This is a genomic window from Herbaspirillum sp. 1130, from assembly GCF_017833835.1.
Classification (GTDB): Bacteria; Pseudomonadota; Gammaproteobacteria; order Burkholderiales; family Burkholderiaceae_D; genus Herbaspirillum; species Herbaspirillum huttiense.
Window position 1 is genome coordinate 171584 of sequence record NZ_JAFICQ010000001.1, and the last position, 115343, is coordinate 286926.

Here is a 115343-nt window from a genome sequence, read left to right on the forward strand (position 1 = left end):
CGCTCAATGCCATCGGTGCCACGCCGCAGGACTTGCTGGCCATCCTGCAGGCCATGAAGGCGGCCGGTTCGCTGCGCGCAGAACTCGAAGTGATCTGACGCTCCGGACTGATCCGACACCCAACGCTTTCCTCCAAGGTAATCCATGCTCAACAAGATCAACCCATCCAATCCGACCGAGGGACTTGCCGTCGATGCGAATGGGCTGAACGGCCTGCGTGAGGCTGCCAAGCAGAACACGCCGGAGTCCGTCAAGGGCGCAGCCAAGCAATTTGAGGCGCTGTTCCTGAACATGGTGATGAAGAGCATGCGGGATGCCACCCCGCAGAACGGCCCGTTCGACAACGAACAGACCAAGATGTTTACCTCCATGCTGGACCAGCAGCTGAGCCAGAGCCTGGCCCAGCGCGGCGTGGGCCTGGCTGACGTGCTGACGCGCCAGCTCTCGGCCTCGCTGCCCAAGAAACTGCCGGACGCGCAGGACCTGGAAGGCAATCCCTTGCCGGGCGAAGAGGGCTTGCCGATGGGTATTCCGCTGGTCAAGGACATGAGCGATGCCGACCGCGCCAAGTTCATCCAGAGCTTCGCCAGCCAGCAGGCGGCGGAGAGTACGGACCAGGATGGCCGCAACAAGCAGCGCCGCAATTCCAACAAGCCGGCCCACGTCGAAGCCTTCCAGAACCGCCTGCAGGCCGACGCCGAAATGGCCAGCAAGATGACCGGCATTCCGGCCAAGTTCATGCTGGCGCAGGCCGCGCTGGAAACCGGCTGGGGCAAGAAGGAAATCGTCACGCGCGATGGCCGCTCGGCGCACAACCTGTTCGGCATCAAGGCCACCGGCAACTGGACCGGCAAGGTGGTCGAGGCCACCACCATCGAATACATCAACGGCAAACCGCAGAAGCGCGTGGAGAAATTCCGCGCCTATGATTCCTATGCGGATGCCTTCAAGGATTACGCCAACTTGCTGCGCAGCAATCCGCGCTACGAGAAGGTACTGGCCAGCGCCCAGGATGCCCACGGCTTCGCCTATGGGCTGCAGCGCGCCGGCTATGCGACCGATCCGCATTATGCGGAGAAGCTTTCGCGCATCATCCGCCAGTCGCTCTCGGCCTGATTTTTCAGCGCCGCAGGGCGTGTCCGGGCGGCAAGCTCATCGGTTCCGGCCGGAAACAAATTTGGACCGGACCCTCTAAAGTTTTGGTCAATCCTGCCGTTGACTTGGTTATTCCGCTAAAAGCTTTCAGGGACGACAACCTAGCATGGCAACTAACATCTTCAGTATCGGGCAAAGCGCGTTGCAGGCGGCCATGGCGGCGCAGGCCACCACCAGCCACAACATCTCCAACGCCACCACTCCCGGCTACAACCGCCAGGAAGTCGTGCAAAGCTCGGCCGGCGGCATCAACTACGGTTACGGTTTCGTCGGCCAGGGCACCCAGGTCACCGAGATCAAGCGCATCTACAACGACTTCCTGACCAAGCAGGCGCTGGCCTCGCAGAGTTCGGCCAGTTCGCTGGATTCGTACTACTCCCAGATCTCGCAGATCAACAACATGGTGGCCGATACCAAGGCCGGCCTGTCGCCCGCGCTGCAGGATTTCTTTGCGGCAGTCCAGAACCTGGCCTCCAACCCGAATACCCAGGCTTCGCGCCAGTCGGTGCTGTCGCAGGCGTCGACCCTGGTAGCGCGCGTCTCCAGCATCAATGACCAGCTGGCCCAGAGCAGCGCCAGCGTCAACAGCCAGATCACCTCCACGGTGACCAGCATCAATTCCTATGCCCAGCAGATCGCCAAGCTGAACCAGGCCATCGTCAATGCCAACGGTACCGGTGGCGGCCAGCCGCCCAACGATCTGCTGGACCAGCGCGACCAGCTGGTGTCCGAGCTGAACAAGTACGTCAAGATCACCACCGTGCCGCAGGATACCGGCGCGGTGAGCGTGTTCATCGGCACCGGCCAGGCGCTGGTGACGGGCGACCAGGTCACCCAGATGGTGGTGACCAATTCGCCTACCGATGTCTCGCGTCTGCAGATCGGCCAGGTCACTGCGGGCGGCGGCACGGTCACGATTCCCGACAGCTTCTTCTATGACGGCGGCAGCCTGGGCGGTCTGCTCAAGTACCGCACGGAAACGCTGGATCCGACCCAGAACGCTTTGGGGCGCATCGCCATCGCCATGGGCACGGCCTTCAACCAGCAACAGAAGCTGGGCCTGGACCAGAACGGCAATGCCGGCACGGCCATGTTCAACGTCAGCTCGCCCAACCTGATCGGTTTCCCCGGCAATACCGGGACGACCAACCTGACGTCGACCATCAGCGATCCCTCGGCGCTGAGCACCAGCGACTACACGCTGAGCTATGACGGCACCAACTACACCTTCACCCGGCTGTCGGACAACACCAAGACCGTCAAGGTCGCGGGTGATTTCCCGGTCACGCTCGATGGCGTGACCTACTCCAACGGTGCGACCCCGGGCGGCGCGCCGACCATGGCCAGCGGCAACACCTACAAGATCCAGCCGACCGCCAATGGCGCAGCTGCCTTCTCGCTGGCGCTCAACAATACCCAGTTGCTGGCCACGGCCGCGCCGATCACCACCGCGATCAACGCCACCAACAACGTCAATGCCAGCACGCCGGGCACCAATACCGGCAATGCGATCATCTCCAACACCTCGCTGGATCCGACCACCTTCAAGCAGGGCTCCTCGGTCGCCTTCACGGCTTCGCTGAGCGGCACCCAGGTGCAACTGACGGCGGCCTGGACCGGAGCAACGCCGGCACCTGCGGTGACCTATACCAATCCGGACGGCACCACCGGTTCGGTGGCAGCCGGCACGGCGTTCAACTACACGCCGGGCATGACCATCAGCAGCGGAGGCGTGACTTACTCCCTGACCGGCACACCGTCGGCCGGCGACAAGTTCAACTTCGCGCCGGTGGCGGCCAACAAGGGCACGGCGACGATCAACACCGGTTCGGTCACGGCGGCGTACCTGACCACCACCACGCCGCTGACCAAGCCGACCACGCTGACCTACAACACCGCGGCCACGCCGCCGGCGTTCACCATTTCGCCGGCCGTGCCTGCTGGTGGCGGCACCATCACCCACCAGGATGGCACCACCACCGCCATCGCAGGCGGTGCCACCAGCCTGGCCTATACCGCTGGCGACACCTACGAGATCAGCGGCGTCAAGTTCAAGATTTCGGGCCAGCCGTCCAATGGCGACCAGTTCACCATTGCCGCCAACACCAGCGCCGCGTCGGACAACCGCAACGCGCTGGCCATGGCCAACCTGCAGACGGCCAACACCATCAATGGCACCAGCTTCCAGGGTTCCTACTCGCAGCTGGTGGCCACCATCGGCAACAAGACCAACGAGATCAACGTCACCAACACGGCCGAGAAGACGCGCCTGACGGCGATCCAGGCCCAGCAGCAGTCCGAGTCCGGGGTCAACCAGGACGAGGAACTGGCGCAGATGATCAAGAACCAGCAGCAGTACCAGGCCGCGGCCAAGATCATCCAGGCCGCCAGCGACATGATCAATGTCCTGCTCACCCTGGGCGGTTAATCAGTTAAAGGAAGACGACCATGCGTATTAGCACCCAGATGCTCTATCAGTCGAGCAACAATGACCTGACCAGCATGCAGAGCCAGATCCTGAAGCTGACGCAGCAGGTGACGGCGCAGCAGAAGGTGTTGCTGCCCTCGGATGATCCGGTGGCTGCCGCCCGCGCCCTGGACATGACCCAGACCTCGGCCCTCAACGACCAGTACAAGACCAATCGCCAGAACGCCAACAGCGCGCTGTCGACCGTGCAGGGAACCCTGGACAGCCTGACCAACATGCTGACCAAGCTGAAATCCAACGTCATCACGGCCGGCAATGCCTCCTACTCGAACGCCGAGCGTATCAACATGGCGTCCGAGATCAAGGGCAACCTCAACGAAGTGCTGGGCTATGCCAATGCCCAGGACGGGCAGGGCAACTACATCTTCTCCGGCTTCAAGAGCACGACGCAACCCTTCACGCTGGATGGTACCGGCGGCGTGGTCTACAACGGCGACCAGGGGGCCATGACGCTGCAGGTGGACTCGACCCGCCAGATGGATGTCAGCGCCTCGGGCCAGACGGTGTTCCAGGGCAATGGTCAGGACATCTTCAAGACCATGACCAACCTGATCAACGTCTTGTCGGTGCCGGTGACCGAAGCCGCCAACAAGGCCGATGACACGGCCGCCAACAACTACGTCTATCCCGCTGGCAGCGGCCAGACCCCGATCGCCGCCTACAAGGCGGCCCAGGCTACCCTGGATGCCATGAAGCCGGACGATCCGGGCTACCAGGCGCAGTTCACCTCGACCGCCGCACTCAAGCTGCAGTCGGATGCGGCCAATGCGGCACGTACCCCGGTGGTCGGCAGCCAGGCGGCACTGGCACGCAACCTGGCGCAGTTCAACACCCAGATCGACTCGATCTCCAGCAGCGTGTCCACCGTCAAGGCATCCATCGGCGCGCGCCAGAACGAGCTGGACAACCTCGACGCCGCCGGTGAAGTCAACAAGGAAAACTACACGCAGACCATCAACAACCTGCTGGGCCGCAACCTGTCCGATACCAGCGAGCTGATCAGCGACCTGACGCTCAAGCAGACCTATCTGTCGGCGGCGCAGAAGGTGTTCGTCACCACCAGTGGCCTGACTTTGCTGAATTACCTGAAATAATGAATTTACTTTCACAGCGACGGCGTTCCAGGCCGATCGCCGTGAAGGAAAATGCAAAAAAGGCGAACCCGCGGGTTCGCCTTTTCATTTGCTGCGGACACAAACTGCCGCCGCTCATTGCGGCGGAGTCGCACGGGCATCGCCGCCCAGGGCCTGGTACAGCGTCATCTGGTTTTTCAGCTGGTTCAGGCGGACCTGTGCCAGCGTGTTCTCGGCGCTGCGGCGTTTGTCCTGCTGATCCAGCCAGGATTGCAAGGTCACCGAGCCGGCCCGGTAACGCAGTTCGTAGAGCTGTTCGGCTGCCCGTGCCACCTCGACGTTGCGCGCCAGCAGCGCCTGCTGCCGAGCGTATTGCGTGCGCGCCGAAAGGGCGTTCTCGACGTCGCTGAAGGCGGCGTACAGAGTCTGGCGGAACTGGGTGACGGCGCTCTCATAGTCGGCCTGCGAGACCTTGATCTGCAGCTTCATCTGGGTCTGCTGCAAAAACGGCAGGCTCAACTGCGCCGCCAGCGAGGCCACCGGATTCTGCACCAGGCGCAGCAAGGCGTCGCTGCTGGTCCCCAGCGATCCGGTCAGGCTCAGCTTCGGATAGAAACTGGCGCGCGTCAGGTCGACGTTGGCCAGCGACTCGCGCAACCGCAATTCAGCCGCCCGCAGATCCGGACGCCGCGCCAGCAGTTCGGCCGGCAGTCCCGCCTCCAGCACCGGCAGGGGCTGCTCCGGCAGCGCCGGTGGCAGGCTGCGGCGCTGGCCGGGCGGACTGTCGAACAGGATGGCCAGGGCATTGTCATTTTCCACCTGCTGCTGCACCAGTTCGGTATAGCTGGCTTGCTGGCTCAGCAGGTTCTGCTGTGCGGTCAGCACATCCACTGACGACACCGCCCCTGCGCGGTACTGGGTATTGATCAGGTCCAGGGTCTTCTGCGCGTAGGCGATGCTTTGTTCGGCAGTGCGCAGCCGCTGGTTCAGGTAGGCACCGGTCCAGTACAGGTTGGCGGTGGTGCCGACCAGCGAGAGCGCCGTGGCCACGCGGTCTTGCTCGGTGGCCAGGACTTCCCAGCGGGCCACGTCGTAGTTGGTACCCAGCCGGCCCCACAGGTCGACTTCATAGGACAGGCTCAGCGAGTTCTGGCTGCTGCGGGCAGTCTGGCGATTGCCATCGAGCGCCTTGCTGGCGGTGCTGCCCACTTGTCCGCTGAGCGCCGGGACGAAGGCATCATTGGCGATCCCGGCCTGCAACTGGGCGCGTCGGACCTTGATGGTCGCCAGCGCCAGGTTGTTGTTCTTGCGCAGGACCTCATCGATCAGGGCGCTGAGGGTCTCATCGCCGAAGCCTTGCCACCAGCGGCTGGCGTTGACGGCAGCGGCCGGGTCGCGTTGTTGCCAGGCGGCCGGGGTCTGGGTCACTGGCGCGGTGTAGGGCGTGCGCACCAGCGAACTGCAGCCGCCCAGCAGGGCCAGCGCCAGCAACAGCGCGAAGCGGGAAGGAGGAGGGAAGGACAGGAACTTGGACATGACGGGCAATTTCATTCGCGGGCGAGGGCATCCACCGGATTGAGGCGCGCAGCATTGCGCGCCGGCAGGAAGCCGAACACCACGCCGATCAGGGTAGAGCAGGCGAAGGCACTGACGATGGAGGCAGTGGAATAGATCAGGTGGAAGCTGCTGACGAAGTGCGCAAACACCGCCCCGAAGGACAGCGCCAGCAGCACGCCCAGCAAGCCGCCGGCCAGGCAGACCAGTACCGCTTCGATCAGGAACTGCTGCATGATGTCGCCCTGGCGCGCACCTACCGCCATGCGCACCCCGATCTCGCGGGTGCGCTCGGTGACCGAGACCAGCATGATGTTCATCACGCCGATGCCCCCGACCACCAGCGAGATCAGCGCAATCATCGACACCAGCAGGGTCAGCGTGGCCGTGGCCTTTTCGATGGTCTGGCGGATGCTGTCGGTGTTGAAGATGTAGAAGTCCTTGGTACGATGGCGCAGCGTCATCAGCTGGGTGATGCCTTGCTCCGCTGCCGCGCCGGGGACCTTGTCGCTGACCCGCACCGTGATGCCGCTCAGGTAGCGCTGGCCGATCACGCGCGTCATGGCGGTGGTATAGGGCACCCAGACATTGAGCGAGCTGTTGTTGCCGAAACCGTTCTCGCGCTTCTGCGTGACGCCGATCACCCGGCACGGCACGCTGCCGAGGAAGATCACTTCACCCAGCGCATTGCCGCCGTTGGGAAAGAGCTTCTTGTAGGTATTGGCATCGATCACCACTTCCTGCGCCTGGCGGCGGATGCTGTCGTTGTCGAAGCTCATGCCCTGTGCCATCTTCAGTCCGCGCACGCGGAAATACTGTTCACCTACGCCATTGATGGTGGCCGTGACCGAGATGTTGCCGTAGCGCGCCGAGGATGCTGTGGACACGCTGGGCGTGACGCTGTCCACGTAATTCTGTTCAGCCAGGGCGGCGGCATCGGCTGGCGTGAGGGTGCGGATGGCGGCGGACTTCATGTCGCCGAAATCAGTGCCGGGGAAGATGTCGATGGTATTGGTGCCCATGGAGCTGATGTCGGACAGGATCTGTTCGCGCGAGCCACTGCCCAGGGCGACCACCGAGACCACCGAGGCAATGCCGATGATGATCCCCAGCATGGTCAGGAAGCTGCGCAGGCGATGTGCGTTCATCGCCAGCAGCGACATGCGCAGCGCTTCCTTGAAGCGGTCCAGCGCGGCGCGCCAGGCGCTGGCTTGCCGGTGCTGCTGGCGCTCCTGCTTGATGATGCCGCGCACCGCTGCCGCTTCGGGGGCGTTGTTGCGGCGATCCGCGATGATCAGGCCATCCTTGATCTCGATGATGCGCTGGGCATTGCTGGCCACCTGCATGTCGTGGGTGACGATGATGATGGTGTGGCCTTCGGCGTGCAATTCCTTGAGGATGTTCATCACCTCGTGGCCGCTGTGGCTGTCCAGCGCGCCGGTGGGTTCGTCGGCCAGAATCACGTCGCCGCCGTTCATCAGCGCGCGCGCAATCGAGACACGCTGCTGCTGCCCGCCCGAGAGCTGGCCGGGCTTGTGGTGGCCACGGTCGGCCAGACCGAGCCGCGCCAGCAACTGGGCGGCGCGCTGGCGGCGCTGTGCCGGTTCCTGGCCGGCATAGACGGCGGGCACTTCCACGTTGGCGGTGGCATCCAGGTCCGACAGCAGGTGATAGCGCTGGAAGATGAAACCGAAATGCTCGCGCCGCAGCTGTGCCAGTTCGTCCGGGGCCAGCTTGCCGGTCTCGCGGCCGGCGACCAGGTAGCTGCCGGCGCTGGGCTTGTCGAGGCAGCCGAGGATGTTCATCAGGGTCGACTTGCCCGAACCGGAGGCCCCGACGATGGCGACCATTTCGCCGGCGGCGATGTCGAGGTTGACGTCGTTAAGCACGGTGATGGTGTCATCCCCGGCCGGGAAATCGCGGCGCAGTGCGCGCAGTTGCAGCAATGGCGTCGTCATGGCCACCTTACATGCGCGGCGGCGGACCGCGATGTTCGCTGCTGCTGTCCGCCGTGCCCGGTACGGCGGTGCCGGTGACGACGCGCTCGCCGGCCTTCAGTCCTTCGATGATCTGCACCTGCGCATTGGTATTGATGCCGGTGCGCACCTGGCGCTCCTGGGCCAGGCCTTGCGCATCCAGTACGCGCACGGTGTAGCGGCCCTGGGCATCCTTTGCACCCAGCGCCGTGGAGGGCACCACCAGCGCGTCCTTGGCCTCGGAGAGCACGATGTTGACCTGGGTGGTCATCGAGATGCGCAGCTTGCCATCGGGATTGGGAAGGTCCAGCAGGCCGTTGTAGTAGATCGCCGTCGAGCTGGAACTGCTGGTGGTAGTGCTGGTGGTGCTGGTGGTGGTGTCGTCCTGCAGGATCGAGTCAGGTGCCGGTTCGATGGCGCGCAGGGTGGTGCGGTAGCGATGCTCGGGATCGCCGAGGATGGTGAAGTACACCGGCAGGCCGGGCTTGACGCGTACCACGTCGGCTTCCGAGATCTGCGCCTTGATGGTGACCGTATCCATGCGTGCCACCTTGATGATGGTCGGGGTGGACTGGTTGGCGTTCACGGTCTGGCCTTCCTGGGCCACGATGGCGACCACTTCGCCATCGATGGGAGCGGTGATGCGGGTGTAGCCCAGGTTCAGGCGGGCGGTGTCAACCTTGATGGCCCCGTCCTTGATCTGCGCCTGCAGGGCGGCGATGTCGGCACGGGTGGAGTTGAGGGTGGCTTCGGCCGTCTCGAAGTTCTCGCGCGAGCTGGCGTCGCCGGCCAGCATCATCTGCTGGCGCGCATAGGCCAGTTGCGCCTGTTTCAGCGTGGCTTCCTTGGCGCGCAGCTGGGCCTGCAGGTTCTGCAGCGAATATTCGGCGCTGGCCAGGGCATTGGCCTGGGTCAGGGAATCGATCTCGGCCACCAGTTGGCCCTTCTTGACGCGCTCGCCCAGCGCCACCTTGAGCGATTTGATCTGGCCCGACACCTGCGCGCCCACGCTGACCTGCTTGTAGGCCTTGACGGTGCCGCTGGCCAGGACCACGTCCTGGATATCGGCCACGGACGCGGTGGCGGTCAGGTAGCTGGGCGGCGCTGGCGGCGTGAGTGCGCGATGCACGAGGTAGCCCCCGGCCAGCAGGACGGCGAGACTCAGGAGCAGGATCTTGGGGCGGCGGAAGTAGGCGATATTCATGCGAGAAAATGAGGGGCGGCCACAGGGTCGGCCGGACGCACAGCGGTGCCGCAGGCAAAGGCGTCATTGTGAGGCCGTCGCTGCCGTGCGTGTGTCAGCAGACGTAAATGTTGTGCAAGCAAAGCTTGCCGCTTACGGTTTGGGCAGCGCATTGACCGGCGGCACGCTGCCCAGCAGGCGGACCATCTCCACGCCATCGGACAGGAAGCGCTGCAGCGGGGTGAGCATATAGGGCAGGGCGAAGGCGATCAGGATGAATCCCGCCAGCATGGTAATCGAAAAACCGATCCCGAAGAGATTGAGCTGCGGCGCGGCGCGGGTGAGGATGCCCAGGGCGAAGTTGGTGATGAGCAGTGCGATCAGCAGCGGCAGCGACAATTGCAGTCCCATGCTGAAGACCTTGGCCCCCCACAGGCCGAGCTGATGGAAGCCCTCGGTGGTGATCGGCACGCCCGTGATGGGCAGGGTGTGGAAGCTCTCTGCCATCACCTGCAACAGCAGCAGGTGGCCGTTCAGGTTGATGAACACCATGGTGGCCAGCAGCGAGAACACCTGGCTGATGACGGCCGTACGGCCCTGTGTCTGGGGATCGAAGAAGGCCGCGAAGGACAGGCCCATGGTCGAGCTGGTCAGTTCACCCGCCGCTTCCACGGCGGCAAATACCACGCGCATGGCAAAGCCCATGGACAGGCCGATCAGCAATTGCTGCAGCAGGATCAGCAGTCCGGTCATCGACATCGGATCGATGGCCGGGGGAATCGGCACATCCGGCGCCAGCACCGCGCCGATGGCGATGCCCAGCAGGATCTTGACCAGCATCGGCACGCTGGCGCTGCCGAAGGGCGGGGCGATGGACAGCAGCCCGAGGATGCGCGTGGTCGGCCAGATGAACATGGCGACCCAGGCGTAGAGTTGCTGGCTGGTGAAGGTGAGCATGGATCAGGAGCCGCCGGGCCTGCCCGGCGGACCGGCCTACTGGACCATGGCGGGAATCCCGCTGAACATGGTGTGCATGTAGTCGAGGATGATGGTCAGCATCCACGGGCCGGCGATGATCAGTGCCAGGAACACGCCCACCAGCTTGGGAATGAAGGCCAGGGTCTGTTCGTTGATCTGGGTCGCGGCCTGGAAGATGCTCACCAGCAGCCCGATGAGCAGGGCCGTGATCAGCATCGGGGCGGCGATCAGGAGAGTGACTTCCATGGCCTGGCGGCCCATGGTCATGACGCTTTCGGGTGTCATACGTATCCTTGCCTTGGGCTAGTAGAAACTCTGGGCCAGGGAGCCGATCAGCAGCTGCCAGCCATCCACCAGCACGAACAGCATCAGCTTGAAGGGCAGCGAGACGATGGCCGGAGACATCATCATCATGCCCATCGACATCAGGATACTGGCCACCACCATGTCGATGATCAGGAAGGGGATGAAGATGGCGAAGCCGATCTGGAAAGAAGTCTTCAGTTCACTGGTGACGAAGGCCGGGACCAGCAGGCGCAGCGGCACATCCTCCGGACCTTGCAGGGCCGGACCGCGCGACAGCTTCACATACAGCGCCAGGTCGGACTGGCGGGTCTGCTTGAGCATGAATTCCTTGAGCGGCGCGGCTCCCTTGTCCAGGGCTTCCATCATCTGGATCTTGTTTTCCGCGAAGGGCTGATAGGCCTCGGTATAGATGCGGTCGAACACCGGACTCATGACGAAGAAGGTCAAAAACAGCGACAGGCCGACCAGCACCTGAGTGGGCGGCGTGGACTGCGTGCCCAGCGCCTGGCGCAGCAGCGACAGCACGATCACGATGCGGGTGAAACAGGTCATCATCAGCAACGCCGCCGGTATGAACGACAGCGAGGTGAGGAACAGCATGGTCTGGATCGGCAGCGAATAATTCGTACCGCCGCCCGGGGCGGGCATGCTGTTGAGCGCGGGCAGGCCTTGCTGGGCCGAAGCGGCCAGCGGCAGGCACAGCAGCGCCATCCACCAGTAGCGGCTGCGCAGCAGCGCGCCGCTCCGGCGGAGCAGGAAAGAGAGAATGCCTTGCGGCTTAGGATGTGCTGCCATCATTACCCGGACGGTCGCCGTTGCCGGCACCGCCATTTCGTTTGTCCATGGTGTGCTTGAGCCAGCTGGCGAAGGCCGGTCCGGCGCTGGCGGGTTGGGCGGCGACGCCTTCCTGGCGCGGCAGGGTGGCCAGGGCATTGACCCGGCCGGGAGCGACGCCGACCACGATCCACTGGTCGCCCACTTCGACCACCATCACCCGTTCGCGCGTGCCGACCGACACGCCCCCGACCACCTTGGCCACGGCATTGCCGCCCAGGCTGTTGGCCAGGCCCATGCGCTTGAACAGCCAGGCGACGGCGGCCATGACGGCCAGCACCGCCACCAGTCCGAAGAGCATGGTGAACACACTGCCGGAGGAAGAGGGAAGGGAAGCGCCGGCGGCCACTGGCGCGGCTGCAGCCGGAGCTGCGGCGGGGGCATTGTCGGCCCAGGCGTGGGCGGCAGCCACCAGGCTGCCCCCCAGGAAGACCAGGGCCGACATCGGCGCCGGACGGATCCGGCGCAGGCCCTGCCACATCGATGCTGCGTAAAAACGTCTCATCAAACTCAAGCCATCCCGCTCAGCGGTTGAGCTTGCGGATGCGTTCTGCCGGCGTGATGATGTCGGTCAGGCGGATACCGAACTTGTCATTGACCACCACCACTTCGCCTTGTGCGATCAGGCAGCCGTTGACCAGCACGTCCATCGGTTCACCGGCCATGCCGTCCAGTTCCACCACCGAGCCCTGTGCCAGTTGCAGCAGGTTCTTGATGGCGATCTTGGTGCGGCCCAGTTCCACGGTCAGCTGCACCGGGATGTCGAGGATGAAGTCGATATCGTTGGGAGTGTTGGTCTTGATATCGGCGGCGCTCAGGTCCTTGAAGACGGTGGCCATCGCAGGGGCTGCGGTGATGCCTTTCTCGTCTTCCATCTCGCCTTTTTTCTGCGCCTCTTCAGCCTCGGTTTGCTCGGCCATGGCCGCGCCCCACGGATCGTCTTCCGCTGCGCCTGCGCCTGCTACGTTCTCATCAGCCATTACTAATCTCCTTGAAAGCTTTCCGGTGTTTCTTGATGGGTGATGGACAGCAGTTTTTCAACGCGCAAGGCGTATTGGCCATTGGACTGGCCGTAGCTGCATTCCATCACCGGTACGCCGTCAACCTGTGCCTCGACGGTCGTATTGGTCTGCAGCGGAATGACGTCGCCGACCTGCATGTGCAGCAGATCGGTGAAATTGACTCGGGCGGTGCCGAAATTGACGATCAGTTCGACCTCGGCCGTCTGGATCTGCTGCTTCATCAGGCGGATCCAGCGCTTGTCCACTTCCAGCGCCTCGCCCTGCATGCTGCTGGTGAGGCGGTCACGCACCGGTTCGATCATCGAATAGGGCGTGCAGATGTGAATCTCGCCCGACACCGGTCCCAGCTCGACGGTGAAGGTGGTCGAAACCACCACTTCGTTGGGCGTGGCGATGTTGGCGAACTGCGTATTCATTTCCGAGCGAATGAACTCGAATTCGATCGGATAGATCGGTTCCCACGACTTGGCGTAGGTCTCGAAGGTGATCTCCAGCACGCGCATGATGATGCGCTGCTCGGTGGGCGTGAATTCGCGGCCTTCGATGCGGGTGTGGAAGCGGCCATCGCCGCCGAACATGTTGTCCACCAGCATGAACACGAACTGCGGGTCGAACACCACCAGCCCGATGCCACGGAAGGGCTTGATGTGCACCAGGTTCAGGTTGGTTGGCACCACCAGGTTGCGGATGAATTCACTGTACTTGGACACCTTCACCGGACCGACCGAGATTTCGGCGGTACGGTGAATGAAGTTGAACAAGCCGATGCGGAACAGACGCGCGAAACGCTCGTTGATGATTTCCAGCGTGGGCATGCGCCCGCGCACGATGCGTTCCTGCGTGGCCAGGTTGTAGGTACGTACCGTACCAGGAGCTTCTTCGACGATTTTTTCTTCGTCTTCATCTCCCGTCACGCCCTTCAAAAGGGCATCGACTTCTTCCTGTGATAGAAAATGCTCGGCCATGGTCGACGATCTCTGACTTCGATACGGTGTTACTGCTGTTGGATCACGAACGAGGTGTAGAACACGTCGGTGATCTGCGGTCCCTTGCCCTTGCCCGAGAACGGTTCGCCCAGTTGGTCGATGATCTCGTCGGTCAGGCGGCGCTTGCCTTCGCTGGTCAGCAGCTCCGAGGCCTTCTTGCTGGACAGCACCATCAGCAGGCGGCTGCGCACTTGCGGCATGTACAGTTTGAGGGCTTCAGCGGTCTGGCCGTCCGGCACTTGCAGGGTCATTGCCACTTGCAGGTACTGGTCGCCGGTTTCCTGCTGCAGGTTCACCACGAAGGGTTCGATCACCACGAAGGTCGGTGCCTTGGCTTCAACCTTCTCTTCAGCGTGATCATCACCCTTCTTGCCCTTGCCACCCATCATGAAGAACGCTGCAGCACCGCCGATGACCAGCACCAGCACTGCGCCCACGATGATGAACAGCATCTTCTTGCTGGATTTTGCCGGTGCTGCATCTGCTTCAGCTCCCTTGGCCGGGGCTTTTCCTTTTGTTGCCATCTACTGTTCCTTTCAGTTCGTCAGCGCGGTATGCGAGGTTATCTGCTTATCGGCAGGCAAATCACATTGTTGAGTCTTGCGCAGACGAAAATTGCTTGTTTTTTAAGGTTTCCGGGGCCGGCCGCTTATGCGAAGGTGTCGACCAGGCCGAGTCCGCTGGTGGTCGCCGTCGCGGTGGCCGTGCCGTTGACGGCCACATCGGCCTCCTGCTCCTTGCCGAAGCTGCCGGAAGAGCCACTGCGCGCCTGCTGCTGACCGTTGCCGGCACCTTGCTGCTGATTGGGCATGCCGGTCTGGACATTGGCCTGGCCGAGCTGGATGCCGGCCTGGTCCATCATTTCACGCAGCTTGGGCATGGCCGCTTCCAGCGCCTGCTTCACTTCGGGCTGGGCGGTGATGAAGGTGGCGTCGGCTTGCTGGTTGTGCACGTTCAGCACCACCTGCATCGGGCCGAGGTCGGGCGGATTCAGGCTCAGCGAGGCGCTTTGCATGCCCGCCGTGGCCATCCAGGTAATCTTGGTGCCCAGGGCCTGATTCCAGCCGGCACTGCCGACGTTGGACTGGATCTTGTCGCTGTAGGCCGGGGTGAACACGGCCTGCGGCTGGCTGGCGACAGCGGCTTGCTGCATGGCTGGCAGCACCACCGGGGTCGGCGCGGCCGGGGCGGCATCCTGCCTGGCGGCCGGAGCGGCGAGCTCGGGCGTGGCCTTGTTCAGTTGGGCGCGGGCGGTGAGGGCGCTGGCATCGTCCTTGGGTTCGGCCTTGGCGGCAGCGCACAGGTCGATGGCGGGCTTGGCGTCCTTCGTATTGCTCGCCTGCGGAGCCGGGTTGGCCTCGGCATTGCTCTTGCGGGCCAGTTCGCTGGCGGCGGCATCCTGCTTGCCCTTGGCGGCGGCCAGGGCATCCTGCAGGGCGGCCGGGTCGACCTTGCCTTGCTTGTCGTCCGCCAGGGCTTGCTGCTGGTCGCTCAGGGACAGCTTGCCGCTGCCGCGCTTGCCCTGGGCCAGCAGGTCGGCTGCGCTGCCGTCACCCTTGGCCTTGCCATCGGCGGCCGGCTTGACGGCGTTCTGGGCGATGTTGGCGACCAGAGCCAGCAATTCAGCCGAGGCCTGGGTGGCGGTGTCGCTGCTGTCCTCGTCTTCATCCTTGTCGCTGACCTGGCTGCTCTGGTCGCTGCCATCGTTGGCGGCGCTCTTGCTGGCATTGTTGGCGGCAGTCTGGGATTGCTGATTGGCAGCGGCCTGCTTGGCGGCAGCCTGGGCATTGGCCGCCTGGGTGTCGGCATTCTGCTGGGCCTGGCGCGCCTGCGCCTGGTTGTCCTGTACGCGCGTGCTGACCTGGCTGTTGAGGACCTGGTTGAAAGGCACATCGGCCGAGAAGCTGTCGGCAGGATTGCCCGAGCGCGAACCCGTGGCGGCCTGGGAGCCGGTGATCACGTTCAACAGCGGCAGGGAAGTGTTCATGATGGTGGCCTGTCGGTAAATGCGGTCTGCTGCTCTGGATGCTGGTTGCGATTCTGTACTTGCGCGCGTTCGGTTCGGTCTTGCCTGGCTGGCCGCTTCAGCGGTCAGCGCTTGTAGAAGCTGATGCGGGCGGCATGCTCGTCCATGGACTTCTGGTCGCGCTTGTTTTCCTTGCGCATTTCCTGGTCGCGCGCCCGCGTGGCCAGTGTGTCGTAGGACATGCGCTTGCGCTCGCAGGCCTGCCATGCGGTACGGGCTTCGGCCACGCGCTGCTGGCTGCTTTGCACCACGTTGACCTGGCCATCGATGGCATTGTCGATCTTTTCCAGGAACAGCTGGAAGTTGCGATACGCCAGCGCGGTCAGGCCATTGGTCAGGGTTTCCTGGAAGCGCGCGGCGTAATCGTCGCGGTATTGCTGCAGGATACCCAGCTTCTGTTGTGCTTCTTCACTCACGCGAATAGCCCGGCCGAGGCGTTTGGTCGCTTCGTCGGTTTCTTTGGTCGCCAATTCAATCAGCGTATCAAGTGCGGAGGGAGTAGCCATGATCACTCTGATTATATTTTTGAGGATGCGCGCTCAATCACCCGAATAGAGCGGTAAGTTGCCTCAAGCTCTCTGATACATCGGCCTGCTCATGGATGCCCTGCTGCAAAAAGGACTCCATTCTTGGCAACAAGGCAATAGCTTCATCCAGCACGGGGTCGCTGCCGGCGGCGTACGCGCCGACGCTGATGAGGTCGCGGTTGCGCTGGAAACGTGAATACAATTGCTTCAGATGCCGCGAACGCCGCTGATGGTCGGCATCCGTGATGCTGTGCATGGCACGGCTGATGGATTGTTCGATATCGATGGCAGGATAGTGGCCAGCCTCGGCCAACTGGCGGTTCAGCACGATGTGGCCGTCCAGGATGGCGCGGGCGGCGTCGGCGATCGGGTCCTGCTGGTCGTCGCCTTCGGTCAGCACGGTGTAGAAGGCGGTGATGGAGCCGCCGCCTTCATCGCCATTGCCGGCGCGTTCCACCAGGGCCGGCAGCTTGGCGAACACGGAAGGCGGGTAGCCCTTGGTGGCAGGCGGTTCGCCGATGGCCAGGGCGATTTCGCGCTGGGCCATGGCGTAACGGGTCAGCGAATCCATGATCAGCAGCACATCCTTGCCCTGATCGCGGAAATACTCGGCAATGGAGGTGCAGTACGCAGCGCCCTGCAGGCGCATCAGCGGCGGCGTGTCGGCGGGCGCCGCCACCACGACCGAGCGCGCCAGCCCTTCGGCACCCAGAATCTGTTCGATGAATTCCTTCACTTCGCGGCCGCGTTCGCCGATCAGTCCGACCACGATCACATCGGCGCTGGTATAGCGCGCCATCATGCCCAGCAGCACGCTCTTGCCCACGCCGGAACCGGCGAACAGGCCCATGCGCTGGCCACGGCCGACGGTGAGCATGGTGTTGATCGCACGAATGCCGGTATCCAGAATGTCGCGAATGGGCGCGCGTCCCAGCGGGTTGGCCGCACGCACGGCCAGCGGGGCCGAGCGTTCGGTATGCAGGGGGCCGAGATTGTCGAGCGGGCGGCCGGCTCCGTCGAGCACGCGGCCCAGCAGCTCGTCGCCGACCGGCAGGCGACGGCTGTGCTCGTCGACGCGGCGCGGAGTGAAGCTGATGGGGCCGGTGCGCGGAGGAGGGCGCACCGGTTCGACCGGATAGACGCGGGTGCCAGGGACGATGCCTTCGACATCGCTCTGCGGCATCAGGAACAAACGTTCATCCTGGAAGCCGACGACTTCCGCTTCGATCATCGTGCCGTTGGGCAGCGGGACGTTGCAGGGGCTGCCCACAGGAAGCTTCAGTCCGACCGCTTCCATCACCAGGCCGGCTACGCGCGTGATGCGTCCGGCCGTGCGGGTAGGCTCGGCCATGGCGACCAGGCTGCGACAGTTGTGCAGGTAGGCTTGCCACAGGCTGCTATGGGAAGGCATCGGGGAGTTCATGCGGGTCTCCCGTTCAGGTAACTATCACTTCGGATGAATCATTCCAGCCAGTCGAGCTGCTTGGACAGCGACTCGCCCAGGCGCTGCCAGCGCGTCGGGGTGGTGGCATCGATCTGGTTGGTGCGGGTTTCGACACGGCAGCCGCCGCGGTCGAGATGGGCGTCTTCCTCGATCTTCCAGCCTTGCTGGGCCAGTTCCTCGCCCAGGTGTTTGCGCACCAGGGCGGCATCTTCGGGATGCAGCGTCAGGCTGGCCGGCAGCTGCAGCACCGGCAAGGCGTGGATGGCCGCGCTGACGGTCGGCAGAATCAGTTCGGGACGCACGTTCAGGGCCGTCTTGAGCATGGATTTGGCCAGGTCCAGCGCCAGGTCCAGCAGTTCGGGGGCCATCTTTTCACTGCACTGTGAGACTTCAGTGCTGAAATTGACTGCGATCTGGCGGAAGTGCTGGATGATTTCGTTGACTTCCTGCTGGCCTTGCTGGAGCCCGGCGACGTAGCCTTCGGAGCGGCCAGCCTGCAGGCCGTGTTCGCGGCCCTCGGCAAAACCTTCCTGGCGGGCGGCCTCGCGGATGGCATCAAGCTGTTCGGCTGTCAGTTGCGGGACCGGTGGCGGCTCTTCGAGGAATTCTTCTTCCTCGGGCAGCATTTCGGGCTGCGGCTCCGGTTCGGGTTCTTCGTTGAAGGACGCCAGCTCCCATCGCTGGTAGGGCGTCATCTCTTCCTTGGGAATGATCTTTGCACGCATGGCTTCTTTGACTCCTCAGGCCGGCATGCCGACGGCACCCTGCATCTGCCTCAAACGCATCAGACGAACGCGTCCTCGCCCTTGGCACCCAGCACGATCTGGCCTTCGTCGGCCAGGCGGCGCACGATCTGCAGGATGGCCTTCTGTTGCGCATCGACTTCGGACAGGCGCACCGGTCCCTTGGATTCCAGGTCTTCCTTCATCATCTCGGCCGCACGCTGCGACATGTTGGCGAAGATCTTGTCGCGCAGGCCTTGCGAGGCACCCTTCAGCGCCACGATCAGCGATTCGGACTGGACTTCGCGCAGCAGCAGCTGGATGCCGCGGCCGTCGATGTCGATGATGTTCTCGAAGACGAACATTTCGTCCATGATCTTCTGCGCCATGTCCTCGTCGTAGGAGCGCAGGTTGTTCATCACTGCGGTCTCGTTCTCGCCCGACATGAAGTTGAGGATCTCGGCCGCGGTGCGGATACCGCCCATCTGTTGTTTCTTGAGGCTTTCGTTGCCGGTCAGCAGCTTGGTCAACACGTCGTTGAGTTCGCGCAACGCGGCCGGCTGCACGCCGTCCAGGGTTGCAATACGAAGGATGACGTCGTTGCGCAAACGTTCCGTGAAATTGTTGATGATGCCGCAGGCATGGTCGCGCTCCAGGTGGACCAGGATGGTGGCGATGATCTGCGGGTGTTCGTTGCGGATGAGCTCGGCCACCGACTGCGCGTCCATCCACTTGAGGCTTTCGATACCGGAGGCATCGCGCCCGCCCAGGATGCGGTTGAGCAGGGAAGTGGCCTTGTCGTCGCCCAGCGCCTTGGTCAGCACGCTGCGGATGTATTCATCCGAATCCAGGCCCAGCGAGGAGGCCTGGCCGGTTTCGGCGACGAAGGCTTCCAGCACTTCGTTGATTTCCTCGAAGCTGACGTTGCGCAGGGCCGACATGGCCGCGCCCAACTTCTGGACCTCTTTCGGGCCCAGGTATTTCATGACTTCGGCGGCCTCATCCTCGCCCAAGGCGAGCATGAGGATGGCACCTTTCTGAACGCCGTCGTTACTCATTGTTCACCCATGACTTGATGATGCTTGCCACCAGCTTCGGATCATTCTTGGCCCACTGCTTGGCGGTTTCCAGGTTGGCCTTGTACTGTGCACGTTCGTCGACTGCCGGCTCGCCGGAGAGGTTGACGATGGCGTCCGGATCGTCCGGATCGAAGCCGGCGGCAACCGCTGCTGCAGCGGCGGCGGCCTCGGCCTCGGCCTTTTCCTTGGCCAGGCGCTCGCGCTCTTCGCGGCCCGACAGCTTCCAGACGATCGGGCGCAGCACGCGGAAGTAGAGGAACAGCAGGACCGCGGCCACCAGCACGTATTTGCCGATTTCCTTGGCCAGTTCGATCATGCCTGGCTGCTTCCACAGCGGCACTTCCGGTTCCATGTCGGTGCTGAACTGGGTATTGACCACGTTGAGCGAGTCGCCGCGATCCTTGTTGTAACCCATCGCTTCCTTGACCAGGTCGGTGATCTGGTTGCGCTCGGCCTCGGTCAGCGGGCGCATCACGATCTTGCCGGTATTGTCCAGGGTACGCTTGTAGTTCACCACCACGGCCACCGTCAGGCGGCGCACGCCACCCATGGGTTGCTGGGTGTAGCGCACGGTCTTGTCGACCTCGTAGTTGATGGTCTCGTCCTTGCGCGAATTGCCGCTGGCCGCCGGGGTCGGTGCTGCGCCGTTGGGCGTGGCCGCCGTACCGTTCTGGTTGGCAGCACCATTGGCCACTGCCGGGTTGACGATCGGCGCGGTGGCAGGGGCAGGGGGCTGGTTGGTCAATGCACCCGGAATGCCCGAGGTACCCGAGGTCGCGCTGTTGGCCTCGCTGCTCTGCTTGCTGCGCACGGCAGCGGTGTCGCGCGTCTGGTTGGGCTTGTAGGCCTCCGAGGCCTGCTCGCTGCGGGAGAAATCGACATCAGCCGTGGCTTCGGCGCGGACGTTGCCGTTGCCGACGATGGGGGCGATGATGGACTCGACGCGCTTGACGATGTCCTGCTGCATGTCCTGGACATACTTCAGCTGGGTCGGGTCGAGCGTGTTGGTCTGGGCTTGCTTGGTGGTGTCGGAGAGCAGATTGCCGTTCTGGTCGACGATGGTCACGGCCTTGGGCGAGAGCTCAGGCACGCTGCTGGCCACCAGATGGACGATGGCGCTGACTTGCTGCTGGTCCAAGAAGCGGCCTGGGTAGAGGCTGAGGATCACCGAGGCGGTCGGCTTCTGCTGGTCGCGGACGAACACCGAGGCCTTGGGCAGGGCCAGGTGAACACGGGCGGTCTGCACCGAAGCCAGCGATTGTACCGAGCGTGCCAGTTCGCCTTCCAGCGCGCGCTGGAAGTTGACCTGCTCCAGGAACTGGGAAATGCCCAGCTTCTGGTTTTCCATCAGTTCGAAACCGACGTTGCCGCCCTTGGGCAGGCCTTGCGAGGCCAGCTTCAGGCGAGCGTCATGCACCATGTTCTCCGGGACCAGGATGGCCGTGCCGCCGTCCGAATACTTGTAGGGCACGTTCATCTGCTGCAGCGAGGCCACGATGGCTCCGCCATCGCGGTCGTTGAAATTGGCGAACAGGACGCGGTACTCGACCTTCTGGCTCCACAGCCAGATGCCCGCCATCAGCGCCAGCGTGGCGGCGGCGGCAATGATGAGCAGAATGCGCTTGCCCTGCGGCGAACGGGCGTAGCCCATCACGCCGCCTTGGGCGGCCTGCCCTTGGGGCATACCCTCAATATTGCCGAGTTCGCCCGGATTGTTGGGTTCGCCGGTCATCGTGCCGTCGGCTGCTACCGCCATGATTTCCCCTCTGGCGTTCCCTCGATTGCCAGCTTGATAAAGACTTTGATCACTGCCTACCTTTGTGAGGTTTTTTGCTCAGTGTGGATTGTCCGTTGGCAGGAAGAATTTGATCGCCCGAACAGAATGGCAAATTCCCCGCTTATTGGTGCGATTTGTCAATGCAGCAGTGTTAAGGTGCTGCTGTAGATGGCGAAGGTGCGTATTGTGCTTTTGCCAAGCGGCAAAATGAACTCAAGAGGTGGCAGATGGCAATCGACAGTGTGATTGATACCAGCAAGATCGAGGCAATGGTGGCCCAGCTGAAGGCTGCGGCAGCCCGCGCCCAGGGTGGCGTGGACCCGGTCCAGAGCGGCGTCGCGGCGGAGAAGCCGGCGCAGCGCGTGGACTTCGCCGACGTGCTCAAGGGCGCGATTGACCAGGTCAATGATTCCCAGGCAAAAGCCGCCAAGATGTCGCAGGCCTTTGCCATGGGGGATGACAGCGTGAATCTGTCGGATGTGATGATCGCTTCCCAGAAGGCCAGCATCTCCTTCCAGACCAGCATCCAGGTGCGCAACAAGCTGGTTTCGGCCTACCGTGACATCATGACCATGCAGGTGTGAAGTTTTCTGCTGTGGGGCGGGCTGGATTGTTGCTCGTCCTTCCATGAAAAAAACACCCCAGAACCGGTTTCCGGTTGCTGGGGTGTTTTTTCATGGGCGCCGCCGGGAAGCGGCGCTGAATTACATCATGCCCGAGGCCTTGGCGTTCTGTTCGCGTTCCAGCTTGGTGATGAAGCGTTGGATGGCGGCCAGGACGGTGCGCGGGATGTCGATGAACTGGCAGCCGAAGCGATTGACGACCTTGCCGTTGGTCATCTTGAACTCCTTGCAGTCGCGCACCTGCAGCTTGACCGAGACCAGGGTGTTATCTCCCAGTTCGAGCTGGCAGTCTTCATACATGGCGCCCGGGGTAGTGGGCAGCAGCTTCTTCTCGTCGGTGATGCCCACGCCGCCGGCGCTGATGTTGTTGAGCAGCGTGACCACCGTGACGAAGGAGCCGTCTGCTTGCGTGATGCGGAAGGTGCAGCGCAGAGGCTTGGCGATCGGAGTCGGGATGCGGAAATACTCACGGCGCTGCAGGCGCACCAGGCTTTCCGGAATGCCGACCTTCAGCGCCGGGCGGCTCTGATACTCCACCTGCCGTGCGCCGTCCACGTTGAAGGTGATGCGGATGCTGTTGTACAAGGCTTCGAAGCCGATGCGCTTGCTGGCCACGATGCTCTCGTTGAGCATGGCGCTGGGAGCCGCGTCGATGATGAGCGAGTCGTCATCGGCATCGACTTCCAGAATGGACGTGATCACGGACTCGGATCCGCCCTTGATCAGCAGGCTCAGGAGCTGGTTTTTCTCCATCATGCTGGTCAGCAGGGCAATGATCTCCCGCCGTGAATGAACCCGGTATGGGCTGTCGTCGTCGATCTCGTCGTTGTTAGCCATCTGTGCGTCGTGTACGTCGGAATTCAGCGAGTAGGATCGCTTTCCCCAGAGGAATTATTGGAATAGTTTGACCCTGTATCATACATCACTGACCCGCTTAATTGCATATTTTCAATACGATATAGCCAGGCCAGCAATTCGGCGACGGTGCGGTACAGGGCGGGGGGGATTTGCTGGTCCAGTTCGACCTGCATCAGCAGCGAGACCAGTTCCTTCGATTCATGAACGTAGACGCCGGCATCACGCGCCCGCGCGATGATGGCTTCGGCCACCAGGCCGCGGCCCTTGGCCACTACCTGGGGGGCTGCCTGGCTGGCGTTGTAGGCCAGGGCCACGGCATTTTGCAGCGGAATATTAGGTTTCTCCATCGGCTTGCTTGACGATCAGGGAGTCGAGAGAGGTGCCGGCTGCCGCCATGGCATTGGCAAACAGGCCAGTGTTGCCGCGCAGGGCTGCGGTGGCAGCGTCATTGTCCGCCTTGACCTGCACGTGGATCTGCTGGCCGATCAGGCGGATCGAAGCCGAGACGCTGCCCAGGTGGGCGAAGTTGAAGCGCACCACGCTGTGCCAGGTGGGGGCGTTTTCGTCGTCGGTGGCACCCTGTTTCGGGGAGTCCTGGCCATGTTCCTGGTTGATTTCCCATTCCATCTTCTGGCCCGGCCAGACTTCGCCGTGCCAGACCACACGCTGCTGTTCCAGCGCATTGAGCTGGAGATTGATGATCTGCCCCAACTGGTTCTGGGCGGGATCGCTGTCGCTGAGCAGGTTGATGTTGCCGCCCTGGCGCGCCGCGACCTGGGCTTGCGGTTCCTTCATCAGTTCGTCGGCAGGGCGCTGGCCGGCGGCCCAGGCAGCGACGTGCGATTCATAGAAGACTCCGCTGTGGGCAATGGCATCCTTCAGGGCCGAGGCCATCTGGTCGACAGGGACGCCGGCCTTGGGCAGCAAGGGTGTGGCCGCATTGATGTGATCGGTGACGTCGCCTTGTTGCGACGCGTGCAGCAGCGTGTCGATGAGACGGCCGGCGTTGCTGAGGGTGGTAGTGCTGCTGGCGGGCGGGCCGGACTGCCCCTGGCGCGCACCCTTGGCCTGGGCATCGGCGATGTCCTCGTTCTGGGCGATCTGTCCGGCACCGCTTTCGTCACGGGTGACGAACTGCAGCGACTTGAGGTCCTTCTGCATCGCGCGGCCGGCGGTGCTCAAGGCGACCGATGCACTTTCCTCGTCGGGACGGATGCTGCCTTCATTGACCGAGAAGGTCGGACGCGGATCCTTGGAGACCAGCGTCAGGGTCAGGGTGTCGCCGACCTGGGCGCTGTTGGGCAGCACCATGCGCGCCGCCGTATTGGCGATGCGCACCAGGAAGGTACCGTCGTTGAAGTTGGAGAGGATGCGGCCCGACATCTGCTGGCCGATCGCAATCTGGGCCAGGCGGCTGAAGGCTTCCTGCCGGGCATCAGCAACCGAAACGACGGCCGTGGCCGCTTCGACAGGATTGACGGGCTGGACGGCGCTGGCGATATCGGCCCGCGGCAACATGGTCAACTACCCATGCCGTAGGTATTGAGGAGCTTCTGTTCGGTCTGGTTGCTCTGGATCAGCGCCGACAGCTTGCGCAGTCCCGGTTCGGTGAGATTGCGGATGTCGCGGTCGTCTTCCAGGATTTTCTTGATGATGTCGACCTTGCGATGGCGCAGCGGCTCAGGCAGGGTGATGTTTTCCTCGCTGTCGCGCAGGCTGGCGATGTGCTTGCCGCACTGGGCTTCCAATGCTGCCAGCAGATCCCAGTCGCCGGCACGGGCGGCCGACAGCATCTCGTTGGTCAATTGCGAGATCGACTCATAGAGGGCGATGACGTCGTCACCGTTCATGTCAGTCATGCCTTTGCAAAGCTGGAAAGAGAAACATCCTGGGTCATGGCCATCGGCGGGGCAGCAGACTGCACTGCATTCGGTCCGATCTGTTCCCAGGCGGAGCGGATGTCGTCGAGCAAACCGTGGATTTCGTCGAGGATGGCCGGATTGTTCGTGGCATTGGCCTCGAACAGGCGGCGGCTCATGTATTCATACAGCGAATCCAGATTCAGCGCCAGTTCGCCGCCGACTTGCTTGTTCAGGCTGGCGCGCAGGCCATTGTCGATGATCAGGATGGCCTTGGTGATGGATTCGCCCTTGTCCTTGATATTGCCTTCGCCCATGGACTTCTTGCCCAGGGCGATGGCCACCAGTGCACCGTCGAAGAGCATGGTGATCAGCTTGTGCGGGCTGGCGGCGATCACGCCGGTTTCCACCCCGATGTTGGCGTAGGCATTGGCCCCGCGCTTCATGCTTCCGAACATGACGTTCTCCTATGTTCGCGGTGTCGCTTCAACTGCTCTTGGCCAAGCTGGCCAATTGCTGGGTCAGGTAGCTTTGCGTGGACTGCATGCTGGCCAGCGTGACGTTGAGGCGGTTGAACTGATTGGTGTAGTCGTCCTTCAGATTCGACAGGCGGGTCTGCACCGTGGTCTGGCGATCCTGATTGATCTTCAGGCTGGCCTGCAGGCCATTCGTCTTGGAGGCGATGATGCCGCTGTCACTCAACAGACTGGTCATCAAGGTCTGCAACTTGGTGACGATACCATTTTTGGACGACGTAGTGTTGGTCGTATCAGGATCGGTGCCAGTGAAGAGATTGGCAATGCCGGCGAAATTGTTGGTAGCCGCCGTGGCCAGCTTGGTGGAGTCCAGCGCCAGGGTGCCATCCTTCTGGAAGCTGATGCCGATGTCGGACAGGCTGCTGATTCCATTGCCGCCGTCCACTGTGGCGAACAGGGTATTGCGCAGCTGGTTCATGATGGTCTGCACCGACGACTCGCTGGCCAGCGGAGCCGAGTTGTTGGCCTGGCCCAGGGTGGTGGAGGGCGTCTGCGCAGTCATCCCGGCCACTGCCTTGGCCAGCGTGTTGTAGGCCGTCACGAAGCTGTTGGCGGCGGTGGTGATGCCGGAGGTGTCGTTGCTGATGTTCAGGGTGAAGTTGTCAGAAGAGGTGGTGACCTTGGCCAGATTGAGCGTCACGCCGGAGATCGCGTTCTCGACCTTGTTGCTGGTGCTGGTCACCGCCACGCCATCGATGGACAGCTTGGCGTCCTGCGCCTTGAGCAACTGGCCCATGCCGCTCATGGTCAGGCCCGAATAATCGCCGCTGCCGGTCAGCGAGACTGCCGCCGTCGCACTGCTGCCGGTCGGAGTCAGTACCAGGTGGTTGTTGGTGCCGTCGTTGCTGATGGAGGCGGTCACGCCTGCGCTGGCGCTGTTGATGGCACTCATGACCTGGTTCAGGTCAATGTTGCCGCTGCCATTGGCGGTCGGGTTGATGGCCACCGTGGTGTCGCCTACCTTCAGGCTCAGCGTGCCGGAGCTGTAAGTCTGGCTGGTGCTGACGTTGGGCGAGATCACGGTCCCGCTGGGATCGGCGCTGAAGACGGAATAATTGCCGGTGCCGGTGATCTTGATGGTATTGGCCGCGCCGCTGTCCTTGGCAGTAATCACCAGGTGGTCGTTGGTGCCGTCGCTGACGATGGTGGCGTTCACGCCGGCATCGCTGCTGTTGATGGCATCGCGCACGCCAGCCAGGGTGTTGGTGGCAGGCTTGATGATGGTGGTGGAGCCGGTGCCGGTCTTGATGGCCAGAATGCCGTTGTCAAAGGTCGTGCCCGGCGTGATGCTGGCCGAACTCAGCTTGGCCGTTTGCGCCAGTTGCGACACGGCCACCGAATAGGTGCCGGAAGCGGCTTTGGTGGCGTCGCGCGGGGCCTGGATCTGCGTCATGGTGCTCGGTGTCGAGCTCGACGGATCATAGGCAAATGCGGACAGGCTGTTGTTGGCCGTGACCTTGATGGTGTTGGCAGTGCCGCCGGTGGCCGATTCCAGGACCAGGTGGTCGCCACTGCCATCGGTGGTGATGGAGGCGGTGACGCCTGCCTTGGAGGCATTGATCGCATCACGTACGCCAGCCAGGGTCGAGTTGGCTTGCAGGGTGATGAAGGTGGGCGAATTGGTGCCGATCTTGATGGCGATCGAATCGCCGGCGTTGTAGGTCGTGCCGCTGCTTACGCCGGCCGACTGCAGTTTCTGCGCCAGGATCTTGGTCGAATCGTCGCTGTTGACATCGGCGGTGAACGGGTCGGTGGTCAGCGTGGTGCCGGTGCCGGCGTTGCTTACCGAACTCTTCTGCGAGCTGAAGCTGGCCGAGGTCAGCGACTTGATGGCCGACTGATAGCTCGACAAGGCGCTCTTGAGGCTGCCATAGGCGGAAATGAGGGTGTTGTAGCTGCTCGCCTGGGTGGTCAGCGGCGTCAGCTGTGTCTGGCTTTCGGCCGAGATCAGTTGACTGACCAGTGTGGAAACATCGAGCGGGCCTGCCGATGTGGAAATGGTGCCGGTGGAAGTCGCCACGGTTCAACTCCTGAAACTTTGCGTGAGGCACAGCGCTGTGCGGTTGTCCAGCGCGGTCAAGAGGAGATGGGCTCTCAAGTACGGCGTCGGGTAGGGCAGAGAGGGACGCTGTGCGGAATAACTATCTGAATCCGTTATGAACTGGGGTAGCCGATTCCGTCATGCGCAATGAACGGGCATTGACGCATGCGGTTGTTCAGCCACTGCAGTTCGTACCAGACTCGAGGGGATACTCAAGCCTTTTCCTTGATCAGCAGGCCTTGCATCTTGTCGATCGATTTGGCGATGGCAATCGCTTCTTCGCTGGGAATCTGGCGAATCACGGTGTCAGTAGCCGTATCGACAACCTTGATGATGGTCTTGCCGGTGTCCTGGTCTTTCGAGAAATTCAGTGCGGCAGCATTGGCGGCTGCAAAGTCGTTCAACTTGCCAACGGCATCGTTGACTTCACTTTCGGTTGCGCGGCGTGCTTCCGGAGTGGCCGCCGGTGCGACCGTCGATACCACGGGATCGGGCTTTTCGGTCGTCTTCGGTGCTGCATAGGCAGTACCGGAGTCACCAGCAGCAGTGATATTAAGTGGGGCAATCGACATGGTACTACTCCCTTCCTTAAAGGAACGTGCGGAGAATAAGGTCTATCCCCCGCACGTCATCCTACCTAGCTATCTGGCTTATTTCAACAGCGAGAGAACCTGCTGCGGTGCCGAGTTGGCCTGCGACAGCATCGCGGTACCAGCTTGCTGCAGGATCTGCGCACGGGTCAGGTTCGCGGTTTCCTGCGCGTAGTCGGTATCCATGATACGGCTGCGCGACGCGGTGATGTTTTCGCTCGACACTTGCAGGTTGCTGATGACCGCGCTGAAGCGGTTCTGCACTGCACCGAATTCTGCACGCTTGGAGGAGATCAGGCTGATGGCCTTGTCCAGGTTCTGGATGGCCTTCTGAGCGTCGCTCTGAGCGGACGGGGCGGCAACTGCCTGATCCAGCGACAGCTTGGCGCTGTCAACGGCAGCTTGCAGGGTCACGGCCGACGAAGCCAGTGCCGAGGAGGACAGGGACGAACCGGTAGCGAACAGGTTGTCCAGGGCAGCCTTGGCCGAGGTGTAGGTCGCTTGCGCGGTGCTCACGCCGGAGGTGTCGCCCAGACCGATCAGGCCCTTGGCGCTGGTGCCGATGACGGTAGCGATGGTGGAGTTGTTCGACAGGTCATCCAGGGTGATGGTGATCTGGTCGTTCAGCTTGTTGTCTTGCACGTTGGCGCCGACCTGGAACGACAGGGTCAGGGAAGCCGACACGTTCGAAGCGTTCGAGCCGGTACCGGCCGATGCGCCTTGACCAACACCGGTGAACAGGTTCTGGCCGTTGAAGCTGGTGCCGTTCAGAACACGGAACACTTCCTGCGACAGCTGGGTGTATTCGTCGTTCAGGGTCTTGCGGTCTTGTGCGCTGTTGGTGCCGTTGGCTGCTTGCACAGCCAGTTCACGCATACGCTGCAGGTTGTCGCCGACGGTCGACAGAGCGCCTTCAGCGGTTTGCGCCATCGAGATACCGTCGTTGGCGTTACGTTGTGCAACTGCCAGGCCCTTGACCTGGGAGTTCATGCGGTCGGCGATGGCCAGGCCGGCGGCGTCGTCCTTGGCGCTGTTGACGCGCAGGCCGGACGACAGACGTTGGATCGAGGTATTGAGCGACGACTGCGAGGAATTCAGGTTCCGTTGCGTATTGAGCGACGGAATATTGGTATTAATGACTGCTGCCATGTTAATTCTCCTAAGATTTGAGACCGATGATCCGAGTTTCAGTGCCTAACGTTGGTCTTCTACCCATGAGCCCCAGGCGTTTCAACCTCTGTTGATTGCTTTATCGGGCAGTCTTGGAAAAAGTTTAGGGCTTTTGCAAAAAATCTTTTTCAAGGCTTTCCGAACTAAAACTGCGTGCTTTGAAACTCCAAGCAAATCCTTTTTCGACGGCAATTCCAAAAACTTTAGGAAAATTGCTGTTGCGGCCAAGAAAAATGTTCCGAAAAGCAAAAACCGCCCGGGAAGGGCGGTTTCCTGCAATGGCTGGGCGCTCCTAGCCAGCTCAGCCTTGGGCTTTCTTATGTTGCAGCAGCGTTAATTCTTCGCCAACCTTTTTCAGGACCGAGTCCCAATCGCTGACTGCCGGCTGGCGGAACAGGCGCATGCCGGGATACCACGGGGAATCATCGCGGTCGTTGAGCCACCGCCAGTCGGGTACATGCGGCAGCAGTACCCAGGTGGGGTGGCCTAGTGCTCCGGCCAGATGGGCCACCGAAGTATCCACGCAGATAACCAGGTCAAGATTGCTGATGGCGGCAGCGGTATCGGCGAAGTCCTGGCACTCATTGCCCAGGTCAAAGACGGGCCAATCGGCTGGCAACTCCTTCAGGCCGTCGGCAGGCTTGCCTTTTTGCAATGAGTAGAATTCCATCTTGGGGACTTCAAACAATTGCTTGAATTTGTCCAGTGGAATCGAACGATGGCGGTCATTGCCATGCTCCGGATTGCCGCCCCAGACGATGCCGACGCGCAGATTGTCCGCTGATCGTGTCAAGGTGGAAATCTTCTGCTTCCAGTGCGCCGCCAGCGACGCATCGGCAGACAGATAGCCTTCCGCATAGCGCGGGATATCCTCGACGCTATGGGTGCGCAGGGCATAGGGCAGGCTCATGAGCACATAGGCGCAGTCGCAGGGTGGCAGGGGATCGCTTTCGCGCACCAGTGTCACTGCTGGTGTGAAGGATTGGAACAGGCGGTACAGAGGATTCTTCACATGCAGCGCCACGCTGGCACCTTGCTCCATGAGCAAGCGGGCATAGCGCAGGAACTGGATGCTGTCGCCAAAGCCTTGCTCGTGCATCAGCAGGATGCGCTTGCCCGCCAGCGAGGACTTGCCATCCCATTTCGGAATGACCTCGAACAGCTTGTGGATCAGGCGGTAGACGTGGGCGCGTTCCTTGGTGGTGAGGCGGCTCTCGTGGCACTCCCAGCCTTCCTCGAACTGTCCGCGCAGCAACAGGGTCAGTGCCAGGTTGTGCTTGGCGGTCGGGTAATTCGGCCGCAGCGCCAATGCCGTGCGGAAATTGCCAAGCGCATCGTCATAATCGCCATGATCGTGCTGGATCGCGCCGATGTTGTTGTAGGTGAGGGCGTGCTTGGGGTCCAGCGCCAAGGCCTGCTTGAACATGCGCATGGCATCGTCGAAGCGGTCGCCCGTGTTGAAGTAGCTTGAACCGAGCTTGACGTAGCCATTCGGATCCTTGGGTGCGATCTCGATGACGCGCAGCAGGTGTTCGTGGGCTTCTTCGATCTTGTTGATTTTCAGATAACTATCGGCGATCTTGTTGTGGGCGTAGGTGTCCTGGGGATCGAGCAGGATGGCGGTCTTGTGGGACTCTACGGCCTCCTTGTACATCTCCATGGCATGAAAGGCTTCGCCCAGGGCGGTGTGGGAGGGAGCGAAATTGATCTGGTATTCGAGCGACTTCAGAATCGTGGCGACCGCCTCGTCAAAGCGCCGTGCGTCGATCAGGGCGCGGCCCAGGTGCGACAGCGGGCCCGGTGCGTTGGGTTCACGCCGGGCCGCATCCTCGAAGTATTTGATCGAGGCTTCCGGATCGTTCTTTTCGTGCAGGGCATTGGCCAGGCCGATGCGTGCCGCCCGGTTTTCCTTGTCGATGGCGATGGCGCGCTCGTAGATGGCGATGGACTCGTCGATGCGATCCTGGCTCAGCACCGTACCGGCCAGGTTGCTGAGGTATTCGGCGTTGTTCGGATCGGCCTCGATGGCCTTGCGCAGGTATTGCTCGGCTTGCGCGAACTGGCCTTCCTGCATGGCGATCAGTCCGCGTGCGTGGTTGGCAAACACCAGATTGGGGGCGCGGGCCAATACGGCTGTACAGATCGCCTTGGCTTCCTCGGTCTTGCGATTGTCGAGCAGGTCCAGACATTTGCGAACGTCCAGCAGATCCTGCAGGTTGGACTTGGCGGCCGCTGGGGCCGGAATATGTTTGCCGTGCTTGTTGCTGCTCTTGCGCGTCGACATCGAAAAGGGTCCTCTTGGTTGGGCGCATCCATTGCGCCGGGCATAGCTGTCCAGCAAGGATGATATGCGTAACCGGTCACAGGTGAAGAGCTAAATAGAAAGCAAAAAACCTCCGTTTTAAGCGGAGGTTCATGCATAAACAAGCGATCAGTCGCCGCTGGCAGCGTCTTTCCGGCGGTCGGGCCTGCGCGCCGCTCCGAATTCAGTTCCAGCTGCGCAGCAATCCCACGGCCAGTCCTTCGAGTGCAAACTGGTCGTCTTCCGGCTTGACGATGATGGGCTCGAATTCCGGATTCTCGGGGAACAGGGTGATGACGCTGCCGCTCTTCTGGTAGCGCTTGACCGTGACCTCGTCAGCCAGGCGGGCCACCACGATCTGGCCATTGCGCGCCTGGTCGGCGCGCCGCACGGCCAGCAGGTCGCCGTCCAGGATGCCGGCGTCGCGCATGGACATGCCGCGCACCTTGAGCAGGTAGTCGGGCTTGGCCCGGAACATGGCCGGGTCGACCTGGTAAGTCTTTTCCACGTGTTCCTGGGCCAGGATGGGGGAGCCCGCCGCCACGCGCCCGATCAGCGGCAGGCTCAGCTGCATCAGGGCGGGATGGGGCAGGGCCATCTGGCGTGCAGTGCTGATGCCTGTGGTACCTGATTCGCGCAAGCGGATGCCGCGCGAGGTGCCGGGGGAAATCTCGATGGCGCCCTTGCGGGCCAGGGCCTGCAGATGCTCTTCGGCGGCGTTGGCGGAACGGAAGCCCAACTCGGCAGCGATCTCTGCACGCGTGGGAGGGAAGCCGGTGTTCTCGATGGCGTTCTTGATCAGGTTCAGGATCTGTTCCTGGCGCGCAGTCAGTTTGAGCATGAGGGTGGCCTTTCTCGGAGGGAAGGCTGTCTGGATGAACAGTCTGTATTTTTATACAGGTGCAATCCTTGTGTCAACGGCAACATGCATATTCCGGGGCGGAAAAGGCAAGCTTTCTCATTTATATAGAGCGCGCCGCAACTGAAGAATCTGGTTCTGAGCCGCTGGCGGCGATGTGCAGGGTCCGCGTTGTGGCCCTGCGGCCGCAGTGGCGTGACGCTGGCATTGCTGTCAGGACGGAAACCTAGTATGATCTCGGGTTTTCCTCTTCCCACACCCGTCTTGACGCCGGGGTGGGCGTCTTCAATAAGTCCATAAGGAGTCTACATGCGTCATTATGAAATCGTATTTATCGTCCACCCGGACCAAAGCGAGCAAGTGCCGGCGATGATCGAGCGTTACAAGGGCATCGTCACCACCCGCGGCGGCAAGGTCCACCGTGTCGAAGATTGGGGCCGTCGCCAACTGGCTTACCAGATCCAGAAGCTGGCCAAGGCTCACTACGTCTGCCTGAACATCGAAGTCGACAGCGAAACGCTGGCTGAAATCGAAACCGGCTTCAAGTTCAACGACGCCGTCCTGCGCCACCTGACCGTCAAGATGAAGAAGGCCGAAACCGGTCCTTCCCCCATCCTGAAGGCAGTGCAGAAGGAAGACGCGGCCAAGAGCCGTACCGAAGCTCCGGCAGCTTAAGCGCTGCGAACATCGCGGAGAGTGAACCAGTTTCAAGTCATCGCCAGCCTGGCAGAACGTGATGTCCTACGTTATACGCCGGCCGGTATCCCGATTGTCACTGCCAGGTTGCAGCATCAGTCGGAGCAGACGGAGGCTGGCATGAAGCGTCAGGTCGAATTCGAGATCGCGGCGCTGGCAGCGGGGGAAATCTCCGGTGCGCTCAACAGGGCGGCACTGGGTGAAGTCTTCCGGTTCACCGGCTTTTTGGCCCGCAGGAATCGCAACAGCAAGAGCGTCGTGTTTCATATCGTTGATTTTGGCCCGGTCGCGCCGGATTGAGCGGCGCAAGGTAGCCAAACAGACCTTACCCAATTTTTAGATACAGGAGCCAACCATGGCATTCGGTAAAAAGTTCGATAAAAGCAAGCTGAAAAACAAGCGCCAACAGCAAAACCCGCTGTTCAAGCGCAAGAAATTCTGCCGTTTCACCGCCGCTGGCGTTGAACAGGTCGATTACAAGGACGTGGACACCCTGAAGGACTTCGTCCAGGAAAACGGCAAGATCATGCCGGCACGCCTGACCGGTACCAAGGCCCACTACCAGCGTCAAGTTGACACCGCCATCAAGCGCGCGCGTTACCTGGCTCTGCTGCCGTACACCGATCTGCACAACGCCTAATCAGCGTCGAGAAATAGGAGAAAAACATGCAAGTCATTCTGTTGGAAAAAATCGTGAATCTCGGCGGTCTGGGTGATGTCGTGCGCGTCAAGGACGGTTTCGCACGCAACTTCCTGATCCCCCAACGCAAGGCCCGCCGCGCTACCGATGCAGCCATCGCTGAATTCGAAGCCAAGCGCGCTGACCTGGAAAAGGCTGCCGCCGAGAAGCTGGCCGCTGCCCAAGCCCAAGGCGAAAAGCTGGCTGGCGCTACCGTGGAAGTGTCGCAGAAGGCCGGCGTTGACGGCCGTCTGTTCGGTTCCGTGACCAACTTCGACATCGCTGAAGCCCTGGGCAAGAAGGGTTTTGCTGTCGAGAAGTCGCAAGTGCGCCTGCCCAACGGCCCGCTGAAGACCGTTGGCGAACACCCCGTGTCGGTGGCTCTGCACACCGACGTGGTGGTCGATGTCACCATCGCAGTCAAGGGCGAGCAAGCGTAATACGCCTGTTTGCTGCAATTCGTTTTGCAATAGAAAAGCCGGGTTCGCCTGGCTTTTTTATTGTCAGTTGTACCAAGACACGCCGCCACTGGTCATCGTCATGGCGCGGCTTGTCAATGGCTTCATATTGCATTCGTTCGCATGAAGCATCTGGCCGTGCAAAAACGTTCGGCCGGACCTACGGCTTCACATCAGCAGGTTATAATGCGCGCCATGAAAGAATCGTCCCGCGGCAATCCAGAATTTTTCCGTGGCCAGAGAGAGTCATCCGATCCCCAGATCGATGCGCTCCGCGTGCCGCCCCACTCCATCGAGGCCGAGCAATCGGTGCTGGGCGGCCTGCTGCTGGACAACGCAGCCTGGGACCGTATCGCCGACTTCGTCAGCGCTGAAGACTTTTACCGCTACGATCACCGCATCATCTTCGAGCACATCGTCAAGCTCATCAACAGTACCAAGCCGGCCGACGTCATTACCGTCTATGAAGCCATGTCCACCAGCGGCAAGGCCGAAGAGGTGGGCGGGCTGGTTTATCTGAATGCACTGGCGCAAAACACGCCTTCTGCGGCCAACATCCGCCGCTATGCCGAGATCGTCCGTGATCGCGGCATTCTGCGCAAGCTCATCACCGTGGCCGACGAGATTTCCGGCAATGCCTTCAATCCGCAGGGCAAGGATGTGAAGTCCATGCTGGACGAGGCCGAATCCAAGATCTTCGCCATCGCCGAAGAAGGGTCGCGCGGCTCTCAGGGCTTCATGGAAATCCAGCCGCTGCTCACGCAAGTGGTCGAGCGCATCGACGAACTTTACAATCGCGACAATACCAGCGACATCACCGGCGTTCCGACCGGTTTCATGGATCTGGACAAGATGACCTCCGGCCTGCAGCCGGGCGACCTGATCATCGTCGCTGGCCGTCCTTCCATGGGTAAAACCGCTTTCTCGATCAACATCGGCGAACATGTCGCCATCGAGTCGGGCCTGCCGGTAGCCGTGTTCTCCATGGAAATGGGTGGCGCGCAGCTGGCCATGCGTATGCTGGGTTCAGTCGGACGCCTGGACCAGCACCGCCTGCGTACCGGCCGCCTGCTGGACGAAGACTGGCCGCGCCTGACGCACGCCATCCAGAAGATGAACGATGCGCAGTTCTACATCGACGAAACGCCGGCGCTGTCGCCCATCGAATTGCGCGCACGTTCGCGCCGCCTGGCGCGCCAATGCGGCAAGCTGGGCCTGATCATCATCGACTACCTGCAGCTGATGTCGGGCAACGGTGGCAGCTCTTCTGAAAACCGCGCCTCCGAAATCTCGGAAATCTCGCGTAGCCTGAAGGGCCTGGCCAAGGAACTCAACTGCCCGGTGATCGCGCTGTCGCAGCTGAACCGCTCGCTGGAACAACGTCCCAACAAGCGTCCCGTGATGTCCGACTTGCGCGAATCAGGCGCTATCGAACAGGATGCTGACGTTATTTTGTTCATTTACCGTGATGAAGTTTACAATCCGGACTCGCCCGACAAGGGCACGGCGGAAATCATCATCGGCAAGCAGCGTAATGGCCCCATCGGCAGCATTCGTCTGTCCTTCCTGGGGATGTATACCAAGTACGACAACTATATCGGCAATCTGGCGCAGCCTTACGGCGGCGACTGATGCCATCGGCGGCGCGCCACCAGGGCGTGTCGCTGCACAAGGATCACGGGCGGCGTCGGGCCGCCCGTGTCATGCAAGGCGAACGGCCCCCAAGGCCGTTCGTGCAGGACCGGCAGGGCGGGGTACCGGCTTCCAAGGGGGTAGCCGCAGGCCGGTTCGAAACGGCGCTTTACATGAGCGCTAACCATTGATGAGAGAGAAAAATGTTTGGACGATTGATGCCGACTGAAGGCAAATTCTTTGACCTTTTCAATCAGCATGCAGAGCTGGCGGTCAAGTGCGCGAAAGAAATGGTGGCGCTGATGACCAATTTCGACGACCTTGAAATTCGCGTGCACGCCATTGAAGCCGTCGAGAAGGAAGCCGACAAGGTCACGCACAATGCCATCGAACTGCTGCACAAGACCTTCATCACGCCGCTGGACCGCGATGACATCCACCAGCTGATCACCCGCATGGATGACATCCTGGACCTGCTCGAAGATGCGGCCCAGACCATCTCGCTCTACGACATCAAGGCCATCACGCCGGAAGCCAAACGCCTGGCCGAGCTGTGCCTGTCCTGTGCGGAGAAGGTGCAAGCCGCCGTGGGCCTGCTGTCGAACATGGACAACTCGCGCCAGATCCTGTCGATCTGCCAGGAAATCGACCGCCTGGAATCCGACGCCGACCACGTCATGCGTGCGGCCATGTCCAAGCTGTTCCGCGATGAACCGGACGTGCGCACCCTGATCAAGCTCAAGGCCATCTACGAAATCCTGGAAACCGTCACCGATCGCTGCGAAGACGTGGCCAACATCATCGAAGGCATCATCGTCGAAAACGCCTGATCTCGCGGCGTAGCGGCGATTCCCTCGATTTCCGACGGGGACGCCGCTGGTTTCACACAACGGTTTCCCCCATGCAAACAATCCAAATCAGCTTACATATTCTCGCGTTGTTGATCGTCCTGGCGCTGCTGTTCGACTTCATGAATGGTTTCCACGACGCCGCCAACGCGATCGCCACCGTGGTCTCCACGGGCGTGCTGCGTCCGCAGACCGCCGTGGCCATGGCCGCCTTCTTCAACCTGGCGGCCGTGTTCGTGTTCCATCAACTGCACGTGGCGGCTTCGGTGGGCAAGGGCACCATCGAACCGGCCATTGTTGACCAGTACGTCATCTTCGGTGCCCTGATCGGGGCCATCTTCTGGAACCTGGTGACCTGGTATTACGGCATCCCGTCCTCGTCCTCGCATGCTCTGATCGGCGGCCTGGTCGGCGCGGCCGTGGCCAAGGCCGGCACCGGCGCGCTGATCTCGGCGGGCCTGCTGAAGACGATTCTCTTCATCGTGCTCTCGCCCGTGCTGGGCTTGGTCTTTGGCTCCCTGATGATGCTCGTGGTCTCGTGGATCTTCTTCCGCTCCACGCCACGCAAGATCGATGGCTGGTTCCGCCGTCTTCAGCTGCTGTCGGCCTCCATGTACAGTCTGGGCCACGGCGGCAATGACGCGCAGAAGACCATCGGCATCATCTGGATGCTGCTGATCGCTTCGGGCTATTCCTCCCCGGATGCGCCGCCGATGTGGGTCATCATTTCCTGCTACTGCGCCATCAGCCTCGGTACGCTCTTCGGTGGCTGGCGCATCGTCAAGACCATGGGCCAGAAGATCACCAAGTTGAAGCCCGTCGGCGGTTTCTGCGCCGAAACCGGCGGTGCGATCACCTTGTTCATCGCCACCGCCCTGGGCATTCCGGTCTCGACTACCCACACCATCACCGGTGCCATCGTCGGCGTGGGCGCGGCGCAGAAGATGTCGGCCGTGCGTTGGGGCGTGGCCAGCAACATCGTTTGGGCCTGGATCTTCACCATTCCGGCCTCGGCCTTCGTGGCGGCGATCGCCTGGTGGATTGGCGTGCACGTGCTGTAACAAGCCGTCATTCATGGTCGCTGCCAGCGCGGCGGCCGTCCAAAAGCAAAAAGCCACGTTTTCACGTGGCTTTTTGCTTGGGTGCTGAAGAAAAGTGCTTACAACACGTCGCTGGCGTGATCGGCCAGGCGCGAGCGTTCGCCACGCGCCAGGGTGACATGCCCGCTGTGCGCCCAGCCCTTGAAGCGGTCGACCACATAGGTCAGGCCGCTGGAGCCTTCGGTCAGGTAGGGCGTGTCGATCTGGGCGATGTTGCCCAGACACACGATCTTGGTGCCGGGACCGGCACGGGTGACCAGGGTCTTCATCTGCTTGGGCGTCAGGTTCTGGGCCTCGTCGATGATCAAGAACTTGTTCACGAACGTGCGTCCGCGCATGAAGTTGAGCGACTTGATCTTGATGCGCGAGCGGATCAGGTCCTGGGTCGCGGCACGGCCCCATTCCCCGGCATCGCCATCGGACTTGTTGAGCACTTCGAGGTTGTCATCGAAGGCGCCCATCCAGGGGCCCATCTTCTCTTCTTCCGTGCCCGGCAGGAAACCGATGTCTTCACCGACCGGCACCGTCACGCGGGTGACGATGATTTCGTTGTAGAGCTTGGTCTCCAGCACCTGCGCCAGGCCCGAGGCCAGTGCCAGCAGGGTCTTGCCGGTACCGGCCTGGCCCAGCAGGGTGACGAAATCACACTCCGGGTTCATCAGCAGGTTCAGCGCGAAGTTCTGCTCGCGGTTGCGCGCAGTGATGCCCCAGACGCTGTTCTTGGCGTGGCCGAAGTCGCGCAGGGTCTGCAGCACGGCAGTCTTGCCGTTGATCTGGCTGACCTGGCCGTAGAAGGCCGGTTCACCATTCTTGGGCTCGATGAACACGAACTGGTTGACCAGCAGCGAGGGCACATAGGGGCCGGTGACACGGTAGTAGGTGTAGCTGCTGCCGTGGCGGCTTTCCTGCCAGGACTCCATGCCCTTGCCATGCTTGTTCCAGAAGTCATCCGGCAGCTGCTGGATGCCCGAATACAGCAGGTCGGTATCTTCCAGCACATGGTCGTTGAAGTAATCTTCCGCGGGCAGGCCAATGGCACGCGCCTTGAGGCGCATGTTGATGTCCTTGGAGACCAGCACCACCGGACGTTCCGGATACTGCTGGTCCAGCGCGCGCACCACGCCCAGGATCTGGTTGTCGGCCTTGCCTTCGGGCAGGCCTTCCGGCAGGGCGGCGTTCTGCAGCTTGGTCTGGAAGTACAGGCGGCCCTTGGCATCCTTGTTGCCCAGCTTGGCCAGCGGGATGCCCAGGTCGATCGAATCCTCGGCCACGTCGGACACCAGCGCATCCAGCGAACGCGAGATCTGGCGCGCATTGCGGGCCACCTCGGACATGCCCTTCTTGTGGTTGTCCAGCTCTTCGAGCGTGACCATGGGCAGGTAGATGTCATGCTCCTCGAAGCGGAACAGCGAGGTCGGATCGTGCATCAGCACGTTGGTATCCAGCACGAACAGCTTGGACTTGCCCAGCTTGTCGGCCACGCGGCTGGTGGGCGACTTGGGTCGGGCTTCTGCGCTCTTGGGAGCGGCTTTCGGTTTCTCGGCCACGGCGGCAGTCTTGCCGGTGATGCGCGCGCGGGGCGCGGTGACCTTGGTATCGGAGACGTCGGCAACGGCAACTGCAACTGCTTGGGGTGCAACTACGGGAGCGGAGGTTTCAACGAGAGTGATGTTCGGTTTGACGGGCTTGTTGCGATCGGCCTTGGGATAGTCCTCGGGAGACAGCATCGAAGCTGGTTTGCTCGGCATTTTGGGCAGGGGCATCAGGACCTCGGAAGTGGATGAAGAAAACACCGCTTTGTCAGAGCGAACAGGTGAAGCAATACATCAGACAGCAAAGAGAGGGATCTTGCTGCAAGGCCGGGCATGCCAATGAAATCCTTGCACCTGTGCTGCAACGTAGCAGCCGTTGCCGTACGGAGGGCAGACAGGGAATGAGCGAGGGCTTGATTGGCCGGGACGGCAGGGGTGGCAAAGTAAAAAGTAAAAAAGCCGTTTCGGCAGGCCACGGGCCTTAACCTGAAACGGCTTCCAGCAAACGTTTTTCTGTTTGAATTCAATGGCTTGTATCGTTTGACCGCATGGTTGGAACGCGTCGCAGCTACTTGCCAGGTCTCCGCGCCGCGGCCTGAATCGATCGTTGCCGTCCGGACCCTGCGCGCAGCAGCCGGGTGGGCTATTGCGCTGCAGCAACCGGACCGCCTGTCTCAGGAATCGAACTTCATTCAGGCCAGGGTTTTGATGAAGGCCAGCACCTCATCCACGTGTGCAGGAACCTTCACTCCACGCCATTCTTTCACCACTTTGCCTGCGGCGTCAATCACAAACGTGCTGCGCTCCACGCCACGTACCTGCTTGCCATACATGTTTTTCATCTTCATGACGTCGAACATGGTGCACAGGGTTTCATCGGGGTCGGAGATCAGCTCGAAGGGCATGCCCAGCTTGCCCTTGAAGTTTTCGTGGGACTTCAGGCTGTCGCGGCTGATGCCGAAGATGTCGGTGTTGGCGGCCTGGAATTGCGGATGCAGGTCACGGAACTGCATGCCCTCGGTGGTACAGCCGGGGGTGTTGTCCTTGGGGTAAAAATACAGAACCAGGTTCTTGCCGCGATAGTCGGCCAGGTTGAAGGTCTTGCCACTGGTCATGGCGGCCGAGAAGTCCGGCACGGTCTTGTTCAGGAGGGATGGTCGGTCTGTCAAAGTGGCGCCCCGTAGGTGAAGTCTTGTTGGTGGATGGTTGGCGGGCCGGGGTTCCCGGCCCTGATGAAGCCATGATCAAATCCTGTGCAGCCTTACATGGCCTGCACGATCATCTCGCCCGACCGGCCGGGCAGTTCGCCCCAGGCGATCGGCAGGATGGGCAGGACGTCATGCTTGATGCTCTGGTAGTAGTCGCCCATGGAGACCAGTTCGTAGCCTTGGGCGCGCCAGCCAGTGAGCAATTGTTCGAAAATGGGGCCGAGTTTCTGTCCTTCAAGCTCCGCGTGAAGAGTGAAGACATGGTCACGCGGTTCCTTGGTCAACTGAAGCAAAAATTCAGCAGCATTGCTCGCGTCGATCATCTTGCCGCCGATCTCGCGGCCCAGGATTTCATCCAGCGTGGGCAGGGTGGTGGGCAGTTGCACGCAGGAGAGCGGCTTGCCGAAGGCCGACAGGCGATGCGGGCCGGCATCGGCATCGGCCAGGCGGCCGTTTTCCCGCAGCTGCGAGCGGCCGTCCGAGGAGTAGGCCATGCCGAACTGGTCCAGCTGGACGAAGGCGTGATCGTTCATCTGCCAGCCCGCAGCGCCGTGCGTACGGGGTGCCTCGCCGAAGATCTCGCGATAGCGGGCATGCGACTTGTGCATGGTCTCCACGGTCCACTGAGCGTCGGCAGTGCGAACGTCGTCCTGCCAGACCCGGTGGTCCCAGGTATGGATGCCGCATTCGAAACCCGCGTCCCTGGCTGAGCGCATGAAATCGGCACAGGTCTTGCCGATGTCGGGGGCGGGCAGCAGGGTGCCGTACATCAGCGTTTTGATGCCATAGTGTTCCACCACCGAAGTGCGCGAGACCTTGCTGAAGAAGCCCGGACGGAAGATCTGCTTCAGCGCCCAGCCGGTGTGGTCGGGCCCGAGCGAGAACAGAAAGGTGGCACCGGCACGATGGCGGCGCAGCTGGTTGATCAGGTTGGGGACGCCCACGCGGGTGCCGCGGTAGGTATCGGCGTCGATCTTGAGAGTGAGTTTGGGCAATTCGCTGGACCGGAAAGAGGGTGATCGGCGGTGGTCCGCCATGGTGTTGCTGACTGTCGGGGTAGTGCGCCGGGCGTTGGACTGCGGCGGCTGACGACAAGTTGCGAGACTAGCATCCTGCGCCGGATAGAACAATATGCAGCAGCGCAGCATGCGGGGCAATACGGTGTCACGACGGCGATCTGTTCCGGCGCAAGCCAGACGGAAATGGCCGGAAAAAGCAAAACCGCGCCGAAGCGCGGTTTGCATGAGATCGTCAGTCAGCGGCCAATCAATCCATCAGCGCACGTGCCTGAGCCACCTGGCTGCGGTAGGCATCGAAGATGTTGCGCAGGGTGTCGGCCATGGTGGTCTTGGGGGCCCAGTTCAGCTCGTCACAGGTGTTGGTGATTTTGGGCACGCGGTTCTGCACGTCCTGATAACCCTTGCCGTAGTAGGCGGCGGAGGTGGTCTCGACCAGCTTGACCTGCTTGGCGGTCTCGGCGTATTCCGGGTACTCGGCGGCCAGCTTGAGCATCATGTCGGCCAGGTCCTTGATGGAATAATTGTTCACCGGATTGCCGATGTTGTAGATCTTGCCGGAGGCCACGCCGCCTTCGTTGGCGATGATCTTCATCAGGGCGTCAATGCCGTCATCGATGTAGGTGAAGGCGCGCTTCTGCTGGCCGCCGTCGACCAGGGAGATGTTCTCGCCACGGACGATGTGGCCGAAGAACTGGGTCACCACGCGCGACGAACCTTCCTTCGGGGTGTGGATCGAGTCCAGGCCGGCACCGATCCAGTTGAACGGACGGAACAGGGTGAAGTTCAGGCCGGCTTCCATGCCGTAGCCCCAGATCACGCGGTCCATCAGCTGCTTGGCGCAGGAGTAGATCCAGCGCGGCTTGTTGATCGGGCCGCAGATCAGTTCGGATTCTTCCGGATCGAATTCCTCGTCATGGCACATGCCATAGACTTCCGAGGTCGAGGGGAAGACCAGGTGCTTCTTGTACTTGGCGGCCGAACGCACGATCGGCAGGTTGGCTTCGAAGTCCAGCTCGAACACGCGCAGCGGGGCGTTCACGTAGGTCGACGGGGTCGCGATGGCCACCAGCGGCAGGATCACGTCACACTTCTTGACGTGGTATTCCACCCATTCCTGGTTGATCGTGATGTCGCCCTCGAAGAAGTGCATGCGCGACTTGTAGGCCTCGTTTTCCAGAATGTCGGTGATGCGGTCGGTCATCATGTCCATGCCATAGACGTGCCAGTCCGTGGTTTCCAGAATGCGCTTGGACAGGTGGTGGCCGATGAAGCCGTTGACGCCGAGAATGAGGACTTTTTTCATAATGTAGAGAGCTAGTGAATGGCCGGACTTCAGGAGGCCATGTATTTCAGGTAATTGTTGAGTGAAGCATCCTGATCATTGATCAGGATGCCCAGGATCTGGAGGAAGTTGCCATCGCCACAACGTGCGTACAACTTGCCGCCTTCGAAGAACTTGTCTTGCGTACCGTGGGCCCGCTGCAGCGCAGGATGGGCCGCCGGCGGAACCAGCCGGGTTCTCGTGACCGTAATTTTATCACCCGCGATTTCCTCGAAGGCACCCGGATAGGGCGGGGCCACCGCGCGCACCAGATTATGGACCTCGCCGGCGGTACGCCGCCAGTCGATACGGCCATCTTCCGGCTTGCGGCCACTGAAGTAGCTGCCTTGCGAGAGGTCATTGGGCAGGTTGGGCGTATTGCCCGCCAGCATGGCCGGCAATACGTTCCAGAGCGTCATTTCTGCCGCCACGACCACCTTGCCAAAGACTTCATGCGCGGTATCGTCCGGCAGAATCGGTACGGCAGTCTGCGCCACGATGGCACCGGCGTCGGGCTTGACCGTCATCTCATGCAGGGTGGCGCCGGTTTCGCTCTCGCCATGCAGCACCGCCCAGTTGATGGGGACGCGGCCACGATACTTGGGCAGCAGCGAGCCGTGCATGTTGTAGGCACCGCGCCTGGCGCAGGCCAGCACTTCCACCGGCAGCATATGACGGTAGTAGAAACTGAAGAGGAAGTCCGGCTGCAGCGCTTGCAACTGCGCCAGCAGCTGCGGCGAGCGCGGGTCAGCGGGGGTGATGCAGGCAATGCCATGTTCGCGGCACAGGCTGGCCACGGAACCGAACCAGATATTCTCGGTAGCGCTGTCCTCGTGGGTCACCACCAGCGACACCTGCACGCCACGCGCGAGCAAGACCTTCAGGCAGCGGACGCCCACATCATGGTAGGCAAAGACGACGGCATTCATAGGGCTTGCTTGTCTTCTGAAGAGGATTGCTCAAGGATGGCCTGCACCACGTAGCGCGGGCGCGAGCGCACCTGCATGTAGATGCGGCCGATGTATTCGCCCAGCAGGCCGATGGAGAACAGGATCACGCCCATCAGGAAGAAGGTGATGGCGAACAGCGTGAAGACGCCGCCGACTTCCGCACCGATCAGCATGCGGCGCAGCACGATCAGGATGAACAGCGCCGCCGACGCGAACGACAGCCCGATACCCAGCAGCGAAAAGAATTGCAGCGGCACCAGCGAGAAGCCGGTGACCAGATCGAAGTTCAGGCGGATCAGGCTGTAGAAGGAATACTTCGATTCGCCGGCCGAGCGCTCTTCATGCTCCACCACGATCTCGGTCGGATTGCGCGAGAAGGTGTAGGCCAGGGCCGGCACGAAGGTATTGACCTCGCGGCACTGGTTGACCAGGTCAATGACGTTGCGGCCATAGGCGCGCAGCATGTTGCCCTGGTCGGTCATCTTGATGCGGGTGATCTTCTCGCGCAGGCGGTTCATGGCCTTGGAGGCGTAGGTGCGCCAGGCCGAATCCTGGCGCTTGCGGCGAATCGAGCCGACGTAGTCGTAGCCTTCGCGCATCTTGGCCACCAGGTTGCCGATTTCTTCCGGCGGATTCTGCAGGTCGGCATCCAGCGTCACTACCACTTCGCCACGGGTGGCTTCGAAGCCGGCCATGATGGCCATGTGCTGGCCGTAGTTGCCATTGAACAGCACCACCCGCGTCACGTCCGGGCGCAGGCGGTATTGCTCGGCCAGGATGCCGGCGGAGCGGTCGCGGCTGCCATCGTTGACGAAGATGACTTCATAGCTGTAGCCCAAGGCGTCCAGCGCCGGGTAAAGGCGCTCGAACAATTTGGAGAGCCCGGATTCCTCGTTGTAAACCGGGATGACGACGGACAGTTCTGGTTTCATCAAATATCAAAAAATAAAGGCTGGAATGCCTGGCCCTGCGGCCTGCATCCAGCGGTACTGAAAGCGTGTTCTGCAATAAATCAATGGCCCGATGCGCCACGAAACAGGGTCATCGCGGCGTTCAGGCCAGGGGAAATGCAGGAGACCAGCTTGCGAAAATGCAAATAAAACGAATTATGCCGAATTTTTTCGTCGAATTCTTTGCATTATCCGCAAAAATCAACCAAGCACCGATTTTACCGTTTCCACCGAGCGTTCCACGTCCTCTTTACTCATTGCATTGAACATGGGCAGCGACACGATGCGCTGGCCGACGCGTTCGGCCACCGGGAACATGCCTTCCTTGAAGCCACGTTCACGATAGAGCTTCAGCAAGTGAATGGACGGGTAGTGGTAGCCGATGCCGACCTGCTTTTCCATCATCTTTTCCATGAAGGCGGCGCGGGTGATGCGCTCCGGCAGGACCAGCTGGAACATGTGCCAGTTGGAGTTCTCGAAGTCGGCCACTGGCAGCTGGGCACCGAAGCTGGCTTCGAAATCGCTGCCGAAGCAGGCGAAATAGTGGCGCGCCAGTTCCTTGCGGTGGGCGGTGACGGCATCGATGTGGGCGAACTGGCCCAGGCCGATGGCGGCGGCCACGTCGGTCATGTTGAACTTGCCGCCCAGAACATCCACTTCCAGGCCGTCGAAGCCGCTGCGGGTGACGCCCTGCAGGCGGTATTTCTCGGCCAGACGGGCTTCCTCGGCATTGTTGAGCACCAGGAAACCGCCTTCGGAACTGGTGATGTTCTTGTTGGCCTGCAGGCTGAAGGAGACGAAATCGCCGAAGGCACCGATGCGCTTGCCCTTCCAGGTCGAACCCAGCGCCTGGGCGGCATCTTCCACCACGCGCAGATTGTGCTTGGCGGCAATCGTGTAGAGGCGGTCCATGTCCAGCGGCAGGCCGGCCAGGTAGACCGGGATGATGGCCTTGGTGCGCGGGGTAATGGCGGCTTCGAGGCGGTCCAGGTCGATGTTGCGGGTGACCGGATCGATGTCGGCGAACACCGGGGTGGCGCCGGTTTCCAGGATCACGTTGGCGGTGGCGACCCAGGAGATGGGGGTGGTGATGACTTCATCGCCCGCGCCGATGCCGGCGATGCGCAGCGCGATTTCCATGGTGCAGGTGCCGGAGTTGAAGGTGCGCACGATGCGTCCGCCCAGGTAGTCCGACAAGGCCTTTTCGAACGCCTGCACCTTGGGGCCGCTGGTGATCCAGCCCGAGCGCAGCACTTCGCCGACGGCGGCGATGGTGGCTTCATCGATGGTGGGTTTGGAAAACGGCAGGAAAGGCAGGCTCATGGTGGAATCCGGTCAGACTAGGTTCAAGGGGAGGGCGCTGCCGCAGCGGGCAGCGCAGTGGCCGGCGCGCCGGGCGCGCGGCAACCCGGTATTGTAAATCAGCTTCTGGTCAGCAAGACCACGCCGACGATGATCACGCCGATGGCCAGCAGGCGCTGCAGGGAGATGGCCTCGCCCAGGAAGTACCAGGCACCGATGGCGTTGATGATGTAGCCCAGCGAGAGCAGCGGGTAGGCGATGGTCACGTCCACCCGCGACAGGCCGATGATCCACACGCCCACCGAGATCACGTAGCAGGACAGGCCGCCGATGATGGGCAGCTGGGTAGCCAGCTTGAGGCCGGTGGAGAACCAGTTGTCCGCCGTCAGGTGGATCGCACCGACCGCATTGGTGCCGGCCTTGAGCAGCAGTTGTGCAACGGCGTTCAGGCAAATGCCGACGAAAATGAAGCCAAAGGTAGTCAGGTTCATTTCGCCGCCTTCTTCTCGCCGGCGACCGCTGCGGCAGGGGCCGGGTCATTGGCCACGATCACGCGGCGCGGATCCTGGCCGATCAGGCGCATCGGCAGCTTGCGCTCGACCAGCTGCTTGTAGATGGTCGGATCGATGATGGCGATATCCTTCTTGCCAGCCGCGTTGTCGGCCACCCATTGCGCCACGAAGGCATCGATGGTGGGCAGCCACAGCTGCGGTTCCTGCTTGAGACCGAACTCCATTTCGTCGGCATGCTGCACCAGGGTCATGGTGCGGCGCAGGTAGAAGGGCAGGGCCTGTTCATAGCGGCCGACCAGGTAGATCGGGGTTTCCGGCTTCAATTCAGCCTGCAACGCCGGCACGTAGTCCACACCCGCCGAGTAGCGGCCCTGCGGATCATGGCCCAGCATCAGCAGCTGGCCGGCCACGAAGGCGGTCGCCGCCAGCGCGGTCACGGCCCAGTCCTTGTGCTGGCGCGCCAGGCGGATGGCGGCGATGCCGCCGACGAAGAAGATCAGGGTGGCGGCGTAAAGGTAGGGCACGTGGGCCTCCACCAGCGGCAGCGAGTAGGCATCCTTGGCCAGCGAGGGCACGCGCGGGATGAAGGCCAGCGCCACCGCCGAGGGCAGGGCCACCAGCGAACCGGCCCAGGCCAGCGCCTTGTAGTCCGCTTCGTCCAGGTAGCAGGCGATCAGCAGCGCCAGCGCCGGGAAGATCGGCAGGATGTAGGAGGGCAGCTTCGAGTCCGAGATGCTGAAGAACACGAAGATGAACACCGCCCACACCAGCAGCATCCGCTTGGGCTGGAAACGCCCGCCGTTGAGGCTGTTGTAGCCGGCGGTGTCGCGTTGCTCGCGGGTGCTTTTCCACAGGCTCTGGAAGAACACGCCCAGCCAGGGAATGATGCCCAGCACCAGGATGGGAATGAAGTAATACCAAGGACCGGTGCGGCTATGGATCTTGGTGGTGAAGCGCTGGAAGTGCTCGTGGATGAAGAAGAACTGCGGGAATTCCGGATTGCGCAGCGACACCGCCACGAACCAGGGCGTGCAGATCGCAAAGAACAGGATCAGGCCCTTGACCAGATGCAGCCGCTTCCAGATCGCCCAGTCGCGCGCAAACAGGGTATAGAGCACCAGCACCGCACCGGGCAGAACGATACCGATCAGACCCTTGGACAGCACCGCCAATGCCATGCCGGCCCAGCACAGGAGCATCCAGTTGCGCTGGCCTTCACGGGAGGCACCGTCGCGCTGCGCCATCAGCAGCGAGCACAGGGCGATGGTCATCATGCCCGACAGGCCCATGTCCAGCGTATTGATGTGGCCCATGCCCGCCCAGAAGAAGCTGGAGGCCAGCACCAGGGCGGCATAGAAGCCGACGCGGGCGCTGAAGACGCGGGTGCCGGTGTAAGCCGCCAGGCCGATGCCCAGCAGGCCGCACAGGCCGGTCCACAGGCGCGCCTGCCATTCACCGAGGCCGAACAGCTCGAAGGTGATGGCATTCATCCAGGTTTGCAGGGGCGGCTTCTCGAAGTACTTGATGCCGTTCAGGCGGGTGGTGATCCAGTCCTGCGTGGCCACCATTTCGCGCGCCATCTCGGCATAGCGGCCTTCGTCGGTGGGCACCAGTACACGGGCTCCGAGCATCCAGAACCAGACCAGCAGGAAGAGAATGAGCAGCGTCCAGACGAACGCCTTGGATTTATACAGTTCGCGCATTGACAGCGGTTCCTTGTTGCGTGTTCTTGGGTTTCTTGTCGCGGCAGGTGCCGGCGTCAGGCCTGGGGCGCAATGATCAGCGCCAGCGCCACCTTGCGCCCTTCGGCCATGAGAATGTTGTAGGTCCGGCAGGCGGCCTGGTTGTCCATGCACTCCACGCCGATGCGGCGCGCAGTCAGCACCGTGGTCAGCTTGGGATGGACGAAGCGCTGGCGCTCGCCGGTGCCCAGGATGACCACGTCCGGTGCGGTGGCATCGATCTGGGCGAAATGCTCGGGAGTGAGCGCCTCGAAGCTCTCTGCCGGCCAGGGCACCGGCTCGGTCTCGGGCAGCACCAGCAGGCTGTTGGTGAAACGGATGGCATTGAGCTCGACGCCGTCCTCATCATAGGCGGTGACGGTCTGGTATTGCTTGGTTTCGGTCGAATGGAGCTTCATCGCAGATGGGCAGGATGGGTTGCAGGCGGCCCCGCGGGGCGAACGACCGGGCCATGATGTCAAGTCGACATGCATCGCAGCAACGCGGTCGTAAAGTGCGCCATTGTAGCCGTTTCCGACCCCGGCGCACGCCTATTTGATTGATAAAATGCTTAGCTTTGGGCAAAATGGCCGGTTCCCGGCAAGCCCATGAGGCAGCGCCGCAGGCCGCTTTGCAGGTGCTTTACATTGCACTGCAGCAGGCAAAAACGTGCAGGAAAATGATGGCAAGCGTGGTAATGGAGGGGAGCCGCAGGATAATGGTTCCGGTCCGGTGCCCGCGGCCGATGAAGCAGGACAGGACGGGCAGGGGCCGACGCCGCCTGTCACGAAACGATTAGAGGAAGAGCTGTGCGACCGATTCAGAAATCCAAGAAGCTGGCAGATGTGTGTTACGACATTCGGGGTCCCGTGCTGGAAAAGGCGCGCCAGATGGAGGAAGAAGGCCACAAGATCATCAAGCTCAACATCGGCAACCTGGCCGCCTTCGGCTTCGATGCGCCCGACGAGATCGTGCAGGACATGATCCGCAACATGGGCAATGCCTCCGGCTACACCGATTCCAAGGGCCTGTTCGCGCCTCGCAAGTCGGTGATGCACTACACCCAGCAAAAGAAAATCGAGGGCGTGACCATCGATGACATCTACCTGGGCAATGGCGCCTCCGAACTGATCGTCATGAGCGTCAATGCGCTGCTCAACACCGGCGACGAAGTGCTGGTGCCGTCGCCCGACTATCCGCTGTGGACCGCCGCCGTGAGCCTGTCCGGCGGCACCCCGGTGCATTACGTCTGCGACGAGCAGCAAGGCTGGCAGCCCGACATCGCAGACATCAAGAAGAAGATCACCCCCAACACCAAGGCCATCGTCGTCATCAATCCCAACAATCCGACCGGCGCGCTGTATTCGGTGGAGGTGCTGAAGGAGATCATTGAGCTGGCGCGCCAGCATCAACTGATCATCCTGGCTGACGAGATCTACGACAAGGTGCTCTACGACGGCAACACCCACACCTCGCTGGCCTCGCTGGCCGACGATGTGCTGTTCATCACCTTCAACGGCCTGTCCAAGAACTATCGTTCCTGCGGCTACCGCGCCGGCTGGATGGTGGTTTCGGGCGAGAAGAAGCATGCGCGCGACTACATCGAAGGCCTCAACATGCTGGCCTCGATGCGCCTGTGCGCCAATGCGCCCGGCCAGTTCGCCATCCAGACCGCGCTGGGCGGCTACCAGAGCATCAATGACCTGGTCGCCCCCAATGGCCGCCTGACCAAGCAGCGCGACCTGGCGCACAAACTGCTGACCGACATTCCTGGCGTGACCTGCGTCAAGCCCAAGTCGGCGCTCTACATGTTCCCGCGCCTGGATCCGGAGGTTTATCCGATCAAGGACGACCAGGAATTCGCCTACGAACTGCTGGCCGAGGAAAAGGTATTGATCGTGCAGGGCACCGGCTTCAATTGCCCGACGCCGGACCACTTCCGCGTGGTGTTCCTGCCCAACACCGACGACCTGACCGAATCCATGGGGCGCATCGCGCACTTCCTGGAAGGCTATCGCCGCCGCCACGGCACGGCCTGATCCGATTTGCAGTACCCGTCACGGCCGCGGCCTGCGGCGTGGCGGTCATTTTTCACCAACCACGAAGACAATATGAAATCCATCAAAGTAGGTTTGCTCGGCATCGGCACCGTGGGTTCCGGTACTTTCAATGTTCTCAAGCGCAACCAGCAGGAGATTGCGCGCCGTGCAGGCCGGGGCATTGAAATTACCATGGTCGCCGCTCGCAATACTGCCCGCGCGACCGAACTGACCCAGGGAGAAGTCAAGGTCGTCAATGACGGCAACCTGGTGGTGAACGATCCCGAGATCGATATCGTCGTGGAGCTGATCGGCGGCGATGACATCGCCCGCGACCTGGTGCTCAAGGCCATCGCCAACGGCAAGCACGTGGTCACGGCCAACAAGGCCCTGATCGCCAAGCATGGCAATGAAATTTTCAAGGCGGCGCAGGAAAAGGGCGTCATGGTGGCCTTCGAGGCGGCCGTGGCCGGTGGCATCCCCATCATCAAGGCCCTGCGCGAAGGCCTGACCGCCAACCGCATCCAGTGGGTGGCCGGCATCATCAACGGCACCACCAACTTCATCCTTTCCGAGATGCGCGACAAGGGTCTGGACTTCGACGTGGTATTGAAGGAAGCGCAGCGCCTGGGCTATGCCGAAGCCGATCCGACTTTCGACATCGAAGGCGTGGATGCCGCCCACAAGCTGACCATCATGGCCTCGATCGCTTTCGGCATCCCGGTGCAGTTCGACAAGGCCCACGTGGAAGGCATCACCAAGCTGCAGGCAAGCGACATCACCTATGCCGAGAAACTGGGCTACCGCATCAAGCTGCTGGGCATCACCCGCCAGACTGCCAAGGGCATCGAACTGCGCGTGCACCCGACGCTGATTCCGGCCTCGCGCCTGATCGCCAACGTTGAAGGCGCGATGAATGCCGTGGTGGTGCGTGGCGACGCCGTGGGTGAAGCGCTGTACTACGGCAAGGGTGCCGGTTCCGAGCCGACCGCCTCGGCCGTGATCGCCGACCTGGTCGACATCACCCGCCTGGCGACTGCCGACCCCGAACACCACGTGCCTTCGCTGGCCTTTCAGCTCAACGCCATGGCCGATACCCCGGTGCTGCCGATGAGCGAAGTCGTGACCAGCTACTACCTGCGCATCCGCGTGGCCGACCAGGCTGGCGTGCTGGCCGATGTGACGCGTATCCTGGCGGATTCGACCATCTCCATCGACGCCATGCTGCAGAAGGAGCCGGCTGAAGGCGAGCAGCAGACCGACATCATCATGCTGACCCACCAGACCCAGGAAAAGAACATCGAGGCTGCCATTGCCAAGATCGAAGCCCTGGCGACAGTGGTCGGCCAGGTCACCAAGATCCGCCTGGAAGAGCTGAGCTGATTCGATCTGCTGTCATTGCATCAAGGAAAAACGGAGCCCGCGGGCTCCGTTTTTCTTTGGATCGGGAAGAAGGGGGGGGGTGGTAAACGCCCCCTATGATCATTTCTTCAGTTCGAAATTGCAGACTGCCTGCAGCATGGCGTCGCCGACCGACATCGGCTTGGGCTTGATGAACTCTTGTCCCTTCAGGGCATCGCTGTGGTCACGCTTGTCGCCCTTGCCATCGTTCTCGGCGAAGATGATTTCGCGCACCAGCTTCATGCTGCCGGCCTTGCAGTTGTACTGGTGCAGGTCCTTGTAGGATTTCAGCGCGGGGAAGCTCTTGTCGCCATTGTTGGGACGCGCTTCCTTGAAGTTCCACATCGACCAGGCTTCGCGGATGCCGCCCGATTCGACGATGGAGTCGGTATCGACCAGCAGTTCGGACGTATCCGAGCCACCCAGCGATTGCCAGTTCTCGGCGTGCGCCGGCAGGCTCGCCAGCAGGGTGCAGAACAGGCCGGCCGCGGCCAGCAGGGTCTTGATCTTGTGGTTCATGCCGTTTTCCATCCTTTTGAGTTTGAAGTGCATCTTTGATGTGGCCAGCGTGCAAACATTCCCGCCATCCCGGCGGCGCTGCACGAAGTGGCGCAGCATAGCCCGGGCATGCGCGGCTTTCAAGGGTGGTAACGTTTTATTTCAGCTTGCGCCGGCGCCATGATGATTCAGTGCAACAAATGGCCCGTCAGCCCGAGACCCTGCGCCACCGCCCTGTCTGCAGGTGCAGCTTTCTTCCATGCCGCGCTTTTGTGCAGCGCCCGCTGGCCGTATAATCGTGGACTTTCCTCCCATTCCACGCTCCCGCCGCCTGCCGGCGCATCCTAATCGACATGCAATACGTTTCCACCCGCGGTCACGCTGCAACTCCTTCCTTTTCCGACATCTTGCTGGGCGGCCTGGCCCCTGACGGCGGCCTGTACCTGCCGGCCACTTATCCGCAGGTCAGCGGTGCCGAGCTGGACCAGTGGCGTACGTTGTCGTATGCCGACCTGGCTTTCGAAGTGCTCAAGAAATTTGCCACCGACATTCCCGAAGCCGACCTGAAGGCGCTGGCCCACAAGACCTATACCGCCGACGTCTACCGCAACACCCGCGCCGGCGAAGATGCCAGCCAGATCACCCCGCTGCGCACCCTGCAGGAAGAAGGCGGCAAGAAGCTGGTGCTGCAGAGCCTGTCCAATGGTCCCACGCTGGCCTTCAAGGACATGGCGATGCAATTGCTGGGCAACCTGTTCGAATATGCGCTGGCCAAGAAGGGCGCGGAATTGAACATCGTCGGCGCCACCTCCGGTGACACCGGCAGCGCCGCCGAATACGCCATGCGCGGCAAGAAGGGCATCCGTGTCTTCATGCTGTCGCCGCACAAGAAGATGAGCGCCTTCCAGACCGCGCAGATGTTCAGCCTGCAGGACCCGAACATCTTCAACCTGGCCGTGGAAGGCGTCTTCGATGATTGCCAGGACATCGTCAAGGCCATCTCCAACGACCTCGAATACAAGGCCGCCAAGAAGATCGGCACCGTCAACTCGATCAACTGGGCGCGCGTGGTGGCGCAGGTGGTGTATTACTTCCGCGGCTACCTGGCAGCCACGACCAGCAACGAGCAGAAGGTGTCCTTCACCGTCCCCTCGGGCAACTTCGGCAACATCTGCGCCGGCCACATCGCCCGCATGATGGGCCTGCCCATCGACAAGCTGGTGGTGGCCACCAACGAGAACGACGTGCTGGATGAATTCTTCCGCACCGGTCACTACCGCGTGCGCAAGTCCGCCGAGACCTACCACACCAGCAGCCCCAGCATGGACATCAGCAAGGCCTCCAACTTCGAGCGCTTCGTCTACGACCTGCTGGGCCGCGACAGCGCACGGGTCAAGGCGCTGTTCCACAAGGTCGAGACCGCAGGCGGCTTTGACCTGAGCGGCCAGGCCGGCAGCGACGGCAATGAATTCGCCAGCGTCCTGCAGTATGGCTTCGCCTCCGGCAAGTCGACCCACGCAGACCGCCTGGAGACCATCCGCTTTGCTGAAAAGGCCTATGGCATCACGGTCGACACCCATACCGCCGATGGCATCAAGGTAGCGCGCGAGCATCTGACGCCGGGCGTGACCATGATCGTGCTGGAGACGGCCTTGCCGGCCAAGTTCAATGAAACCATCCGCGAAGCCCTGGGCCGCGACGCCGACCGTCCGGCGGGCTTCGAGAACATCGAGGCGCTGCCGCAGCGCTTCGAGGTGATGCCGGCCGATGCCGCCCGGGTGAAGGCTTACGTGGCCGAGCACACCGGTCTGTAAGCCGCGCCTTACCATCTCTACGCCGTCCGCGCCATTGGCCCGGACGGCGTTTTTCATGGAGCGCGTGCGGGCGGCGATTGCATTAGAATGTCGGGTCGCTGTATCGACCAGAAAACAACGCTTCACCCTTGTCCCGAACTTCGATCTTCTCCGTCAGGCCTGCCATGTCCTCCACGCCCGTTCCTTCCGCAGCCCCCTCATCCGACAAGCCGGCCCGCCCGCCCATGCAAAGCGTCAGCCAAGCGCTCGATACCTTGTTGTCGGCCGCCGTGCCGGTGGTGGAGAGCGAGACCGTCGATACGCTGGAGGCGTGCGGACGCGTGCTGGCAGCGCCGGTGGCGGCTTCCATCGACGTGCCCGGCATGGACAATTCGCAGATGGATGGCTACGCCGTGCGGGCGGCGGATTGCGCATCGGGCCAAGCGCGCCTGCGCGTATCGCAGCGCATTCCGGCGGGCCACGTGGGCCAGCCGCTGGAACCGGGGACGGCGGCGCGCATCTTTACCGGTGCGATGATGCCGCAAGGGGCCGACGCCGTCGTCATGCAGGAAGCCTGCGAGACCGAGGGTGAGCACGTGGTGATCCGCCATGTCCCCAAGAGCGGTGAATGGGTGCGCCTGATCGGTGAAGACATCCGCCAAGGCAGCACCATCCTCGCCGCCGGTACCCGGCTGCGCCCGCAGGAACTGGGGCTGGCGGCCTCCATCGGACAGGCGCAGCTGCAGGTGCTGCGACCGGTGCGCGTGGCGGTGTTCTTCACGGGCGATGAGCTGACCATGCCCGGCCAAGCCCTCAAGCCGGGCGGCATCTACAACTCCAATCGCTTCCTGCTGCGCGGCCTGTTGCAGAAACTGGGCTGCCAGGTCAGCGACTTCGGCATCGTGCCCGACAGTCTGGAGGCGACCCGCCAGACCCTGCGCGAGGCCGCGCGCGAGCACGATCTCATCATCACCAGCGGCGGCGTCTCGGTGGGGGAAGAAGACCATGTGAAGCCTGCTGTCGAAGCCGAGGGCCGCATCAACATGTGGCAGATCGCCATGAAGCCTGGCAAGCCGCTGGCCTTCGGCCAGGTGCGCCGCGGGCAAGGGGCGGGAGAGCAGGGAAGTGAAGCTTTCTTCCTGGGGTTGCCGGGCAATCCGGTGTCGTCCTTCGTCACCTTCCTGCTCTTCGTCAGGCCCTTCATCCTGCGCCTGCAAGGGCTGCCGCGCGAGGCCGTGTTGCCGCAACCGGTGGCCATGCGCGCCGACTTCGACTGGCCACGTGCCGACCGCCGCCAGGAATTCCTGCGCGTGCGCCGCAATGCGCAGGGCGGACTGGATCTGTTCCCCAGCCAAGGGTCGGCAGTGCTGACCTCGACTGCCTGGGCCGATGGCCTGATCGACAATCCGCCGGGGCAGATCATCGCCGCCGGCGACACGGTGCAGTTCCTGGCCTTCGATCATCTGCTGAACTGAACGCGGCGCAACAGCGATGAGACTGGCGGAGATCGATCAGTACCTGAGCAGCAGCATTCCCAGCGAAGCCACCGGCTGGCGGCGCTTCGTGCTGGAGTTCCTCATGTTCGGCCTCAAGGAGGCGCGTTGCTGCCTCTTTGCGGGGCTGTTCTTTGCGGCCGTGTTCCTGATGCCGCGCGCCGGTCTGTTCGGCATTCCGCGCTATGACGCCTTGCTGCTCTTCGCCTTGCTGGTACAGGTCTGGATGGTGTCGACCCGCATCGAGACCATCGCCGAACTCAAGGCCATCAGCGTCTTCCACGTCGTCGGTTTTGCACTGGAGGTATTCAAGACCTCAGGAGCGATCCAGTCGTGGAGTTATCCTGACTTTGCCTATACCAAGCTGTTCGGGGTGCCGCTGTTCTCCGGCTTCATGTATGCCGCCGTGGGCAGCTGCATCATCCAGGCCTGGCGGCTGTTCGACCTGCGCATCCAGCATCATCCCCCTTACTGGATGGCGACCCTGATCGCCTTGCTGATTTACGTCAACTTCTTCACCCATCACTACATCGGTGACTACCGCTGGTACCTGGCAGCCTGCGCGCTGGGCCTGTATGCGCGCTCCACGGTGCTGTTCCGTCCGCTGGACCGCGATCGCAAGATGCCGCTGCTGCTGGCGTTCCTGCTGATCGGATTCTTCATCTGGCTGGCCGAGAACATCAGCACCTTCTTCGGCATCTGGCGCTACCCCAACCAGATGGGGGCCTGGTCCACCGTGCACCTGGGCAAGTGGAGCGCCTGGTCGCTGTTGGTCATGATGACCTTTACCATCGTGGTGCATCTCAAGCATATCCGCAGCAAGATTCATATCGCCCACTAAGGGCCTGCTGCCACCCTCAAGGAAATCCATGAAAATCGAACTTCGTTTCTTCGCCAGCGTGCGCGAAGCCCTGCAGACCTCGCAGGAAATCATCGAGCTGCCGGACAGCGTCAAGACCGTCGGCGACGTGCGTGCCTTCCTGATGGGCCGCGGCGGCATCTGGGCCGAAGTGCTCGGCCCCGAAAAGAACCTGCGCATGGCCTACGACCATGAAATGACGGAGGCCGATACCGAGGTCGTCGACGGCGGCGAAGTGGCCTTCTTCCCGCCCGTCACCGGAGGCTGAGGTGAGCCCCCGCCGCGATCCTGTAGCCGGCACCATTGCGCATTACAGCAGCCATGCCGAGAGCTTCCGCGAAGGGACCTGGGATCATGACGTCAGCCAGAACATGGCAGCCCTGCTGGACGCACTGCACGCCAGGGCGGGAGCCGCCGGGCAGGGACCGTTCACGATCCTCGATGTTGGCTGTGGCCCGGGTCGCGACCTGATCGAATTCACCCGGCGCGGCCACGTGGCAGTGGGCCTGGACGGCACTGCCGAGTTCGTCGAAATGGCGCGAGCGGCCAGCGGCTGCGAAGTCCTGCACCAGGACTTCCTGCAACTGGATCTGCCGGTGGCGCGCTTCGACGGGATCTTTGCCAATGCCTCGCTGTTCCATGTGCCGGCGGTGCATTTGCCGCGCGTGCTGGGGCAGTTGCATGCCAGCCTGAAGCCGGGCGGCATCCTCTTCAGTTCCAATCCTCGCGGCAATGATCTGGAAGGCTGGAGCGGTCCGCGTTATGGTGTCTGGCATAGCCTGGAAGGCTGGCGTCGCTACTTGCAGCCAGCAGGTTTCATTGAATTGCGGCATTATTACCGCCCTGACGGTTTGCCACGCGAGCAGCAACCGTGGCTGGCCAGCGTCTGGCAAAAGACGCAAGACCCGCATCCAGCGGGCTGAGATCGAACATTCGGAATCCCGATTCTTTGGGAGGAGACCAGGCCTGCGCCAAACAGGTCTGCGGAGGGGTGCAAAAGACATCGTTCAATGAAGCGATGCGCATTCATCCACACCTGTAGAAGGATCTATCTTGATTTCGACCCATCTGGCCGCCTGGGCGGCCCAGGACACGCAGTTGCTGCTGGTGACGCTGGCGGCACTGGTCACCATCGTGGTGCTGATCAGTTTCCTGTCCATCGCACCTTTCCTGTCCATCCTCATCGGTACCTTCGTGGCCGGCATCGGTGCCGGCCTGCCGCTGGAAGACATTGCCAAAGCCTTCAGCAAAGGGGCCGGCAGCCTGCTCGGCGAAGCCGGCATCATCATCGCCCTGGGGGCCATGCTGGGCGCGCTCATGGCCGAATCGGGCGCAGCCGACCGCATCGTCAATACCCTGCTCCGCTATGCGCGCGGCAGCATCATTCCCTGGATGATGGCGCTGGTGGCGCTGGTGGTTGGCCTCCCGCTGTTCTTCGAAGTGGGGCTGGTGATGATGGCACCGATCATCTTCGTGATGGCACGCCGTTCCGAACTGCCCATCATGCGCGTGGCCATTCCCGCACTGGCCGGCATGACTACATTGCACGCGCTGCTGCCGCCGCATCCGGGCCCGCTGATCGCCGTGTCCGCGCTGCACGCCGACCTGGGCACGACCATGCTGCTGGGCTTCATCGTGGCCATCCCTGCGGTGATCATCGCCGGTCCCCTGTACGGCAACTTCATCGCGCCGCGCCTGAACCTGGCTGAACCGGACCAGATCGGCAAACTGTTCAGCGCCCGTGAAGGCCAGTCGCAGCCCAGCTTCCTGGTGGCGCTGGTGACCATCCTGCTGCCGGTGGTGCTGATGCTGGGCCGCACCGTGGCGCGCATCTGGGTCACGCCCAAGACCGAGCTGTTTGAAATGCTCAATTTCTTCGGCGAACCCATCATCGCGCTGACCGTGACGGTGCTGTTTGCGGTGGTGGTGCTGGGCTGGGGGCAGGGCAGCAGCCGCTTTGAAGTTGGTGCCACGCTGCGCCGCGCCTTGCCGCCCATCGCCGGTCTGTTGCTGACCATCGGTGCGGGTGGCGGACTGAAGCAGACCCTGCTGTCGGCCGGTATCAGCGACACCATCACCAAGATCGCCGATGGCACCCACATGCCGTTGATCCTGCTGGCCTGGATCATTGCCGTGGCGCTGCGCCAGGCCACCGGTTCGGCCACTGTCGCCACGACCGCCACTGCCGGTATCGTTGCGCCGCTGGTGGCGGGCCTCTCTGCCACCCACAACTCCCTCATGGCGCTGGCCATCGGGGCTGGCTCGGTGTTCTTCTGTCACGTCAATGACGCCGGCTTCTGGATGGTCAAGGAATACTTCGGCCTGAACCTGAAGCAGACCCTGGCCACCTGGTCGGTGATCCAGACGCTGGTTTCGGTGATCGGACTGGGCATGACGTTGCTGCTGTGGGGACTGCTGGTGTAATGCCGCTGCACTCGCGGACGGGCTGGCGCTGGTAGAATCGCAGCCTGCATTCATTTCCTGTTGAACCATGCCCGTCCGCGTCCAGACTGCCGATTTCGATCTCTCCACTGAAGTGGCGCAGTTGCGCCTGGCCAATCCGCGCGTCGGCGCGGTGGTCAGTTTCGTGGGCACCGTGCGCGATCTCAACGATGGTGCAGCGGTCTCGGAGATGGAACTGGAACACTATCCGGCCATGACCGAGCGGGCCCTGGAGCAGATCGTGGAACAAGCCAAGGCACGCTGGCCCATCTTCGATGCGCTGGTGATTCATCGCGTCGGTCCGATGCAGCCGCGCGAACAGATCGTACTGGTGGCGGTGACTTCACCGCATCGCGGCGAAGCCTTTGCCGCCTGCGAATTCATCATGGATTACCTCAAGACCCAGGCCCCGTTCTGGAAGAAAGAGCAAACACCCGACGGTGCCCGCTGGGTCGATGCCCGCGAAAGCGACGACACGGCGCTGGCCAAGTGGGCGCAATAAGTCAGCATCGCCCGGGACACTGATCCCGGCGACGCCATCAACGGCACACAGGGGGATTTTCGTCTTGCCATTCACTTTCCGCTTTCCCCGCATCCCGGGTTTGCCCACGACGGCCACGGCACCGTTCTGTCCTTCCGAAGTGGCCGGTACCGTCAACGTGCCGCGTGGTGCTTCTGTTTGGCAGAAGCTGCGCATCTACGTCGGCCCCGGGCTGCTAGTGTCGATCGGCTATATGGATCCGGGCAACTGGGCCACGTCCATCCAGGCGGGTTCGCAGTTCGGTTATCAGCTGCTGTTCGTTGTAATGCTCTCCAGCCTGGCTGCCATCGTGCTGCAATGCCTGTGCGCGCGGCTGGGCATCGCTACCGGCAAGGATCTGGCGGTGCATTCGCGCGAGCACTATCCGCCCGCCGTGGGCAAGGGCATGTGGGTGCTGGCCGAACTCTCCATCATCGCCTGCGACCTGGCCGAGGTGCTGGGCTGCGCGCTGGCCTTCAACCTGCTGCTGGGGGTGTCGTTGCCGGTGGGCGTGCTGCTGACCGCGCTGGATACGCTGATCGTGCTTGGCTTGAAGGGCAGGGGATTCCGCCAGGTCGAAGCCATCATCCTGGGCCTGGTCATCACCATCGCCGCCTGCCTGCTGGCGCAACTGGCCTTCGTCAAGGCGGACTGGCACGAGGTAATGCAGGGCTTCGTCCCCTCGCTGCAGGCTATTTCCAGCCGCGAACCGCTGTACCTGGCCATCGGCATCATCGGGGCCACGGTGATGCCGCACAATCTCTACCTGCATTCCTCCATCGTCCAGACCCGCAGCGTGCAGCGCGATCCGGCTTCGCTGCTGGAGGCGGTGCGCTATACGCGGGTCGATACCACGGTGTCGCTCCTGATCGCCATGGTCATCAACGCCACCATCCTGATCCTCGCGGCTTCGGCCTTCCACAAGAGCGGCAATACGCAGGTTGCCGAGCTCGATCAGGCCTACCACCTGCTGGACCCGATTACCGGCTCGGCCATGGCGGCCATTCTGTTTGGGGTAGGCTTGTTCGCCTCCGGACAGAGTTCGACCTTCACCGGCACCATCGCCGGACAGGTCATCATGGAAGGCTTCCTCAAACTGAAGATTCCCTGCTGGCAGCGCCGCGTCATCACCCGCGCGCTGGCCCTGGTACCGGCGCTGATCGGCGTGCTCACGCTGGGGCCGCATTCGGTAGGCAAGCTGCTGGTCGCCAGCCAGGTGGTGCTGTCGCTGCAGCTGCCCTTCGCCATGTATCCGCTGATCCGCCTCACCAGCCGCCGCGATCTGATGGGCGACCTGGTCAACCGCTGGTGGGTGAGTGCATTGGCCTGGCTGCTCTTCGTGACCATTTCGGCGGCCAATGTGTGGCTGGTGTGGCAGGTGTTTGCCGAGTAGTACAAGCTCATTTGCACATCAAAATATCATGATTGAACTGGATTTTCAGGTTAATGATGATAGTATGGTGTGTATATGAAGACTTCCTGCACACTTCAAGTTCATATCGACGGGGCCTGGCGGCAGGCCGGTGCGTTGTCGTTGACTGCGCCGGTCGAGCTGGGCATGGCGGCCTCGACTTACTTCAGCTATGACGCCGTGCACGCCATCGATTACATGGGCAGGCGCGATGCTGCGGCCTTGTCGGTGAACGTGCCGGTGGGGTTGGAGAGCCTGAGCGAAGCGCGCTGGCCAGCTTGCCTGATCGATCTGCTGCCGCAAGGTTACGGCCGTGGCGAGCTGTTGCGCCAGCTGGGGCTGGATGAACGCGCCGAAGCCAGCGCCGACTGGCCGCTGCTGTGTGCGGGCGCGGGCAACCCCATCGGCAACCTGCGCGTGCAGGAAGCCTGGGAGTGGGCGCAGGCGCGCAGCGGACCGCAACTGCGCGGCTTTGCGATGGATGACATCGCTGCACGCTCCGAAGACTTCAATGAATACCTCGCCCAGCATGGCTTGTTCCTGGCGGGCTCGTCGGGGGTACAGGGCGAGTGGCCCAAGATCCTGCTCACCCGTGCCCGCGATGGCCTGTTCTACCTCGACCACGCCTTGCCCGATGAGCAGGCCGAGCGCCATTACATCGTCAAGTTCGGACGCGGGCCCGACCCGGATCTGGCCGACATCCTGCGTCTGGAGGCCCCCTACATGCAGCTGGCGATGCACTTGGGCCTGAAGGTCCACGGCGCGCTGCAACTGCATGGCAAGGCCTTGTTCATCCCCCGTTTTGACCGCGAAGTGCGCGGGACCGAAATCGTACGCCACGCACAGGAAAGCATTGCTTCCCTGTGCGGCGTGACGGGCTTTGCGGCCATCCCGTCGCACAATGTTGTCTGCGCCAGGCTGGGTGAAGTCGCCACCGATCCGCTGCCCGAGATCATCGAATATCTGAAGCGCGACATCGCCAACATCGTCCTGCGCAACAAGGACAATCACGCCCGCAATACCGCCATCCGGCGCGATGCACAGGGGCGGATCAGCCTGACGCCGCTGTTCGACTTCGCCCCGATGTGGCTGCATCCGGATGGCATTGCACGGCGCATGCGCTGGGAACGCGACGATGGGGGCTCACCGCAGTGGGCCAGGGTCATCACGCAGGCCTGCGAAGCCGCGCAGATCGAACAGGAACCGGTCAGATCGGCCTTGCGCGAGATGGCGTCGCCGCTGGCGGACCTGCTGCCATATGGCCGCAGCCTGGGTATCGAAAGCACCTTCCTCGACCCGCTGGCCGCCACCGTGGACCAGGTACGGGCACAGCTGGAGGCGCTCTGAATGGACAAACGCTTCAAGCCCCTGACCGCCATCGAGCAGATGGAAGAGCGCCGCGCACTCTTCGACGAACTGGCCGCCGATCCCACGCTGCCGGTGCCGGCGGTGGTCCGCAAGATCCGCACCACCTTGCGCCTGACCATCGCCGAATATGCCAAGGTGTGCGGCGTATCGGCCCGTACCCTGCAGGACATCGAACGCGGTGAGTCCAGTCCCACCCTGGCCACGGCCGACAAGCTGCTCAAGCCGGTCGGCATGTGCGTCGGTGCCGTCATGCGCAAGCGTCCATAAAAAAAGCGACCTGTCGCCAGGTCGCCTCATCGTTTCATCTCACTGCAACGTCATCAATTCTTTGCCATCGCCTGCTGCTTGCCGCTGCCCGGCTCCAGCACCACCGTGCAGGTCAGCCCCGAGGCCAGCAAGACGTTTTCCGGCACCTTGTCCAGGTGGATGCGCACCGGGATGCGCTGGGCCAGGCGTACCCAGTTGAAGGTCGGGTTGACGTCGGCCGTCAGTTCGCGGCTCTGCGGGTTGTCGCGGTCATAGATGCCGCGGGCGATGCTGTCCACGTGGCCTTCCATGGATGCGCCGTTGATCAGCTGGATCTTGGCGCGGTCGCCGATCGACAGGAGCGGCAGCTTGGTTTCTTCGAAATAGGCATAGACCCAGAAGGAGTGACTGTCGATCACCGCGATCTTGGCTGCACCGGCGGCCGCATAGTCGCCCCGGCGCACGCTCAGGTTGGTGATGTAGCCATCCACGGGCGAGAAGACCTTGGTACGTTCCAGGTTCAGCTTGGCCGTATCCCGCTGCGACAACGCGGCCTGGTATTGCGCCTGCGCTCCCTGGAATTGGGCCTGGGCAGCTTCCAGCTGGGCTTGCGAGGCGGTGACCTGGCTGCCGGCATCTTCACGGGCTTCGCGCGAGACCACCAGCGCATCCACGTCGGCACGGCGGCGGGCTTGCGCACGGCGCATGTTCAGGTCGGCGCGGCGCGCTTCCACTTCCGCCTTGCGCACGTCCAGATCGGCCTTGCGCGCCGTGACGGCAGCCTCCGCCTGCTGCAGCGCCAGCGTGTAGCGGGCCGGGTCGATTTCCATCAGCAGGTCGCCCTTCTTGACCAGCTGGTTGTCGCGCACCGGCAAGGCCACTACCTGCCCCGAGACATCGGGGGCGATATTGACCACGTCGGCGCGGACGCGGCCGTCACGGGTCCAGGGGGAATGCATGTAGTGCTGCCACAGGCTCCAGGCCAGCAGGATGGCCAGCAGGAAGATGGCCGTGGTGATGAGAACGCGGAAGATCGATTTGACCGGCATGATGAACTACTCCTGATTGTTTCTTTATCTTTTCGTAGGGGATGGGTACGCAAGGAAGTGCGGTGCGCTAGCGATACACCGCCAGCCCCAGCAAGGACGCCAGGCAGACGAACAGGCTGACCCGGAACAAGGCTGGGTGCCAGGTCAGCTCGTAGAAGCCGAAGCGCACCAGCACGCGGTCGGCCAGCATGGCCAGCACGGCGGCTACCACCGCCAGCAGCAGGACGGTCGGAATATAAGCGTCGAAGAAGGAAATCTCACGTGGCATGGCGGGCTCCCGTTGTGTTGTTCTGGCCCCCGGCGCGCATGGTGTGCAGCGGTGATTGCTCGTCCAGCAGGGCGGTACGGATGAAATGCAGGTAACTCAAGGTGCGCTGCAGGCGATGGCGTTCGCTGCGTTCGCGGTAATGCGGACCGATGGCGGCCTGGACTTCGGCGATGGTGGCATCGTTGGCTGCCAGCGCCGCCGACAGTGTGGCCGCCGAGGGCTGTGCAAACAGCGCCGGAATGGCTTCACGCAGACGGTTCAGGGCGGCATAGGCAGAGGCTGGCAGCAGGTCCGGGGCCTCCGAGCGGATGCCCTGCAGCTCGTTGCGCAGTTCGATGATGGCGTGGCCCACTTCCAGCGTGGCAAACATCCAGCCCAGCGCCTTCTGACGCAGCAGGGGACGGCTGCTGGTGAACATGGTGATCTGGTGCATCAGGTCGCGGGTACCGCTCTCGAACTTCAAGGCCAGATGCGCCAGCTTGCCGAAACAGGCATCGACCACCTGCTTGCGCAACTGCTTTTCCAGCACGCGCACGGTCCAGTCGGTGGTCGGCGGCAAGAGCAGCATGAAGGCCACGGCTGTCACGATCAGCGATACCACCAGCGCCACGGATTCGTTCAGATAACCGGCCGCATTGAAGTGCGCAAAATTGTCCGGCACCGCCAGGAAGGGGAAGAAAATGCAGATCCCCAGGCCATAACCTGCATAAGCGGGTCGGGTGGTCAGGTAGACTGCCAGCATCAGCACCGGCATCAGCGCGCTGGCCAGCATCCAGTAGCCATCCAGGCGCGGCAGGATATGGAAGGTGTAGAAGTAGCCGGCTACCGCAGCAAACAGCACGCCAATGGCCACCGTGCGGGTCGCCTTGGCCGGATCGGGCGCGGCCGAGGTGATGGCACAGAAGGCAGCGGCATTGAGCACGGCCACATCGCCGCTGGGCCAGCCGCTGACGATCCAGAACGCGGCCAGGGCCAGCATCACGATGGCGGCGCGGGCACCGGCAATCAAGGCAGTAGTCATGCTGGTCTTGGGGGCATAGGAATGCTCCCATTGCTCGCGCTCGTGGTGGCGCTGGGTCAACGAGGCATAGGTCAGCGTGTAGGCGTGCAGTTCCTCGATGACGCGATAAAGCAGTTCGGACGCCGTATCGAAGTCCAGCATGGCGCTGTCGCTCTGGCACTGCTCGGACAGCGTATGGCGCGTGGCCCGCACGCGGCGCGGCAGTTCCCGCTTGTATGCGTCCAGCTTCAGGGCCGCATCGGCGGCGTCCAGCGCGCTCATGACCGGCTCGCCGCTGGCGCGGGTGAGCAGGGGCTGCACTTCGCGGTAGTAGGGTGAAATGGCCTCGATCACCACCCGGGCACTCGGCGCCGGGTTGGCATGCAGCCGGTTCATCAGCTGGTGCAGCGCATGCACGCGGGTCGACAAGGCCATGAACTCGCTGTTCATGCGGGAGAGGCGGCCACTGCGCAGGCGCACTTCGGGGTCCTCGAAGATGGCCGAGCTGCGCATGGCTTCCAGGCCGATGATGTCGCCCACGAAGCGGGCATTGGTGGCCTCGAGCTGCTTGCGGTCGGCGGTGCCGCCCAAGGTCGCACTGACCATGTCGACGAAGGCGGTGAAGCGGCCGCGGATGATGCGCACCAGTCCGGGGGCGCTGGCCTGCGGGAATACCAATGCGCTGACCAGGCCCACGCAGACGATGCCGACCATGATCTCGCTGACCCGCGTCATCACCGAATCGAAAGTGACGGCCGGGTGCAGGGCCGAGGGCAAGCCGATCAGCGCCACCGTATAGCCGGAGAGCACGAAGCCATAGGAACGAAAATTACGGTTATGGGCCGAGCCCACGGTACACAGGCCGATCCACAGTGCCGAGGCCAGCAGGAACAGTTCCGGGGTCTGGGCAAACAAGCCGACGAAGACCACCACGGCGGCTGAACCGACCAGCGTACCGATGACGCGATAGAAGCTCTTGGCCAGGATCATGCCGCTTTGCGGCTGCATGACGATGAAGACCGTGATCAACGCCGAGCGCGGCGATTCCAGATCCAGGCCGTAACCGATGCCCAGCGCCAGCAAGCCGGCGAAGACCATCTTGAAGACATAGACCCAGGTCGGCGCATCACTGCGCCACCAGTCGGTGGCCGCCTCGCGCAACTGGGCTTTGATGGAAAGGGCGGGGGTGTTCATTGTGCCGCCACCTTGGCCGGTGCTTCATCCTCGATGCCGCCGCCCAGTGCGGTCTGCAGGGCCGCAAAGGCCGCCAGGCGCTGTGCCTGCAATTGCTGCACGATCTGTTGCTGGCGCAGCCATTGGGTCTGCGCATGCAGGATGTTGAGATAGTCGGTCAGGCCACGCTGATAGGCGCGGGTGGCGATGTCGACGTTCTTCTGCGCCGCCTGCACCGATTCCTGCGCCTGCTTCTGCTGGCGTGCCACCGACTGCAGGGTCACGACCTGGTCGGAGATGCCTTTCAGGGCTTGCGAGAGCAGGGCGTTGTAGTGTTCCACCTCGATGTCATAGCCGGCACTGGCCGCCCCCAGCTGGCCGCGCAGGCGTCCGCCTTCGAAAATGGGCAGCGAGATCGCCGGACCGTAGGTGGTTTGCAGATTGGGGGCCGAGAGGAACGAGAACAGCCCGCCACCGGCGGCGGCGGGGCCGATGCCGGCCAGCAGGTTGATGTTGGGATAGAAGGCTGCCTTGGCCAGCGAAATGCCCTTGGCGGCCGCTTCCACACGCCAGCGGGCGGCGCTGATGTCAGGGCGGCGGCCGACCAGGTCGGCCGGCAGCGCACTGGGCAGGCCGAGCGAGGTCTGCAGTTGCATGGTCGGCCGCGTGATGCCGTCGGCAGCACCGGGGCCGGCACCGAGCAGCGCGGCCAGCTGATTGCGGATCAGGGCAATGTTTTCCTGCAGGGCTTCCATCTGGCGGCGGGTTTCCGGCAGGGGGGATTCGGCCTGGGTGATTTCCAGCTGGGTCCCGAGGCCGCCCTTGAAACGGCGCCGGGCCAGGTCGAGGATCTTCTGTTCTTCCTTGAGCATGGCCTCGGTGTTGTCCAGCAGGCCGTACTGCAGCGCCAGTTGCACGTAGGTGCGCACCACATTGCCTTCCAGCTCGAGCTGGGCGGCACGGGCGTCGGCGGCCACGGCGTGCATTTCATCCTGGGCACGCAGGGTGGTGTTCTTGTTGCGGTCCCACAGGTCGACGTTGTAGGACAGACCCAGGGTCGCGGTGTTGTTCCAGGTCAGCTTGTCGCGGAAGGCCGCGCCGTAATAGACGTTGTCGGACCAATCCTTGCGGCCGACCGACACGTCCAGCTGGGCACTGGGCAATTCACCGGCATGGGCGACGACGGCCATCGACTGCGCCTGGCGCACGCGGGCAGCTGCCACGGCCATGCTGGGGTTGCCGGCGACGGCCCGGGTCACCAGCTGGTTCAGTTGCGCATCGCCATAGGCTTGCCACCAGGCACGCTGCGGCCAGCCGGCTTCGCTGGCGGCCTGGCGGATGGCCTGGCCGGCGTCCAGCACGGCGACGTCGCGCAGCTGGGCCTGCGGCTGGATGCCGCCCTGGTCGGCACAACCGGCGATTGTCAGCGAAAGCGCAATGACGGTCAGCGCGGGCAGCTTGGAAAAGGCGATACGTGTCATGGAATTACCCAAAAAAATGCAAATATCAGAAGTTGTGTATTCTATTTTGTAATTATTCTCGAAAAAATCCGCTATTTCGCAATTGTTTATATCAGTTGCAGCAACAATGATTGCTCAATTCTGGGTAACAATGCTGTCATGGCGCAGTGTGTCCGCAGCGGCAAGTTCGGCCAGACGGACGCCTGCGCTCAGTACAGTGATAGGAAAACGATGGATACCCTGCAAAACATGCGCGTCTTCGCGCGCGTGGTCGAGGCTGGCAGCTTTACTCAGGCGGCCCAGCAGATGAGCCTGACCACTGCCCATGTTTCGCGCGCCGTGGCCGATCTGGAGCGGCATCTGCGCACCCGCCTGTTGAACCGTACCACGCGCCGCATTGCCCTGACCGAAGCGGGCGAGCGATATTTGCTGCGTTGCCAGCAGATCATGGCCTATGTGGACGAAGCCGAGGCCGAGGCCAGCGCGGCCTACGTGAAACCCTCCGGCCGGCTGCGCATTCACGCCATGACCAGCCTGGGCCAGCGCTACGTGATACCGTCGATCTCGGGCTATCACAAGCGCTATCCGGAGGTGGCGGTGGAGCTGACGCTGGCGCAGCGCATCCCCGACATGCTGGAAGAGGGTTACGACGTCTCCCTGGTGGTGGCGCGCGAGCTGCCCGATTCCGGCCTGATCTACCGGCAGCTGGGCAGTACTTTCAGCATCCTTTGTGCCTCGCCCGCCTATCTGGATAAATACGGACTGCCGCAGCATCCCGGCGATCTTCTGAACCACGCCTGCCTGCAACTGGTGAGCCCCATTTCTCCGCTGATCGAATGGGCGCTGGAAGGGCCGGAAGGCCAGACCGTGATCCCCGTCAGGAGCAATTTCCAGGTCAACGTGGCCGAAGCCATGCTCACCGCCGTGCGAGAAGGGATGGGCATCGGCGTGCTGCCCATTTATTCGGCGGTGGACGCGTTGCGCGCTGGCACCATCGTGCGGGTGCTGCCGCAGCACCGGCTGCAGAACATGGGGGTGTATGCGCTGTATCCTTCACGTCAGTACCTGGATGCCAAGATCAGCACCTGGGTCGACTGGATGCACGAAACGGTAGACAAGACCTTGCAGGAAGACCATCAGGCATTGGAACGCCTGGGCAGTCTGCGCGAGGAAATGCAGGGCCTGGCCGCACGCGGCGGCACGTTGGCCTGATCAATCGAGGGGAATGCGATGGCATGGCTGGCGGTCGGGATGGGAGCAGCGCTGGGCGCCTGGTTGCGCTGGCGCATCTCCGTGGTATGGAACGTGGACGGGCACTTCGTGCCGCTGGGCACGCTGGCGGCCAACTGGATCGGGGCCGGCGTGATCGGTTTTCTGGTCGCCTATTTCGAGCAGCATCCGGCATTGGCACCGGAATGGCGGCTGTTCGCCGTGACCGGCGTGCTGGGCGGGTTGACCACGTTTTCGACCTTCTCGGCCGAGTCCATGATCCTGCTGCAGCGGGGCGATTACCTGTGGGCCATCGGGCACTCGGGCCTGCATCTGCTGGGCTCTGTCGTGCTTTGCGTTTCCGGGTTTGCAAGCTATCGCGCTTTGGCTGGATGACTACTTTGAGCGACATGATGCAGATCAAAACAGACGGCACGATCATTGCTTGAAAATCGCAGGCGCTGGCCCAACTTTCATCTCATTGAAAAATTGGAGCGAACCATGCGTCTCGACAAACTCACCACCAAATTGCAGGAAGCGCTGGCCGACGCGCAATCCCAGGCAGTCGGCCACGACAATCAATATATCGAACCCGTTCACCTCATCCTGGCACTGCTGAACCAGGATGACGGCGGCGCGCGCTCGCTGCTGCAGCGCGCCGGCGTGAATGTGAACGGTCTTTCCACTGCCTTGCAGGCGGCCGTCAAGCGCCTGCCGCAGGTCTCCGGCAACGGCGGCGAGGTGCAGGTCGGCCGCGAGCTGGTGGCCCTGCTGAACCTGGCCGACAAGGAAGCGCAAAAGCACGGCGACCAGTTCGTCGCCAGCGAAATGGTGCTGCTGGGCCTGGCGGACGACAAGTCCGACGCCGGCCGTGCCGCCCGTGAAAACGGCCTCACCCGCAAGTCGCTGGAAGCGGCCATCAAGGCGGTGCGCGGCGGCGCTTCCGTGTCTTCGCAGCAGGACGAAGGCCAGCGTGAAGCCCTCAAAAAGTACACCCTGGACCTGACCGAGCGTGCCCGCGCCGGCAAGCTCGATCCGGTCATCGGCCGCGATGATGAAATCCGCCGCGCCATCCAGGTGCTGCAACGGCGCAGCAAGAACAATCCGGTGCTCATCGGCGAACCCGGCGTGGGCAAGACGGCCATCGTCGAAGGCCTGGCCCAGCGCATCGTCAATGGTGAAGTGCCGGACAGCCTCAAGTCCAAGCGCGTGCTGTCGCTGGACATGGCCGCATTGCTGGCCGGTGCCAAGTACCGCGGCGAATTCGAGGAACGCCTGAAGGCCGTCCTGAAGGAAATCGCCCAGGACGAAGGCCAGACCATCGTCTTCATCGATGAGCTGCACACCATGGTCGGCGCCGGCAAGGCCGAAGGCGCCATGGATGCCGGCAACATGCTCAAGCCGGCCCTGGCCCGCGGCGAACTGCACTGCGTGGGCGCCACCACTTTGGACGAATATCGCCAGTACATCGAGAAGGATGCCGCTCTGGAGCGCCGTTTCCAGAAGATCCTGGTGGATGAGCCCAGCGTGGAAGCCACCATCGCCATCCTGCGCGGTCTGCAGGAAAAGTATGAAGTGCACCACGGCGTGGACATCACCGACCCGGCCATCGTGGCGGCTGCCGAGCTGTCGCATCGCTACATCACCGATCGCTTCCTGCCGGACAAGGCCATCGACCTGATCGACGAAGCCGCTTCCAAGATCAAGATTGAGATCGACTCCAAGCCGGAAGTCATGGACAAGCTCGACCGTCGTCTGATCCAGCTGAAGATCGAACGTGAAGCCGTCAAGCGCGAGAAGGATGAAGCCTCGCAGAAGCGCCTGCAGCTGATCGAGGAAGAAATCGAGAAGCTGGAGCGCGAATACGCCGATCTGGAAGAAATCTGGAAGGCCGAGAAGTCCACTGCGCAGGGCGGCCAGCAGTTGAAGGAAGAAATCGAGAAGGTGCGCCTGCAGATGGAAGAGGCCACCCGCAAGAGCGACTGGCAGAAGGTCTCCGAGCTCAAGTACGGCAAGCTGGCCGAGCTGGAGGCCGCGCTGGAAGTGCAGAACAAGAAGGATGCAGCGGGCGTCAAGGCCGAGAAGCCCAAGCTGGTCCGCACCCAGGTCGGTGCCGAGGAAATCGCCGAGATCGTGGCGCGCGCCACCGGCATCCCGGTCTCGCGCATGATGCAAGGCGAGCGTGAGAAATTGCTGCACATGGAAGACGTGCTGCATGAACGTGTGGTCGGCCAGGACGAAGCCATCGTGGCCGTGTCCGACGCCATCCGCCGTTCGCGTGCCGGTTTGGGTGACCCCAGCAAGCCGTATGGTTCGTTCATGTTCCTGGGCCCGACCGGGGTGGGCAAGACCGAGCTGTGCAAGGCGCTGGCCTCGTATCTCTTCGATACCGAAGAAGCCATGATCCGCATCGACATGAGTGAATTCATGGAGAAGCACTCCGTGGCCCGCCTGATCGGCGCGCCGCCGGGCTATGTTGGCTACGAAGAGGGGGGCTATCTGACCGAAGCCGTGCGCCGCAAGCCCTACAGCGTGATCCTGCTGGATGAAATCGAGAAGGCGCATCCGGATGTCTTCAACGTCCTGCTGCAGGTACTCGACGATGGCCGCATGACCGATGGCCAGGGCCGTACCGTGGACTTCAAGAACACCGTGATCGTGATGACTTCCAACCTGGGTTCACACAAGATCCAGAGCATGGAAGACAGCGATCCGGCCTTGGTGAAGCTGGCGGTGATGGCTGAGGTGCGCACGCACTTCCGCCCGGAATTCATCAACCGGGTGGACGAGATCGTGGTCTTCCACGCGCTGGACGCCAAGAACATCGGTGCCATCGCCAAGATCCAGCTGCGCATCCTGGAACAGCGCCTGGCCAAGCTGGAAATCGGCCTGCAGATCAGCGAGGCTGGCTTGCAGAAGATCGCCGAGGCCGGCTTCGATCCGGTCTACGGGGCGCGTCCGCTCAAGCGTGCCATCCAGCAGGAGATCGAAAACCCGCTGTCCAAGCAGATCCTGGCGGGCAAGTTCGGTCCCAAGGACGTGGTCCACGTGGAGGTGCAGAACGGCCAACTGGCCTTCAGCAAGGGCTGAGACCCCTGGTCTGCCTGGTCTTGCGGCCGGGCAGACCAGCTCCCTCATGAAAGTGAAGGTCCTGGTATTCAGGGCTGACAAGCGGCGGGACATGTGTTCATGTCCCGCCGTTTTTTCATGAATTTGCGCCAGCAAAAGCGCAAGCAGGGCGGCCTGGCTTGCACAGGTGTCCGTAAAAGTTGTAATACATTTACAATAATTGGCGAAATGGCACTTCTCCACGCCCAGTGCGGCTCTTGGCGAGGTTGACGAGCGTGCTTTATTACGCCGCATCGCAAAAAAACCCTCCCCAAGCGAGGGGGAATGTGATATTTACTTCACTACAAGGGGGACGCGCCTGAACAGACAAGACCGGTGCGCCATCGATAAAAGGAGCAAGCCAGCGCGGCAATGGCCGGGCCGGTTTGCGATGCTGGCAGCAAGGAATTCATGGTCATATCCGTCATTTGGGGTCACGTCAGCAGCAGGGGCGTATGGGGGCGATTCTGAAGCGATCGTCCTTGCAGCGGCTGTTCATCTTGCCGTTCATCTTTTTGATGGTCTGCCTGATGCTGACCATCGGCTGGTTCCTGTACCGGGCGGGCGACGATGCCACCGAGGTGCTGGCGCGCAATGCCCTGACCGAAGTGATGGGCCGCGTCAGCCAGGCCATCACGCGCCAGACCATGGGGGCCCGCGAAACCCTCAACGTCATTGCGCCGCCGCCGGTGCCGCCGGCCGAGGCCGGGCAAGCACCCGCTGCGCTGCCTTTCCCCAAAAGCCGCAAGGAGCTGGAAGACCGGCTGTGGCTGGCCAATTCGCTCTTCGATGAGCCCAGCTACGTCTATTTCGGCGGTGCCGATGGCAGTTTCCTGGGAATCAAGCAGGAGCAGCCGCAGGTCTTCATGTACAGCGTGCGCGAGCCGGGACAGAAGAATTTCGTCTACTACCTGCGCGGTCCCGGGACCGAGATGAAACTGACCGCCGTACAGGACTACGAACCGCGCAAGCGGCCCTGGTACCTGCAGGCCGTGCAGCAGGGCCGGGAGACCTGGTCACCGGTCTATGTCGACTACCGCAACAAGGCCATCGTCGGCATCAACCTGTCCAAGCCGATCTTCGCCGAGGATGGCAGCCTGCTCGGTGTGGCCAACAGCAGCATCGGATTGCAGCAGCTGACCGATCTGCTGCGCCAGGTGCCTCTGAGCGCCCAGGGCGTGGCCTTCGTCACGGAGATGAAGGGGGACATGGTCGCCACCTCCCTCGATGAACCCATCTACCAGGCCGGCGAGAACGGTGGCGAACCGCTGCGGCTCAATGCCGGACAGAGCAAGTCGCCGCTGGTGCGGCAGGCTTTCGAGGAAGTGCAGCGTTACCTGGGTACGCATCCGCCCGAGCCGGACAAGCTGATCCTGCTGGGATCGCGCAGTGAGGGAAGCAAGATCGAAGTGGCGTTCCGCCTTTACCGTGATCGCGCCGGACTGGCCTGGCTGTCCATCAGCGCGGCACCGCGCTCGGACTTCCTGGGGTCGGTCACCAGCGGCGTCTACCAGACGCTGACGCTGGGCCTGATGGCGGTCTGCCTGACCTTCGTGATCGGTTTCCTGCTGCTGCGCTGGGTGCTGCGCGATATCCGCAAGCTGACCCTGGCCGCCAAGAGTATCGGCAACGGCAGCCCGTTCCCGGCCCTCAACATCGACCGCAATGACGAAATCGGCCAGCTCGCGCAAAGCTTCGTGGAGATGGAGCGCAACCTGCGCACCGACCGGCTCACCAATGTCCTCAATCGCGATTCGCTGATCGCGCAGATCGATTTCCGCCGCCGCAACAGTTCGCAGGCCGTGCCGCTGCACTTTGCCTTGCTCTTCATCGATCTCGACCGGTTCAAGGCAGTCAATGATGAATACGGGCATGACGAGGGCGACAAGGTCCTCATTGCCATCGCCGAGCGCTTGCAGCACAGCTTGCGCCATGATGATTCGGTGGCACGCTTCGGCGGCGACGAGTTCGTGGTCTACCTGCATGGCGTGACCGAGATGGACGTGGCCCGCAGCATCGCCGACAAGATCCGGCACGCCGTCAACAAGCCCATCGCAGGGCGGGATGGCCAGGACTATACGGTCGATGCGTCGGTCGGCGTGTCGCTCTATCCGGACGACGGGCTGGATGTCGAAACCTTGCTGCGGGTCGCCGATTCACGTATGTTCGACCAGAAGCGCCTGCATCGCATCTTGTCAGTGTGATTTGCGTTCAGGTGTCCCCAGACCCACCATCGAACGCCCGGAGAATCCCATGACCCTTGCCAGCTTTGCCACCTGTGACCTGTGCGACGCCAACGAAGACAAGCTGACCGCCGGCACGCTGCACGTGCTGCCGCCCATCTTTGCCTCCTTCGGCCGCAAGCAGGTCTTCGCCGGTCCGGCGCGTACGCTCAAGGTCTTCGAGGACAACGTGCTGGTGCGCAAGGCCCTGGAAACCCCGGGCAATGGCGACGTACTGGTAGTCGACGGCGGCGGCAGCCTGCGTTGCGCCCTGGTCGGCGGCAATCTGGCACAGCTGGCGCAGGACAATGGCTGGGCCGGCATCCTGGTCAATGGCTGCGTGCGCGATGCGGCTGAACTCAATGCCTGCGAGGTCGGCATCCGGGCGCTTGCTACCCATCCGCAGCGCAGCTTCCGCAAGGGGGCAGGGGATGCCGACATCAAGGTCGGCATTGCCGGCGTGGCGGTGCACCCGGGCGACTGGATCTATGCCGATGTGGATGGGGTGCTGGTGTCGCGTACCCGGCTTTGAGCGTTTTCCTTCACCTTCTGTTGCAAGCTCTCAAGCCCGCCGCGTGCGGGCTTTTGTTTGAGCCCGCAAAGCCGCTCAGTCCGGGGTTTTGCGCAGTACCCGGTCGATGGCCTCGGTCTGGCTGACAATTTCCTTCAAGTCCTGATTCAGCAGGCTGGTCCGGCGGCGCAGGTTGTCCCAGCCCGACCAGGCGCTGGCCTCGGCCGGTACCGGCTCCGGCGTGACCGGGCCGATCAGTTCGATCTTGCCGGACAGGGCCTTGTCCTCGGCTGCGTCGGGTGACACCACCACGGCACCGCCACGCTTTCTTGGCTTGGGGGCCAGCAGGCGCTGGGCTTCGGCCAGGTGCTGGCTGGCTTCCAGATAGGTCTCCTCGATCAGCCTGGCCACTGCGCTTTGGGGCATGTTTTCCTGATGCCGCCGCAGCATCAGGCGCAGGGCAGCAATGTGGGCCGCCACCAGATAGTTCTGCACGATGAAGCGGTTCAGCTCGCGCACCGCGCGCTGCTTGGTGGCCGGTTCATCCATCATCCGTACCAGCGCCGAGATGAGCGCGGCCAGGCTGTCCATGAAACCCTTGCGGCAAACCCGGTAAAAGAAATCATCCTTGACCTTGCCCTCCAGCAGATCGCGGCTGGCCGTCAGATAGCGCTGGCTGGACTTGAGCACGTTGCGCAGCAGTTTGGGCAGGTCGCGGTACTCCCAGGCTGGCAGCACGTAGCTGAAGACGGTGGCGATGACCACGCCGATGAGGGTATCGATGAGCCGCTCGCCGATCACGCCCTGGTGACCGGCCGGTACCAGCAGGTTGAGCAGCATCAGGATCTGCACCGAAGCCGCAATGGCCGTGTAGCGGTACTTGATGTAGGTGAAGGCGGGAGCCGCCACGCTGGCGGCGAACAGCACCGCCAACTGGCCCAGCGGGTTGTGCACGAAGCGCAGGATCAGCATGGTGATCAGGCAGCCGATCACGGTGCCGATCAGGCGGTCCGCCATGCGCTGCTTGGTGGCGCTGAAATTGGGCTTGAGGATGATGACGATGGTCAGCACGATCCAGTAGCCATGCGCCATGTAGGGCAGCAGCCCGGCAATCCACAGGCCGGTGGTCACGGCCAGCGCCACCCGGATGGCGAAGCGGAAGATCGGCGACTGCCAGCGCAGGTTCACCAGCAGCATGTTGAACTTGAATTTCTGCTGGGTCAGGAAGGGCGTCATGTCCGAGCCCGGCAGAATGGGCAGCGGATCGACCGGGTTCTGCGTGGCCTGGTGCACCTGGCCGATGAATTCGATGATGTCGCGGATCTTGTTGTAGGTCACGCGCAGCAGCGTGAGCGCTTCCTGCGAGGCCTGGCGCGGACCGGGCTGTGCCAGTTCCTGCATCTCGAACTGCACCGCGCGCAGCTCGGCCTTGTAGTTCACGCTGGGTTCGGAGGCCTTCTTGCGGGTAATCGCATAGGCGATCGATTCGATGTCCTGGGCCGCCTTGGTGGCCAGGTCGCGCAGGAAGATCATCACGTCGGACTCGCCGAAGTGCTGGCGCAGGAGGGCATAGTCGGCGTGGGTGGAGAGCACCTGTTCATACAGTTCCAGCATCGACAGGTGCACCTGCACCAGCAGGCCATCCTGCTTGGTATGCAGGTCGCGCAGGATCAGGTCGCGCGAGGCCTGCTGCTTGTCGGCCACCACGATCTGCTGGCGAACCAGCTGGTTGAACTGGCTGGCCAGGTCATGCCTGACGTCATAGAAGTCGGCCTTGATGCGCAGGTAGCGTGCCAGCTCGAACAGCGCCTCGGCCAGCACCTGCTGCTTGATGCGGCGGCGCAGGAACCACGATACCGTCATCGAATAAGCCAGATAGCCCAGACCGCCGCCCAGGAACAGGCCCGCATGCAGGAAGGCGTCGGCAATGGGGACCTGGTTCTCCATCGACAGCGTCATCACCATGAGCGCAGCGAACTGCAGCGGCATGGTCTTCTTGCCGTAGACTACCATCATGCTGGCGAAGAAGCTCACCACTACCATCATCGCGCTCACCAGCCACGGCACCGGCGCACAGAGGCTGATGACCAGCATCACCACCGTACAGAGCAGCACCCCGGCCAGCATCTCGTTGAACTTGTGGCGCAGGGGGCTGGGCAGGTCCATCAGGCTGGTACAGAGTGCCCCCAGGAAGACCGTCATCGTGGTCGGCATGTCGGCCACGTTGAACACCAGCAGGGTCAGGCCGACTACCCCGATCGCGATCCGCACACCTGTATAGAAATAATGACTGAAGAGGAAGGTGCGAATGTCCAGGGCGTAATGCATGTAGACAGGGGCGGCGTTGCATCACCGCTTTGGAATGAGTTAGGCGCTTATTCTCTGCCTTCTTTTGCAATTAGACAACCCGAGCGCCTTGGGTCGTGGAAGACAGTTTGACGAGTCGATAGATGAAGGAAAAAACGGATCTTCGGACGCCAGTGCGGCCTGGATCGGTCAAAAACGTCATCAACGATCGCGGTGATATGAACGATGAGCGTGCAAGAGGTTTCATTTCCGTGCTTTTTTTACGATACGAAATCGCCATTTCGTATGGTGAAAAGTACGAGTGCGCTGCATCAAAATTCCTTTTCATTCTCCGGATTTTCGTTTCGTATCGCAAAATAGAGCGCGTAAGTACATGATTATATTGGTATAAAAATTTTACAGATATCTTATATAAGACATTGTTGCTCCGCTCCGCCAGGCCTACTATGAAGTCATGGAATCAACGATTTCATCCGGTTTCAAGCCACTTCATATTGACCAACAAGGAGATCCACATGAGCACACGTGAACAGCAAATCCAGGCCCTGGAACGCGACTGGGCAGAGAACCCCCGCTGGAAGGGCATCAAGCGCAACTACAGCGCCGCCGACGTGGTCCGCCTGCGCGGCTCGCTGCAAATCGAGCACACCCTGGCCAAGCGTGGTGCTGACAAGCTCTGGAACCTGGTCCACAACGAACCCTTCGTCAACGCCCTGGGCGCGCTGACCGGCAACCAGGCCATGCAGCAGGTGAAGGCCGGCCTGAAGGCGATCTACCTGTCCGGCTGGCAAGTTGCCGGCGACGCCAACCTGGCCGGTGAAATGTATCCCGACCAGTCGCTGTACCCGGCCAACTCGGTGCCGATGGTGGTCAAGCGCATCAACAACACCTTCGCCCGTGCCGACCAGATCCAGTGGTCCGAAGGCCGTGACGACATCGACTTCTTCGCGCCCATCGTGGCCGATGCCGAAGCCGGTTTCGGTGGCGTCCTGAATGCCTTCGAACTGATGAAGTCGATGATCGAAGCCGGTGCGGCCGGCGTTCACTTCGAAGACCAGCTGGCCTCGGTCAAGAAGTGCGGCCACATGGGTGGCAAGGTGCTGGTGCCGACCCGCGAAGCCTGTGAAAAGCTCAACGCCGCTCGCCTGGCTGCCGACGTCATGGGCACCAAGACCCTGGTGATCGCCCGTACCGATGCCGAAGCCGCCGACCTGCTGACTTCCGACGTGGATGCCAACGACAAGCCCTTCCTGTCGGGCGAGCGCACCGTGGAAGGCTTCTTCAAGACCCATCCGGGCATCGACCAGGCGATCTCGCGTGGCCTGGCCTACGCGGAGTATGCGGACATGGTCTGGTGCGAAACCGGCAAGCCCGACCTGGCCTTTGCCAAGACCTTCGCCGAAGCCATTCACGCCAAGTTCCCGGGCAAGCTGCTGGCCTACAACTGCTCGCCGTCCTTCAACTGGAAGAAGAACCTGGACGACGCCACCATCGCCAAGTTCCAGCGTGAACTGGGTGCCATGGGCTACAAGTTCCAGTTCATCACGCTGGCCGGTTTCCATGCGCTGAACTACTCGATGTTCAACCTGGCGCACGGCTATGCCCGCAACCAGATGTCGGCCTTCGTGGAACTGCAGGAAGCCGAATTCGCCGCCGCCTCCAAGGGCTTCACGGCGGTCAAGCACCAGCGCGAAGTCGGCACCGGCTACTTCGACGCCGTGACCCAGGCTATCCAGCAAGGCCAGTCGTCGACCACGGCCCTGCACGGTTCGACCGAAGATGAACAATTCTTCGATGACAAGGCCAAGAAGGCCGCCTGAGCCAAGACGATGCCGAAGTTTGAGTGAATGTGTGTGATGTAACGCCGGCCCGCATCCTTGCGCGGGCCGGCGGGGAGATCCCCGAACTTGATGCCGCACTCCACAAGAGTGCGGTTTTTTTTCGACCGTCTCCCGGAAATCAGGCGGCCAGGATCAGGGATGATGCAGGCGGCCGTCGCGCAGTTCGAACACGGTCTGCCCCAGCGCTTCCACATCGGCCGGGTCATGGGTGATGAGCAGCATCGGCACCTGCAGACGGCTTTGCAACTCGGCCAGCTCGCTGCGCATGCGCTGGCGCAGCGACAGGTCCAGTGCGGAGAAGGGTTCATCCAGTAAGAGCATGTCGGGTTCGGCCACCAGCGCGCGCGCCAGCGCCACCCGCTGCCGCTGGCCGCCGGAAATCTGCGCCGGGCGGCTGTGGGCGATGGCGTCCAGTTCAAAGGCCTGCAACCACTGGCGCACGGCCGGATGCTCGGCGGGGCGGCGCAGGTTGATGCTGCCGCGTGCCAGACCGAAGGCGATGTTCTGCGCCACCGTCAGATGCGGGAAGAGGGCGTAATCCTGGAACAGGTAGGCGACGTTGCGCTCCTGTACGCGCACATCGATGCCTTGCGCGCTGTCGAAGAGCGTGCGGCCCTGGATGCGGATGTGGCCGCTGTCAGGACGCATCAAACCGGCGATGGCCTTGAGGGTGAGGCTCTTGCCCGAACCCGAAGGGCCATAGAGCACGATGCGCTGGCTGTCGGAGGCCAGCGTGATGTCGAGCGAAAAGACGCGATCGGCAGCGCGCAGCTCTTTCTGAAGGTGAAGGTCGACGCTCACGTGATCGTTCAGGTGTCAGATGGCAGGAGGGGAAAGTGAAGCAATCTTACCGGAGCGGCAGCTGTGCGCGGTCCGGCATCAGGCGCCCGGCCACCATCAACAGCACGATGCAGGTGATCGAGGTCACCACGACCAGGAAGGTAGCGGCCCCATCGTCCCCCGCCTGCACGGCTTCGTAGATGGCCACCGACAGGGTTTGCGTGCGTCCCGGCAGGTTGCCGGCCACCATCAGGGTGGCACCGAATTCGCCCAGGGCGCGTGCAAAGGCCAGCAGCACCCCGGCCGTGATCCCGCGCGTGGCCAGGGGCAGGCTGACCCGGAAGAACACCCCGGCTTCGGACACGCCCAGCACGCGGGCGGCATCTTCCAGTTGATGATCCACGCTCTCGAAGGCCGCCCGCGCCGCCTTGAGCACCAGCGGAAAGGCCACCACGGTGGACGCCAGCACTGCCCCCTGCCAGGTGAAGACCAACTGGATGCCCAGGCTCTCCAGCCAGGCCCCGAAGGTGCCGCGCCGGCCGAACAGCACCAGCAGGTAATAGCCCAGCACGGTCGGCGGCAGTACCAGTGGCAGGGTCAGGATCGAATCGATGAAATCGCGCAGCGGCGAGCGCCAGCGCGAGAGTCCCCAGGCGGCGGCCACGCCCAGCACCAGGTTGAGCAAGGTCGCCAGTCCCGCGACCTTGAGCGAGAGCAGCAGGGGAGTCCAGACCGGATGCATCAGGCGCGCCGTGTCAAGCGATCAGGGCTTCTGGAAGCCATAGCGCGCCAGCACCGCCTGCCCGCTGGCCGACAGTACGTGCGCCACGAACTGCGCGGCCAGTGCCGGCTGCCGGGTACCGGCAGTCACCGCGATGGGATAAGTGGCCGGAGTAGTGGAGGGGATGCGCAGGGCAACCTTGACCTTCTCCGGCATCACCGCAGCATCGGTGGCAAAGACGAAGCCGGCATCGACTTCGCCGCGTGCCACGTAATCCAGGCTGGTGCGCACGTTCTCGGCCATCACGCCCTTGGCCTGCACTTGCGCCCACAGTCCGGCCTGCTCCAGTGCGGCCTTGGTGTAGCGGCCGAAGGGGACAGAGGCCGGATTGCCCAGCGCGATGCGCTGGTAGCCTGCGCCGGTGAGGTCCGCCAGCGTCGCCGGTTGCACTCTGGCGTCATGCGGCACGATCACCACGATCTGGTTGGCGGCAAAATTCTTGCGGGTAGAGGAATCGACGGCTTTTTCGGCGGCGGCTTTATCCATGGCGGTCTGGTCAGCCGAGGCGAAGACATCGGCCGGGGCACCGCGCACGATCTGTTGCATGAGGATGTCAGAGGCGCCGAAGTTGGTAATGACCTTCACACCCGGATGCTGCTGTTCGAAGCTTTGGGCCAGTTCCTTGAAGGCATTGGTGAGGCTGGCGGCGGCCGACACCACCAGGTCGGTGGCCTGCGCGCTGGTAGTGGCCAATAGCAGCGTAGCGGCACAAGCCGCACCCAGAGCGGCTTTCAGGCGGGCGGTCTTTAGCATCGTGCAGTCCTTGGTCGTGACAAATGAAGAAAAAGGCAAAAAAGCGCAAGCGCGGCAGGTCGGCGAAATATACGCAAGGATATAACGAACGTCAATTGCGTGCAGTCGCCTGGCCGCAGCCGACTGCCCACTAGTACAATCACGCGCATGAATGATTCCAAGACCCTACGAGTGCGCGTGATGCAAGGCGAGACCATCGCCTTCGGCCCGGGGAAGGCCGACCTGCTGCAGGCGATTGCACGGACCGGATCGATTTCCGGTGCGGCGCGCGAGATGGAGATGTCCTATCGCCGCGCCTGGCTGCTGGTGGAGGAGATGAACCGCTGCTTCGCCAGCCCGCTGGTGGCGACCGCCACGGGCGGCGCACGCGGGGGCGGGGCGGCCGTCACTGAGCTGGGGCAGGAAGTGCTGGCGCGCTATCGACGCATGCAGAAAAAGGCGGCGGCCAGTATCGCCGCCGATCTCAGGCATCTGCAGGGCTTGATGAGCGCCGTCCAGCCGGAGGGCGAAGACGACCATGCATGAGCTGTGGATCAAGTACCGGCTGCGCGTCCTCAATGCCTGCCGCGTTTCCGAAAATCATTCGATGCTGCTGTGGGGCGCGCTGGCCGGCTTCGTCGGGGCGCTGGCCACGATCGCTTTCCGTGAATGCATCGCGCTGCTGCAGATCTGGCTGACCGGGCATGATGGCAGCTTCGTCGATATCGCCAAGGGGCTGTCCTGGCCGGTGCGGGTACTGCTGCCGACCTGCGGCGGCGTGATTGCCGGCCTGTTCCTGGTATGGGCCAAGCGCACCCCCGCCGGCAATGGCGGCGACTACATGGAAGCGGTGGCCATCGGCGATGGGGCCATTCCGGTGCGCAATACACTCTTGCGCAGCATCTCTTCGCTGGCCTCGATTGCCTCGGGCGGTTCCATTGGCCGCGAGGGGCCGATGGTGCAGCTCTCGGCACTGTGCGCCTCGCTGGTGGGCAAGTTTTCGCATTTTCCTTCATCTCGCCTGCGGCTGCTGGTGGCCTGCGGGGCCGCAGCCGGCATCACGTCGGCCTACAACGCGCCCATTGCGGGCGCTTTCTTCATTACCGAGATTGTCCTCGGTTCGCTGGTGATGGAGAGCTTTGGTCCGGTGGTGGTGGCCTCGGTGGTGGCCAACATCACCATGCGCGAGCTGCCGGGTTATCGCGCCGCATACGAGATGCCGTATTTCCCCGAGATCGGCGGCTGGGAAGTGCTGCTGTTTCTGGTGCTTGGGGTGCTGGCCGGGATCCTGGCACCGCAGTTCCTGCGAGTGCTGGAACTGGGCAAGCAGGGTTTCGGCAAGTTCAAGTTGCCGCTGCCGGTGCGCCTGGGCGTGGGCGGGCTGCTGGTCGGGCTGATCTCCATCGAAGTGCCCGAGGTCTGGGGCAATGGCTACAGCCTGGTCAATTCGCTGCTGCATACCACCTGGCTGTGGCAGGCGGTGCTGATGGTGCTGGTCATCAAGGTGCTGGCCACCGCCATTACCGTCGGGTCAGGGGCGGTGGGCGGTATCTTCACGCCAACGCTGTTCGTCGGCGCGGCGGTGGGTTACCTGTTCGGGGATACCGCGCAGGCCTTGCTGCCGTTCCACATGTCGCAGCCCTTCGCCTACGCCATGGTGGGCATGGGGGCCTTCCTGGCGGCTGCGTCCTATGCGCCGCTGATGGCGATCCTGATGATTTTCGAGATGACCTTGAGCTATCAGGTGGTGCTGCCGCTGATGCTGTCCTGCGTGGTGGCCTATGTGGTGGCGCGCAGCACGGACGGGCGATCCATGTACGAGATCACCCTCAAACGCCATCGCGACAACGAAGAGCGGCTGCGCCTGCGCGGCACCCACATGAGTGACCTGATCCGCCCGGCCGATACGGTGCTCAGCGAGACAGCCAGCCTGGAAGAGGTCAGCGCGCTGTTCCTCAGATACCCGGTCAAGTACGTCTACATCGTCGATGCCCATGAGCGCTACCTGGGCGTGGTGGCCTTGCAGGACATCACCTCCTGGCTGCTGGACAAGAAGGAACCTGCAGGCCGGGTCGCCCGGGACTTTCTGCGGCCGCACTTCCTGCATGAAGTCACGCCCGACATGTCCCTGGGCGAGGCGCTGCAGCTGTTCCTCGATCACCAGGGGGAGCGCCTGCCCGTCATCGCCAGCGCGGAAGACCCGCGCCTGTTGGGGGTGGTCTTCAAGACATCGCTGCTGGATGCCTATTTCCGCCTGGATCGCGCCGGAAACTGAGGGCAGGGAAGGCGGGAGACTCGCTTGTCGCCGCCGTTGGCAGCGCCGTTGTTTGTAACAATGGCGGAGCTGTCCGACAACTGCTCACTTATCCTTGATAAAATGCGAAACGTTCCACCTCAACGGTGGCCGTGGCGCAGAACTCGTTCGAGCCGATGCGTCACCCGATTTCAACCCCCATCCTAGAAGTGAATTTTCCATGCTGAGTTATCGCCACGCTTTCCACGCCGGCAACCACGCCGATGTCCTGAAGCACATGGTGATCATCCAGTTGATGCGCTATCTCGGGCAGAAAGACCCTGCCTACATGGTCATCGACACCCATGCCGGCGCAGGCGTCTATGCGCTGGATGGAGATTACGCCAGCAAGAACGCCGAATATGAAACCGGCATCGCCAAGCTGTGGGACCGCAAGGACCTGCCGGCGATGGTGAAGGAATATGTCGATCTGGTCAGGTCGCTCAATCCCAGCGGCAAGATGCGTTACTACCCCGGCTCTCCCTACTGCGCCGAAAAGACCATGCGCGAGCAGGACCGCCTGCGCCTGTTCGAAATGCACCCCAGCGAGGTGAAGGTGCTGGAAGACAATTTCCGCAAGCTCGAGGCCCACGCCGCCGCCCAAGGCCAGCGCCCGGCTGCACGCGGCAAGCGGGTGATGGTGTACCGGGGCGATGGTTTCCAGGGCCTGAAGGCCTTGCTGCCGCCGCCGTCGCGCCGCGGCCTGGTGCTGATCGATCCGCCCTATGAAGACAAGCGCGATTACACCCACGTGGCCCAGGTGCTGGCCGATGCGCTCACGCGTTTCCCGACCGGCACGTATGCGGTGTGGTATCCGGTCCTGCAGCGCAACGAATCGCGCCAGCTGCCTGAACGACTCAAGCGCCTGGGCGCCAAGAGCTGGCTCAACGTCACGCTGGCCATCCATGGCCCTGCGCCCGATGGTTTTGGTCTGCACAACAGCGGCATGTTCATCCTCAATCCGCCCTGGACGCTGGAAGCCCAGTTGAAGGAAGTCATGCCCTACCTGATCGAGGTGCTGGGTGTGGATGACACCGCGGAGTACGTGCTCGAATCCGGCGAAAACTGAATCGCGTGAATGCGGGCTTGTGAATATTCGTGAGTTTTTTTCGTTTGGAATAGTCATGATGTCGCTGAAACAATGCCAAATCGGCATACAATAAGCGGATTGCTGCACGTCAAGATTGATCGCAACGCCAGGGGCCCGTAGAAAAACAACCATGTCAGACCAGTCAGCCGACCCAACCGCTTCGACCCTTCCCGCGCACCAGGCCCTGGATTTCTTCCTGGCGCGCCAGCCCATCCTGAGCCGCGAGCAGGATCTGATCGGCTATGAACTGCTGTTTCGCAGCGCCGCATTCGGTCCGGCCAATGTGAAGGATGACGTCACGGCCACGGCGGCCGTGATTGCCCATGCTTCGGAGCTGGGGCTGTCCAACGTGATCGGCAACCTGCACGGCTTCATCAATGTCGATGCCGCCGTGCTGATGAGCGACTTCATCTATTTCCTGCCGGCCGACAAGGTGGTGCTGGAAATCCTCGAAACCGTGCGCGTCACGCCCGAACTGGTGACGCGGGTGCGTGAACTCGTGGCCGCCGGTTACGTATTCGCGCTGGACGATGTGGTGGCTGAGTCGCAGGAGATCGAAGAGCTGCTGCCGCTGGTGAAGATCATCAAGATCGACGTGATGGAAGTCGATCCCAGCAAGCTGCTCAAGCTGTCGGTGCATTTCAAGCGGGCGCAAAAGGAACTGCTGGCCGAGAAGGTCGAGAGCCTGCAGGTGTTCAATGACTGCATGACGTTTGGCTTCGATTATTTCCAGGGCTATTACTTCGCCAAGCCGATGATCCTCCAAGGCAAGAAGCTGGAAGCCTCGAAGATGATCATCATGCATCTGCTCACGCTCCTGGTGCGCAATGTCGACAACGCCGAGATCGTGCGTTACATCAAGCGCGACGTGGCTCTGTCGCTCACGCTGCTGCGGCTGGTCAACACGCCCGTCTACGGTTTCCAGAAGTTCATCGATTCGCTGGGCCAGGCGCTGATCGTGCTGGGCCGCCGCCAGCTCAAGCGCTGGCTGCAGATCCTCCTGTTTGCCAATACCGACAAGGATCGCGCCCATTCCATGTCGCCGCTGATGATCCTGGCGGCCACGCGCGGCAAGATGCTGGAACTGATCACGGCCAAGATTCGCCCCGGCCGTCGCAAGATGTCGGAGATGGCCTTCACGGTCGGCATCATGTCTCTGGTAGATGCCTTGTTCGGCATGAGCATGGAAACCGTGCTGCGCCAGATCACCGTCAGTACCGAGATCCGCGAAGCGCTGCTGCGCCGCACCGGTTTCTATGGCACCGTGCTGCGCCTGGTGGAGTGCACCGAGCTGCGCGCGCCCGATCAGGAGGAGATGCAGCGCCTGCTGGAAGAGCTGCAACTGTCTGCAGACGATTTCTTTGCCGCCGAAAAGCAGGCCTTCGAATGGGGCAACAGCATCGCCAACAACAACATCGGCCAACAGGCCACGATGCAGATGTCGCCGCCGCCGGAGGGCTACATCGATGACGACGATGACGATGACTGATTGCGCCGCTGCCGCATGAGCGGGCGTGTCTTCATGAAGTAAGGGCTGCTTTAGCAGCCCTTTTCATTTTTGAAATCAGCAAGATGAATCTATTTGCTCCGCATGCGGGCCACCAGCCGGCGCAGCAGCCGCAACAGGCGAGAGGACGGCGCACCGGGGCGTGTGACGATGCGGGCGGCCAGCTTGCGCTTGAACTCGCCAATGGCCGACTTGACCGCCTTGAGCAGACGCTGCACCTGCTGCCAGCCGGCCGTGGCCTGCAGTTGCGCGGTGAGCCGGGCTTTGATGTCCAGCAGCCGGGTGTGATAGCGCTGGAACCACTCCAGCGACAGCAGGCTACGCCGCGTGAGCGCATAGATGCGCGCTACCAGCGCCGTGCCCAGCACCTTGGCCGTGAGCACGATGATCACGCCCAGTGTAGGGTGGCCATGCGCGATGGACATCAGCGCCAGAATCTTCACCGGCAACAGCAGCAGGGTCGGTGCCAGGAAGATCAGCAGGGCGGCGTAGGGCGAGAGCCGTTCCACCCAGCGCTGCAATTGCACCAGCCAGGGCCATTCGGGGATGCGTGCCAGCACCGCCTGGGTGGCGTCCCACAGCCATTCTTCCAGCATCAGCAGCAGGGCTGCCGTGTAGAGCAGCGGTGCCAGCAGCCGTCGCCGCCAGCGGGGCGGCCGGCGCGGCGGCAAGGTCGGGTCAGTCATCCAGCGATCAGACGGCGCGCGCCTTGATGAGGGAGAGCCAGCGATCGCCCCATTTCACGTCGCTCATGCAGGAGGCATAGCCGGTGACGGTGCGGGCGGCGCGCTCCAGCAACTGGATGTCGGCTTCGTGCTGGCGTGCCACGTGCGGGTCTTCCAGGAACAGCACGCGGCGGCACTGGCGTTCCAGGATCAGTTCGGCGATCTGGGCGTCCCCGCCCAAGGGGCCGGAGAGGAAGGGCTTGACCCAGTTGCGGCCAGCTTCGCCTTTCATCTTCACCGCCAGCTGGTTGAGCAGGCCGCCGGTGGTGCCGGTGGCACAGCGGAAGGCAAATTGGTCGAGTACCTCGAAATGCTTTTCGGCCAGCTCCAGCATGCGCGTTTTCATGGCGTCGTGGGCGATCAGGGCGATGCCTTCGTCCTTCAGATGGAAACGGTCGTCCAGGAAACTGTCGGGCGCGGCTCCGTTGGCCAGGGCTTCCAGCTCGAACCACTCCTGGGCACCGGCCAGGGTCGAGAGGAAGGGCTTGCCGTGGATCACGCACTGGCGCTTCAGGGCCACCGCTTCCGGGAAGGTGGACGAGGGGTCGACCGGATCGATCAGGTAGATCACCGCATCGAGGGTGCGGGCGGGATCGGGGTCCACGGTACGCGACACCAGCTTCATCAGGCCGCCGTGGCGACCATAGGGAAAACGCACCAGATGCTCGTAGCCAGGCAGAAGATTCATTTGTCCGATGGCATCGAGCGTGCGGCCGACCACGATCAGTTCGGGTTGCAGGCTTTCGATGCGATGGCGCGAACCGGTCAGCAGCTGGACCAGGGCGGAATCCGAAGCGTCCTGATGGGCGCGGTTGGCAATGAGACCGATGCGATAGCGGGGAGCGATGGAAGACATGGGCGCGAGCAGGCGAGTTGGGGAACCTGGCATGGACGTCATGCGCAGGCGCGAGTGCAGATTATCGCCGAGTGCGCCCCAAAGGGCGAGCCCGGCACGGTGCCCCGCGCATTAATCGCCGCAACTGTACCGTTGCAGGCGCTCGCATGCGGCTACAATAAGCGTCAACCTGCATACCAACCCCACTCCAGCATGAACAAGGCTTTTGTTAAAGAATCCGACGGTGCCGACGACGATGATGACATCGCCTTGCCGGCCATCCCCGCCGGCAGCAAGAACTACATGACCCCGCAGGGGCATCAGCGCATCAAGGATGAACTGCTGCACCTGATCGATGAAGAGCGTCCGGAAGTGGTGCGCGTGGTGTCCTGGGCCGCCTCCAACGGCGACCGTTCCGAAAACGGCGACTACCTCTACGGCAAGAAGCGCCTGCGTGAGATCGACCGCCGCATCCGCTTTCTGACCAAGCGGCTGGACAATGCCGAGGTGGTCGATCCTTCCGTGCACCACGGCAGTGACCAGATCTTCTTCGGCGCGACCGTGACCTACGAAAACCAGCGCGGCGAAGAGCACACCGTCACCATCGTGGGCATCGATGAACTCGATCCCCTCAAGGGACTGATCAGCTGGATCTCGCCGGTGGCGCGGGCGCTGACCAAGGCCCGCGAGGGCGATGAAGTAGTGCTGCAGACACCGTCGGGGGTAGAGCAGCTGACCATCCTCGAAGTGACCTATCCGGCACCGCAGTAGCGCTTGTCCTTATCCCTTGTTGACGGCGGCCCGGCGTGCAAATTGCATGCGGGCAGGCTGTCGCCGCGTCCGGCAAACCGAATTTCAATCCTCCACGAGAACGTTCATGTCCATCGTTTTTGCCAGCCTGAATCACCCCCAGCGCGTCGTCCTGGCTGCCGAGGTGCATTCGCGCCCCTTCCTGCAGCTCACGCGCTCGGAAACCTTGACGCACCTGGCCGTCTACGTACGCGAAGACGGCAACGGCGGCCGTCACGCCAGCGCCCAGCACGTCCTGCTGGACGAACTGTGCGCCCACTTCGGCGTGGTCGCGCCGGGCGGCGAGGCCAAGCACTTCTATCATGACTTCGGCCGCTTCCGCCTGAAGTGGGAATGTCATACCGAGTTCGCCACCTACACCTTCGCCCAGGCGCACGAGGAAGAACTGGGCACCGACCACGCCTTTGCCCGCGCGCCGCTGGCGCATATTCCGCAGCAATGGTTGCTGGGCCTGAAGGGCAAGCTGATGGTGGCCGCGCACGTGGTGGTCGAGCCGGGCGCTGACGATACGGCCGCCACTGCACGCCAGATGCAGCGCATCTTCGAAGGCAAGCTGATGAGTTCCAGCAAGGTCTTGCAAGGGGGCGAGATCTGGACTGATTTCCAGATCCAGTCGGATGGTTTTTCGCGTTTTGTGGTGCGCGATATCGGCCTGCGCGAATTGCAGGGCGGACGCCTGGCGCAGCGGATTCTTGAAATCGAGACCTATCGCATGATGGCGCTGCTGGGCTTGCCGCATGCGCAGCAGTCCGGCCCTTTGCTCAATGAAATCGAAGGCGACCTGGCCGCGCTGACGGCAGCCATGGTGCAGTCCGAACAATCCACCAGCGGCACGCCGGAAGAGATGGCCGAGGATGAGCGCATCCTGCGCAAGATCACCGGACTGGCGGCGCGCATCGAAAAGCTGTCGCTGGAGAACAGCTATCGCTTCTCGGCCTCGCAAGCCTATTTCCGCCTGGTGCAGGCGCGTATCGAAGAATTGCGCGAGCAGCGCATCGAGGGTGTACCGACCATCGGCGAATTCATGGAGCGCCGCCTGGCCCCCGCCATGAATACCTGCCAGGCCATCGCCCGCCGTCAGGAAGCGCTGGCCGAGCGCATCGCCCATACCAACGACCTGTTGCGTACGCGTATCGGCATCGTGCAGGAGCGCCAGAACCGCCAGATCCTGGAATCCATGAATGCCCGCGCCGCCCAGCAACTGAAGCTGCAGCAGGCCGTGGAGGGCTTGTCGGTGGCGGCGATCTCGTATTACGTGATCGGTTTGCTGGGCTATGCCGGCAAGGCGGCCAAGGCGGCGGGCCTGCCCATCAATCCCGACCTGGCCACCGGCCTGGTGGTGCCGGTGGTAGCGGCCTGCGTCTGGCTGGGCTTGCGCCGCATGCACAAGGACCTGGGCAACCATTGACGGCGCGCCAAAGCAAACGGGGCGCACCACGTTGGCGGCGCACCCCGTTGCTGGGAATTGCTCTGGCGAGGATCAGACAGTGGCGTTGATCTTGGCTTCTGCGCCGGCCACGGCGGCCTTGGCAGCTTCTTCGCCCATCGACACACCCTCGGCGACCACCAGTTCCACATCGGTGATGCCGATGAAGCCCAGTGCGCTCTTGAGGTACTTGCCCTGGAAGTCCAGTGCTTCCATCGGGCCTTCGGAATACTTGCCGCCGCGCGAGAGGATGATGACGGCCTTCTTGCCCTTGACCAGGCCGACCGGGCCGGTCTCGGTGTAGCTGAAGGTGCGGCCGGCGCGGAAGACGTGGTCGATCCAGGCCTTCAGGGTCGACGGCGGGGCGAAGTTGTACATCGGCACGCCGATGACGATGGTGTCGGCGGCCAGCAGTTCGTCCACCAGGGCGTCGGATTGCTTGATCACTTCAGCCTGCTCGGCGCTGCGGGCATCAGCCGGGGTAAAGTAGGCACCCAGGAGCGATTCGCTCAGGTGAGGCAGGGCATTGGCCGCCAGGTCACGGTGCACCACCTTGCCGCCAGGGTTCTTGGCTTGCCATTGCTGGGCGAAGGAAGCGGTCAGCTGACGGGAGATGGAACCGCCGCTGCGGGCGCTGGAGTCGATGTGCAGAAGAGTGCTCATGGTGTGTCCTTTCGTTGTTCGGTGGGCAAGGCCTTCGGTGAACGCCTTTGCATTGGGGTCAACAATACCCAGTTTTCATTTCTTCCAATAGATGCGAGAATCGCATTTCACTGATCCATTTTTGGTGGGAATCGAACATCGCCATGCTAGACCTCAACGACATCTGGCTTTTCGTCCATGTAGTGCGGGCCGGCAGCTTCGCCGCTGCCGGGCGCAAGCTGTCCATGCCGCCCAATACCATCAGCCGCCGTTTGCAGGCGCTGGAAGCGGCCATGGGGGTGCGGCTGCTGCAACGCTCCACGCGCCAGCTCAACATGACGGCGGCGGGGCGGGAATTCTTCGAGCGCTGCGCGCCGGGCCTGGAAGACATCGAGCACGCCAGCGCCAGTCTCACCCAAAGCCAGGGCGAACCGTCCGGCAGCCTGCGCGTGGCTGCACCGGTGGACTTCTTCGACAATTTCTCCATCGAGTGGATGCATGAGTTCATGCATCTCTATCCCAAGGTGCAGTTGGAGTTCGTGCTCAATGACGGGCGCGCCGACCTGATCGCCGAGGGTATCGACCTGGCCTTCCGTGGCGGCGTGCTCCCCGACTCCAGCCTGGTGGCCAGGAAGCTGGTGCAGAGCCATATGGCCCTCATTGCCAGTCCGCGCTACCTGGAGCGCGCAGGCACGCCGCAGGCCCTGGCCGACCTGGTGGGCCATGCCTGCCTGGCGACGTCGCAGGCACCCCAGCATACGGTGTGGAAACTGGAAGGGCCGCACGGTCCGGAAAACGTGCGGGTGGTACCGCGCCTGTGCATCAACACCGCACAAGGGCAGTTGCGTGCGGCGCGGGCAGGATTGGGCATTGCGCTGCTGCCGACCATGCTGGCCTCCGAAGACCTGCGCAATGGCAGCCTGATCAACATCCTCCCGGATTACCAGCGCGACACCATGGGCTTCTATGCCGTGTACGTACACCGGCGGCAATTGCCCAGTGCGGTCAGTGCGCTCATCGAATTCTTCGCCGACAAGCTGGAGCGCGGCATTGCCGACAAAGGCGCACAGGCCTGCCAGGAGCATCTGAAACGGGAGGCCGCTGTGCAACCGCTACCGCAGAAAGCGGCCTGAGTCCGTCTCAGAACTCCACCGCCTGTTCGGCCAGGGCATAGCGGCGGCAATGTTCCAGATAGGCGCGCTCATGGTTGGCGACCAGGTCGACCACGCTGCGCCACAGCCAGGATGGCACTTCCAGCGTCTTCGACCGTTGCCGCGCCAGTTCGGTGTACCACGCGCGGCAGGTTGCTTCATCCATCTGGCGCGCATGCGCCTGGCCGACGACGCGGGCCAGGTAGCGCGCCGCACGCAGGGCCTCTTCCTGGCTGACGTGATCGATTTCCAGCTTCAGGTCCTGCGGCAGCAGCTCGCGCACGAACACCGGGCGCTCCAGCAGCCGCATGGCCAGCATGCGTGAACCCAGATGTGGCGCCAGATGGCGTGCACCGGTGACGACGCGTTCGGCGTTGTCGCGCGGCATGCCGGCATCGCGGTAGCGGGGCGCGGCGGCGGTGACGGCTTCCTTGATATCGAAGAGGCACAGGTCGCTGCGTTCGCTGGCCTGTTCGTTCACATCCAGCAGCACGGCAAAGCGCAGCAGGCCCAGCGAGCTGCATCCCTTCATCCAGTAGGCGGTATCGAGCATCCTGATGGCGGCGTCGTCCTCGCGATGCCGCAAGGACGTCAGCAAGGCGCGCGCCGGAGCTGACTCCACCAGCGCGGTGATCTCTTTTCTTTCCTGTCGCGAGGCCGACCAAAAGCGTTTTCCCAGCGGGATACGCACGGTCTTGCCTTGCATGCGTTCACGCGCCAGTTCCTTCCAGGTGCGGCGATGTGCAGTCTTCAGAGCCACGCGCACGGACTTGGGTTTCTTGCCCAGTCGCAGGTCGTCACCGGGCCGGAAGGCAGATTCATATCCCTCCACCAGCACCTCCATCATCTTGGCCGTGATCACGCCCGGCAGGTCCGAACTGCGCGCGGCCATGGCCAACGACAGTGCCAGGCGGATCAGGTCGTGCGATGGGTTGCCGATGACGGTCTGGTCGAAGTCACGGATCTGGATGTCGATCTTGCCCTCGGCATTGGCCACCGGTCCCAGGTTGCCGATGTGGCAGTCGCCGCAGATCCAGATGGCCGGACCTTCGGGCAGGCTGCTGGCCTGGGTCTCGTTTAGCCAGTTGTAGAAGCGCAGGGTGCTGCCGCGCACGTAAGCGTGGGCGGAGCGGGCCATTTTGAGGTTCTGGGCGGTTTTCAGGATGTCCTGGCGTGCAGAGGGACGAGGCGTCCTCGTAAGCAGTTTTTTTGGCATGGCGATTTATATTATTTATATTCATTTTTCTTCTGGGCGGATGAAGCCCAATGTTCAGTTTCCTCGCCTCTTCGCCGCTTGCCTATCAGAGAAGCGAGACTTGCCTTGTCAGACACCCGGCCATGCGCTGCCTGCAAAACGAATTCCGGAAAAGACAAACGCCCGCATCAGCGGGCGTTTGAGGAGGGGGCCGAGCCGGATCAGCCGCGTTCGCGCAGGATACGTGCGACACTGTCGATCTTGCGGATGCCGCGCATCAGGCGCGCCAAGTGCACGCGATCTTCGACCTGGATGGTGAAGCGCAGATACTTCATCGAAGCATTGCCGCCTTCGTCATCCATGGCCACCGAGACGATGTTGGCATCGGACTCGCCGATCTCGGCAGCGATGCGCGCCAGCGTGCCGCGCTCGTTGTGGATCAGGATGGTGATGCGGCAATCGAAGCGGCGATTGAGATCGTGGCCCCAGACCAGGTCGATCCAGCGGTCCGGTTCCTTCTCGTGCAGCCGCTTGGCGGTCTCGCACTCCTGGGTATGCACGATCAGAGTCTGGTCCGGCTTCAAATAGCCGGTCAGGCGATCGCCCGGGATCGGCATGCAGCAGGACGACAGTTGCGCCGAGGCCCCTTCGCTGCCGGTGATGACCACCGGGTCCGGCTTGTTGGGCAGCATGTGGCCTTCCGGATCGAGCTGCGGCACGCTCACGCCGGTATCCATCATGGTCATGATGTGTCGTGCCACCAGCGGGGCCATGCGGGTGCCGATGCCGATCTCGGCATACAGGTCATCCATGGTCTTGGCGCTGGATTCGTTGAGCAGGCGTTCGACGATATGGGAAGGAAGTTCGGGTTCGATGCCCAGCGTATGAAGAGCGTTGCCCAACAAGCGGCGTCCGACGGCCTGCGACTCGACCTTGTTGGCCGTGCGCAGGCGGTGGCGGATGGCCGAACGGGCCTTGCCGGTGCGCACGTAGCCCAGCCAGTTGGGGCTGGGGCGCGAGGTCGGCGAGGTGATGATCTCGACGATGTCGCCGTTGTGCAGCTCTGAGCGCAGCGCGGCCGGTTCGTGATTGATGATGGCCGACGTGGTCTGGTCGCCGATGTCGGTGTGGATGCTGTAGGCGAAATCGAGCGCCGTGGCACCACGGGGCAGGGCGATGATCTTCGATTTGGGCGTGAAGACGTAGACCGAATCCGGGAACAGGTCGACCTTGACGTGCTCCAGGAACTCGGCTGAATCGCCAGTCTGCTTCTGGATGTCCAGCAGCGACTGCAGCCAGGCGTGGGTACGCTGCTGCAGGTCGGTGAGGCTGCCTTCGTCGTCCTTGTAGAGCCAGTGGGCGGCCACGCCGGATTCGGCCACGCGGTGCATGTCGGTGGTGCGGATCTGGAACTCCACCGGGGTGCCGTAGGGGCCGATCAGGGTCGTGTGCAGCGACTGGTAGCCATTCAACTTGGGAATGGCAATGTAATCCTTGAACTTGCCCGGCATGGGCTTGAACAGGGAGTGCAGGGTGCCCAGCGCCACGTAGCAGTTGGCGAAGCTGTCCACCACCACGCGGAAGCCGTACACGTCCAGTACCTGCGAGAAGCTCAGGTGCTTGTTGCGCATCTTGCGATAGATGCCGTAGAGGGTCTTTTCGCGGCCATCGACCTGGGCCGGGATGCCGGCGGCGATCAGGGTGCTGGTGACCGATTCCATGATCTTGGTCACCACTTCGCGGCGGTTGCCGCGCGCGGCCTTGACGGCCTTGAGCAGGGTGCGATGGCGCAGCGGATGCAGGTGCGCGAAGGACAGCTCCTGCAGCTCGCGGTAGATGTTGTTGAGGCCCAGGCGGTGCGCGATGGGCACGTAGACTTCCATGGTCTCGCGCGAGATGCGGCGCTTCTTCTCGGGCGGCATGGAGCCCAGCGTGCGCATGTTGTGCAGGCGGTCGGCCAGCTTGACCAGGATCACCCGCACGTCGCGCGCCATGGCCAGCAGCATCTTGCGGAAGTTTTCCGCCTGCGCCTCGACCTGGCTCTGGAATTCGATCTTGTCCAGCTTGGAGAGGCCATCCACCAGTGAGGCCACGGAGGCGCCGAAGCGCTCGATCAGCTCTTCCTTCTTGACGCCCTGGTCTTCCATGACATCGTGCAGGAAGGCCGCCATCATGGCCTGGGCGTCGAGCTTCCATTCGGCGCAGATCTCGGCCACTGCCAGCGGATGCGAGATGTAGGGCTCGCCGGACTTGCGCATCTGGCCCAGGTGCATCTCGTCGGCGAAGCGATAGGCTTCCTTGACCTTCTTCAGTTCGGAAGGGGTCAGGTACTCTTCGAGCTTGGGGATCAGATGCGCGAAAGTCGCCACGCCGCTATGTGCGGCAGGGGCGACTTCGAGGGGAGTTGCGGTGCGGCCGGAACCGGCGGCACGTTTGGAGCTAGCAGCGGCTGATAAGGTGGAGTCGGTAGTGGTGAGGCTCATACTTGTCCGTTATCAGCTTCATGGACGGACCAGGATCAGGCCGGAACCTTCTTGAGCATCTCGATACCGACTTTGCCAGCGGCGATTTCGCGCAGGGCGGTCACGGTCGGCTTGTCCTTGGCTTCCACCTTCGGGGTGTGGCCTTGCAGCAGCTGGCGGGCACGGTAGGTGGCCGACAGGGTCAACTGGAAGCGGTTGGGGATCTGCTTGAGGCAATCTTCGATGGTAATGCGGGCCATGTGATACTCCTGAATGACGGTCTTGCTTGTGGATTGATGGGTCCGGCGCCGGGTTGCTGGTCTGGCTTGTGCGGCTTAGCTCGCGTGGATGCCCAGCTGGGTGAAGAGGTAGGCATTGCGGGCGGCTTGCTGCGGGAAGCGGCAGCGGGCGGCCTGGACGATTGCCGTCAATTCGGACAAAGCGACGGCAAACTCTTGATTAATAATAACATATTCGAACTCCGGCGAGTGAGCGATTTCGCCGCCGGCGGCCAGGATGCGGCGCGTGATGACGTGTGGTTCGTCCTGTCCGCGCTTCTTCAGGCGCTCTTCCAGCGCGGCAATCGAGGGCGGCAGGATGAAGATGCCGATCGCATTGGTAAATTGTTTCTTCACCTGCTGCGCACCTTGCCAGTCGATCTCCAGCAGCACGTCGGTGCCATTGGCGATCTGGTCGGCAATCATCAGGCGCGAGGTGCCGTAGTAGTTGCCGTGCACTTCGGCCCATTCGAGGAATTCCCCTTCGGCCTGGCGCTTCAGGAAATCTTCCACGTCAGTGAAATAATATTCACGGCCATGTTCTTCGCCCGGACGCGGTGCGCGGGTGGTGTAGGAGATCGACAGCTTGATGGCCGGCTCCTGCTTGAGCAGGGCGTTGACCAGGGTCGATTTGCCGGCGCCGGACGGGGCAACCACCATGAAAAGGCTACCGGAAGTGGGTTTTTGGACGGGCATGGGGTCCTCGCTGAAAAATGTCTTTTAACTAATCAATATCGGTCGGAATGGGGCTGTGCGGCTGGGGTCATTCCAGATTCTGCACCTGCTCGCGCATCTGGTCGATGAGCAGCTTCAGTTCCATGGAGGCATCGGCCAGTTCCTTGACGGCGGCCTTGGAGCCGACCGTGTTGGCCTCGCGGTTCAGTTCCTGCATCATGAAATCGAGGCGCTTGCCGACCTGGCCGCCCTTTTTGAGGATGTGGCGGGTTTCGCCCAGGTGGGCCGACAGGCGTGCCAGTTCCTCGGCGATGTCGATGCGGATGCCGTAGAGGGTCACTTCCTGGCGGATGCGTTCCAGCGATTCCTCACGGGTGGCCACCGGCGTTGCGCCATTCTGCGTCTGCAGGGCCAGGCCCAGAGCTTCGGTCATGCGTTCGGTGGCCTTCTGCTGGAATTGTTCGACCAGTTGCGGCACCAGCGGGGTGATGCGGGCCACGATGGCTTCCATCGCATCCACCCGGGCCAGGATCACGGCCTGCAGGGCCGCACCTTCACGGGCGCGGGATTCGACGAAGGCGTCCAGGGTCTGCTGCATCGTGGCCAGGATATCGGCCTGCAGGCTGTCCTGGCTGATCTCGGCTTCTTCCATCACGCCCGGCCAGCGCAGCAGTTCGTTGATCGACAGCGGCGCGGCATCGGGGAATTGCGCGCGCAGTTGGTCTTGCAGGCTGGCCAGCTGGCCGACCAGGGTGTGGTTCAGGGCCTGGCTGTTGCCGCTGGCGACCTTGCGGCCGAAGGACAGGCGGCATTCCACCTTGCCGCGCACCAGGCGGCCCATGATGGCTTCGCGCAGCATCGGTTCGACCGCACGCAGGTCATCGTTGATGCGGAACTGCAGGTCGAGGAAGCGCGAATTGACGCTCTTCATTTCCAGGGTGACCGTGCCGGCAGTGGTTTCACGGGTGGTGACGGCATAGCCGGTCATGCTGTAGATGGTCAAGGTCGGGACTCCATAAAGCGGGCGGGCGGCGCAGCAGGGCGCGCCGGCGAATAAGGGTTGCGGGCGGGGCGGGCAGGGTGGCCAGAGAGGTAAATGGAGGATGCCGCGACGGCGGACATCGTGTTCCTTTACAATGCCGGACTTGAACGTTCCGGCACCGCCTGTGCGGCCTGCCCGGGTGCCACCCGGTCGGAGCCCGCATTTTAATGAAGTTTCGCGGCGCCGCGCTATCAAAAACATCAAACCGGCGGTTTTGGAGGCCAATTGGCCGCCCGCCATCCGCCCAGCCTCGCCCAGACCAAGACAAGGATCACCATGACAGCTTCCCATCGCCCCAGCGGCCGCAGCGTTTCGCAATTGCGCGACGTGCGCCTGACCCGCCAGTACACCAAGCACGCCGAAGGCTCGGTGCTGGTCGAGTTCGGTGACACCCGCGTGCTCTGCACCGCCTCCATCGAGGAAAAGGTTCCCGGCTTCCTGAAGGGCAAGGGCCAGGGCTGGCTGACCGCCGAATACGGCATGCTGCCGCGCTCCACGCATACCCGCATGGACCGCGAAGCCGCCAAGGGCAAGCAATCCGGCCGTACCCAGGAGATCCAGCGCCTGATCGGCCGCGCCCTGCGTGCCGCCTTCGACCTGGAAGCCTTTGGCGAACGCACCCTGCAGCTGGACTGCGACGTGCTGCAAGCCGATGGCGGCACGCGCACCGCCGCCATCACCGGCGCCATGGTGGCCGCCTATGACGCCTTCAACGTGCTGAAGTCGCGCGGCCTGATCGAAACCATTCCGGTCAAGCAGTTCGTGGCCGCGATTTCGGTCGGCGTCTACCAGGGCGTCCCGGTGCTCGATCTGGATTATCTGGAAGACTCGGATTGCGATACCGACATGAATGTGGTCATGACCGACGGCGGCCATTTCGTCGAAGTGCAGGGCACCGCCGAAGGCGCCGCCTTCGACCGCGCCACCCTCAACAACCTGCTGGACCTGGCCCAGCAGGGCATCGCCACGCTCAACGGCTTGCAGAAGCAGGCCCTGGGCCTGTAATCCCCGGCCACGCCGCGGCGCAAATCGCCGTACAATGCCGCCTAGAAGCGATATGAACAAAAACGCCATGTGCTCCATCGACATGGCGTTTTTCATTGGGGCGCAGCGGCTGTCATGCCCATCCCGTGCGCCTCGCCAAGATCAGGACCAGACATGCAACCCAAGCAAAAGATCGTGATGGCGTCCAACAACGCCGGCAAACTGAAGGAATTCGCCAGTCTCCTGGGCGACATCGGACTGGACGTGCGCCCGCAAGGCGAATTCGACGTGCCCGAAGCGGAAGAACCCTTCGGCACCTTCGTCGAGAATGCCCTGACCAAGGCCCGCCACGCCGCCCGCCTGACCGGTCTGCCGGCCCTGGCCGATGATTCCGGTGTGTGCGTGAATGCCCTGGGCGGTGCGCCCGGAGTCTATTCCGCCCGCTACGCCGGCGAGCCCAAGTCGGATGCCAACAACAACGCCAAGCTCATCGCCGATCTGGCAGCCCATGCCGACAAGTCCGCCTATTACTACTGCGTGCTGGTCTACGTGCGCCATGCCGACGATCCGCAACCGGTCATCGCCGATGGCGTATGGAAGGGCGAGATCATCGATCAGCCGCGCGGCCAGGGCGGATTCGGCTATGACCCTTATTTCCTGCTGCCCTCTCTGGGCAAGACGGCCGCTGAACTGACGGCCGCAGAGAAGAATGCCGTCTCGCACCGTGGCCAGGCCTTGCGTGCCTTGGTCGAGAAGCTGGCATGATCCCCATCAAGCCGATCCCGGCCGATATCCCGGCCGGCCAGGCGGCCAGCGGCCCGGCTCAGGCCGCGCTGGCCTTCCTGAAGCCCGGCAGCCTGCAGCTGACGGCTTTGCCGCCGCTGTCGCTGTACGTGCATTTCCCGTGGTGCGTGCGCAAGTGCCCGTATTGCGACTTCAATTCCCATGAGGTCAAGGGCAGTTTCCCTGAAGAAGCTTATCTGGATGCCCTGCGCAGCGACCTGGAGCAGTCGCTGCCGCTGATCTGGGGCCGCAAGATCCATACGATCTTCATCGGTGGCGGCACGCCCAGCCTGCTGTCGGCCGCCGGTCTGGATCGCTTGCTGTCGGACCTGCGCACCTTGCTGCCCTTCGATGGCGACATCGAGATCACCATGGAAGCCAATCCGGGAACGTTTGAAGCCGACAAGTTCCGCTCCTACCGGGATAGCGGCATCAGCCGCCTGTCGATCGGTATCCAGAGCTTCAACGGCCAGCACCTGCATGCCCTGGGCCGCATCCATGATGGCGACCAGGCGCGCAAGGCGGTGGAGATCGCGCAGGCCAACTTCGACAATTTCAACCTCGACCTGATGTACGCGCTGCCGCAGCAGACGCTGGCAGAGGCCAAGTCCGACATCGAAACGGCCATCGCCTTCGCGCCGCCGCACCTGTCGCTGTATCACCTGACGCTGGAGCCCAATACGCTCTTCGCCAAGTACCCGCCGCCGGTGCCGGATGACGATGCCAGCGCCGACATGCAGGACATGATTGCCGAGCTGACCACGGCTGCCGGTTACGTCAACTATGAGGTCTCGGCCTATGCCCAGCCCAAGCGGCGCGCCCGCCACAACCTCAATTACTGGCAATTCGGGGACTACCTGGGCATCGGCGCGGGGGCGCATTCCAAGCTCTCGTTCCCGCACCGCATCGTGCGCCAGATGCGTTACAAGCATCCCCAGTCCTACCTGGAGCATGCCAAGGCCGGCACGCCTGTCCAGGAAGAAGCGGAAATCGGCCGCGATGCCCTGGGCTTCGAATTCATGCTCAACGCGCTGCGCCTGACGGAAGGATTCTCACCGAATCTCTTCGCCGAGCGGACCGGCATGAGCCTGAACCAGATCGAAAAATCACTGAATCTGGCCGAGCAAAAAGGCATGTTGTATCGCGATCACGCTTTGATCCGGCCGACCGATCTTGGGCGTCGTTTTCTCAATGATTTGCAGGAAATTTTCTTGTCAGAATAAACCCATGTTGCAAGGTGGCTTTTATCGGGTATATTTAGAAAAAATTTAATTTTAATTAAGTATTCTGCTGGGAAACTTGTTAATATTTTTTTAACATTGCAGAGCGTCTCAGCAAATAATGCGGCGCGCCACGATAAAAATATGGCTGTTCAGGATAAAAGCGTTCCATTCCCACTCGTGTTTTTGCAGCCCGTTGCGGACGTCCACCACGTCTGGACCGCGCTGTCCTTGCATATTTCACCTACGGTCGAAGACGACAACGCCTTGCTGTCTCGCCTGTTCAATGAATTTGATCTGCATGACGCACTGGGCGGACTGAGCTGCATCATCCCGGTGCGTGATCCTGCGGTCTTCGCCCCAGAATTCCGGCAAGAAATCCCGCAAGGGCAGCTCGCATTGCGCGTGCCGGTAGAGCATTGCGTGGACCCGGGCAAGATCGATGCGCTGGACTGGCTCTACAGCCGCGGCTTCGCCATCATTGCCGATGGCTTGCCGGCGCAGGGCGCGAGCGTTTTCCCCTTCGTTGAATCGATGGCGCTGGACGCCGGGGTGGGGCACCTGCCTGAAACCGGGCAATGGCTGCACCGCCTGCGTGGCCCGCACCTGGCCGAGAACGTGGGCGATGCCGTTCAGTTCGATGCCTGCCGGGTGGAAGGTTTCCGCTGGTTCTCTGGCGACTATGCCTTGCATCCCGACAGCCGCCTGTCGCAAAAGAATTCCATTTCCCGTGCGCGCCTGCTGAAATTGCTGGAGCTGGTGGCACGCGACGCCGATGCCAATGAACTGGAATCCCTGCTGAAGCAGGACCCGGCCTTGTCCTATCAGCTCTTCAAGCTGGTCAGCTCGGCCGCCTTCGGTTTTTCGGCCCATATCACCAATTTCACCCAGGCCATCAACCTGCTGGGCCGCCGCCAGCTGCAGCGCTGGCTGCAGTTGCTGCTGTATGCACGCTTCCCCGGCGACGAGTCTGCCAATCCGCTGCTGCCGCGTGCTGCGGCGCGCGCGGCGATGATGGAATCGATGGCGCAGAAGGTGGACTGCACCCAGGAAGAACTGGACCGCGCCTTCATCACCGGCATGTTCTCGCTGCTGGATATTTTGCTGGGCATGCCGCTCAACGACATCATCGAGCCGCTCAAGCTGCCGGTGGATATCGTCAATGCGCTGGTGTACCGTACCGGCCGGCTGGGCAAACTGCTGAACGTGGTCGAGCGCTCCGAAGATGGCCGCATTCCGCTGCGTCATGTCGACCTTGATGCAGCCGGTCTCGATGCCGAGGTGTATTGCCGTTGTCTGATCCAGGCCTTCAATTGGGCCACGCGCGTCAGCACTGAGGCGTGATGACAATGATTTCCTCCGTGGGCACTGACGATCTGGCATGCTGTTCGGCACTGCTGGACGCCATGCAGAACCTGCAGGGCATGGCCTTGCATGCGGCACTCGGAGGGATTGCATCCGGTTTCCTCAAGCGTCCCGGTGGCCGCTATGTGGTCAGCCCGCCGCCGGAGTCGGCCAGCGGGCTGTGCCAGGTGGTGGAGCATGAGGGCGCGCGCTTCGGCCACTTCGTCTTTCCGGCGCTGACCCGCCCCTATACCGAACTGGAACGCACGCGTCTGGCGATGCTGGCGGCTTTCCTCGGCCGCCTGATGCAGCGCCGCGCCGAGACCGACAAGCGCGCCCGTTCGCTGGACCAGATCGAAGCCAAGCTGGAGCAGCAGGCGCAGATCCTGAATCAGATGCACGAGTCGGTCATCACCATGGACCCGGCCGGTTTCATCACCAGCTGGAACCGCGGGGCCGAGCAACTGTTCGGCTACAGCGCGCTGGAAGCCATCGGCCGCAATGTGTTGTTCCTCTACGAGAACGAAGAGGAAGAGGATTCGCTGCACGACTTGTTCCTGGAGCAGGGTGGCCGCGAGATGGAGGTGCGTCGCCGCAAGAAGTCCGGCGAGGTGTTCTGGGCCAGTCTGTCGCTGTCCGTGATGCGTGACCAGCACGGCCATCCGATTGGCCTGATCGGCTATCTCAACGACATCACCGAACGCAAGAACGCCGAAAAGCTGATCCATCATCTGGCCTACTACGATGCCCTGACCGGACTGCCCAACCGCACCTTGCTCACCCGCACCGTGGATCAGGCGCTGACCGAAGCCCGGCATGAGAACATGCACGGCTGCGTGATGTTCATCGACCTGAATCGCTTCAAGCCCATCAACGACACGCTGGGCCACGTGGCCGGCGACATGCTGCTGGTGGAAGTGGCGATCCGCCTGCGCCGCGCCTTGCGCGAGCAGGATGTGGTGGCACGCCTGGGGGCGGATGAATTCGCGGTGGCGCTGTTCGACATCGACAAGGATTACCATCCCGGCTTCGTCGCCCAGAAATTGCTGGCCGTGTTTGATGATCCGTTCTTCATCGACGGCCATGAGCTGCGCGTGGGGGCCAGCATTGGCGTGAGCATGTATCCGGAAGACGCGACCGATACCGAAACCCTGCTGCGCCTGGCTGACATCGCCATGTACCGGGCCAAGCAGGGTGGCGACAACAACGAAAACGGCTACGTCTATTACAGTGAAGAGATGAATCGCAACACGCTGGATCTGTTGCGCATCGAAACCGGTTTGCTGCACGCCTTCGAATACAACGAATTGCTGCTGTACTACCAGCCCAAGGTGGATATGAACACCTTGGCGATCACCGGTGGCGAGGCCCTGGTGCGCTGGCAGCATCCGGAGCGCGGATTGCTTTTGCCGGGTGAGTTCATCCCGATTGCTGAAGAAACAGGCTTGATCGTGCAGTTGAGCGATTGGGTACTGGATGCCGTGTGCCGCCAGGCACGCTCGTGGAGGGATGCCGGCCTGGCTCCGATCCGCATCGCCCTGAACGTGACGGCGCGCGAATTCACCCGGTCCCTGCCGGACCGCGTGCGTGCGGCGCTGAATCGGCATTCACTCAGTGGCGACTGGCTGGAGCTGGAGATCACCGAAAGCATGCTGATGCACAGCACTGATCGCGTCATTTCCATCATGGAAAAGATCTGTAGCCTGGGCATCACGATTTCGCTGGATGACTTCGGGACTGGCTATTCCAGCCTCTCGTACCTGAAGCGTTTCCCCATCAATACGCTCAAGATCGACCGGTCCTTTACCATGGGCATTCCGGACGATACCAATGATTGCGCCATCGCCAGCGCCATCATCGGCATCGCCAAGCAATTGCGCCACAAGGTCATCGCCGAAGGGGTGGAGACGCAGAAACAATTGAACTTCCTGCGCGAAGCCGGTTGCAATGAATTGCAGGGCTATATCTTCTCGCGCCCGATTCCGGCGGTGGATTTCCACGCCATGCTGCTGGAGGGGCGCAAGCTCAACTTTGTGCCGGAAACGTCGGCTTCCGCTGAAGACCTTCCCGACCAATAAGGCTGGCCGCCGGTGCGTGGTGTTGCGCTGCCCGGCAACTGGCTGCTTCTCTTCCAGATTTCCCTGTTGTCCTGCGCCGCATGCGGTCCTATGCTGAAGGCCGTGTTGCGAGAGATTTAATCCCTTCGGGCATTCTCTCGAAGTTTTTCGGTCTGATGGGAGAATATTGTCCAGATATCATCAGCGATTTTTCTGGTTTTCGGCCTGCTGCCGTGTCAGTGCCTATTCTTCACCTTTCAACCAACGAAGGAGAACGATCATGAAACGACGTATTGCACAGCTGGCCTTGCTGGCCGGCGCATCAGCGGCTTCGGCTGCCATGGCTGCCGAAGCGCCGCTCAAGGTGGCGCTGAACCTGGTCAACGCGCAAGGGGTGGCGTCTCCGGCGGGCGAGGTGACCATCAGCGAGACGCCTTATGGGCTGCTGTTCCAGCCGGCCTTGTCGGGCTTGCCGGCGGGTGTGCATGGCTTCCATGTGCACCAGAATGCCTCCTGCGCGCCGCTGGAGAAGGATGGAAAGATGGAGCCGGCGCTGGCCGCCGGTGGGCATTGGGATCCGCAAAAGACCGGCAAGCATGAAGGTCCCTATGGCGAAGGCCATCTGGGTGACTTGCCGGCCTTGTATGTGACGGCCGATGGCAAGGCCGAGAATCCGGTCCTGGCCCCGCGCCTGAAGACGCTGGCCGAAGTGCGCGGACATGCGCTGATGGTGCATGTGGGCGGGGATAATCACTCGGATCATCCGGCTCCGCTGGGTGGCGGGGGTGTGCGACTGGCGTGCGGGGTGATTCAGTAAGCGTTCGTCCTGACATTCCATCAGGATGTGGATCAGGAAGTGCGTTCCAGCGGGCGCACTTCCTGTTCGATCCGCGCGCCGTGGTCAGGCTGCTTGACCTTCAGATGGAGGGGTATTTGCTGGTTCAGTCAGGACCCAATCAGCAGCGAGAATTAAAGTTGCCCTGAACGAGTCGGTGCAAGCGGGGATTTTTCGAGTAAGAGATAAAGCCGGAAGGGAAAATGAAAAACGGGTCCATCAGGACCCGTTTTTCATTTGAAGCTTTGGCGGAGACGGAGGGATTCGAACCCTCGATACAGGTTTAAGCCCGTATGCTTCCTTAGCAGGGAAGTGCCTTCGACCACTCGGCCACGTCTCCACACTGAAGGCTGTTATCGCATTGCTGCGTTGCCTCAGCGAAGACCGAGATAATATCTTCTCATTTGCATCCGGTCAACAGTGGTCTTGCAAAAAATCACTGTTTTTTCAGCGGTGCGGTCTTCGCTTTGCGCGGTGCGTGATTTACTTGGCGCTGTCCAGGTCAAAGGCCTTGTGCAGGGCGCGCACGGCCAGTTCCATGTACTTCTCGTCGATCAGCACCGAGATCTTGATTTCCGAGGTGGAGATCATCTGGATGTTCACGCCTTCTTCCGACAGCGTGCGGAACATCTGCGAAGCGATGCCGACGTGGCTGCGCATGCCCACGCCGACCACCGAGACCTTGGAGACCTTGGTGTCGCCATTGATGGCGGCTGCGCCGATGTGTGCCTTGACGCTGCTGTTGAGCACTTCCACAGCCTTGGCGTATTCGGCGCGCGGCACGGTGAAGGTGAAGTCGGTCTTGCCTTCCACCGACTGGTTCTGGATGATCATGTCCACTTCGATGTTGGCGTCGGCCACCGGGCCCAGGATCTGGTAGGCGATGCCCGGACGGTCGGGGACGCCCAGCACGGTAATCTTGGCTTCGTCGCGGCTGAAGGCGATGCCGGTGATGGTTGCTTGTTCCATGTTCTTGTCTTCCTCAAACGAAATCAGGGTGCCGGAGGCGGCTTCTTCGGCCAGCGGCGTGAGCGGGTCGGTCAGCGACGACAGCACGCGGGTCGGCATCTTGTAGTTGCCGGCGAATTCCACGGAGCGGATCTGCAGGACCTTGGAACCCAGGGACGCCATTTCCAGCATCTCCTCGAAGGTCACGGTCTTCAGGCGCCGGGCATCGCTCACCACGCGCGGGTCGGTGGTGTAGACACCATCCACGTCGGTGTAGATCAGGCATTCCGCCGCCTTGATGGCAGCGGCCACGGCCACGGCCGAGGTGTCCGAGCCGCCACGGCCCAGGGTGGTGATGTTGCCGTCGGCGTCCACGCCCTGGAAACCGGTGATCATGACGATCTTGCCAGCGTTCAGATCCTTGCGGACCTTGGCGTCATCGATGGAGCGGATGCGCGCCTTGGTGAAGGCCGAGTCGGTCTTGATGGGGACTTGCCAGCCGGCGTAGGAGACGGCTTGCTTGCCCAGTGCCTGCAGGGCGATGGCCAGCAGTGCCACCGAGACCTGTTCGCCGGTCGAGGCCAGCATGTCCAGTTCGCGGCCGTCGGGCTGGGCCATGATTTCCTTGGCCATGCCCAGCAGGCGGTTGGTTTCACCAGACATCGCCGAAGGCACGACAACGATCTGATGGCCGGCGTCGTGCCATTTGGCAACGCGCTTTGCGACATTCTGGATGCGCTCGATTGAGCCCATCGAGGTGCCGCCGTATTTGTGAACGTATAAAGCCATAGGGGATAAAAAAAGGTGGCCCGACTTTGACAAGAAAACCCTGAGCCAGGCGGGAAGGAACAAACCCTTGACTTTACATGCGGTGCGCCAAAATCTCAAGGAAAAGCTCGGTTTGACAAGGTTTTCCGGGGATTTTTGCATGTCGCATCGCAGCAAAAAAGCGCATTGAATGCATCAGTCATGCACGATCTGGCCGGCTCATGCGGTGAGAATGCACGTCGCTTGCGACCAGGGCGCGATCAGTGAAAAAAGAAGGGGAGCCAAACGTGGGGAGGAGGGAGGCTGGTGCACCAGCTGTCATGCGCCCGGCAAGACGTGGCGGCATGGCAGGTGGTGCTGCGGTACGGGGACTGCGGTACTGCGGGTAGTGCGTTGCTGCGGTATAGCTTCATCCTGGCACGGTGGTTCGGACGCAGGCGGTCGGCATTCGTTCGCGTTCATTCACGTTCAACGCGGGGCATGCGCCGGTGCGGAACACTGCCGTGGCGGAATCGGTCCATCCGGACATCGGATGCGGATCGGTTCCGATCAAGCGCCGCTATACAGGCTTTGTGCTGCGCTGTTGGCTTGTTGCACCTGGTTGGCGACATCCTGGCGGCTCAGTTGCGAGGGGGCTTGGCGGATGATGGGATATTCATTGCGCGTGGCGATCTCGTGATTGGCTTGGGCGCGTTGCAGTTCGGCCTTGACGTCAGCACGGGTCTGGGTCGAGTGGAACGGGGTTTCCGGCGGATACGGAGCTTCAGCCATGGCGGCACCAGCAGCGGCGAGCAGGGAGGCGGCAACGATGATGTTCTTGATGTTCATGATAATGTCCTCTGTTTGGGTAAGTGGGGTTGCTCTTCTCCAGGGCCGGCGAGTCGCGGGAGTGATCCATGCTCTCCTTGTGGGGAAAGCCCACTCGTGGGCGACCTGGTGAAGCCGGTCGGCGCGATCTTGTTGCTTTGTTGCGTTGCGCTAACCGATGACTGAAGTGTAAATATTGCGAAGACAAAGAAAAATAGGTTTAATCGGAATTGACTATTTCTCTTTGTGGAACAATCAGGGACTTGAAAAATGGATCGTCTGCAATCAATGCGGGTGTTTGCAAAGGTGGTGGAGCAGGGCAGTTTCGTGCGTGCCGCCGAGTTGCTGGACATTTCCAATGCGGTGGCAACCCGTTTCATCGCCGATCTGGAGGCACACCTGGGGACCCGCCTGCTCAATCGCTCGACCCGCCGCCTCTCGCTTACGGAGGCCGGGCAGGCCTATCTGGAGCGGGTTCACATGATCCTGGCCGAGGTCGATGATGCCGAAGCGCTGGTATCCATGGAAACCAAACGTCCGGCCGGGACGCTGGCGATTTATTCCAATGCCGGTTTCGGCCAGTCGCAACTGGGCGAGATGCTGGCTGCCTATGCCGGGATCTATCCTGACGTGGGGCTGGACGTCTATCTTTCCGACCGCTCCATCGACCTGGTGGAGGAAGGCATCGATATCGGATTCTTCAGCAGCATGCAAAAGTTTGATGCCAGCATGATCGTGCGACAGCTGGGTGTAGCCAAGGTGATCCTTTGTGCTTCACCTGCCTACCTGGAGCGCGCCGGAGCGCCCGCACAGCCCGAAGACCTGTCGCGCCACAGCTGCCTGAACTTCTCGCATGAATATTTGCGCCATCACTGGCATGTCAATACTGAGGCCGGCGTGATGGATGTGCCCATCGTCAGCAAGGTGGTCTCCAACAGCGGCGTGCTTTTGCGTGACCTGGCACTGGCTGGCATGGGTATCGTGCTGCGGCCCTCCTACTCGCTGGGCGATGACCTGCGTTGCGGCAAGCTGGTACAGGTGCTGCCCGGCTTTGACATGGGGCAGGTGGTGATTTCGATGGTGTATCCGAGCCGCCGGCTGCTGTCGGCCAAGGTGCGCAGCTTTGCCGATTTCATCAGTGCGCGCTTCCCGCACCCGGAAACCGATCCCTGGCTGACCTGAAGTACGCAACCAGAAGCGACGCGCGTTGAGGGAAACTTCAGCCGATCACATCAGCCAGCTTGTCCAGCAGGCTGCAATCTTCCTGCCAGGTGCGGCGCTCGGCGGAACTGGCGGCTTCACGTTGCAGGTCGGCGTCGCTCTTGTCGACCTGGGCCAGCAGGATGCGCTCGGCCAGGCGGGTGTCCGGTTCCATGGGGCCGAAGAAGGCGACCGTGGCACCGCGCTCGATCAGGAGGGTAGGGAAGTTGTCGATGTCGAGATCGCCGACCAGGTCGGCCTGGTCCTCGATATCGATCCACACGAAGTGATGCTGCGGATAGCGGGCCGCCCAGGCCTGGAAGGCGGCTTCATATTCACGGCAGCTGCCGCACCAGTTCGCGCACAGGCAGGCCACGACCCAGGTGTCGTTGCGAAGCGCCTCGGCGAGCGGGCGGCGGTTGGTTTGGTCTAATTTCTGGTAGGACATGGCGCGCTTATTTTACCCCCTTCGGCGCGAAGGGTTTTGCGCTGCCGCACAAAGGCTCACGTTAGATGCGAACGCTCCGAACAATTGCGCGCCGCACGGTAAAATAGCGGGATGTCCACGATTCTTGCCATTGAAACCTCCACCGAGCTGGCCTCGGCGGCCTTGCTCTACCAGGGCGAACTGATTGCGCGCCAGTCCGCTGGTACCCAGACGCACTCGGACGCCATCCTCCCCATGATCCAGCAATTGCTGGCCGATGCCGGCCTGGCGCTGTCGCAATGCGATGCGCTGGCCTTTGGCGTGGGCCCCGGCTCCTTCACCGGCGTGCGCACGGCGTGCGGCGTGGTGCAGGGGCTGGCCTTTGGCTGTGACCGTCCGGTGGTCCCCGTGGTGACTCTGGAAGCGGCGGCCCAAGCCTGCCGTGATGAAAATCCGCAGGCCAGCGATGTGCTGGCCGTCCTCGATGCCCGCATGGGTGAAGTCTATTGGGCGCGCTACCGTGCTCGTGCCGATGGCGGCTGGGAGACGCTGGCCGAACCGGCCCTGTCGTCTGCCGCTCAGGTACCGGTCGAAGGTCGCCCCCATGCCTGCGGCAATGGTTTGTCGGTGTATGCCGAGCATTTTAGCGCCAACTTCTGCACGGCGGCCTTCGCCAGTGTGCAGCCGCAGGCCATGCCGCACGCGCGCCAGGTGGCAACGCTGGGCCAGGTGCATTTCAGCGCCGGCCTGGCCTTGCCGGCGCAGCAGGCGCAGCCGCTCTATCTGCGCAACAAGGTGGCCCTGACCACGGCCGAGCGCGAAGTGCGCGATGCGGCCAAGGGTGTGGCATGAGCGAGCAACTGGCCGTGTCGCTGCCTGTCTCGCATCCGCGCTACGGGCGGCTGCAATTTGCGGCCATGGGTGCGAGCGATCTGGATGCGGTGGTCAGGATCGAAGAGGCCGTCTACTCCCATCCCTGGACGCGCGGCAATTTTCAGGATTCGCTCTACAGCGGCTACCAGGCGCAGACCCTGCGGGATGCCCACGGCGAATTGCTGGGCTACTTCCTGGTGATGCTGGCCGTGGATGAAGCCCATCTGCTCAATATCAGCGTGGCCGCCTTGCATCAGCACCAGGGCCTGGGCCGCAGGCTGCTGGACCAGGCGACCGGGCTGGCACGCCTGCACCACATGCGGACCATGTTGCTGGAAGTACGTGAGTCCAACGTGCATGCCGCCAAGGTCTATCGCCAGTACGGCTTTACTGAAATCGGGCGGCGCAAAAATTACTATCCCGCCGCCAACCAGACCCGAGAAGGGGCTATCGTCATGAGTCTGCCCTTATGAATGAAGAATTGAAACAAGATCCGGGCTTCGGCTCCTCCCTGGCCCTGCTGGATGCGCTGGGCATTGGCCCGGTCTGGGTGCGGCGTGAGCTGGCGGTGGAAGAGGTGCAGGCCGCGCAGGCGGAAGTACCTGCTCAGGAAACGGCCGCGCCCGCTGCCCCTGTCGACGCGCCCAAGGTCATCGCGCCTGAACCCGTCGTGGCTCAATCCAAGCCGCCCGTCGCTGCTCCTGTGGTGCAAGCGTCCACGCCTGCTGCTCCTGCTGCTCGTCCGGCTCCCGCCGCCCCCGCCCGTCCGCGTGCGCCGCTCGAGGAAGAGGGCGGCCCGCCTTCCTGGCTGGACGAGATGGACTTCGGTACTGCGTTGGAACCCGTGCTGATCCCGGACGGCGACGACGAGGAAGACGCCCCGGCCGTCGACCCCATGATTGCCCGCATCAAGGCCATGGACTGGCCGCAGCTCAAGCAGCAGGTTGCTGAGTGCCGCCGCTGCGGGCTGTGCGAAGGCCGCAAGAATACCGTCTTCGGCGTAGGCGATGAAAAGGCCAAGTGGCTCTTCATCGGCGAAGGCCCGGGCCGCAACGAGGATCAGCAGGGCGAACCCTTCGTCGGCCCTGCCGGCAAGCTGCTGGACAACATGCTGCTCTCCATGGGCGTCAAGCGCGGTGAGAATGCCTACATCGCCAACATCGTCAAATGCCGTCCCACCGACGACAACGGCCGCGACCGTCCGCCCTCGCCGCAGGAAGTGGCCGCCTGCCTACCCTATCTGCAGCGCCAGATCGAACTGATCCAGCCGACCGTGCTGGTAGCACTGGGCAAGACGGCGGCGATTTCGCTGCTGGGCATGGATCCGGCCACGCCGGTTTCGCGTCTGCGCGGCACGGTGCATCGCTATCATGACCTGCCGCTGGTGGTGACCTACCACCCGGCCTATCTTCTGCGCACGCTCACCGACAAGAGCAAGGCCTGGGCCGACCTGTGCCTGGCCATGAGCACTTACGCTGCGCAAGCCCGCTGAAGCGATGCCCGGCATGGACCTGAGCTCGCATCAGGCGCGTTTCCACCAGCGCTGGCCCGATCTGCGGGATCCGCACGTGCGCGCACTGGCCTGGCTGTTGTATGCCCCCGATCTGCTGGCGCCGGAGGCCGTCTGCTGGGAGGGCCGGGTCGCCACGCTGGGCCAGCTGTCACCCGAGGTGGCCGGCTGGCTGCACGACCTGCAATACGATCCGGCCATGAATGCCGCCTTGCACGCCCACCTGGCGCAACAGCCCTCAGGACGCCTGGGCCGGTACGCCGAAAAGCTGCTCGGTTTCTATCTGCGCCAGCAGGACTGCCTGGTCGCCGCCAATTTGCAGGTCCGCAATCAGGGTCCGACGCGAGAAACATTGGGCGAATTCGATTTCCTGATCCGTTCCCCTGAGGCGGAAAGCGATGCCGGCGTCGTGCATTGGGAGTTCGCCACCAAGTTCTATCTCTTGCAGGCGCGGGAGCTGGCCGCCACGGCGCAGGCGGATACCTTCGTCGGTCCCAACCTGGCCGATTCGCTGGGCCGCAAGATGCGCAAGATCATGCAGCAGCAACTGAAGCTTTCCGAACATCCGGCGGCCCAGGCGGTACTGCCGGCTCTTGTCGTAGCGGCGCGCGCCCTCGTCAAGGGATGGCTGTTCTACCCGCTGGATGCGGCGCTGAGCTTGCCGCCCACCATGGGCATTGCTGCCGATCATTGCCGGGGATTCTGGTGTGATGCGGCCTCGCTGCCGCGTATTGAAGAAGAGACGATGTGCTATGCCGTCCTGCCGCGCCTGTCCTGGCTGGCACCGGCGCGCCTTCCAGCCGGGCAGGGCATGACCCTGGCACAGCTGCGGAGCACCTTGGAAGACATGTTCAGTGCCGACGACAGTCCGGTCCTGGTGGCGCAATGCCGCCTGCAGGAGGGGACCGAACCGGAATGGCTGGAAGTGATGCGCGGCTTCGTTGTGCCGCCGCAGTGGGAAGCGCGTGCCGCCGCAACGGTGCAGCACGCCATCGTGCCGGTCTGAACCGCCGGTCCAGACCTTCAATGCATCGTGAAATCAGTGGTGGGGATGCTTGTCCTCGCCGATCAGCGCCAGCGAGTCATGCTCGCGCTGGTTGGCGGCATGGCGGCGCATGATGAGATACATGATGCCGGCCACGAAGGAGCCGAAGATGATGATGACGGTATTCACATCCAGGTTCATGCGCACCATGAAGGCATACAGCACCAGCATGGTCAGCACCGAGAGGTTCTCGTTGAAGTTCTGGACGGCAATCGAATGGCCTGCGCTCATGAGCACGTGGCCACGATGCTGCAGCAGGGCGTTCATCGGCACCACGAAGTAGCCCGACAGCGCGCCCACGATCACCAGAAGCGGGTAGGCCACCCACACCGAGGTGGTGGTGGTCATCAGCATCACCACGATGCCCATGATGATGCCCAGCGGCATGACGGTCAGCGATTTCTTGAGCGGCACGAAGCGGGCGGCGGCCACTGCACCCAGGGCAACACCCACGGCGACGATACCCTGCAGGATGGCGGCCTTGTCCAGCGGCATGTGCAGCGACTTTTCCGCCCATTTCAGAACGATGAACTGCAATGTCGCCCCGGCACCCCAGAAGAGCGTGGTCACGGCCAGCGAAATCTGGCCGAGCTTGTCCTTCCACAGGGTGGTGAAGCAGCCGGCGAAATCGACGATGAGACGGATGGGATTGCGTTCCTGGTGCTCGTAGCGGGCACCGGTATCAGGAATGTAGAAGTTGAAGAGGGCGGCGACGATGTAGATGCAGGAGATGATGCACAGGGCCGCTTCGGTGGGGGTGTCAATGGGCAGGTCGACCATCGGGAAGTCGAAGCTGAGGATCACCGCTGAAATCTTGGGATTGACCAGCGCCCCGCCGAGGACCGTGCCCATGATGATGGAGCCCACCGTCAGCCCCTCGATCCAGCCGTTGGCCGCGACCAGTTTTTCCGGCGGCAGCAGTTCGGTGAGGATCCCGTACTTGGCCGGTGAATAGGCCGCCGCGCCGAATCCGACCACGGCATACGCCAGCAGCGGATGCACGGTAAAGAACATGAGGGAACAACCGACGATCTTGATCATGTTGGTGATCAACATGACCTTGCCCTTGGGGAAGGCGTCGGCGAAGGCACCCACGAACGCCGCCAGCAGCACATAGGAAAGCACGAAAAACAGCTTCAGCAGCGGGGTCATCCACGCTGGCGAATGCATTTCGGCAAGTAGGGCGATGGCGGCGATCAGCAGCGCGTTATCGGCGAGCGACGAAAAGAACTGCGCCGCCATGATGGTATAGAAACCGCGATTCATCCCTGTCCAAGATGTATAACAAATGATGTCCGGGTAGCTTTATACCATGAAACCATGCACGCTCCGTCATAAGTCAAACCATAAAGATGTTCGTCCGGTAAAATGCCCGCTTGTTCCCCGCTGGACAAAAACTTCCGGGCGAACCGCGACAGGCAGGCCCATGGCGGCCTTGCCGCTCGCCGTGCGCATTGCCAGCCGAGATCGGCCGTTCGCCTACCCGCGAACGCCCTCTGTGAGCCATCTGCCCTCGTTACTGCCACTGGATATCATGCCAAGACCGATCGTCGCTTCCATCAGCATTTCCGCACTTCAACACAATCTTGCCGTCGCCCGCGCCCATGCGCCCAACGCCCGCGTCTGGGGCGTGCTCAAGGCCAATGGCTACGGTCACGGGCTGGAACGCGCCATGCGCGGTTTCGCCGATGCCGACGGCCTGGCGCTGGTCGAACCGGATTATGCCGTTCGCCTGCGAGAGCTGGGCTGGACCAAGCCCATCCTGTTGCTGGAAGGGTTCTTCGATGCCGAGGACCTGCCGGTGCTGGCCCGCTACGACATCCAGTTCGCCGTGCATTGCGATGAGCAGATCGCGCTTTTGGAACAATTCGTCAGCGACGCCGCCTTTCATGTGCACCTGAAGATGAACAGCGGCATGAACCGCCTGGGTTTCAAGCCCGAGGCCTTTCACGCCGCCCATGCGCGCGTGAGCAAGATCGCCAGCGTGCGCAGCATCACCATGATGACCCACTTCGCCAATGCCGACGATGCGCTCAACCCGTCCTTGCCGCTGAGCGAGCAGGTACGCCGCTTCCAGGCCGGTACCGAAGGGCTGCCGGGTCCGCGCAGCCTTTGCAATTCCGCTGCCGACCTGATGCATGGCGAGCTGGCCCATGACTGGGTACGCCCCGGCATCATGCTGTACGGCGGTACCCCGGGCGGTGGCAGTGCCGCCGACTTCGGACTGCGCGCGGCGATGACGCTGGAAAGCCAGATCATCGGCGTGCAGGACATCCCCCCGGGCGAAGCCATCGGCTACGGCAGCCGCTTCGTGGCGGACAAGCCGATGCGTATCGGCGTGGTCGCCTGCGGCTATGCCGACGGCTATCCGCGCCATGCACCGACCGGCACGCCCGTGCTGGTCGACGGTATCAAGACCGGCACCGTCGGGCGGGTCTCGATGGACATGCTGTGCGTGGACCTGACCGAACTTCCCGGCGCCAGCGTGGGCAGTCGCGTCGAGCTGTGGGGCCAGCAATTGCCCATCGATGAGGTCGCATTTGCGGCGGGTACGATCGGATATGAACTGATGTGCGCACTGGCCCCACGGGTGGCGGTACGTGAAGTGGACTGAACGAAAAAAGATGAACTTCCTGGCAGATTTCCGGGAAGGCTCAGCAGGCATACCCAAGTAGAGCAGAAAGCAGCAAGGCGACGATGGCGAAGGTCAAGACCAATTACACCTGCACCGAATGCGGCGGGGTCAGCAACAAATGGGCCGGCCAGTGTCCGGCCTGCGGCCAGTGGAATACCCTGGTTGAGACGCTGGTGGAGAGCGGTGGCGGGAATCGCTATTCGTCGACGCCGCAAAGCCTGGCGCAGACCGCACCGGTACTGAGCCTGGCCGATATCGAAGCGATCGACGTGCCGCGCTTTGGCACTGGGATCGAGGAATTCGACCGTGTGCTGGGCGGTGGCCTGGTGCCGGGCGGAGTGGCGCTGATCGGCGGCGATCCCGGCATCGGCAAGTCGACCTTGCTGCTGCAGGCGCTGGCCAATATCTCTCGGCTCAAGAAGGTACTCTATGTGAGCGGCGAAGAGTCCGGTTCGCAGATCGCCTTGCGCGCCAAGCGCCTGGCGGTGGATGCCCGTGAACTGCAATTGCAGGCCGAGATCCAGCTGGAAAAGATCCTCGCCACGCTGGCCGAGCACAAGCCCGAAGTGGCCGTGATCGACTCCATCCAGACCATTTATTCCGATGCGCTGACCTCGGCTCCCGGCTCGGTGGCGCAGGTGCGCGAATGCGCGGCGCAACTGACGCGGGTCGCCAAGACTTCCGGCATCACCATCATCATGGTCGGCCATGTCACCAAGGAAGGCGCGCTGGCCGGTCCGCGCGTGCTGGAGCACATCGTCGATACGGTGCTGTACTTCGAAGGCGATACGCATTCCAGCTTCCGCCTGGTGCGCGCCTTCAAGAACCGCTTCGGAGCCGTGAATGAACTGGGCGTGTTTGCGATGACCGAGAAGGGCTTGAAAGGGGTCTCCAACCCTTCGGCGCTGTTCCTTTCGCAGCACGAAAACCAGGTCCCCGGCTCCTGCGTCATGGTGACTCAGGAAGGCACGCGTCCGCTGCTGGTGGAAATCCAGGCCCTGGTGGACAGCTCGCACGTTCCCAACGCGCGCCGCCTGTCGGTCGGCCTGGAGCAGAACCGCCTGGCCATGCTGCTGGCGGTGCTGCACCGGCATGCGGGCGTGGCGGCCTTTGATCAGGATGTCTTCATCAATGCGGTCGGCGGGGTGAAGATTACCGAACCGGCGGCCGACTTGGCGGTGCTGCTGGCGATCAATTCCTCCATGCGCAACAAGCCCTTGCCGCGCGGATTGGTGGTGTTCGGTGAAGTGGGCCTGGCTGGGGAGATCCGCCCAGCGCCACGCGGCCAGGAGCGGCTGCGCGAGGCCGCCAAGCTGGGCTTCTCGATTGCGGTCATCCCCAAGGCCAATGCACCCAAGCAGGCTATTGA

Annotated in this window: 107 protein-coding genes and 1 tRNA gene (2 of these 108 running past the window's edge); 50 read left to right on the forward strand and 58 right to left on the reverse strand. The window is 62.5% G+C overall.

Going from position 1 to position 115343, the window contains the following annotated elements:
* The 4 genes from JOD78_RS00845 to flgL all read left to right on the forward strand — a co-directional run.
* On the forward strand, positions 1–98 hold the 3' portion of the coding sequence (locus tag JOD78_RS00845) for a flagellar basal body P-ring protein FlgI (RefSeq protein ID WP_134135252.1). The gene continues 1033 nt to the left of window position 1, outside the view; 98 of the gene's 1131 nt are visible here — the last part of the coding sequence; its start codon lies off the left edge, out of view; the stop codon is at positions 96–98.
* 46 nt (positions 99–144) lie between these two features.
* Positions 145–1116: a flagellar assembly peptidoglycan hydrolase FlgJ gene (flgJ, locus tag JOD78_RS00850; protein WP_034331587.1), complete on the forward strand. Its 972-nt coding sequence runs from the start codon at positions 145–147 to the stop codon at positions 1114–1116.
* A 145-nt stretch (positions 1117–1261) separates the two neighbouring features.
* Positions 1262–3583, forward strand: coding sequence for a flagellar hook-associated protein FlgK (gene flgK, locus JOD78_RS00855; protein WP_121039731.1), 2322 nt, complete (start codon positions 1262–1264; stop codon positions 3581–3583).
* Between the two features lie 20 nt (positions 3584–3603).
* The gene (gene flgL, locus JOD78_RS00860; RefSeq protein ID WP_121039734.1) at positions 3604–4737 is read left to right on the forward strand and encodes a flagellar hook-associated protein FlgL; all 1134 of its coding nucleotides are present in this window, start codon (positions 3604–3606) and stop codon (positions 4735–4737) included.
* A 114-nt stretch (positions 4738–4851) separates the two neighbouring features.
* Here flgL and JOD78_RS00865 read toward each other — a convergent pair whose 3' ends face one another.
* The 16 genes from JOD78_RS00865 to fliF form a co-directional block, all read right to left on the reverse strand.
* Complete coding sequence (locus JOD78_RS00865; RefSeq protein ID WP_121039737.1) at positions 4852–6252, reverse strand: efflux transporter outer membrane subunit; 1401 nt, start codon at positions 6250–6252, stop codon at positions 4852–4854.
* A gap of 11 nt (positions 6253–6263) precedes the next feature.
* Positions 6264–8228, reverse strand: a complete 1965-nt coding sequence (locus JOD78_RS00870; RefSeq protein WP_121040360.1) for a MacB family efflux pump subunit — start codon at positions 8226–8228, stop codon at positions 6264–6266.
* Positions 8229–8235: 7 nt separating this feature from the next.
* Complete coding sequence (locus JOD78_RS00875; RefSeq protein ID WP_134135253.1) at positions 8236–9450, reverse strand: efflux RND transporter periplasmic adaptor subunit; 1215 nt, start codon at positions 9448–9450, stop codon at positions 8236–8238.
* Positions 9451–9582: 132 nt separating this feature from the next.
* A complete protein-coding gene (gene fliR, locus JOD78_RS00880) occupies positions 9583–10386 on the reverse strand; it encodes a flagellar biosynthetic protein FliR (protein ID WP_121039743.1) in 804 nt (267 codons plus the stop codon).
* A gap of 36 nt (positions 10387–10422) precedes the next feature.
* The gene (gene fliQ / locus JOD78_RS00885) at positions 10423–10692 is read right to left on the reverse strand and encodes a flagellar biosynthesis protein FliQ (protein WP_034331685.1); all 270 of its coding nucleotides are present in this window, start codon (positions 10690–10692) and stop codon (positions 10423–10425) included.
* Positions 10693–10710: 18 nt separating this feature from the next.
* On the reverse strand, positions 10711–11424 hold the full coding sequence (gene fliP, locus JOD78_RS00890; RefSeq protein WP_166675549.1) for a flagellar type III secretion system pore protein FliP: 714 nt from the start codon (positions 11422–11424) through the stop codon (positions 10711–10713).
* 67 nt (positions 11425–11491) lie between these two features.
* On the reverse strand, positions 11492–12052 hold the full coding sequence (fliO, locus tag JOD78_RS00895; protein ID WP_227022626.1) for a flagellar biosynthetic protein FliO: 561 nt from the start codon (positions 12050–12052) through the stop codon (positions 11492–11494).
* Between the two features lie 19 nt (positions 12053–12071).
* On the reverse strand, positions 12072–12527 hold the full coding sequence (gene fliN, locus JOD78_RS00900; RefSeq protein WP_121039746.1) for a flagellar motor switch protein FliN: 456 nt from the start codon (positions 12525–12527) through the stop codon (positions 12072–12074).
* Positions 12528–12529: 2 nt separating this feature from the next.
* Positions 12530–13534: a flagellar motor switch protein FliM gene (gene fliM / locus JOD78_RS00905; protein ID WP_017450944.1), complete on the reverse strand. Its 1005-nt coding sequence runs from the start codon at positions 13532–13534 to the stop codon at positions 12530–12532.
* Positions 13535–13563: 29 nt separating this feature from the next.
* The gene (gene fliL, locus JOD78_RS00910; protein ID WP_121039749.1) at positions 13564–14079 is read right to left on the reverse strand and encodes a flagellar basal body-associated protein FliL; all 516 of its coding nucleotides are present in this window, start codon (positions 14077–14079) and stop codon (positions 13564–13566) included.
* 125 nt (positions 14080–14204) lie between these two features.
* Positions 14205–15542, reverse strand: a complete 1338-nt coding sequence (locus tag JOD78_RS00915) for a flagellar hook-length control protein FliK (RefSeq protein WP_209569100.1) — start codon at positions 15540–15542, stop codon at positions 14205–14207.
* Positions 15543–15646: 104 nt separating this feature from the next.
* Entirely contained in the window at positions 15647–16087 is a 441-nt protein-coding gene (gene fliJ, locus JOD78_RS00920; RefSeq protein ID WP_034338552.1) for a flagellar export protein FliJ, read from the reverse strand.
* 37 nt (positions 16088–16124) lie between these two features.
* A complete protein-coding gene (gene fliI, locus JOD78_RS00925) occupies positions 16125–17531 on the reverse strand; it encodes a flagellar protein export ATPase FliI (protein WP_121039755.1) in 1407 nt (468 codons plus the stop codon).
* 38 nt (positions 17532–17569) lie between these two features.
* Positions 17570–18277, reverse strand: a complete 708-nt coding sequence (gene fliH / locus JOD78_RS00930) for a flagellar assembly protein FliH (RefSeq protein WP_039788445.1) — start codon at positions 18275–18277, stop codon at positions 17570–17572.
* A 59-nt stretch (positions 18278–18336) separates the two neighbouring features.
* Positions 18337–19332: a flagellar motor switch protein FliG gene (gene fliG, locus JOD78_RS00935; protein ID WP_034338562.1), complete on the reverse strand. Its 996-nt coding sequence runs from the start codon at positions 19330–19332 to the stop codon at positions 18337–18339.
* Positions 19325–21109: a flagellar basal-body MS-ring/collar protein FliF gene (gene fliF, locus JOD78_RS00940; protein WP_121039760.1), complete on the reverse strand. Its 1785-nt coding sequence runs from the start codon at positions 21107–21109 to the stop codon at positions 19325–19327. Before fliF ends, fliG begins: the two co-directional genes overlap by 8 nt.
* A 248-nt stretch (positions 21110–21357) precedes the next feature.
* Here fliF and fliE point away from each other — a divergent pair, with 248 nt between their 5' ends.
* Positions 21358–21714, forward strand: a complete 357-nt coding sequence (fliE, locus tag JOD78_RS00945; protein ID WP_039788439.1) for a flagellar hook-basal body complex protein FliE — start codon at positions 21358–21360, stop codon at positions 21712–21714.
* 120 nt (positions 21715–21834) lie between these two features.
* Here fliE and JOD78_RS00950 read toward each other — a convergent pair whose 3' ends face one another.
* The 10 genes from JOD78_RS00950 to lexA all read right to left on the reverse strand — a co-directional run bounded on the left by JOD78_RS00950 (position 21835) and on the right by lexA (position 31950).
* A complete protein-coding gene (locus tag JOD78_RS00950; RefSeq protein ID WP_121039763.1) occupies positions 21835–22590 on the reverse strand; it encodes a flagellar brake protein in 756 nt (251 codons plus the stop codon).
* A 23-nt stretch (positions 22591–22613) separates the two neighbouring features.
* Positions 22614–22958, reverse strand: coding sequence for an EscU/YscU/HrcU family type III secretion system export apparatus switch protein (locus JOD78_RS00955; protein ID WP_034332781.1), 345 nt, complete (start codon positions 22956–22958; stop codon positions 22614–22616).
* Entirely contained in the window at positions 22945–24129 is a 1185-nt protein-coding gene (locus JOD78_RS00960) for a flagellar hook-length control protein FliK (RefSeq protein ID WP_121039766.1), read from the reverse strand. The genes JOD78_RS00955 and JOD78_RS00960 overlap by 14 nt, the downstream gene beginning before the upstream one ends.
* A 2-nt stretch (positions 24130–24131) precedes the next feature.
* Positions 24132–24461, reverse strand: a complete 330-nt coding sequence (locus JOD78_RS00965; RefSeq protein ID WP_034332793.1) for a flagellar protein FliT — start codon at positions 24459–24461, stop codon at positions 24132–24134.
* A gap of 5 nt (positions 24462–24466) precedes the next feature.
* Complete coding sequence (gene fliS, locus JOD78_RS00970; protein ID WP_034332785.1) at positions 24467–24928, reverse strand: flagellar export chaperone FliS; 462 nt, start codon at positions 24926–24928, stop codon at positions 24467–24469.
* A 28-nt stretch (positions 24929–24956) separates the two neighbouring features.
* The gene (fliD, locus tag JOD78_RS00975) at positions 24957–27026 is read right to left on the reverse strand and encodes a flagellar filament capping protein FliD (RefSeq protein WP_121039769.1); all 2070 of its coding nucleotides are present in this window, start codon (positions 27024–27026) and stop codon (positions 24957–24959) included.
* A gap of 233 nt (positions 27027–27259) precedes the next feature.
* Entirely contained in the window at positions 27260–27619 is a 360-nt protein-coding gene (locus tag JOD78_RS00980) for a flagellar protein FlaG (protein WP_121039773.1), read from the reverse strand.
* A gap of 78 nt (positions 27620–27697) precedes the next feature.
* Positions 27698–28786: a flagellin gene (locus tag JOD78_RS00985; protein ID WP_121039776.1), complete on the reverse strand. Its 1089-nt coding sequence runs from the start codon at positions 28784–28786 to the stop codon at positions 27698–27700.
* Between the two features lie 322 nt (positions 28787–29108).
* Positions 29109–31091 (reverse strand): tetratricopeptide repeat protein, encoded by a 1983-nt coding sequence (locus JOD78_RS00990; RefSeq protein WP_121039779.1) that lies wholly within the window; start codon positions 31089–31091, stop codon positions 29109–29111.
* 202 nt (positions 31092–31293) lie between these two features.
* Positions 31294–31950 (reverse strand): transcriptional repressor LexA, encoded by a 657-nt coding sequence (gene lexA, locus JOD78_RS00995; RefSeq protein ID WP_121039782.1) that lies wholly within the window; start codon positions 31948–31950, stop codon positions 31294–31296.
* A 327-nt stretch (positions 31951–32277) separates the two neighbouring features.
* Between lexA and rpsF the strand changes: the two genes are divergently transcribed.
* From rpsF to JOD78_RS01030, 7 genes are all read left to right on the forward strand, one after another.
* Positions 32278–32643 (forward strand): 30S ribosomal protein S6, encoded by a 366-nt coding sequence (rpsF, locus tag JOD78_RS01000; RefSeq protein WP_006462645.1) that lies wholly within the window; start codon positions 32278–32280, stop codon positions 32641–32643.
* 21 nt (positions 32644–32664) lie between these two features.
* Positions 32665–32964, forward strand: a complete 300-nt coding sequence (gene priB, locus JOD78_RS01005; protein ID WP_121039785.1) for a primosomal replication protein N — start codon at positions 32665–32667, stop codon at positions 32962–32964.
* Between the two features lie 55 nt (positions 32965–33019).
* A complete protein-coding gene (rpsR, locus tag JOD78_RS01010; protein ID WP_006462643.1) occupies positions 33020–33304 on the forward strand; it encodes a 30S ribosomal protein S18 in 285 nt (94 codons plus the stop codon).
* A gap of 26 nt (positions 33305–33330) precedes the next feature.
* Positions 33331–33783, forward strand: a complete 453-nt coding sequence (rplI, locus tag JOD78_RS01015; protein ID WP_121039788.1) for a 50S ribosomal protein L9 — start codon at positions 33331–33333, stop codon at positions 33781–33783.
* A gap of 213 nt (positions 33784–33996) precedes the next feature.
* Positions 33997–35433 (forward strand): replicative DNA helicase, encoded by a 1437-nt coding sequence (locus tag JOD78_RS01020; RefSeq protein WP_199725019.1) that lies wholly within the window; start codon positions 33997–33999, stop codon positions 35431–35433.
* 203 nt (positions 35434–35636) lie between these two features.
* Complete coding sequence (locus JOD78_RS01025; RefSeq protein ID WP_034330265.1) at positions 35637–36263, forward strand: DUF47 domain-containing protein; 627 nt, start codon at positions 35637–35639, stop codon at positions 36261–36263.
* A 71-nt stretch (positions 36264–36334) separates the two neighbouring features.
* Positions 36335–37342 carry an inorganic phosphate transporter gene (locus JOD78_RS01030; protein ID WP_039788418.1) on the forward strand — a complete coding sequence of 336 codons (1008 nt, stop codon included), beginning with the start codon at positions 36335–36337 and terminating at the stop codon, positions 37340–37342.
* A 98-nt stretch (positions 37343–37440) separates the two neighbouring features.
* On the opposite strand, the gene JOD78_RS01035 is transcribed toward JOD78_RS01030, so the two are convergent.
* The 10 genes from JOD78_RS01035 to JOD78_RS01080 all read right to left on the reverse strand — a co-directional run bounded on the left by JOD78_RS01035 (position 37441) and on the right by JOD78_RS01080 (position 48315).
* Complete coding sequence (locus JOD78_RS01035) at positions 37441–39144, reverse strand: PhoH family protein (protein WP_199725020.1); 1704 nt, start codon at positions 39142–39144, stop codon at positions 37441–37443.
* A 461-nt stretch (positions 39145–39605) separates the two neighbouring features.
* Positions 39606–40082 carry a peroxiredoxin gene (locus JOD78_RS01040; protein ID WP_084320196.1) on the reverse strand — a complete coding sequence of 159 codons (477 nt, stop codon included), beginning with the start codon at positions 40080–40082 and terminating at the stop codon, positions 39606–39608.
* A gap of 92 nt (positions 40083–40174) precedes the next feature.
* The gene (locus JOD78_RS01045) at positions 40175–41116 is read right to left on the reverse strand and encodes a xylanase (RefSeq protein WP_121040364.1); all 942 of its coding nucleotides are present in this window, start codon (positions 41114–41116) and stop codon (positions 40175–40177) included.
* Between the two features lie 271 nt (positions 41117–41387).
* A complete protein-coding gene (locus tag JOD78_RS01050) occupies positions 41388–42443 on the reverse strand; it encodes a bifunctional UDP-4-keto-pentose/UDP-xylose synthase (protein WP_051057356.1) in 1056 nt (351 codons plus the stop codon).
* Positions 42444–42472: 29 nt separating this feature from the next.
* Complete coding sequence (locus JOD78_RS01055) at positions 42473–43390, reverse strand: formyltransferase (protein WP_121039794.1); 918 nt, start codon at positions 43388–43390, stop codon at positions 42473–42475.
* Positions 43387–44343 carry a glycosyltransferase gene (locus JOD78_RS01060; protein WP_034330258.1) on the reverse strand — a complete coding sequence of 319 codons (957 nt, stop codon included), beginning with the start codon at positions 44341–44343 and terminating at the stop codon, positions 43387–43389. The genes JOD78_RS01055 and JOD78_RS01060 overlap by 4 nt, the downstream gene beginning before the upstream one ends.
* 219 nt (positions 44344–44562) lie before the next feature.
* The gene (locus tag JOD78_RS01065; protein ID WP_121039797.1) at positions 44563–45684 is read right to left on the reverse strand and encodes a DegT/DnrJ/EryC1/StrS aminotransferase family protein; all 1122 of its coding nucleotides are present in this window, start codon (positions 45682–45684) and stop codon (positions 44563–44565) included.
* Positions 45685–45782: 98 nt separating this feature from the next.
* Positions 45783–46154, reverse strand: a complete 372-nt coding sequence (locus JOD78_RS01070; protein ID WP_121039800.1) for an EamA family transporter — start codon at positions 46152–46154, stop codon at positions 45783–45785.
* On the reverse strand, positions 46151–47878 hold the full coding sequence (locus tag JOD78_RS01075; protein ID WP_121039803.1) for a glycosyltransferase family 39 protein: 1728 nt from the start codon (positions 47876–47878) through the stop codon (positions 46151–46153). Before JOD78_RS01075 ends, JOD78_RS01070 begins: the two co-directional genes overlap by 4 nt.
* 56 nt (positions 47879–47934) lie before the next feature.
* The gene (locus JOD78_RS01080) at positions 47935–48315 is read right to left on the reverse strand and encodes an Mth938-like domain-containing protein (protein WP_039788406.1); all 381 of its coding nucleotides are present in this window, start codon (positions 48313–48315) and stop codon (positions 47935–47937) included.
* Between the two features lie 390 nt (positions 48316–48705).
* Here JOD78_RS01080 and JOD78_RS01085 point away from each other — a divergent pair, with 390 nt between their 5' ends.
* Positions 48706–49935, forward strand: coding sequence for a pyridoxal phosphate-dependent aminotransferase (locus JOD78_RS01085; RefSeq protein ID WP_088753784.1), 1230 nt, complete (start codon positions 48706–48708; stop codon positions 49933–49935).
* Between the two features lie 72 nt (positions 49936–50007).
* Positions 50008–51318 carry a homoserine dehydrogenase gene (locus tag JOD78_RS01090; RefSeq protein WP_034340975.1) on the forward strand — a complete coding sequence of 437 codons (1311 nt, stop codon included), beginning with the start codon at positions 50008–50010 and terminating at the stop codon, positions 51316–51318.
* Between the two features lie 99 nt (positions 51319–51417).
* On the opposite strand, the gene JOD78_RS01095 is transcribed toward JOD78_RS01090, so the two are convergent.
* On the reverse strand, positions 51418–51855 hold the full coding sequence (locus tag JOD78_RS01095; protein WP_209569098.1) for a surface-adhesin E family protein: 438 nt from the start codon (positions 51853–51855) through the stop codon (positions 51418–51420).
* 332 nt (positions 51856–52187) lie between these two features.
* Between JOD78_RS01095 and thrC the strand changes: the two genes are divergently transcribed.
* The 10 genes from thrC (at position 52188) to JOD78_RS01145 (ending at position 61987) form a co-directional block, all read left to right on the forward strand.
* Complete coding sequence (thrC, locus tag JOD78_RS01100; protein WP_121039806.1) at positions 52188–53648, forward strand: threonine synthase; 1461 nt, start codon at positions 52188–52190, stop codon at positions 53646–53648.
* A gap of 164 nt (positions 53649–53812) precedes the next feature.
* Entirely contained in the window at positions 53813–55102 is a 1290-nt protein-coding gene (gene glp, locus JOD78_RS01105) for a gephyrin-like molybdotransferase Glp (RefSeq protein WP_121039809.1), read from the forward strand.
* Between the two features lie 16 nt (positions 55103–55118).
* On the forward strand, positions 55119–55961 hold the full coding sequence (locus tag JOD78_RS01110; RefSeq protein WP_209569096.1) for a DUF817 domain-containing protein: 843 nt from the start codon (positions 55119–55121) through the stop codon (positions 55959–55961).
* 28 nt (positions 55962–55989) lie between these two features.
* Positions 55990–56247 (forward strand): molybdopterin converting factor subunit 1, encoded by a 258-nt coding sequence (gene moaD, locus JOD78_RS01115; protein ID WP_121039815.1) that lies wholly within the window; start codon positions 55990–55992, stop codon positions 56245–56247.
* A 1-nt stretch (position 56248) separates the two neighbouring features.
* On the forward strand, positions 56249–56902 hold the full coding sequence (locus JOD78_RS01120; RefSeq protein ID WP_121039818.1) for a class I SAM-dependent methyltransferase: 654 nt from the start codon (positions 56249–56251) through the stop codon (positions 56900–56902).
* Between the two features lie 130 nt (positions 56903–57032).
* Positions 57033–58403: a gluconate:H+ symporter gene (locus tag JOD78_RS01125; RefSeq protein ID WP_039788393.1), complete on the forward strand. Its 1371-nt coding sequence runs from the start codon at positions 57033–57035 to the stop codon at positions 58401–58403.
* Between the two features lie 67 nt (positions 58404–58470).
* Positions 58471–58923 (forward strand): molybdopterin synthase catalytic subunit MoaE, encoded by a 453-nt coding sequence (gene moaE / locus JOD78_RS01130; RefSeq protein WP_121039821.1) that lies wholly within the window; start codon positions 58471–58473, stop codon positions 58921–58923.
* Positions 58924–58987: 64 nt separating this feature from the next.
* On the forward strand, positions 58988–60334 hold the full coding sequence (locus JOD78_RS01135; RefSeq protein ID WP_121039824.1) for an Nramp family divalent metal transporter: 1347 nt from the start codon (positions 58988–58990) through the stop codon (positions 60332–60334).
* 75 nt (positions 60335–60409) lie between these two features.
* Complete coding sequence (locus JOD78_RS01140) at positions 60410–61699, forward strand: HipA domain-containing protein (RefSeq protein WP_209569094.1); 1290 nt, start codon at positions 60410–60412, stop codon at positions 61697–61699.
* The gene (locus JOD78_RS01145; protein WP_121039830.1) at positions 61700–61987 is read left to right on the forward strand and encodes a helix-turn-helix transcriptional regulator; all 288 of its coding nucleotides are present in this window, start codon (positions 61700–61702) and stop codon (positions 61985–61987) included. It begins immediately after the preceding gene.
* Between the two features lie 53 nt (positions 61988–62040).
* On the opposite strand, the gene JOD78_RS01150 is transcribed toward JOD78_RS01145, so the two are convergent.
* The 4 genes from JOD78_RS01150 to JOD78_RS01165 form a co-directional block, all read right to left on the reverse strand.
* Positions 62041–63015 carry an HlyD family secretion protein gene (locus tag JOD78_RS01150; protein ID WP_121039833.1) on the reverse strand — a complete coding sequence of 325 codons (975 nt, stop codon included), beginning with the start codon at positions 63013–63015 and terminating at the stop codon, positions 62041–62043.
* 67 nt (positions 63016–63082) lie between these two features.
* A complete protein-coding gene (locus JOD78_RS01155) occupies positions 63083–63283 on the reverse strand; it encodes a DUF1656 domain-containing protein (RefSeq protein ID WP_039788384.1) in 201 nt (66 codons plus the stop codon).
* Complete coding sequence (locus JOD78_RS01160; protein ID WP_039788382.1) at positions 63273–65477, reverse strand: FUSC family protein; 2205 nt, start codon at positions 65475–65477, stop codon at positions 63273–63275. Before JOD78_RS01160 ends, JOD78_RS01155 begins: the two co-directional genes overlap by 11 nt.
* Positions 65474–66937, reverse strand: a complete 1464-nt coding sequence (locus JOD78_RS01165; RefSeq protein ID WP_209569092.1) for an efflux transporter outer membrane subunit — start codon at positions 66935–66937, stop codon at positions 65474–65476. Before JOD78_RS01165 ends, JOD78_RS01160 begins: the two co-directional genes overlap by 4 nt.
* A gap of 210 nt (positions 66938–67147) precedes the next feature.
* Here JOD78_RS01165 and JOD78_RS01170 point away from each other — a divergent pair, with 210 nt between their 5' ends.
* From JOD78_RS01170 to rraA, 5 genes are all read left to right on the forward strand, one after another.
* Entirely contained in the window at positions 67148–68128 is a 981-nt protein-coding gene (locus tag JOD78_RS01170; RefSeq protein WP_039788379.1) for a LysR family transcriptional regulator, read from the forward strand.
* 18 nt (positions 68129–68146) lie between these two features.
* Positions 68147–68521 (forward strand): fluoride efflux transporter CrcB, encoded by a 375-nt coding sequence (crcB, locus tag JOD78_RS01175; RefSeq protein ID WP_209569090.1) that lies wholly within the window; start codon positions 68147–68149, stop codon positions 68519–68521.
* 105 nt (positions 68522–68626) lie between these two features.
* The gene (gene clpB / locus JOD78_RS01180; protein WP_121039845.1) at positions 68627–71215 is read left to right on the forward strand and encodes an ATP-dependent chaperone ClpB; all 2589 of its coding nucleotides are present in this window, start codon (positions 68627–68629) and stop codon (positions 71213–71215) included.
* 473 nt (positions 71216–71688) lie between these two features.
* The gene (locus tag JOD78_RS01185) at positions 71689–73437 is read left to right on the forward strand and encodes a diguanylate cyclase (protein ID WP_121039848.1); all 1749 of its coding nucleotides are present in this window, start codon (positions 71689–71691) and stop codon (positions 73435–73437) included.
* Between the two features lie 49 nt (positions 73438–73486).
* Entirely contained in the window at positions 73487–73987 is a 501-nt protein-coding gene (gene rraA / locus JOD78_RS01190) for a ribonuclease E activity regulator RraA (protein WP_121039851.1), read from the forward strand.
* A gap of 75 nt (positions 73988–74062) precedes the next feature.
* Here rraA and JOD78_RS01195 read toward each other — a convergent pair whose 3' ends face one another.
* Positions 74063–76294, reverse strand: a complete 2232-nt coding sequence (locus JOD78_RS01195) for an FUSC family membrane protein (protein ID WP_134135261.1) — start codon at positions 76292–76294, stop codon at positions 74063–74065.
* 494 nt (positions 76295–76788) lie between these two features.
* Here JOD78_RS01195 and aceA point away from each other — a divergent pair, with 494 nt between their 5' ends.
* On the forward strand, positions 76789–78093 hold the full coding sequence (gene aceA / locus JOD78_RS01200) for an isocitrate lyase (protein ID WP_034333643.1): 1305 nt from the start codon (positions 76789–76791) through the stop codon (positions 78091–78093).
* Between the two features lie 153 nt (positions 78094–78246).
* Here the strand turns inward: aceA and JOD78_RS01205 are convergent, their stop codons facing one another.
* Genes JOD78_RS01205 through modA form a run of 3 tightly spaced genes read right to left on the reverse strand, consistent with a single transcriptional unit; the run spans position 78247 to position 80428 of the window.
* Positions 78247–78915 carry an ATP-binding cassette domain-containing protein gene (locus JOD78_RS01205; RefSeq protein ID WP_209569088.1) on the reverse strand — a complete coding sequence of 223 codons (669 nt, stop codon included), beginning with the start codon at positions 78913–78915 and terminating at the stop codon, positions 78247–78249.
* 46 nt (positions 78916–78961) lie between these two features.
* A complete protein-coding gene (gene modB / locus JOD78_RS01210; RefSeq protein ID WP_034333639.1) occupies positions 78962–79636 on the reverse strand; it encodes a molybdate ABC transporter permease subunit in 675 nt (224 codons plus the stop codon).
* 21 nt (positions 79637–79657) lie between these two features.
* On the reverse strand, positions 79658–80428 hold the full coding sequence (gene modA / locus JOD78_RS01215) for a molybdate ABC transporter substrate-binding protein (protein WP_134222236.1): 771 nt from the start codon (positions 80426–80428) through the stop codon (positions 79658–79660).
* A gap of 147 nt (positions 80429–80575) precedes the next feature.
* Here modA and JOD78_RS01220 point away from each other — a divergent pair, with 147 nt between their 5' ends.
* The 4 genes from JOD78_RS01220 (at position 80576) to JOD78_RS01235 (ending at position 85279) form a co-directional block, all read left to right on the forward strand.
* Positions 80576–80953 (forward strand): LysR family transcriptional regulator, encoded by a 378-nt coding sequence (locus JOD78_RS01220; protein WP_121039862.1) that lies wholly within the window; start codon positions 80576–80578, stop codon positions 80951–80953.
* Entirely contained in the window at positions 80946–82682 is a 1737-nt protein-coding gene (locus JOD78_RS01225) for a ClcB-like voltage-gated chloride channel protein (protein ID WP_121039865.1), read from the forward strand. Before JOD78_RS01220 ends, JOD78_RS01225 begins: the two co-directional genes overlap by 8 nt.
* 199 nt (positions 82683–82881) lie before the next feature.
* Positions 82882–83769 (forward strand): 23S rRNA (adenine(2030)-N(6))-methyltransferase RlmJ, encoded by an 888-nt coding sequence (gene rlmJ / locus JOD78_RS01230; RefSeq protein ID WP_121039868.1) that lies wholly within the window; start codon positions 82882–82884, stop codon positions 83767–83769.
* Between the two features lie 151 nt (positions 83770–83920).
* Positions 83921–85279: an HDOD domain-containing protein gene (locus JOD78_RS01235; RefSeq protein ID WP_121039872.1), complete on the forward strand. Its 1359-nt coding sequence runs from the start codon at positions 83921–83923 to the stop codon at positions 85277–85279.
* Positions 85280–85368: 89 nt separating this feature from the next.
* On the opposite strand, the gene JOD78_RS01240 is transcribed toward JOD78_RS01235, so the two are convergent.
* Positions 85369–85983, reverse strand: coding sequence for a hypothetical protein (locus JOD78_RS01240; RefSeq protein WP_121039874.1), 615 nt, complete (start codon positions 85981–85983; stop codon positions 85369–85371).
* 7 nt (positions 85984–85990) lie between these two features.
* On the reverse strand, positions 85991–86878 hold the full coding sequence (locus JOD78_RS01245) for a methylglyoxal synthase (protein WP_121039877.1): 888 nt from the start codon (positions 86876–86878) through the stop codon (positions 85991–85993).
* Positions 86879–87070: 192 nt separating this feature from the next.
* Between JOD78_RS01245 and greB the strand changes: the two genes are divergently transcribed.
* Positions 87071–87628 carry a transcription elongation factor GreB gene (gene greB, locus JOD78_RS01250; protein WP_121039880.1) on the forward strand — a complete coding sequence of 186 codons (558 nt, stop codon included), beginning with the start codon at positions 87071–87073 and terminating at the stop codon, positions 87626–87628.
* A gap of 106 nt (positions 87629–87734) precedes the next feature.
* Complete coding sequence (locus tag JOD78_RS01255; RefSeq protein ID WP_121039883.1) at positions 87735–89075, forward strand: DUF3422 domain-containing protein; 1341 nt, start codon at positions 87735–87737, stop codon at positions 89073–89075.
* 72 nt (positions 89076–89147) lie between these two features.
* Here the strand turns inward: JOD78_RS01255 and JOD78_RS01260 are convergent, their stop codons facing one another.
* Positions 89148–89756: an FMN-dependent NADH-azoreductase gene (locus JOD78_RS01260; protein ID WP_204725407.1), complete on the reverse strand. Its 609-nt coding sequence runs from the start codon at positions 89754–89756 to the stop codon at positions 89148–89150.
* 143 nt (positions 89757–89899) lie between these two features.
* Between JOD78_RS01260 and JOD78_RS01265 the strand changes: the two genes are divergently transcribed.
* The gene (locus JOD78_RS01265; RefSeq protein ID WP_039788350.1) at positions 89900–90868 is read left to right on the forward strand and encodes a LysR family transcriptional regulator; all 969 of its coding nucleotides are present in this window, start codon (positions 89900–89902) and stop codon (positions 90866–90868) included.
* Between the two features lie 7 nt (positions 90869–90875).
* On the opposite strand, the gene JOD78_RS01270 is transcribed toward JOD78_RS01265, so the two are convergent.
* The 5 genes from JOD78_RS01270 to JOD78_RS01290 form a co-directional block, all read right to left on the reverse strand.
* On the reverse strand, positions 90876–92102 hold the full coding sequence (locus JOD78_RS01270; protein ID WP_134135272.1) for a DUF2252 family protein: 1227 nt from the start codon (positions 92100–92102) through the stop codon (positions 90876–90878).
* Positions 92103–92302: 200 nt separating this feature from the next.
* Positions 92303–94564 (reverse strand): bifunctional (p)ppGpp synthetase/guanosine-3',5'-bis(diphosphate) 3'-pyrophosphohydrolase, encoded by a 2262-nt coding sequence (locus tag JOD78_RS01275; protein ID WP_121039895.1) that lies wholly within the window; start codon positions 94562–94564, stop codon positions 92303–92305.
* A 35-nt stretch (positions 94565–94599) separates the two neighbouring features.
* Entirely contained in the window at positions 94600–94803 is a 204-nt protein-coding gene (gene rpoZ, locus JOD78_RS01280) for a DNA-directed RNA polymerase subunit omega (protein WP_008328299.1), read from the reverse strand.
* Positions 94804–94878: 75 nt separating this feature from the next.
* Complete coding sequence (gmk, locus tag JOD78_RS01285) at positions 94879–95517, reverse strand: guanylate kinase (RefSeq protein WP_039788345.1); 639 nt, start codon at positions 95515–95517, stop codon at positions 94879–94881.
* A gap of 67 nt (positions 95518–95584) precedes the next feature.
* Positions 95585–96499 (reverse strand): YicC/YloC family endoribonuclease, encoded by a 915-nt coding sequence (locus JOD78_RS01290; RefSeq protein WP_209569086.1) that lies wholly within the window; start codon positions 96497–96499, stop codon positions 95585–95587.
* Positions 96500–96814: 315 nt separating this feature from the next.
* On the opposite strand from JOD78_RS01290, the gene rph reads away from it, so the two are divergent.
* From rph to sodC, 6 genes are all read left to right on the forward strand, one after another.
* Positions 96815–97543 carry a ribonuclease PH gene (gene rph, locus JOD78_RS01295; RefSeq protein WP_039788342.1) on the forward strand — a complete coding sequence of 243 codons (729 nt, stop codon included), beginning with the start codon at positions 96815–96817 and terminating at the stop codon, positions 97541–97543.
* Between the two features lie 153 nt (positions 97544–97696).
* Positions 97697–98287, forward strand: coding sequence for an RdgB/HAM1 family non-canonical purine NTP pyrophosphatase (gene rdgB, locus JOD78_RS01300; protein WP_121039900.1), 591 nt, complete (start codon positions 97697–97699; stop codon positions 98285–98287).
* Positions 98284–99528 (forward strand): radical SAM family heme chaperone HemW, encoded by a 1245-nt coding sequence (hemW, locus tag JOD78_RS01305; RefSeq protein WP_039788337.1) that lies wholly within the window; start codon positions 98284–98286, stop codon positions 99526–99528. Before rdgB ends, hemW begins: the two co-directional genes overlap by 4 nt.
* 141 nt (positions 99529–99669) lie before the next feature.
* The gene (locus JOD78_RS01310; protein ID WP_209569084.1) at positions 99670–100869 is read left to right on the forward strand and encodes an HDOD domain-containing protein; all 1200 of its coding nucleotides are present in this window, start codon (positions 99670–99672) and stop codon (positions 100867–100869) included.
* Between the two features lie 5 nt (positions 100870–100874).
* Positions 100875–102947: an EAL domain-containing protein gene (locus JOD78_RS01315; RefSeq protein WP_121039907.1), complete on the forward strand. Its 2073-nt coding sequence runs from the start codon at positions 100875–100877 to the stop codon at positions 102945–102947.
* Positions 102948–103206: 259 nt separating this feature from the next.
* A complete protein-coding gene (gene sodC, locus JOD78_RS01320; RefSeq protein WP_134135274.1) occupies positions 103207–103743 on the forward strand; it encodes a superoxide dismutase family protein in 537 nt (178 codons plus the stop codon).
* 264 nt (positions 103744–104007) lie between these two features.
* Here sodC and JOD78_RS01325 read toward each other — a convergent pair.
* The 3 genes from JOD78_RS01325 to JOD78_RS01335 all read right to left on the reverse strand — a co-directional run bounded on the left by JOD78_RS01325 (position 104008) and on the right by JOD78_RS01335 (position 106305).
* A tRNA-Ser gene (locus JOD78_RS01325) sits at positions 104008–104101 on the reverse strand.
* 143 nt (positions 104102–104244) lie between these two features.
* Positions 104245–105498 (reverse strand): aspartate kinase, encoded by a 1254-nt coding sequence (locus JOD78_RS01330; protein ID WP_006462578.1) that lies wholly within the window; start codon positions 105496–105498, stop codon positions 104245–104247.
* A gap of 528 nt (positions 105499–106026) precedes the next feature.
* The gene (locus JOD78_RS01335) at positions 106027–106305 is read right to left on the reverse strand and encodes a DUF4148 domain-containing protein (protein WP_034329281.1); all 279 of its coding nucleotides are present in this window, start codon (positions 106303–106305) and stop codon (positions 106027–106029) included.
* 249 nt (positions 106306–106554) lie between these two features.
* On the opposite strand from JOD78_RS01335, the gene JOD78_RS01340 reads away from it, so the two are divergent.
* Positions 106555–107466: a LysR family transcriptional regulator gene (locus tag JOD78_RS01340; protein WP_039788330.1), complete on the forward strand. Its 912-nt coding sequence runs from the start codon at positions 106555–106557 to the stop codon at positions 107464–107466.
* A 37-nt stretch (positions 107467–107503) separates the two neighbouring features.
* Here the strand turns inward: JOD78_RS01340 and JOD78_RS01345 are convergent, their stop codons facing one another.
* Positions 107504–107932, reverse strand: coding sequence for a thioredoxin family protein (locus tag JOD78_RS01345; protein WP_034329278.1), 429 nt, complete (start codon positions 107930–107932; stop codon positions 107504–107506).
* Between the two features lie 111 nt (positions 107933–108043).
* Here JOD78_RS01345 and tsaB point away from each other — a divergent pair, with 111 nt between their 5' ends.
* Genes tsaB through JOD78_RS01365 form a run of 4 tightly spaced genes read left to right on the forward strand, consistent with a single transcriptional unit; the run spans position 108044 to position 111300 of the window.
* Positions 108044–108763: a tRNA (adenosine(37)-N6)-threonylcarbamoyltransferase complex dimerization subunit type 1 TsaB gene (gene tsaB / locus JOD78_RS01350; protein ID WP_204725412.1), complete on the forward strand. Its 720-nt coding sequence runs from the start codon at positions 108044–108046 to the stop codon at positions 108761–108763.
* Complete coding sequence (rimI, locus tag JOD78_RS01355; protein WP_121039916.1) at positions 108760–109257, forward strand: ribosomal protein S18-alanine N-acetyltransferase; 498 nt, start codon at positions 108760–108762, stop codon at positions 109255–109257. The genes tsaB and rimI overlap by 4 nt, the downstream gene beginning before the upstream one ends.
* Positions 109254–110276, forward strand: coding sequence for a uracil-DNA glycosylase (locus tag JOD78_RS01360; protein WP_209569082.1), 1023 nt, complete (start codon positions 109254–109256; stop codon positions 110274–110276). Before rimI ends, JOD78_RS01360 begins: the two co-directional genes overlap by 4 nt.
* A gap of 13 nt (positions 110277–110289) precedes the next feature.
* Positions 110290–111300 (forward strand): DUF1853 family protein, encoded by a 1011-nt coding sequence (locus JOD78_RS01365; protein ID WP_209569080.1) that lies wholly within the window; start codon positions 110290–110292, stop codon positions 111298–111300.
* Between the two features lie 33 nt (positions 111301–111333).
* Here JOD78_RS01365 and lplT read toward each other — a convergent pair whose 3' ends face one another.
* The gene (lplT, locus tag JOD78_RS01370) at positions 111334–112605 is read right to left on the reverse strand and encodes a lysophospholipid transporter LplT (protein WP_121039922.1); all 1272 of its coding nucleotides are present in this window, start codon (positions 112603–112605) and stop codon (positions 111334–111336) included.
* Positions 112606–112873: 268 nt separating this feature from the next.
* Here lplT and alr point away from each other — a divergent pair, with 268 nt between their 5' ends.
* Entirely contained in the window at positions 112874–113953 is a 1080-nt protein-coding gene (alr, locus tag JOD78_RS01375; RefSeq protein WP_209569078.1) for an alanine racemase, read from the forward strand.
* 83 nt (positions 113954–114036) lie between these two features.
* Positions 114037–115343 carry the 5' portion of a DNA repair protein RadA gene (gene radA, locus JOD78_RS01380; RefSeq protein WP_034329257.1) on the forward strand. The gene runs 79 nt beyond the window's last position, so the window shows 1307 of its 1386 coding nt (coding positions 1–1307); the start codon lies at positions 114037–114039; the stop codon falls past the right edge of the window.

Bases quoted from the DNA above. Each gene is read 5' to 3' on its own strand.
- JOD78_RS01090 (WP_034340975.1), top strand. From the start codon at position 50,008: ATGAAATCCATCAAAGTAGGTTTGCTCGGCATCGGCACCGTGGGTTCC.
- JOD78_RS01065 (WP_121039797.1), bottom strand. From the start codon at position 45,684: ATGAGCCTGCCTTTCCTGCCGTTTTCCAAACCCACCATCGATGAAGCC.
- JOD78_RS01265 (WP_039788350.1), top strand. From the start codon at position 89,900: ATGCTAGACCTCAACGACATCTGGCTTTTCGTCCATGTAGTGCGGGCC.
- JOD78_RS01260 (WP_204725407.1), bottom strand. From the start codon at position 89,756: ATGAGCACTCTTCTGCACATCGACTCCAGCGCCCGCAGCGGCGGTTCC.
- JOD78_RS01185 (WP_121039848.1), top strand. From the start codon at position 71,689: ATGGGGGCGATTCTGAAGCGATCGTCCTTGCAGCGGCTGTTCATCTTG.
- JOD78_RS00985 (WP_121039776.1), bottom strand. From the start codon at position 28,786: ATGGCAGCAGTCATTAATACCAATATTCCGTCGCTCAATACGCAACGG.
- JOD78_RS01035 (WP_199725020.1), bottom strand. From the start codon at position 39,144: ATGCCCCTGCCCAAAATGCCGAGCAAACCAGCTTCGATGCTGTCTCCC.
- clpB (WP_121039845.1), top strand. From the start codon at position 68,627: ATGCGTCTCGACAAACTCACCACCAAATTGCAGGAAGCGCTGGCCGAC.
- rph (WP_039788342.1), top strand. From the start codon at position 96,815: ATGACAGCTTCCCATCGCCCCAGCGGCCGCAGCGTTTCGCAATTGCGC.
- JOD78_RS01050 (WP_051057356.1), bottom strand. From the start codon at position 42,443: ATGAAAAAAGTCCTCATTCTCGGCGTCAACGGCTTCATCGGCCACCAC.
- tsaB (WP_204725412.1), top strand. From the start codon at position 108,044: ATGTCCACGATTCTTGCCATTGAAACCTCCACCGAGCTGGCCTCGGCG.
- JOD78_RS01255 (WP_121039883.1), top strand. From the start codon at position 87,735: ATGTCCATCGTTTTTGCCAGCCTGAATCACCCCCAGCGCGTCGTCCTG.
- JOD78_RS01225 (WP_121039865.1), top strand. From the start codon at position 80,946: ATGCATGAGCTGTGGATCAAGTACCGGCTGCGCGTCCTCAATGCCTGC.
- JOD78_RS00950 (WP_121039763.1), bottom strand. From the start codon at position 22,590: ATGGCTAACAACGACGAGATCGACGACGACAGCCCATACCGGGTTCAT.
- aceA (WP_034333643.1), top strand. From the start codon at position 76,789: ATGAGCACACGTGAACAGCAAATCCAGGCCCTGGAACGCGACTGGGCA.
- fliI (WP_121039755.1), bottom strand. From the start codon at position 17,531: ATGAACTCCCCGATGCCTTCCCATAGCAGCCTGTGGCAAGCCTACCTG.
- JOD78_RS01160 (WP_039788382.1), bottom strand. From the start codon at position 65,477: ATGAACACCCCCGCCCTTTCCATCAAAGCCCAGTTGCGCGAGGCGGCC.
- sodC (WP_134135274.1), top strand. From the start codon at position 103,207: ATGAAACGACGTATTGCACAGCTGGCCTTGCTGGCCGGCGCATCAGCG.
- JOD78_RS01070 (WP_121039800.1), bottom strand. From the start codon at position 46,154: ATGAACCTGACTACCTTTGGCTTCATTTTCGTCGGCATTTGCCTGAAC.
- JOD78_RS01195 (WP_134135261.1), bottom strand. From the start codon at position 76,294: ATGCATTACGCCCTGGACATTCGCACCTTCCTCTTCAGTCATTATTTC.
- lexA (WP_121039782.1), bottom strand. From the start codon at position 31,950: ATGCTCAAACTGACTGCGCGCCAGGAACAGATCCTGAACCTGATCAAG.
- gmk (WP_039788345.1), bottom strand. From the start codon at position 95,517: ATGCCCGTCCAAAAACCCACTTCCGGTAGCCTTTTCATGGTGGTTGCC.
- alr (WP_209569078.1), top strand. From the start codon at position 112,874: ATGCCAAGACCGATCGTCGCTTCCATCAGCATTTCCGCACTTCAACAC.
- modA (WP_134222236.1), bottom strand. From the start codon at position 80,428: ATGCTAAAGACCGCCCGCCTGAAAGCCGCTCTGGGTGCGGCTTGTGCC.
- lplT (WP_121039922.1), bottom strand. From the start codon at position 112,605: ATGAATCGCGGTTTCTATACCATCATGGCGGCGCAGTTCTTTTCGTCG.
- JOD78_RS01170 (WP_039788379.1), top strand. From the start codon at position 67,148: ATGGATACCCTGCAAAACATGCGCGTCTTCGCGCGCGTGGTCGAGGCT.
- JOD78_RS01165 (WP_209569092.1), bottom strand. From the start codon at position 66,937: ATGACACGTATCGCCTTTTCCAAGCTGCCCGCGCTGACCGTCATTGCG.
- JOD78_RS01080 (WP_039788406.1), bottom strand. From the start codon at position 48,315: ATGAAGCTCCATTCGACCGAAACCAAGCAATACCAGACCGTCACCGCC.
- JOD78_RS00980 (WP_121039773.1), bottom strand. From the start codon at position 27,619: ATGTCGATTGCCCCACTTAATATCACTGCTGCTGGTGACTCCGGTACT.
- rpoZ (WP_008328299.1), bottom strand. From the start codon at position 94,803: ATGGCCCGCATTACCATCGAAGATTGCCTCAAGCAGATCCCCAACCGC.
- fliM (WP_017450944.1), bottom strand. From the start codon at position 13,534: ATGGCCGAGCATTTTCTATCACAGGAAGAAGTCGATGCCCTTTTGAAG.
- flgK (WP_121039731.1), top strand. From the start codon at position 1,262: ATGGCAACTAACATCTTCAGTATCGGGCAAAGCGCGTTGCAGGCGGCC.
- JOD78_RS00955 (WP_034332781.1), bottom strand. From the start codon at position 22,958: ATGGAGAAACCTAATATTCCGCTGCAAAATGCCGTGGCCCTGGCCTAC.
- rdgB (WP_121039900.1), top strand. From the start codon at position 97,697: ATGCAACCCAAGCAAAAGATCGTGATGGCGTCCAACAACGCCGGCAAA.
- fliL (WP_121039749.1), bottom strand. From the start codon at position 14,079: ATGGCAACAAAAGGAAAAGCCCCGGCCAAGGGAGCTGAAGCAGATGCA.
- JOD78_RS01020 (WP_199725019.1), top strand. From the start codon at position 33,997: ATGAAAGAATCGTCCCGCGGCAATCCAGAATTTTTCCGTGGCCAGAGA.
- JOD78_RS01310 (WP_209569084.1), top strand. From the start codon at position 99,670: ATGGCTGTTCAGGATAAAAGCGTTCCATTCCCACTCGTGTTTTTGCAG.
- hemW (WP_039788337.1), top strand. From the start codon at position 98,284: ATGATCCCCATCAAGCCGATCCCGGCCGATATCCCGGCCGGCCAGGCG.
- fliQ (WP_034331685.1), bottom strand. From the start codon at position 10,692: ATGACACCCGAAAGCGTCATGACCATGGGCCGCCAGGCCATGGAAGTC.
- moaD (WP_121039815.1), top strand. From the start codon at position 55,990: ATGAAAATCGAACTTCGTTTCTTCGCCAGCGTGCGCGAAGCCCTGCAG.
- glp (WP_121039809.1), top strand. From the start codon at position 53,813: ATGTCCTCCACGCCCGTTCCTTCCGCAGCCCCCTCATCCGACAAGCCG.
- fliR (WP_121039743.1), bottom strand. From the start codon at position 10,386: ATGCTCACCTTCACCAGCCAGCAACTCTACGCCTGGGTCGCCATGTTC.
- JOD78_RS01245 (WP_121039877.1), bottom strand. From the start codon at position 86,878: ATGTCTTCCATCGCTCCCCGCTATCGCATCGGTCTCATTGCCAACCGC.
- rplI (WP_121039788.1), top strand. From the start codon at position 33,331: ATGCAAGTCATTCTGTTGGAAAAAATCGTGAATCTCGGCGGTCTGGGT.
- JOD78_RS01360 (WP_209569082.1), top strand. From the start codon at position 109,254: ATGAATGAAGAATTGAAACAAGATCCGGGCTTCGGCTCCTCCCTGGCC.
- fliS (WP_034332785.1), bottom strand. From the start codon at position 24,928: ATGTTCGGAAGCATGAAGCGCGGGGCCAATGCCTACGCCAACATCGGG.
- JOD78_RS01155 (WP_039788384.1), bottom strand. From the start codon at position 63,283: ATGCCACGTGAGATTTCCTTCTTCGACGCTTATATTCCGACCGTCCTG.
- JOD78_RS01345 (WP_034329278.1), bottom strand. From the start codon at position 107,932: ATGTCCTACCAGAAATTAGACCAAACCAACCGCCGCCCGCTCGCCGAG.
- rpsR (WP_006462643.1), top strand. From the start codon at position 33,020: ATGGCATTCGGTAAAAAGTTCGATAAAAGCAAGCTGAAAAACAAGCGC.
- fliF (WP_121039760.1), bottom strand. From the start codon at position 21,109: ATGGCGGTAGCAGCCGACGGCACGATGACCGGCGAACCCAACAATCCG.
- rlmJ (WP_121039868.1), top strand. From the start codon at position 82,882: ATGCTGAGTTATCGCCACGCTTTCCACGCCGGCAACCACGCCGATGTC.
- JOD78_RS00865 (WP_121039737.1), bottom strand. From the start codon at position 6,252: ATGTCCAAGTTCCTGTCCTTCCCTCCTCCTTCCCGCTTCGCGCTGTTG.
- JOD78_RS01270 (WP_134135272.1), bottom strand. From the start codon at position 92,102: ATGCCAAAAAAACTGCTTACGAGGACGCCTCGTCCCTCTGCACGCCAG.
- JOD78_RS01220 (WP_121039862.1), top strand. From the start codon at position 80,576: ATGAATGATTCCAAGACCCTACGAGTGCGCGTGATGCAAGGCGAGACC.
- fliH (WP_039788445.1), bottom strand. From the start codon at position 18,277: ATGCGTGCAAAGATCATTCCCAAGGAAGAGATGACGCCCTACCAGCGA.
- JOD78_RS01030 (WP_039788418.1), top strand. From the start codon at position 36,335: ATGCAAACAATCCAAATCAGCTTACATATTCTCGCGTTGTTGATCGTC.
- JOD78_RS00965 (WP_034332793.1), bottom strand. From the start codon at position 24,461: ATGAACGGTGACGACGTCATCGCCCTCTATGAGTCGATCTCGCAATTG.
- JOD78_RS00915 (WP_209569100.1), bottom strand. From the start codon at position 15,542: ATGAACACTTCCCTGCCGCTGTTGAACGTGATCACCGGCTCCCAGGCC.
- JOD78_RS01340 (WP_039788330.1), top strand. From the start codon at position 106,555: ATGGATCGTCTGCAATCAATGCGGGTGTTTGCAAAGGTGGTGGAGCAG.
- JOD78_RS01330 (WP_006462578.1), bottom strand. From the start codon at position 105,498: ATGGCTTTATACGTTCACAAATACGGCGGCACCTCGATGGGCTCAATC.
- JOD78_RS01055 (WP_121039794.1), bottom strand. From the start codon at position 43,390: ATGAATGCCGTCGTCTTTGCCTACCATGATGTGGGCGTCCGCTGCCTG.
- flgJ (WP_034331587.1), top strand. From the start codon at position 145: ATGCTCAACAAGATCAACCCATCCAATCCGACCGAGGGACTTGCCGTC.
- flgL (WP_121039734.1), top strand. From the start codon at position 3,604: ATGCGTATTAGCACCCAGATGCTCTATCAGTCGAGCAACAATGACCTG.
- JOD78_RS01075 (WP_121039803.1), bottom strand. From the start codon at position 47,878: ATGCGCGAACTGTATAAATCCAAGGCGTTCGTCTGGACGCTGCTCATT.
- fliJ (WP_034338552.1), bottom strand. From the start codon at position 16,087: ATGGCTACTCCCTCCGCACTTGATACGCTGATTGAATTGGCGACCAAA.
- rraA (WP_121039851.1), top strand. From the start codon at position 73,487: ATGACCCTTGCCAGCTTTGCCACCTGTGACCTGTGCGACGCCAACGAA.
- JOD78_RS01240 (WP_121039874.1), bottom strand. From the start codon at position 85,983: ATGACTGACCCGACCTTGCCGCCGCGCCGGCCGCCCCGCTGGCGGCGA.
- JOD78_RS01315 (WP_121039907.1), top strand. From the start codon at position 100,875: ATGATTTCCTCCGTGGGCACTGACGATCTGGCATGCTGTTCGGCACTG.
- JOD78_RS00990 (WP_121039779.1), bottom strand. From the start codon at position 31,091: ATGTCGACGCGCAAGAGCAGCAACAAGCACGGCAAACATATTCCGGCC.
- moaE (WP_121039821.1), top strand. From the start codon at position 58,471: ATGCCCGTCCGCGTCCAGACTGCCGATTTCGATCTCTCCACTGAAGTG.
- JOD78_RS01275 (WP_121039895.1), bottom strand. From the start codon at position 94,564: ATGAGCCTCACCACTACCGACTCCACCTTATCAGCCGCTGCTAGCTCC.
- thrC (WP_121039806.1), top strand. From the start codon at position 52,188: ATGCAATACGTTTCCACCCGCGGTCACGCTGCAACTCCTTCCTTTTCC.
- rimI (WP_121039916.1), top strand. From the start codon at position 108,760: ATGAGCGAGCAACTGGCCGTGTCGCTGCCTGTCTCGCATCCGCGCTAC.
- JOD78_RS01140 (WP_209569094.1), top strand. From the start codon at position 60,410: ATGAAGACTTCCTGCACACTTCAAGTTCATATCGACGGGGCCTGGCGG.
- JOD78_RS00960 (WP_121039766.1), bottom strand. From the start codon at position 24,129: ATGTTGCCGCGGGCCGATATCGCCAGCGCCGTCCAGCCCGTCAATCCT.
- greB (WP_121039880.1), top strand. From the start codon at position 87,071: ATGAACAAGGCTTTTGTTAAAGAATCCGACGGTGCCGACGACGATGAT.
- JOD78_RS01060 (WP_034330258.1), bottom strand. From the start codon at position 44,343: ATGAAACCAGAACTGTCCGTCGTCATCCCGGTTTACAACGAGGAATCC.
- JOD78_RS01095 (WP_209569098.1), bottom strand. From the start codon at position 51,855: ATGAACCACAAGATCAAGACCCTGCTGGCCGCGGCCGGCCTGTTCTGC.
- JOD78_RS01150 (WP_121039833.1), bottom strand. From the start codon at position 63,015: ATGCCGGTCAAATCGATCTTCCGCGTTCTCATCACCACGGCCATCTTC.
- JOD78_RS00875 (WP_134135253.1), bottom strand. From the start codon at position 9,450: ATGAATATCGCCTACTTCCGCCGCCCCAAGATCCTGCTCCTGAGTCTC.
- crcB (WP_209569090.1), top strand. From the start codon at position 68,147: ATGGCATGGCTGGCGGTCGGGATGGGAGCAGCGCTGGGCGCCTGGTTG.
- fliN (WP_121039746.1), bottom strand. From the start codon at position 12,527: ATGGCTGATGAGAACGTAGCAGGCGCAGGCGCAGCGGAAGACGATCCG.
- modB (WP_034333639.1), bottom strand. From the start codon at position 79,636: ATGCATCCGGTCTGGACTCCCCTGCTGCTCTCGCTCAAGGTCGCGGGA.
- JOD78_RS00870 (WP_121040360.1), bottom strand. From the start codon at position 8,228: ATGACGACGCCATTGCTGCAACTGCGCGCACTGCGCCGCGATTTCCCG.
- fliE (WP_039788439.1), top strand. From the start codon at position 21,358: ATGGCAATCGACAGTGTGATTGATACCAGCAAGATCGAGGCAATGGTG.
- fliP (WP_166675549.1), bottom strand. From the start codon at position 11,424: ATGGCGCTGCTGTGCCTGCCGCTGGCCGCTTCGGCCCAGCAAGGCCTG.
- fliG (WP_034338562.1), bottom strand. From the start codon at position 19,332: ATGAGTAACGACGGCGTTCAGAAAGGTGCCATCCTCATGCTCGCCTTG.
- JOD78_RS01365 (WP_209569080.1), top strand. From the start codon at position 110,290: ATGGACCTGAGCTCGCATCAGGCGCGTTTCCACCAGCGCTGGCCCGAT.
- JOD78_RS01335 (WP_034329281.1), bottom strand. From the start codon at position 106,305: ATGAACATCAAGAACATCATCGTTGCCGCCTCCCTGCTCGCCGCTGCT.
- rpsF (WP_006462645.1), top strand. From the start codon at position 32,278: ATGCGTCATTATGAAATCGTATTTATCGTCCACCCGGACCAAAGCGAG.
- JOD78_RS01235 (WP_121039872.1), top strand. From the start codon at position 83,921: ATGTCAGACCAGTCAGCCGACCCAACCGCTTCGACCCTTCCCGCGCAC.
- fliO (WP_227022626.1), bottom strand. From the start codon at position 12,052: ATGAGACGTTTTTACGCAGCATCGATGTGGCAGGGCCTGCGCCGGATC.
- JOD78_RS01110 (WP_209569096.1), top strand. From the start codon at position 55,119: ATGAGACTGGCGGAGATCGATCAGTACCTGAGCAGCAGCATTCCCAGC.
- JOD78_RS01025 (WP_034330265.1), top strand. From the start codon at position 35,637: ATGTTTGGACGATTGATGCCGACTGAAGGCAAATTCTTTGACCTTTTC.
- JOD78_RS01145 (WP_121039830.1), top strand. From the start codon at position 61,700: ATGGACAAACGCTTCAAGCCCCTGACCGCCATCGAGCAGATGGAAGAG.